The organism is Streptomyces sp. CB01881 (assembly GCF_002953255.1).
In the GTDB taxonomy this organism is placed as follows: Bacteria; Actinomycetota; Actinomycetes; order Streptomycetales; family Streptomycetaceae; genus Kitasatospora.
On sequence record NZ_CP026498.1, the window covers coordinates 8,398,185 to 8,480,871 of the forward strand.

79 protein-coding genes, 1 tRNA gene and 5 pseudogenes are annotated in these 82,687 nt (G+C 72.5%); 39 read left to right on the plus strand and 46 right to left on the minus strand.

All coding sequences use genetic code 11. The features are described from left to right. The first annotated feature begins 167 nt into the window (after positions 1-167). From C2142_RS26655 to C2142_RS26665, 3 genes are all read left to right on the plus strand, one after another. The gene (locus tag C2142_RS26655) at positions 168-1,415 is read left to right on the plus strand and encodes an HpcH/HpaI aldolase/citrate lyase family protein (RefSeq protein WP_148645291.1); all 1,248 of its coding nucleotides are present in this window, start codon (positions 168-170) and stop codon (positions 1,413-1,415) included. A gap of 247 nt (positions 1,416-1,662) precedes the next feature. Beyond that, on the plus strand, positions 1,663-4,200 hold the full coding sequence (locus tag C2142_RS26660) for a phosphoribosyltransferase (RefSeq protein ID WP_241002796.1): 2,538 nt from the start codon (positions 1,663-1,665) through the stop codon (positions 4,198-4,200). 5 nt (positions 4,201-4,205) lie between these two features. Beyond that, positions 4,206-5,060, plus strand: a complete 855-nt coding sequence (locus C2142_RS26665) for an HAD family hydrolase (protein WP_148645293.1) — start codon at positions 4,206-4,208, stop codon at positions 5,058-5,060. Positions 5,061-5,218: 158 nt separating this feature from the next. Here the strand turns inward: C2142_RS26665 and C2142_RS26670 are convergent, their stop codons facing one another. The 3 genes from C2142_RS26670 to C2142_RS26680 form a co-directional block, all read right to left on the minus strand. Continuing rightward, a complete protein-coding gene (locus C2142_RS26670; RefSeq protein WP_148645294.1) occupies positions 5,219-5,443 on the minus strand; it encodes a zinc ribbon domain-containing protein in 225 nt (74 codons plus the stop codon). 19 nt (positions 5,444-5,462) lie between these two features. Further along, the gene (locus tag C2142_RS26675; RefSeq protein WP_148645295.1) at positions 5,463-5,933 is read right to left on the minus strand and encodes a DUF4442 domain-containing protein; all 471 of its coding nucleotides are present in this window, start codon (positions 5,931-5,933) and stop codon (positions 5,463-5,465) included. Positions 5,934-6,040: 107 nt separating this feature from the next. Continuing rightward, entirely contained in the window at positions 6,041-7,357 is a 1,317-nt protein-coding gene (locus C2142_RS26680; RefSeq protein WP_346766395.1) for a hypothetical protein, read from the minus strand. Positions 7,358-7,584: 227 nt separating this feature from the next. On the opposite strand from C2142_RS26680, the gene C2142_RS26685 reads away from it, so the two are divergent. After that, positions 7,585-7,659, plus strand: a tRNA-Val gene (locus tag C2142_RS26685). Between the two features lie 55 nt (positions 7,660-7,714). Here C2142_RS26685 and C2142_RS26690 read toward each other — a convergent pair. The 16 genes from C2142_RS26690 to C2142_RS26765 all read right to left on the minus strand — a co-directional run bounded on the left by C2142_RS26690 (position 7,715) and on the right by C2142_RS26765 (position 18,292). Further along, positions 7,715-8,848 (minus strand): site-specific integrase, encoded by a 1,134-nt coding sequence (locus tag C2142_RS26690; protein WP_148645296.1) that lies wholly within the window; start codon positions 8,846-8,848, stop codon positions 7,715-7,717. Further along, on the minus strand, positions 8,848-9,036 hold the full coding sequence (locus tag C2142_RS26695) for a helix-turn-helix domain-containing protein (RefSeq protein ID WP_148645297.1): 189 nt from the start codon (positions 9,034-9,036) through the stop codon (positions 8,848-8,850). The genes C2142_RS26690 and C2142_RS26695 overlap by 1 nt, the downstream gene beginning before the upstream one ends. Positions 9,037-9,331: 295 nt before the next feature. Next, positions 9,332-10,909 (minus strand): YfjI family protein, encoded by a 1,578-nt coding sequence (locus tag C2142_RS26700; RefSeq protein WP_346766396.1) that lies wholly within the window; start codon positions 10,907-10,909, stop codon positions 9,332-9,334. 127 nt (positions 10,910-11,036) lie between these two features. Continuing rightward, entirely contained in the window at positions 11,037-11,954 is a 918-nt protein-coding gene (locus C2142_RS26705; RefSeq protein ID WP_148645298.1) for a bifunctional DNA primase/polymerase, read from the minus strand. Continuing rightward, on the minus strand, positions 11,897-12,181 hold the full coding sequence (locus C2142_RS26710; protein ID WP_148645299.1) for a hypothetical protein: 285 nt from the start codon (positions 12,179-12,181) through the stop codon (positions 11,897-11,899). Before C2142_RS26710 ends, C2142_RS26705 begins: the two co-directional genes overlap by 58 nt. Positions 12,182-12,191: 10 nt before the next feature. Further along, on the minus strand, positions 12,192-12,470 hold the full coding sequence (locus C2142_RS26715) for a hypothetical protein (protein ID WP_148645300.1): 279 nt from the start codon (positions 12,468-12,470) through the stop codon (positions 12,192-12,194). Continuing rightward, entirely contained in the window at positions 12,467-12,685 is a 219-nt protein-coding gene (locus C2142_RS26720; RefSeq protein ID WP_148645301.1) for a hypothetical protein, read from the minus strand. Before C2142_RS26720 ends, C2142_RS26715 begins: the two co-directional genes overlap by 4 nt. 9 nt (positions 12,686-12,694) lie before the next feature. Next, positions 12,695-12,883, minus strand: coding sequence for a hypothetical protein (locus C2142_RS26725; RefSeq protein WP_148645302.1), 189 nt, complete (start codon positions 12,881-12,883; stop codon positions 12,695-12,697). Positions 12,884-12,954: 71 nt separating this feature from the next. Beyond that, positions 12,955-13,257 carry a hypothetical protein gene (locus C2142_RS26730; RefSeq protein WP_241002797.1) on the minus strand — a complete coding sequence of 101 codons (303 nt, stop codon included), beginning with the start codon at positions 13,255-13,257 and terminating at the stop codon, positions 12,955-12,957. A gap of 117 nt (positions 13,258-13,374) precedes the next feature. Continuing rightward, positions 13,375-15,621 carry a cell division protein FtsK gene (locus C2142_RS26735; RefSeq protein WP_148645303.1) on the minus strand — a complete coding sequence of 749 codons (2,247 nt, stop codon included), beginning with the start codon at positions 15,619-15,621 and terminating at the stop codon, positions 13,375-13,377. A gap of 115 nt (positions 15,622-15,736) precedes the next feature. After that, the gene (locus C2142_RS26740; RefSeq protein ID WP_148645304.1) at positions 15,737-16,135 is read right to left on the minus strand and encodes a hypothetical protein; all 399 of its coding nucleotides are present in this window, start codon (positions 16,133-16,135) and stop codon (positions 15,737-15,739) included. A gap of 19 nt (positions 16,136-16,154) precedes the next feature. Continuing rightward, positions 16,155-16,526, minus strand: coding sequence for an RRQRL motif-containing zinc-binding protein (locus tag C2142_RS26745; protein ID WP_148645305.1), 372 nt, complete (start codon positions 16,524-16,526; stop codon positions 16,155-16,157). A gap of 2 nt (positions 16,527-16,528) precedes the next feature. Further along, positions 16,529-16,843 (minus strand): hypothetical protein, encoded by a 315-nt coding sequence (locus C2142_RS26750; protein WP_148645306.1) that lies wholly within the window; start codon positions 16,841-16,843, stop codon positions 16,529-16,531. After that, complete coding sequence (locus C2142_RS26755; protein WP_148645307.1) at positions 16,840-17,793, minus strand: DUF2637 domain-containing protein; 954 nt, start codon at positions 17,791-17,793, stop codon at positions 16,840-16,842. Before C2142_RS26755 ends, C2142_RS26750 begins: the two co-directional genes overlap by 4 nt. After that, positions 17,790-18,014, minus strand: coding sequence for a hypothetical protein (locus tag C2142_RS26760; RefSeq protein ID WP_148645308.1), 225 nt, complete (start codon positions 18,012-18,014; stop codon positions 17,790-17,792). Before C2142_RS26760 ends, C2142_RS26755 begins: the two co-directional genes overlap by 4 nt. Beyond that, the gene (locus tag C2142_RS26765) at positions 18,011-18,292 is read right to left on the minus strand and encodes a hypothetical protein (protein ID WP_148645309.1); all 282 of its coding nucleotides are present in this window, start codon (positions 18,290-18,292) and stop codon (positions 18,011-18,013) included. Before C2142_RS26765 ends, C2142_RS26760 begins: the two co-directional genes overlap by 4 nt. Before the next feature lie 518 nt (positions 18,293-18,810). Between C2142_RS26765 and C2142_RS26770 the strand changes: the two genes are divergently transcribed. Continuing rightward, positions 18,811-19,446, plus strand: a complete 636-nt coding sequence (locus tag C2142_RS26770) for a helix-turn-helix transcriptional regulator (protein WP_148645310.1) — start codon at positions 18,811-18,813, stop codon at positions 19,444-19,446. Here C2142_RS26770 and C2142_RS26775 read toward each other — a convergent pair. Next, positions 19,412-20,563: an ISAs1 family transposase gene (locus C2142_RS26775; RefSeq protein ID WP_241002798.1), complete on the minus strand. Its 1,152-nt coding sequence runs from the start codon at positions 20,561-20,563 to the stop codon at positions 19,412-19,414. The genes C2142_RS26770 and C2142_RS26775 overlap by 35 nt on opposite strands. A 66-nt stretch (positions 20,564-20,629) precedes the next feature. Here C2142_RS26775 and C2142_RS26780 point away from each other — a divergent pair, with 66 nt between their 5' ends. After that, a complete protein-coding gene (locus C2142_RS26780; RefSeq protein ID WP_162002550.1) occupies positions 20,630-21,067 on the plus strand; it encodes a transposase family protein in 438 nt (145 codons plus the stop codon). 157 nt (positions 21,068-21,224) lie between these two features. Here C2142_RS26780 and C2142_RS26785 read toward each other — a convergent pair whose 3' ends face one another. Next, positions 21,225-21,830 carry a hypothetical protein gene (locus tag C2142_RS26785; protein WP_148645313.1) on the minus strand — a complete coding sequence of 202 codons (606 nt, stop codon included), beginning with the start codon at positions 21,828-21,830 and terminating at the stop codon, positions 21,225-21,227. A gap of 354 nt (positions 21,831-22,184) precedes the next feature. Here C2142_RS26785 and C2142_RS40425 point away from each other — a divergent pair. From C2142_RS40425 to C2142_RS26800, 3 genes and pseudogenes are all read left to right on the plus strand, one after another. Continuing rightward, positions 22,185-22,862, plus strand: a pseudogene (locus C2142_RS40425) (IS110 family transposase); the annotation flags it as partial. A gap of 65 nt (positions 22,863-22,927) precedes the next feature. Further along, a pseudogene (locus C2142_RS40430) lies at positions 22,928-23,146 on the plus strand (XRE family transcriptional regulator); the annotation flags it as partial. After that, positions 23,143-23,616, plus strand: coding sequence for an NUDIX domain-containing protein (locus tag C2142_RS26800; protein ID WP_148645315.1), 474 nt, complete (start codon positions 23,143-23,145; stop codon positions 23,614-23,616). The pseudogene C2142_RS40430 and the gene C2142_RS26800, both read left to right, overlap by 4 nt. Here the strand turns inward: C2142_RS26800 and C2142_RS26805 are convergent. The 4 genes from C2142_RS26805 to C2142_RS26825 all read right to left on the minus strand — a co-directional run bounded on the left by C2142_RS26805 (position 23,613) and on the right by C2142_RS26825 (position 28,589). Then, positions 23,613-24,170 (minus strand): HD domain-containing protein, encoded by a 558-nt coding sequence (locus C2142_RS26805; protein ID WP_148645316.1) that lies wholly within the window; start codon positions 24,168-24,170, stop codon positions 23,613-23,615. The two genes, C2142_RS26800 and C2142_RS26805, sit on opposite strands and share 4 nt — an antisense overlap. 13 nt (positions 24,171-24,183) lie before the next feature. Beyond that, positions 24,184-24,681, minus strand: a complete 498-nt coding sequence (locus tag C2142_RS26810) for a GntR family transcriptional regulator (protein WP_346766397.1) — start codon at positions 24,679-24,681, stop codon at positions 24,184-24,186. A gap of 564 nt (positions 24,682-25,245) precedes the next feature. Continuing rightward, positions 25,246-26,715 carry an RNA-directed DNA polymerase gene (locus C2142_RS26820; protein ID WP_162002552.1) on the minus strand — a complete coding sequence of 490 codons (1,470 nt, stop codon included), beginning with the start codon at positions 26,713-26,715 and terminating at the stop codon, positions 25,246-25,248. 1,043 nt (positions 26,716-27,758) lie between these two features. Beyond that, positions 27,759-28,589 carry a nuclease-related domain-containing protein gene (locus tag C2142_RS26825; protein ID WP_148645320.1) on the minus strand — a complete coding sequence of 277 codons (831 nt, stop codon included), beginning with the start codon at positions 28,587-28,589 and terminating at the stop codon, positions 27,759-27,761. Between the two features lie 439 nt (positions 28,590-29,028). On the opposite strand from C2142_RS26825, the pseudogene C2142_RS26830 reads away from it, so the two are divergent. The 7 genes and pseudogenes from C2142_RS26830 to C2142_RS26860 form a co-directional block, all read left to right on the plus strand. Beyond that, a pseudogene (locus tag C2142_RS26830) lies at positions 29,029-29,223 on the plus strand (VIT1/CCC1 transporter family protein); the annotation flags it as partial. 133 nt (positions 29,224-29,356) lie between these two features. Further along, positions 29,357-31,981, plus strand: coding sequence for an ATP-dependent Clp protease ATP-binding subunit (locus C2142_RS26835; RefSeq protein ID WP_277347275.1), 2,625 nt, complete (start codon positions 29,357-29,359; stop codon positions 31,979-31,981). Positions 31,982-32,175: 194 nt separating this feature from the next. Next, positions 32,176-33,534 (plus strand): sensor histidine kinase, encoded by a 1,359-nt coding sequence (locus C2142_RS26840; protein ID WP_241002799.1) that lies wholly within the window; start codon positions 32,176-32,178, stop codon positions 33,532-33,534. Beyond that, positions 33,531-34,208: a response regulator transcription factor gene (locus C2142_RS26845; protein WP_148645322.1), complete on the plus strand. Its 678-nt coding sequence runs from the start codon at positions 33,531-33,533 to the stop codon at positions 34,206-34,208. Before C2142_RS26840 ends, C2142_RS26845 begins: the two co-directional genes overlap by 4 nt. A 406-nt stretch (positions 34,209-34,614) precedes the next feature. After that, entirely contained in the window at positions 34,615-34,911 is a 297-nt protein-coding gene (locus C2142_RS26850; RefSeq protein ID WP_148645323.1) for an SHOCT domain-containing protein, read from the plus strand. Continuing rightward, complete coding sequence (locus C2142_RS26855) at positions 34,908-35,663, plus strand: ABC transporter ATP-binding protein (protein WP_148645324.1); 756 nt, start codon at positions 34,908-34,910, stop codon at positions 35,661-35,663. The genes C2142_RS26850 and C2142_RS26855 overlap by 4 nt, the downstream gene beginning before the upstream one ends. Positions 35,664-35,736: 73 nt before the next feature. Then, positions 35,737-38,316 (plus strand): ABC transporter permease, encoded by a 2,580-nt coding sequence (locus tag C2142_RS26860; RefSeq protein ID WP_148645325.1) that lies wholly within the window; start codon positions 35,737-35,739, stop codon positions 38,314-38,316. A gap of 165 nt (positions 38,317-38,481) precedes the next feature. On the opposite strand, the gene C2142_RS26865 is transcribed toward C2142_RS26860, so the two are convergent. The 3 genes from C2142_RS26865 to C2142_RS26875 all read right to left on the minus strand — a co-directional run bounded on the left by C2142_RS26865 (position 38,482) and on the right by C2142_RS26875 (position 40,199). Further along, the gene (locus tag C2142_RS26865) at positions 38,482-39,303 is read right to left on the minus strand and encodes a metallophosphoesterase (RefSeq protein ID WP_241003278.1); all 822 of its coding nucleotides are present in this window, start codon (positions 39,301-39,303) and stop codon (positions 38,482-38,484) included. 339 nt (positions 39,304-39,642) lie between these two features. Continuing rightward, positions 39,643-39,969 (minus strand): DUF4190 domain-containing protein, encoded by a 327-nt coding sequence (locus tag C2142_RS26870; RefSeq protein WP_241002800.1) that lies wholly within the window; start codon positions 39,967-39,969, stop codon positions 39,643-39,645. Between the two features lie 74 nt (positions 39,970-40,043). Beyond that, positions 40,044-40,199, minus strand: a complete 156-nt coding sequence (locus tag C2142_RS26875; RefSeq protein WP_174315750.1) for a hypothetical protein — start codon at positions 40,197-40,199, stop codon at positions 40,044-40,046. Between the two features lie 117 nt (positions 40,200-40,316). Between C2142_RS26875 and C2142_RS26880 the strand changes: the two genes are divergently transcribed. The 6 genes from C2142_RS26880 to C2142_RS26905 all read left to right on the plus strand — a co-directional run bounded on the left by C2142_RS26880 (position 40,317) and on the right by C2142_RS26905 (position 47,149). Next, positions 40,317-40,946, plus strand: coding sequence for a TetR family transcriptional regulator (locus C2142_RS26880; RefSeq protein ID WP_148645327.1), 630 nt, complete (start codon positions 40,317-40,319; stop codon positions 40,944-40,946). A gap of 179 nt (positions 40,947-41,125) precedes the next feature. Next, positions 41,126-42,052, plus strand: a complete 927-nt coding sequence (locus tag C2142_RS26885; protein WP_148645328.1) for a serine protease — start codon at positions 41,126-41,128, stop codon at positions 42,050-42,052. 139 nt (positions 42,053-42,191) lie between these two features. Then, positions 42,192-43,679, plus strand: a complete 1,488-nt coding sequence (locus C2142_RS26890; RefSeq protein ID WP_148645329.1) for a S28 family serine protease — start codon at positions 42,192-42,194, stop codon at positions 43,677-43,679. Between the two features lie 251 nt (positions 43,680-43,930). After that, positions 43,931-44,560 carry a TetR/AcrR family transcriptional regulator gene (locus tag C2142_RS26895; protein ID WP_148645330.1) on the plus strand — a complete coding sequence of 210 codons (630 nt, stop codon included), beginning with the start codon at positions 43,931-43,933 and terminating at the stop codon, positions 44,558-44,560. Then, positions 44,544-46,178, plus strand: coding sequence for an acyl-CoA dehydrogenase family protein (locus C2142_RS26900; RefSeq protein WP_148645331.1), 1,635 nt, complete (start codon positions 44,544-44,546; stop codon positions 46,176-46,178). The genes C2142_RS26895 and C2142_RS26900 overlap by 17 nt, the downstream gene beginning before the upstream one ends. Positions 46,179-46,246: 68 nt before the next feature. Continuing rightward, a complete protein-coding gene (locus C2142_RS26905) occupies positions 46,247-47,149 on the plus strand; it encodes an amidohydrolase family protein (RefSeq protein WP_148645936.1) in 903 nt (300 codons plus the stop codon). Positions 47,150-47,162: 13 nt separating this feature from the next. Here the strand turns inward: C2142_RS26905 and C2142_RS26910 are convergent, their stop codons facing one another. Then, the gene (locus tag C2142_RS26910; protein WP_148645332.1) at positions 47,163-47,975 is read right to left on the minus strand and encodes an inositol monophosphatase family protein; all 813 of its coding nucleotides are present in this window, start codon (positions 47,973-47,975) and stop codon (positions 47,163-47,165) included. Positions 47,976-48,112: 137 nt separating this feature from the next. Here C2142_RS26910 and C2142_RS26915 point away from each other — a divergent pair, with 137 nt between their 5' ends. Both C2142_RS26915 and C2142_RS26920 read left to right on the plus strand, forming a co-directional pair. After that, on the plus strand, positions 48,113-49,189 hold the full coding sequence (locus C2142_RS26915) for an Lrp/AsnC family transcriptional regulator (RefSeq protein WP_148645333.1): 1,077 nt from the start codon (positions 48,113-48,115) through the stop codon (positions 49,187-49,189). Positions 49,190-49,349: 160 nt separating this feature from the next. Further along, the gene (locus C2142_RS26920) at positions 49,350-49,784 is read left to right on the plus strand and encodes a hypothetical protein (RefSeq protein ID WP_148645334.1); all 435 of its coding nucleotides are present in this window, start codon (positions 49,350-49,352) and stop codon (positions 49,782-49,784) included. Here C2142_RS26920 and C2142_RS26925 read toward each other — a convergent pair. From C2142_RS26925 to C2142_RS26935, 3 genes are all read right to left on the minus strand, one after another. Further along, complete coding sequence (locus C2142_RS26925; protein WP_148645335.1) at positions 49,781-50,608, minus strand: helix-turn-helix transcriptional regulator; 828 nt, start codon at positions 50,606-50,608, stop codon at positions 49,781-49,783. The two genes, C2142_RS26920 and C2142_RS26925, sit on opposite strands and share 4 nt — an antisense overlap. A 34-nt stretch (positions 50,609-50,642) precedes the next feature. Beyond that, on the minus strand, positions 50,643-51,125 hold the full coding sequence (locus C2142_RS26930; RefSeq protein ID WP_148645336.1) for a DUF2269 family protein: 483 nt from the start codon (positions 51,123-51,125) through the stop codon (positions 50,643-50,645). A gap of 269 nt (positions 51,126-51,394) precedes the next feature. Further along, positions 51,395-52,105 (minus strand): 4'-phosphopantetheinyl transferase superfamily protein, encoded by a 711-nt coding sequence (locus C2142_RS26935; RefSeq protein ID WP_148645337.1) that lies wholly within the window; start codon positions 52,103-52,105, stop codon positions 51,395-51,397. Positions 52,106-52,348: 243 nt separating this feature from the next. Here C2142_RS26935 and C2142_RS26940 point away from each other — a divergent pair, with 243 nt between their 5' ends. Further along, positions 52,349-53,713, plus strand: a complete 1,365-nt coding sequence (locus C2142_RS26940; RefSeq protein ID WP_148645338.1) for a choice-of-anchor A family protein — start codon at positions 52,349-52,351, stop codon at positions 53,711-53,713. 254 nt (positions 53,714-53,967) lie between these two features. Here the strand turns inward: C2142_RS26940 and C2142_RS26945 are convergent, their stop codons facing one another. Then, positions 53,968-54,594, minus strand: coding sequence for a TetR/AcrR family transcriptional regulator (locus C2142_RS26945; RefSeq protein WP_148645339.1), 627 nt, complete (start codon positions 54,592-54,594; stop codon positions 53,968-53,970). A gap of 63 nt (positions 54,595-54,657) precedes the next feature. Here C2142_RS26945 and C2142_RS26950 point away from each other — a divergent pair, with 63 nt between their 5' ends. Continuing rightward, entirely contained in the window at positions 54,658-55,602 is a 945-nt protein-coding gene (locus tag C2142_RS26950; RefSeq protein ID WP_148645340.1) for a hypothetical protein, read from the plus strand. A 75-nt stretch (positions 55,603-55,677) separates the two neighbouring features. Here C2142_RS26950 and C2142_RS26955 read toward each other — a convergent pair whose 3' ends face one another. From C2142_RS26955 to C2142_RS26970, 4 genes and pseudogenes are all read right to left on the minus strand, one after another. Further along, entirely contained in the window at positions 55,678-56,175 is a 498-nt protein-coding gene (locus tag C2142_RS26955) for a F0F1 ATP synthase subunit B (RefSeq protein WP_148645341.1), read from the minus strand. Positions 56,176-56,427: 252 nt separating this feature from the next. Then, positions 56,428-56,649 (minus strand): annotated as a pseudogene (locus tag C2142_RS40435) (TetR family transcriptional regulator); the annotation flags it as partial. Between the two features lie 57 nt (positions 56,650-56,706). Further along, positions 56,707-57,933 carry a kynureninase gene (kynU, locus tag C2142_RS26965; protein WP_148645938.1) on the minus strand — a complete coding sequence of 409 codons (1,227 nt, stop codon included), beginning with the start codon at positions 57,931-57,933 and terminating at the stop codon, positions 56,707-56,709. 53 nt (positions 57,934-57,986) lie between these two features. Next, on the minus strand, positions 57,987-58,817 hold the full coding sequence (locus C2142_RS26970; protein ID WP_148645342.1) for a tryptophan 2,3-dioxygenase family protein: 831 nt from the start codon (positions 58,815-58,817) through the stop codon (positions 57,987-57,989). 236 nt (positions 58,818-59,053) lie between these two features. Between C2142_RS26970 and C2142_RS26975 the strand changes: the two genes are divergently transcribed. Together C2142_RS26975 and C2142_RS26980 are read left to right on the plus strand one after the other, a co-directional pair. Then, positions 59,054-59,488, plus strand: coding sequence for an Lrp/AsnC family transcriptional regulator (locus C2142_RS26975; RefSeq protein WP_148645343.1), 435 nt, complete (start codon positions 59,054-59,056; stop codon positions 59,486-59,488). A gap of 107 nt (positions 59,489-59,595) precedes the next feature. Further along, entirely contained in the window at positions 59,596-60,138 is a 543-nt protein-coding gene (locus C2142_RS26980) for an NADPH-dependent FMN reductase (protein WP_148645344.1), read from the plus strand. A 26-nt stretch (positions 60,139-60,164) separates the two neighbouring features. Here the strand turns inward: C2142_RS26980 and C2142_RS26985 are convergent, their stop codons facing one another. Both C2142_RS26985 and C2142_RS26990 read right to left on the minus strand, forming a co-directional pair. Further along, positions 60,165-60,800, minus strand: a complete 636-nt coding sequence (locus C2142_RS26985) for a MarC family protein (protein ID WP_148645345.1) — start codon at positions 60,798-60,800, stop codon at positions 60,165-60,167. A gap of 22 nt (positions 60,801-60,822) precedes the next feature. Then, entirely contained in the window at positions 60,823-61,140 is a 318-nt protein-coding gene (locus tag C2142_RS26990; protein WP_148645346.1) for a barstar family protein, read from the minus strand. 135 nt (positions 61,141-61,275) lie between these two features. Between C2142_RS26990 and C2142_RS26995 the strand changes: the two genes are divergently transcribed. The 3 genes from C2142_RS26995 (at position 61,276) to C2142_RS27005 (ending at position 64,883) form a co-directional block, all read left to right on the plus strand. Beyond that, entirely contained in the window at positions 61,276-61,836 is a 561-nt protein-coding gene (locus C2142_RS26995; protein ID WP_148645347.1) for a DoxX family protein, read from the plus strand. Positions 61,837-62,051: 215 nt separating this feature from the next. Further along, positions 62,052-62,771, plus strand: coding sequence for an FxLYD domain-containing protein (locus C2142_RS27000; RefSeq protein ID WP_148645348.1), 720 nt, complete (start codon positions 62,052-62,054; stop codon positions 62,769-62,771). A gap of 297 nt (positions 62,772-63,068) precedes the next feature. Next, entirely contained in the window at positions 63,069-64,883 is a 1,815-nt protein-coding gene (locus C2142_RS27005) for a glycosyl hydrolase family 18 protein (protein WP_148645349.1), read from the plus strand. A gap of 224 nt (positions 64,884-65,107) precedes the next feature. Here C2142_RS27005 and C2142_RS27010 read toward each other — a convergent pair whose 3' ends face one another. Continuing rightward, the gene (locus C2142_RS27010) at positions 65,108-65,668 is read right to left on the minus strand and encodes a MarR family transcriptional regulator (RefSeq protein ID WP_148645350.1); all 561 of its coding nucleotides are present in this window, start codon (positions 65,666-65,668) and stop codon (positions 65,108-65,110) included. Between the two features lie 181 nt (positions 65,669-65,849). On the opposite strand from C2142_RS27010, the gene C2142_RS27015 reads away from it, so the two are divergent. The 4 genes from C2142_RS27015 (at position 65,850) to C2142_RS27030 (ending at position 70,578) form a co-directional block, all read left to right on the plus strand. Continuing rightward, positions 65,850-67,145 (plus strand): MFS transporter, encoded by a 1,296-nt coding sequence (locus C2142_RS27015; protein WP_148645939.1) that lies wholly within the window; start codon positions 65,850-65,852, stop codon positions 67,143-67,145. 149 nt (positions 67,146-67,294) lie between these two features. After that, a complete protein-coding gene (locus C2142_RS27020; RefSeq protein WP_148645351.1) occupies positions 67,295-68,914 on the plus strand; it encodes a phospholipid carrier-dependent glycosyltransferase in 1,620 nt (539 codons plus the stop codon). Beyond that, a complete protein-coding gene (locus C2142_RS27025; RefSeq protein WP_241002801.1) occupies positions 68,893-69,702 on the plus strand; it encodes an ABC transporter permease in 810 nt (269 codons plus the stop codon). Before C2142_RS27020 ends, C2142_RS27025 begins: the two co-directional genes overlap by 22 nt. A 291-nt stretch (positions 69,703-69,993) precedes the next feature. After that, positions 69,994-70,578 (plus strand): TMEM165/GDT1 family protein, encoded by a 585-nt coding sequence (locus tag C2142_RS27030; protein WP_148645352.1) that lies wholly within the window; start codon positions 69,994-69,996, stop codon positions 70,576-70,578. Positions 70,579-70,585: 7 nt separating this feature from the next. On the opposite strand, the gene C2142_RS27035 is transcribed toward C2142_RS27030, so the two are convergent. Continuing rightward, on the minus strand, positions 70,586-71,899 hold the full coding sequence (locus C2142_RS27035) for a peptidoglycan-binding domain-containing protein (RefSeq protein ID WP_148645353.1): 1,314 nt from the start codon (positions 71,897-71,899) through the stop codon (positions 70,586-70,588). A gap of 420 nt (positions 71,900-72,319) precedes the next feature. Between C2142_RS27035 and C2142_RS27040 the strand changes: the two genes are divergently transcribed. Then, a complete protein-coding gene (locus C2142_RS27040) occupies positions 72,320-74,401 on the plus strand; it encodes an MFS transporter (protein ID WP_148645354.1) in 2,082 nt (693 codons plus the stop codon). A gap of 66 nt (positions 74,402-74,467) precedes the next feature. On the opposite strand, the gene C2142_RS27045 is transcribed toward C2142_RS27040, so the two are convergent. After that, the gene (locus tag C2142_RS27045) at positions 74,468-74,944 is read right to left on the minus strand and encodes a MarR family winged helix-turn-helix transcriptional regulator (RefSeq protein WP_174315778.1); all 477 of its coding nucleotides are present in this window, start codon (positions 74,942-74,944) and stop codon (positions 74,468-74,470) included. A 59-nt stretch (positions 74,945-75,003) separates the two neighbouring features. Between C2142_RS27045 and C2142_RS27050 the strand changes: the two genes are divergently transcribed. Both C2142_RS27050 and C2142_RS27055 read left to right on the plus strand, forming a co-directional pair. Further along, positions 75,004-75,381, plus strand: coding sequence for a cupin domain-containing protein (locus tag C2142_RS27050; RefSeq protein ID WP_148645356.1), 378 nt, complete (start codon positions 75,004-75,006; stop codon positions 75,379-75,381). A 181-nt stretch (positions 75,382-75,562) separates the two neighbouring features. Continuing rightward, on the plus strand, positions 75,563-75,895 hold the full coding sequence (locus C2142_RS27055) for an antibiotic biosynthesis monooxygenase (protein ID WP_148645357.1): 333 nt from the start codon (positions 75,563-75,565) through the stop codon (positions 75,893-75,895). A 181-nt stretch (positions 75,896-76,076) separates the two neighbouring features. Here C2142_RS27055 and C2142_RS27060 read toward each other — a convergent pair whose 3' ends face one another. Together C2142_RS27060 and C2142_RS27065 are read right to left on the minus strand one after the other, a co-directional pair. Beyond that, positions 76,077-76,856: a class I SAM-dependent methyltransferase gene (locus tag C2142_RS27060; RefSeq protein WP_148645358.1), complete on the minus strand. Its 780-nt coding sequence runs from the start codon at positions 76,854-76,856 to the stop codon at positions 76,077-76,079. A gap of 145 nt (positions 76,857-77,001) precedes the next feature. Further along, a complete protein-coding gene (locus tag C2142_RS27065) occupies positions 77,002-77,607 on the minus strand; it encodes an NAD(P)H-dependent oxidoreductase (RefSeq protein ID WP_148645359.1) in 606 nt (201 codons plus the stop codon). A gap of 146 nt (positions 77,608-77,753) precedes the next feature. Here C2142_RS27065 and C2142_RS27070 point away from each other — a divergent pair, with 146 nt between their 5' ends. Further along, the gene (locus tag C2142_RS27070; RefSeq protein ID WP_148645360.1) at positions 77,754-78,602 is read left to right on the plus strand and encodes a helix-turn-helix transcriptional regulator; all 849 of its coding nucleotides are present in this window, start codon (positions 77,754-77,756) and stop codon (positions 78,600-78,602) included. A gap of 1,239 nt (positions 78,603-79,841) precedes the next feature. Here the strand turns inward: C2142_RS27070 and C2142_RS40445 are convergent. Together C2142_RS40445 and C2142_RS27080 are read right to left on the minus strand one after the other, a co-directional pair. Further along, positions 79,842-81,422: pseudogene (locus C2142_RS40445) on the minus strand (ATP-binding cassette domain-containing protein); the annotation flags it as partial. A 106-nt stretch (positions 81,423-81,528) separates the two neighbouring features. Next, on the minus strand, positions 81,529-82,602 hold the full coding sequence (locus tag C2142_RS27080; RefSeq protein ID WP_241003280.1) for a CbiQ family ECF transporter T component: 1,074 nt from the start codon (positions 82,600-82,602) through the stop codon (positions 81,529-81,531). Between the last annotated feature and the right edge of the window lie 85 nt (positions 82,603-82,687).

The window sequence follows — 82,687 nt, forward strand, 5'->3', positions numbered from 1 at the left end:
ACGCCGCACCGCCCACCCGCCCGAGTTGCCTGCCAGAGCACCCCGCCGCACCCGCTGAGCCCCGCCGCACCCGCCGAGTCCTTTCCTGCCCGCCCGAGTCCCTTCGTAGCCGCCGAGTCTTTTCGCACCCGCCCCGACTGGCGGCCGCAACCCCTGAGGAGAGCACCATGCGCCATTTCGGCCACCTCGCCGACGACGTACGCGGCCGGCTCTTCCTCGAACAGCCCCGGGCCTTCTCCCCGGACAGCGAGGCGGACGTGCTGGCCACCGCGCTCGGCGCGACCCTCTACAGCCCGGCCACCAGGCCCACCCTGGGAGCGGACATCCGCAAGCAGGCGGCCCGGGGCGTGGTCTCGATGGTGCTCTGCCTGGAGGACTCGATCGCCGACCACGAGGTGACCGCGGCGGAGACCAACCTGGTCGCGCAGCTCGGTGGGCTGTCCCGCGAGCAGTCGGGCGGGGGCGCGAAGACCTTCGGGGCCGCCCCCGGGGACACCCCGGAAGCCGCTCATATCTCCACCGATTGCACACAGGACCTGCCCCTTCTCTTCATCCGAGTGCGCACCGCCTCCCAGATCACCGACCTCGCCGGCCGGCTCGGCCCGGCGATCGGGCTGCTCACCGGTTTCGTGCTGCCGAAGTTCACCGACGAGAACGGCGGCGCGTACCTGGAGGCCCTCGCCGCCGCCGAGGCCGCCACCGGCCGACGGCTCTTCGCGATGCCGGTCCTGGAGTCCCCCGAGCTCGCCCACCTGGAGACCCGCCGCGAGCAGCTCTTCGGCATCGCCCGGCTGCTCGACAAGTACCGCGAACGCGTCCTCGCCGTCCGCCTCGGCGTCACCGACCTCTGCTCCGCGTATGGCCTGCGCCGCTCGCCCGACCTGACCGCATACGACGTGGCCCTGGTCGCGGCCGTGATCGGGGACGTGGTCAACGTGCTCGGCCGGGCCGACGGCACCGGGTTCACCGTGACCGGGCCGGTCTGGGAGTACTTCCCGGTCCAGGAGCGGATGTTCAAGCCCCAGCTGCGCCGCACCCCGTTCGCCGAGGCCGAGCCCTCCGGGGAGGCCGTCCGGCAGCGGATCATCGAGCACGACCTGGACGGCCTGATCCGCGAGTTCGAGCTGGACCGGGCCAACGGCCTGCTCGGCAAGACCTGCATCCACCCCAGCCACGTCCCCGCCGTGCACGCCCTCTCGGTGGTCACGCACGAGGAGTACTCCGACGCCCGGGACATCCTCGACCGGGAGCGCGACGGCGGCGGGGTGCTGCGTTCGGCGTACACCAACAAGATGAACGAGGCCAAGCCGCACCGGGCCTGGGCGGAGCGGGTGCTGCTGCGCGCCGAGGTGTTCGGGGTGGCCCGGGAGGACGTCAGCTTCGCGGAGCTCCTCTCGGCCTGCCTCTGTGGCTGAGGACGGTACCCGCCGTGCCCGCGCCACCCGTCCCGGCCGGCCGCACCCGCAGTACCCGTCCGCAGCCCCGCACGGCCCGTACGAGCCGAGTGGCCCGTCCGAACGGAACGACCCGTACGGCCCGCATGGGCCGAGTGACCCGTCCGAACGGAACAACCCGCAGGATCTGCACGATATGCACGAGCCGAACGACCCGTCGGACCCGAAGCAACCCGCACGACTCGCACCATCGAAGGCAGGACCAGTAGTGACAGCACAGCAAGAGTGGACCGGCCGCTGGGTGGCAGACCGGGCCGGCGTCGGCCTCACCGGCTCCGACCGGCTCCCCGAACTGGTCGGCCTGGCCCTGCGCGAGAACCGCAAGCGCGCCCACCTGCTGGTCTCCACCGTGCTCGGCAAGCACGTTCCGCAGCGTCCGTCGGTGGTGCACGGTGCCGGCCTCGACCTCGGCCGCCGGGTCCGCGAGCTGCTCGGCGAGGACGCGGCCGCGCGCGCCGTCGTGCTCGGCTACGCCGAGACCGCGACCGGGCTCGGCCACAGCGTCGCCGACGGCCTGGACGCCCCTTACCTGCACTCCACCCGGCGCCCGGTGGACGGGGTCGCTCCGGTCGGCGGCTTCGAGGAGGAGCACTCGCACGCCACCTCCCACCTGCTGCTGCCCGCCGACCCCGCGCTGCTCGCCGGGGACGGCCCGCTGGTCCTGGTCGACGACGAGTTCTCCACCGGCAACACCGTGCTCAACACCATCCGCGAGCTGCACGGCGCCAACCCGCGCGGCCACTACGTCGTGGTGGCCCTGGTCGACCTGCGCGACGAGGCCGACCGCCGCCGGCTGGCCGACACCGCCGCCGAACTCGGTACCCGCCTCGACCTGGTGGCCGCCGCCAGCGGTGGCGTCGAGCTGCCCGACGACATCCTGGACCGCGCCGAGCGGCTGATCGCCGAGGCCGGCCCGGCCCCGGCGCTGCCGCCCGCCGCGCCCGCCCCGCTGGTCCGGGCCTCCCTGGACTGGCCCGCGGGCCTCCCGGACGGCGGCCGGCACGGCTTCACCGCCGAGCACCGCGGCCGTCTCGAAGCCGCGCTGCCGGACCTGGCAGCCCGGCTGGCGGAGGCGCTGGAGCCCGCCGGGGGCGGCGGGCGCGTGCTGGTGCTGGGCTTCGAGGAACTGATGTACGCGCCGCTGCGCCTGGCCGGAGCCCTCGCGGACCTCCTGCCCGACGGCGGCGAGCGCGTCCGCTACTCCACCACCACCCGCTCGCCCGTCCTCGCCGTGGACGACCCCGGCTACGCCATCCGCACCCGGCTGGCCTTCCCCGCCCACGACGACCCGGACGACTCCGCCCCGCTCGATCGCTTCGCCTACAACGTCGCCCCCGGCGCCGACCCGGCCCGCCGCTTCGACGCCGTCGTGCTGGTGGTCGACGACATCGCCGACACCCCCGCCCTGCACGAGGGCGAGCGGGCCCTGCTGACGCAGCTGCGGCAGGTCACCGACCGGGTGGTCCTCGCCGTCCTGCCGTCGCACCGTCCGTCCCGTCCGGTGGCCGTCCCTTCGGTGGCCGTCCCTACGGCAGCCGTCCCTACGGCAGCCGTTCCTTCGGCCGGCCCCACGGTCGCCCCTTCGGCCGGCCCGGCGGCTGGTCTGCCCAGCCCGCTGCACGGCCCCGGGTTCTCCTCCTACCGCCCCGACGAGGTGGCCTGGCTGCTCAAGGACCTCTCCGACGTCCCGCTGGAGGCCCCCACCGAGGAGCGCGAGGAGGCCGTCCAGAGCGGCGGCGCCCACTACGCCGAGTCGCTGCCGGTCGAGTACCAGCCCAGCCCCGAGTACCAGGAGCTCTTCCACCAGGCCCTGCGGGTCTCCGCCCGCCGGATCGCGCTCGCCGTCGGCACCGTCGCCGAGACGCTGGTGCGCGAGCGCGGCCGCGGCCTGGTGCTCGCCTCGCTGGCCCGCGCCGGCACCCCGGTCGGCATCCTGATCCGGCGCTGGCTCGCCTTCGCGCACGGCCTGGACACCCCGCACTACGCCGTCTCGATCATCCGGGGCCGCGGCATCGACCCGGTCGCCCTGCGCTACCTGGACGCCCACCACCACGCCCCCGACGTCGTGTTCGTCGACGGCTGGACCGGCAAGGGCGCGATCACCCGCGAACTCGCCGAGGCCCTGGCCGGTTCCGCCTTCAACCCCGAGCTGGCCGTCCTCGCCGACCCCGGCCGCTGCGTACGCACCTACGGCACCCGGGACGACTTCCTGATCCCGTCCGCCTGCCTCAACTCCACGGTCTCCGGCCTGATTTCGCGTACCGTGCTGCGCGCCGACCTGATCGGCCCGGACGACTTCCACGGAGCCAAGCACTACACCGACCTGGCCGGCGGGGACGTCTCCGAGGCCTTCCTGGACACCGTCGCCGACCACTTCGCCGACGTCCGGGAGGAGGCAGCCGCCGCCGCGGCCCGGCTCGCCGCCGAGGACCGCACGCCGGACTGGGCCGGCTGGGCCGCCGTCGAGCGGATCAGCGCCGAGTACGGCATCGACAACATCAACCTGGTGAAGCCCGGCGTCGGCGAGACCACCCGGGTCATGCTGCGCCGCGTCCCCTGGCGGGTGCTGGCCCGCCGCGGCACCGGTGCCGACCTCGACCACGTCCGCCTGCTCGCCGCCCAACGCGGCGTCCCCGTCGAGGAGGTGGACGACCTGCCGTACTCCTGCGTGGGCCTGATCCACCCCCGCTACAGTCGGGGAGCGACCGGTGCCTCCGGCACGGCCGTCCTGGTGAAGGAGTCCTGAGCCCGATGAGCAGTCCCAGTGGTTTCCTGGTCGCGAGCGACCTCGACCGCACCCTGATCTACTCCAACCGCGCCCTCGCCCTGGACGTGCCCGACCGGCTCGCCCCGCGGCTGCTCTCGGTCGAGGTGCACGACGGCAAGGCGCTCTCGTTCATGACCGAGCAGGCCGCCGCCCTGATGGTGGAGCTGGCCCGGGAGGCTCTCCTCGTCCCCGCCACCACCCGGACCAGGACGCAGTACGAGCGGGTCAACCTTCCCGGCCCGACGCCCGGTTGGATCCCCTCCTACGCGATTTGCAGCAACGGCGGCAGGCTGCTCGTGGACGGCGTGCCGGACGAGGACTGGCAGGCCGAGGTGGCCGGTCGGCTGGCCGCCGCGTCGGTGCCGCTGGCCGAGGTGGTCGAGCACCTGGCGCTCTGCGCCGACCCGGAGTGGACGCACAAGCGCCGGGTCGCCGACGACCTCTTCGCCTATCTGGTCGTGGAGCGCGCCGAACTGCCGGCCGGCTGGCTGGAGGAGCTCACCGGCTGGTGCGCCGAGCGCGGCTGGGCCGTCTCGTTGCAGGGCCGCAAGGTGTACGCGGTGCCGGCGTCGCTCAGCAAGAGCGCCGCCCTGGCCGAGGTCGAGCGGCGGGTCGGCGGGGCCACCGTGCTGGCGGCCGGCGACTCGCTGCTCGACGCCGACCTGCTGCTCGCCGCCGACTCCGGCTGGCGCCCCGGCCACGGCGAACTCGCCGACAGCGGCTGGACGGCCCCCGGCGTCACGGCCCTCGACCAGGTGGGCGTGGCGGCGGGGGAGGAGATCGTCCGTCAGTTCCTGGCCCGGGTCCGGGGCGAGGTGGACGCCGTCGTCGCGCGCTGACCGTTTCGTTCGGTGCTGACCGTCTCGTTCGGCGGTGGCGGTGGCGGTGGCGGTGGCGGTGGCGGTGGCGGTGGCGGGGCTGCCGTGCCTGGCGCTGGTGTGCCCGGCGCCCGGCGAGCCCGGTGCCGACGGCAGGGCCGCCCCGCCCGGTACCGGTGTCAGCCGCAGCAACCGCCGCCGCAGCAGCCCCCGCCCCCGCCCCCGGACGGGGCCTGCTGCGCGGCGCCGCCGGAGGCCCCGCCGGTGACGGCGACGGCCGACAGCAGCTTCACGGTGTCCTCGTGTCCCTGCGGGCAGACCGCCGGGTCGTTGGCCTGCGCCATCGTGCGGCGGAGTTCGAAGGTGGCGCCGCAGGAGCGGCAGCGGAAGTCGTAACGTGGCATACCGGCAGGGTACCCAGCATCAGGCGGTGCGGCGCTTCTCCCGTACGTACAGCTGCTTGCGCACCCGGGCCACCACCGAGCCGTCCGCCGCCAGGACCTCGGTGTCGAACCAGATCAGGGCCTTCTTGCCCTCCTGGGTCAGCTCGCGGATCTCGGCAATCCGGTCCTCGGTGAGCACGAACTCGGCGAAGATGTCGCCCCGGCCGGGCGAGACGAAGGCGATCTCGGCCGCCGCGTCCCAGACCACGTAGTCGCGGCCGAGGTTCTCCATCACCAGCAGCATCCAGAACGGGTCGGTCATCGCGAAGATCGAGCCGCCGAAGTGCGTGCCCACGTAGTTGCGGTTCAGCCGTCCGAGCCTGAGCCGGACCTTCGTCCGCCGGAAGTCGTCCGAGAGGGTCAGCACCCGGATTCCGGCGAACAGGAACGGCGGCCAGAAGTTGATCCCGCGCCGGAGCGTGCGGGCCGGGATGCTGCGCTTACGAGCCATGGCGCGACTCTATCCGACAAAGTTACTCACGGGTAACCCAGGTTTGTGGCCGTCTGCCTGCCGTCCTCCCCGTTCGGACGGCCAGTGGCTTCCGGCGGCGGTCCGCGCTACCGGTGGCCGCCGATGTCCCCGCGGATCAGCTCCACCACCTTCGCCGCCGTCTCCCGCACGCCCGCCAGCTCGGTCAGGAAGTGCCAGTAGTCCGGGTGCCGGCCGGCCGCCTCCAGCTCCGCCACCGCCCGGTCGAGCCGCCCGACCGCCGCGTCCAGCGGGCCCGCGTGCCGCGGGTCCGGCGCCTGCCGGCCCGCCATCGCCAGCCGTTGGGCGTCGCGCAGGGCGAAGCGGGTGCGCTCGATCTCCCGGTTCGGGTCGTGCTGCACCTCGTTCAGCTGCCGCAGCCGCTCGTTCACGGCGACCACCGAGCCGTCCGCGGTGTCCAGCAGGGCACGCACGGTACCGATCGCGCCCGTCGCGTCCGCCCAACGCTGCTCGTCGCGCGCCCGCGCCGCCTCGGTGAGCTTCTGCTCCGCCGCGCGCCCCGTCTCCGCCACCTGGTCCGACACCCGCTGGAGGTCCTGCCAGCAGGCGGTGGAGAACCGCCGGCGCAACTCGCTCAGTGCCGGCTCCACCGTGGCGGCCTTGGTCTCCAGTGCCTGGATCCTGGTCCGCAGACTGGCCACCCGCCGGTCGATCTCCCGCGCCCGCTCCGGCAGGTGCGAGGCGTCCGCCGCGATCGCGTCGGCCCGCTCCTTCACCTGCTCCGCGCGCCGGAGCGTCGCCGCCACCCCGTGCCGGCCGGCGCCCTCGTTCAGCCGGCCCAGCTCCGGCGCCAGCTCGGCCAGCCGGGCCGCCAGGTCGTCCGCCTTCAGGCCCGCCCCGCGCACGGACTCCAGCGCGGCGGTCGCCGCCAGCAGAGCCCGCTTGGACTGCTCCACGGCCGGCGTCACCCGCATCAGCTGCGACTCGGCGTGCTGAAGCGACGGCTGCAACCGCTGCAGGAACCCGTTCAGCTCCGCCAGCGCCTGCCCCAGCTGCCCCTTCACGTCCTCCAGCTGGTGCCGGGCCCGCGCCGCCGCCCCGGACTCCAGCTCCTCCGCGTCCAGGTCGTGCGCGTCCAGCGCCGCCAGATAGTTCACGGTCACCTGGTCGACCCGGCCGGAGATCGCCGCGAAGTCCGCCGCCGCCTGCCGGGCGGCCGCGCCGTCCTCCGCCGCGCGCACCGTCTCCACGGCCAGCCGCACCTCGCGCTGCGTCGAGTCCAGCTCGTAGAACGCCTGCTGCGCAGCGTCCCGGGCCGCCCTGGCCTCCGCCCGCATGCCCTCGCCGCCGCGCCGCCCCCACCAGCCACCGCCCCGGCCGCCCCCGGCGCTTCCGAACGCCGACGCCCCGGCCGCCCCCAGCGCACCCGCCACCACGAGCGGCAATACCAGCGCCTCGGCCAGCGCACTCCCCGGTCGCCGCCCCCGCCTGCTCCCGCCGGCCACCCTCACTGCGCGCTCCCTGTTCCGACCGCTGATCCGTCCCCCATTCTTCCCGATCACCCCACCCCACCGGCACCCCACCCGTCCCACTCCCCGACCACCTGCACCACACCACCCCCGGGACCAGGTACCCTAGGCAGTCGCCGTTGCCCACCCCGGGCCACGGCCGGGGGCGCGTAGCTCAGTGGTAGAGCGCTGCTCTTACAAAGCAGATGTCGGCGGTTCGAAACCGTCCGCGCCCACCAGCGCAAAAGGCCCGCAGCGATTATGCTGCGGGCCTTTTGACATCTCAGGCTGACATCAGTGACGTCGCTTGAGCAGCCGGTCCATGTTGCCGAGGGCCTCGCGCTGGGTGTCCTGCGCCACGTGGGTGTAGACGTTCATCGTCAGCCCGATCTGGCTGTGGCCGAGGATCTCCATCACCACCCGGGGCGGCACGCCGCAGGCCACCAGCAGCGTCGCGCACCCGTGCCGAGTGTCGTGCAGCCGGATCACCGGGACGTTGGCGGCCTTGGACACCCGGACGAACGAGCGGTAGAGGTTGGTCGGCTCGATCGGCCGGCCGGACCGGGTGGTGAAGACGTAGCCGGTCTCCTCCCACTTCTCGCCGGCCGCGTGCCGGGCCTCGTCCTGCCGCATCCGGTGCCAGCGCAGGGCCGCCACGCAGATCCGGGGGAGCGGGACCGGGCGGCGCTTGCCGCTCTTCGTGGTGTCCGCGTACAGCTCGCCGCGGACCCGCTGCACCTGCTCCCGGACCACCAGGACCCGGTGGTCGAGGTCGACCTCAGACCAGCGGAGCCCGACGATCTCCCCCCGCCGCATCCCGAGTGCGATGGCCAGCACGAAGGCGGCGTACAGCGGATCGGTGCGACTGGCCGAGAGGAAGGTGAGTGTCTGGTCGAGAGTCCACGGCTTGATCTCACGGCTCGTCACCCGCGGCGGCGGGACGAGCATCGCGACGTTCCGCACGATCAGCTCGTCCCGGCACGCGGCGCTCAGTGCCGAGCGGAGCACCCGGTGCGACTCCTTCGCGGTGGCGGCGCTGGACTGCTTCGTGACCTTTGCCAGGAACGTCCGCACATCGCGGGGGCTCAGCGACTCCAAGCCCTTCGCGCCGAGCAGCGGGACGAGGTAGAGGCGGACGTGCGTCTCGTACTTGGCCGCGGTGGTCCGCTTCCTCTCGGGCGTGATGAAGTGGTCCAGCCAGTACGGCAGCCACTCAGAGAGCTTCGCCGACCGGGTCGGGGTCGCGATTCCCTGCTTGGCACGCTCCACAAGGTCCTTGCGCTTGCCGTCGCACTCGTCCCACGTCGCCCCATAGGCGAACTTGCGGGCCCACGTCCCATCGGGCTGCGGGACGTAGACGGCGGCTTGGTAGCGGCCGTCCTTGCGCTTGGTCACGGTGCCGGCGCCGTTGGGGTTGCGCTTCGCCATCAGGCGGCCTCCTCCATCTTGGTGCGGATGTAGTCGTGCAGGGCGGTGACGGGGATGCGGCGGGAGCTGCCTTCCTTGAAGCTGGCGAGTTTCTTCGTGCGGATCAGGTCGTAGACCTTGCTGCGGCTCATGCGCAGGGCCTCCATGACCTCGGGGACTTCCAGGACGACGGGCGGGATCGTGCTCAAGGGCGCTCCCTGGGGCAACGGGTGGGCTTGGAGGCCGCCGCAGAACCCGCAGAACCTGCAAAACCCTTTGGGATGGGCTTTGAGCTGCGGGTTTGCTGGCGGGGTTGGTTTCCGCAAAACCTCCGGAAACTCCTGCAAAACCTCGACGGCCGTTGGGGGCGGCCGGGGTGGTGGGGTTCTGCGGGAGTTTCTGGAGGTTTTGCTGGAGTAGCGCGGTTCGGCGTTTGTGCTGGTCAGGGAGTGTGGTTGGGGGTTTTGCAGGTTCTGCGGGTTCTGCGGAGGGTTCTGGGCGTGCTCAGGTAGCGGGGTGGGTCACGGTGGGGTGGGTCTGGTAGCGGGGGGACGGGGGCCGGCCGCCGCGTCCGGTGCGGGCGGGGGGTGCGATCTGGCGGATCCAGCCGTGGTCTTCGAGTAGGGCGAGGGCGGGGTCGAGGTCGGCGACGGTGGGGAAGTCGGCGCGGGGCAGGGCGTTGAAGAGTTCGCGGCGGCTGATGGAGTCGCGGGGGTTGGCGGCGAGCCACGTGAGGGCGGTGCGGGCGCGGCCGAGGGCGGCGTCGGATCCCATGGCGTCGAAGACGGCGAGGGCGTGGGCGGTGAAGTAGTCGCCAATGCGGCAGGCGGCGGTGAGGGTGTCGGCGGCGATGGGGCGGGTCCAGCCGTCTTCGGGGTGGGTGGCGAGGTGGAGCAGGCCGGCGATGCGGCACACGGCGCCGTCGAGCTTGGACGCCCAGGTGTCGATGTGGGCGAGCGGGCCGCCGGGCCGGAGCCTGGTCTCGGTGTTCTTCTGGTAGGCGAGCAGGGCGGTGTCGGCTTCGGGGGTGAGGGTGAGGACGGCGGGGTCGGTCCAGCCGGCCATGGCCAGGGTGAGGGTGGCGAGGGTCTTGGTGTAGGTGTCGGCGACCTGCTGGGGGATCAGGTCGGGGGTGAGGTTGCGGAATCCGACCAGGGACTTGGGCATGGCGTAGAGGAAGCGGGCGAGCAGGCCGCGGCCCTCGAAGCCCTTGGCCTTGGCGATGTCGCGGAACACGGACGGCTGGACGGCCAGGCCCATGGTCAGCGCCGGGGCTTCGAGGTACTGGGGGTCGCGGCCCTGCCGGTTGACGCGCAGCAGGTCCCCGGCGTGGCCCTTGAGGAAGACTTCGAGGTTGGGGGTGCCGGAGTAGCGGCCGGCGATGATGTCGAAGATGCCGCCCTCGGCGGAGATGACGGCCATCCGTCCACCCTGGTCGGCGAGCAGGGAGGCCAGGCCCTCGGGGGTGACGTCGTCGGCGATGAGTTGCGGGACGGCCGGGATGCTCACCGCTTCGGCGGCCTCCACCAGTTCGATGGCCTCTTTGGTGAGCTTGGCGCGTTCGGCGGGGTCGGCCCCGGCGGCGCGGGCGGTGGCCTTGTCGGCGGCGGCCCGGGTGAGCTTGGCGGTGGTCTCGGCCTCGGCCCGGATGCCGGCGATGTTCTCGATCAGGACCTTCTCGACGGCGAGCATGGGGCGGCTCATCTCGCCGACGATGGCGCTCTTGCGGTTGCCCGGGGGCAGGGCGATGACGGTGAACAGGTTCACCGGCTCGCGCCACCGGCCGCGGACCGCGACGACCGCGCGGCCTCCACAGGCTGTGGACAGCATGCTCAGGCCCATGCATCCGGCGAGGTCGGCGGGGGTCTGGGTCTCCTCGGCGGCGGCCGCGACCATGGCGCCCAGCCACGCGGGCAGGGCGTCCACGGGGAACAGCGGCAGGGCGCGGGCCTGGCCGAGGGGAACCGGGCTGTCCCACACGTCCACGTCCGGCGGCGCGGGCTCCGAGTTCTCCCAGCCCTCGCCGAACAGGCTGGTCACGTTCTCGTAGGGCCGGTCGGGGCGGGGGGCGGGTGCGGTCACGAAGACTCCTCCGGGTGTGTGGTCGGGGTGGTGAGGGGGCCCGTGCGGGGCCGGGGGTGTGCGGGCGCGGCGGGGCCATGGGAGGCCGGATAAGCGCTTTTCCGGTCTCCCATGGCGGTGCCCGTGGTCAGGCGGCGCGGGAGGTGGTGGCGGCGGCCTGGAACCCGCGCCGGATGGCGTACTCGCACTCGGCGGCCTTCAGGCCGGTGGCGAGACCGGCGTCGAGCAGCGCGTCATGGGCCAGGGCCTCATCGAGCGCGCGGGCGTGAATGAGGCGGCCGACGGCCGCGCTGCTGGCCCACAGGCGCGTCTTGCGCCCGCCCTCGGCCGTCGCCCGGACCTTGTCGGCTTCGCGGGTCAGGACGGCGCGGGTGTAGGCGTCCTGGTGGTGGATCCGCTCACGCAGCGATGCCGGGTCCGGCGCGGTGACCGGGGCGGGCTTCGGGGCAAGGGCGGCGAGCAGTTCGGGCGGGGCGGTGGCGATGGTGTGCGGGTCGGTGCCGGCGGCGAACCGGTACGGGCCCTTGGCACCGAGGGAGCCGGGGCCGACGAGGTAGCCGCCGGTCCCGCGCACGTCGATCCCGTGGGAGTGGTCGCGGTTCTTGCCCACGGAGTTGAGCAGGCGCGTTTCGGGCGGGGTGGTGAGCCACAGGTGCCAGCCCCCGCTGGGGGTGGCGACGGTGGCGGTGGCCGGCACGGTGAACCCGTGCCCGGTTTCGAGGGCGCGGAGGTCGGCGACGCCGTCGAGGCCGTCTTTGACGTCGAGGTCGATGCCGATGAGGTGGTGGGGTTCGCGGCCGCAGGCGATGCCGTAGCCGGTGGCCCACCGGGCCCGCTCGAACATACGCTGGAGCAGGGCGTGTTCGGTGGTGGCGTCGTGGACGCCGTGGCCGAGCCGGCCGCACTCGCCCCTGCACGTACCGACCTTCTTGGGCGGATGGGGGCTGGCGATTGCCGGGGTCTTGTTGGCAGTCAGGGGGAAGACGCTCAGGCCGCGTTCGGCGGCGTGGTGGGCAGCCACACGGGCGCGCTCCCAGTCGGACACGGGCGCTCCTCACGGATCGTAGGAAGTCGGGAGACCGGGGCCGTGCCGGTCCCGGACGACTCCGGGACCGGCGCGGCGGGCGGTTCGTGGTGCTGCTCGGCGCAGACCTTGTGCGCGGGTCTGCGCTGCTCGTCGCGCAGCGGGGTGGGGCGGCCGCACCAGCGGCAGGGCAGGGTGCGGGTGCGGTCGTAGTGGGAGGCGTCGCGCCAGTCGAGGTGGGCGGCCACAGCGCTGGTCCTAGGCAGCCTGGCGCCCAGCACCGGGGAAGGGCAGGACGGTGGCGAGGCGGGCGGGCTGCCGGTCGGTGAGGGTGGGGGCGCCCTCGCCGCCGTCGGGCGGGGCAGCGCTGTCGGTGACGGCCCGGGCGGCGCGTTCGGCGGCGGACTCCGCGAGGACCTGCTTTACGGCGGCGCTGTCGGTCTTGGCGCCGCGCTGGGAGATGAGGACGGGGACGGCGAGGGCGATGCCGGGGCCGAGCAGGCCGGCGGCGGTGAGGATGTCGGTGGTGGTGCTCACGGGGTACCTCCGGTGCGGGCGGCGTGGGCGAGCAGGTCGACCAGGTCCGTGCCGAGCAGCGAGGCGCGCTGCTCGATCGCGGTCCAGGACTCGGGGTCGATGTGCATGAGCGCGGCCAGGGCGGCGGCCGGCTCGCGGTTGGCGGCAGCGGTGAGGGCGTCGCGCAGGTGGACGGCGGCGAGCGGCCGGATCACGGCCGGTGCGGTGGTGGCCATGGCGGGTGATCAGTTCTGGCCGATGGCGGCGACGAAGGCGGCGAGCAGGTCGTTGACGGGTCCGGCGAGGCCGGTGGCGGCGGCGGTGAAGCCGCTCAGCCAGACCATGAGGGCCGCGCCGGCGCTGACGCGCTTGAACCAGACGAGGGCGCCAGTGATGAGGGCCAACAGCAGGGCGGTGGAGACAGTGACGAGCATGGAGGGCCTTCCTTCGGCGGCGGCCCGGGGCAGGGGTGCCCCGGGCCGGAGGCGGTCGGGCGGTGCTCGGGTCAGCGGGTTCCGGCCTTGTGCAGGCGCTGGGCGGCCTGGCCGGTGGCGCGGGTGGCGTGGAAGAAGCGGCGGCCGATGCGCAGGCGGGCGCCGTTGCCCTTACAGCGGCGGCAGGTCTTCCAGCCGCGCTTGGGGGAGGTGCCGTGCTTGCGGCGCTTGCCGTTGCCCTCGCACGGCTTGCAGCGGGCGAACGGGCTCACCGCGCACAGCAGCGCGTAGCCGCAGACGGTGGTGACGACGGCGAGCGCGGCGACGGCGGCGAGGGGCAGGACGGGGCTAGAGCTAGCGGCAACGAGGGTCACCAGGGGCCTCCCAGGGCCTTTTCGAGGGTGCTGGGGACCAGGGCGCTAGGTCACTAGCGCCCTGGTCAGGGCATGTGCGGGGCGCTAGCAGGGGTGCTAGACCTAGGGGGCGGGGTGCTAGCTTCCGGAGCGCTTCCTGACGGCCACGGCGGCGAGGATGTCCTCCCGCTTGAGGCCCCGGCGGTTGGGGTTGGAGCCGTCGTCGGTCTTCAGCCAGACCTGCCCGGTCTCGATGCCGTAGGGCTTCAGCGCGTTGGCGAGCTGGGTGGCCTTGGCCTTGGGCTCCATGACGGCCCACTCGCCGTAGACGTCGGGCCGAAGCTCCGCGAGGCGGTCGACCAGGGTCTCGGACCATGCCTTCGCCTCGGTGGCGGGCATGACGGCGGCGACGTCGGCCAACAGGTCGGCAGCGTCGCCGGTGGGCATGGTCTCTCCGGCGGCGAGGCCGGACAGGGTGCCCTCGCTCTCGCGCAGGGCGCGGGCGCGGGTGAGGACGCGTTCGGCGTCCGCGCCGTCGGCGAGGTAGTTGCGCACGATCCCCGAGTCGTCGGACATGCCCTTGAGCAGGCCGACGCCCTTGTGGGACTTCAGCAGCCGGGAGGCGTCCAGGCCCTCGCTGTAGGATCCGGCGCCGAGGACGACGTCCGACACCTGCCACGAGCCGACCCGCAGGCTGAAGCGGGCCTGGTGCTGGTCGCGCAGCACCGACGGGCAGGCCTTGTCGTCCGGCTTCTGCGTCGACGTCAGCAGCGAGACACCGACGGCCGGCGCGACCCGGGCGAGGTAGACCATCAGGTCCAGGATCTCCCCGCCGTGCTCGGGGTGCTGCAGGTACTCCTGCACCTCGTCGACGACGACCAGGGTCAGCGGCATGCCCATCGACTTGTTGCGCGACAGCTCCGGGGTGAGCTTGCCCTCGGGGCACACCGAGATCGGCAGCTCGGAGAGTCGCTGGTAGCGGGACTCGACGTCCGCCTTCAGCTCCCGAAGCGCTCCGAGCAGCACCTGCACCGGGTCGATGCCGTTGTACGGGGCGATGCCGAACCCGATGCGGTGGGCGACCTTGTCGAAGCGGCGCCAGTCCGGGGACGCCTTCCCGTCGAACACGTACAACCTGACGTACGGGTCCAGGGCAGCGGCCAGGGCGATGGTGCGGGCGGAGAACGTCTTGCCCTGCCTGGGCACGGCGCCGACCAGCAGCGACAGCCACAGCATGGTGACCATCACCTCGTTGCCGCGCTCGTCCATGCCCCACGGGAACGGCTTCCAGAAGTCGACCCGGTCGGTGTGGATGAGCGGGGAGCGGCCGGTGGGCACCGCGAGCGGGTCGCGCTTGGCCACCCACATCGACACCCGGCGCGCGCTGGAGGGGTCCCGGTCGAGGAACACCTGTGTCTGGGCGGCGTCCAGGCCGGAGGCGAGTTGCTCGTGGGCCTTGAGGGCGTGGGTGAAGGTCTTGCCGAACGGCAGGTCGACGACCACGCGCCACCCGTCGCCCTCCTGGGTGATCGGGCGGGGGAAGGTCAGGCCCTGGTCGGCGCGGGTGAGGCCGGCCGCGACGAACGCGCGGGTGACGATGTCCGCCGACAGCTTGCGGTGACGGAACTTCACCCGCGCCGGGTCGATGAGGCGCTGGTCGGCGGGCATGCCGACCTGCCCCAGCAGCATCAGCACCGCGAACACCGTCGACCACCACAGGAACGACGACAGCGTGAGCGCCAGCAGCGTCCCCGCGATGATCAGCACCGTGGCGGCGATGGTCGACACGATCAGCCGCAGCCGCACCCGGGCGTTGCGCACCCGCGTGAGCTTCAGGTACTCCTCGATGTCCTCCGCGCGGGCCGCCGCCGCCCGCAGCGGCGCCCCCTCCGCGTCGAACACCCACCGGCGCACCCCGCCCGCCCAGCGCCACCCGCCGCGCGGGGCGTAGGCGGCGACCTTGCCGACATACAGCGGCGCCCGGACCGCGTGGTACGCGGACACCGCGCAGTAGTGCCCGGCCGCCCACGTCGCGACGGCCCTGAACTCCTCCGTCGACCGCAGCCAGGCCGGGAACACCGGCAGGCGCGCCGCCGTCTTCGCCGCCCGGATCTCCGCCGGCGTCGACGGGTCCGCCGCCGGCGCCGGATCGACCAACGTGCCCTCGACCGGGCGCCGCTCGTCGTCCTCGCCCTCGTCGTCGGGCAGGTCGACCTCATCCGGGTCGACACCCCCGGGCTCCTCGTCCCGGTCCGTGTCCGGGGCGGGGCGGGGGGTCTTGCGGAAGCGGTCCGGGAACGGCAGGACCGCCGCGCCCTCGCCACTGTCGGGGGCGGTGCCGGGCTGCTCCGGCTCGTCGGCCGGGCTCAACTGCTCGTGGTTCACTGGGCTTTCCTTCCTCACTGCTTCGTGGTGCGGGAAAGGGAGCCCCGGGGCGGCCGGCGCGCCGGCAAGCAGGACGGCCGCCCCGGGGCGGTGGTGAACGTGCTTTGGTGGCAGGTCAGTTGCCGAGGACTGCGGCGAGGGCCGTGGCGGCCTCCGACCGGGTGATGGGGCCGCTCTTGAGGTAGCCGCCGTACATCGCGTCGGCCGCGCGGATGACGTCCTCGTCGGTCGCGGCCGGGCGGCCGTTCTCCCACCGGCCGTAGGTGACGAGCTGCCACGCGGCGTGGCGGGCGATCCGGAACCGGCTGTCGGCCCGGCGCTTGGCGCGACGGCGCTCGTTGCGCCGCTCCCGGCGCTGCCGGTCCTCCCACGCGTCCTGCTTGGCGCAGAAGTCGGCGTGGATCGGGTCGCCGGCCGCGCACGGCTGGTCGTTCTGGCAGGGCTCGCAGGCGGCGGCGTGCTCGATGGCGGCCTGGAAGGCCTCCATGTAGGCGATGAACTGCTGGTCGGACATGGTGTTCTCCCTGTCGGAGTCAGGCAGCAAGCGGCATAGTGTCGGAGCAGGGCAGGCAGACGCCCAGGTGCGCGGGGATGACGTATCCGGCGTCGCGTCCGCAGCCGGGGCAGGTGCGGCGGGCGGCGTTCGCCTTGGCCAGCGCGGCGGCCCGGCCCTCGGTCATCGGGCGGACGGGCTTGGCCAGGGTGAGGCGGTACAGGTAGGCGGCGCGCACGCCCCTGTGGTTGTTCCACAGGATCTGCGCGGCGATGTCCTGCCCGCCGGGCCGAAGGCCACGGGCGCGGAGCTGCCGGCGGGTCAGGTAGCCGGCCGGGGCCATCCGCCACGGGTAGGTCGGGATGCCGCCGAACCGGCGGCCCTCGGGGTCCCAGAAGCGAGGTCGGCCCACGGCTACTCCCCGGGGATGTCGGCGACGGCGAACAGTTCCACCGGCACCCCGTGAACCTCGCCGATGGCGACCAGGCAGGCGCCGTGGCCGCAGGCGCTGTATCCGATGTCGCACGGGTGGAGACCGAGGGCGGCGCGCCACTGCTCGAACCGGGTGAGCGAGTCGCGGACGACCAGGGACACGCCCCAGTCCGGGGCCCCGGTGTCGGTCCCGAAGTCGCACAGCTCGAACTCGTCGGGCTGCGGCATGTACCCGTGCTCGACGAGCGTCATCATCAGCGCGTGTGCGGCGTCGGCCTGGCTGGTGAGCGTGGTCATGATGCCTTCTCCTCGCTGGAGTCGACGGTTTCGGCGGTCGTGTCACCGGTGGCCGGGGTGGGCGCGGGGACGGCGTGCAGCGTGGGCCGCTCCGTCTCCGGCGCGGCCTGGTCGGTGCGTTCGGCGTGCAGGGTGTCGCGCAGGACGCGGGCCTTGGCGGAGGAGGTGCGGACCGCCTCCCGGATCCGGTCGGCCGTCAGCTCCGTGTCCGGCCAGTCGGCCGTGGCCGATCGCGCCTCGGTGAGCAGCTCCTCCGCCGTGCGGGTCGGCCGGGTTGTGCGGGCCGCCGCCGGCACCGTGCCGGTCGACCGGCGGGGCCGCGCCGACGCCGCCCCGGTCGGCTTCCGGGACGGTCCGGCCGGGGCGGCCCCGGCGGGCGCCTCGGTCGGCTCGGCGGGCGGAGTGGTCGGGGCCGGTGCGGGCGCGGGGTCGGCCGACTCGTACAGCGGCCACTCCGGCTCGGCAGGTCCGGGTTCGGGCAGGTCAGACCCCGACCGATTTACGGTGGTCTGGTGGTTTTCTACCGGTTCGGGTCGGTGGTGGAGCACTTTGGCGACCAGGTCCGACCCGAAGTAGATCGAGCCGACCGGCAGGCTGCTCGCGAGCAGGACCAGGGCCCAGTGGGCGGGCGCCCAGTCGGCCAGCCGCATCCGACCGCCGGTGTGCAGCGTCGGCACCAGGCCGTGCACGTAGTTGAGGACCAGCGAGGCGGCGGTGTAGCCGACCAGGACCCGCAGGGCGAACCGGCGATCGTCCCCGATGAGGACGAGTACGGCGATCAGGGCGAGGGCCATCAGGCCGTCGACCACCAGCGGGTAGACGGTCGAGGCGGTCGGGTCGGCCCCGATCGCGGACGCCACGTCCTTCAACGCGTTCCAGGAGACGCGGAACGCCATGCCAACGACCGCCAGCAGGGCCGCCACCATCCAGAACTTCGCGCGGCGGCTCACCGGGCCCCCTCCGCCCGGCGGCGGCCGGCGCCACGGAGGAACAGGCGACGCTCGGACTCGGTGCTCGCGGTGTCCACCGCCAGCACCGTGACCACCAGCACCGCCAGCAGCACCCGCCCGCCCAGGCCGGGCTGCACGCCCAGCAGCCAGGCCAGGCCCGCCACCGCCAGCGCCACCCGCAGCCGGGTCATCAGTACCAACAGCACCTCGGAGCGGTTCACGCGGCCACCCCCACCAGCACCGCACCGGCGCCGGCCACGGCCCGGACGGCGTGCAGCGGAACCGGCGCCGACTTCATCAGGCGCTCCGCGTAGGCGGCCAGCTCCGGATCCTCCCGGCGCAGGTCCGCCAGCACCGCGTACGCCACGTCCAACCGCGCGGCCCGGCCCAGCTCGTCCTCACCGGCCACGCCGGCGAACAGCTCCTCGTCCACGCCCAACGCCAGCTCCGCGAACTCCTCGGCGTCCGCCGCACGCTGGCCTGCAACAATCGACTTCACGGGTCTACCTCTTCCAGGTGGGGAGGTGGGCCCCAGGGGCTGCCGCGCTCCGGCCAAGGAAGGCGCGGCGGCCCCGACTCATGCGGGCCCAGACCACTCGTCACGTCACGAGCAGCCATGACCCCCGACCCGCCACAGGCGGCACGGATCGGGGACCAAAGACACTCGTTCTCGATCAGCACACTGTTGAGTTCTCAAGGAACGGCGCTTCCTTCGGGGGGCTGTCACCCCACCCCTCCAGGCGCGTTTGCACAGGTCAGAGCAGCCCAAAGAAGGGCCAGAGGTTCGCCCGCCTCGCCATGCGAGACATGTTGAACATGTCTCTTACGATGGCGCTGAGCCGACGCTTCGTCAAGTCCTTCGCTTGGTTTGGTCGGAGCCGCCGACCTCGCATCACTAGATTCGGCGAATCAGGCCGGTCGGGATACGGCTTACCTGGACGGCTCCGATCCGACTTCGCTACGGTCAAGTCGTCCCGCATCGTCCGAGCGCCACAACTTCGTCCACGGGAGGGCGAGATGGCCAATGAGAGGCTTCGAGGGGCGATCCTCGCCAGTGGGCTGACGGTCGAGCAGATTGCCGAACGTCTCGGCGTCAGCTCGCGGACAGTGGAGCGCTGGGTCGAGGCCAAGGACCACCGTCGTCCCTACCGGCGCTTCCAGTACGCGCTGGCCAACCTGCTGCAACGCGACCTGTCAGACCTCTGGTCGGATGAGCAGACCAGCAGCGAGACGGCGGAGGCCGGCCGGGCGGAGCTGGTGAAGCTGTACCCCCACCGTGCAGTGGTGCCGAAAGAGCTGTGGACGACGCTCTACGCAAAGGCGTCCCGGCACTTCGACCTTGTGGTCTACGCGGGATTCTGGCTCTCAGAAGACCCGCTGTTCTTCCGCCTCATCCGCGAGAAGGCACATGACGGTGTACCCGTACGGCTCATGCTCGGCGACCCCGGATCCTCCTCTGTGGCCCAACGCGGCGAGGACGAGGGGATCGGGCCCGCCATGGCGAGCAAGATTCGCAACGCACTCGCCAACTACGGCCCGCTGTTCGGCCTGTCCGGCGTCGAGTTCCGGTTGCACTCCAGGGCCGTTGCAAAGTCCTGTGATCTTGTGGTCGCGCTGGTCAGGCGATGCCCAGTAGGTCGAGCGGGCGGGTGAAGGGCTCGTAGGAGGCGTGCCGGATGCCGGCGGCGATGTTGGTGTGTCCGGCGGTGCGGAGCATGTTGATGGCCAGGTTGCGAAGGGTCGCCATGTTTTCGGGTCCGTGGGCGGTGCGGATTTTCGAGGTGTCCTCGGCGAAGGTGGTGTCGCGGACGAAGTGGAGCCGGTTCTCGATGGTCCATTGTGACCTGGCGAGTTGGCCCAGGCGCTGGGGCGATGCCTGCTGGGAGGTCAGGTCGGTGATCGCGTAGACGGTCTGGCGGCTGACGGTGCCGGTGGCGAGGTCGGTACGGTGGCGCAGGATGCGTACGGCCTGGGCGGCGTGAGGGAACTCCAGGCCGAGGCCGGTGACGGTGAGGGCTCTGGTCACCCGGGTTTCCCGGCGGCCGTGGCCGATCTCGCGGTCGTAACGACGCGCGGTGACGTTCTTCCAGGGTAGTGATCGCAGTCGGCGGTGCAGTTCGGGCTGGTTGGCCTTGACCACCAACAGGTAGTGCGCCTTCTTCTCGTCCACCAGGAAGCGCGCGTGGGCGCGCTGGGTGTGCAGGGCGTCGGCCGTGACCGTGACCCCTGTCAGGTCGAAGGGCTCCAGTAGCGCGGCGAAGCAGGTGATCTCGTTGGTCTTGTCGGGGACCCGCAGCTGGGTGACGGTGCGGCCGTCGCCGGTCATCGCGGCCAGCAGGTGGGCGGCGGGCGACTCGCTGTGCCGGGAGCCGCGGGCGGTCTTGCCGTCCACGGCCAGGGTGTCCGAACCGGCAGGATCAGCGCCGGTCAGATCGGCCAGTCCGCCGGGGCAGACCAGGCCGACGACCCGCCGGATCGTGGCGGCACTCGGTGCGACGCGCACGCTCAACGCCCCCACGACCCGGGCACCGAGGTGGGCCAGGGCGTGCTGCGGCGCGTTGGCGGACCACTGGCCGATGGCCGTATACGAGCGTGCGCCGGCGACAACCGCGGAGGCGGCAACCAGCAGCACCGCCACGAACGGGTGACGCACTCCTCGACGCCGACGCGGATCGGGCAACAACCGCAGCCGCTCCACCAGCGAAAATCCCGCCATGTCCTCCGGAGCCGGCGACTTGATCAGGCAGACGGTGGCAGACTGACGACACATCGAAGCTCCGGTGGTGCGAGGCGACTTGGGAAGGTCACCCCGTTCAACCGGAGCTTCGATGCGTTCGTGACGGCCCGGCCAGCACTCCTCGCGCCGCCGCGGCCTGCGGACTCACATGGTCACCGGGACTTTGAAACGCCCCTGGACCCGAAGGGCCAGCTCGTCTGGATCTCCCGCGCCCTTCCCGGCCGCACCCACGACCTGACCGCCGCCCGCAACCACCGCATCGTGAAGACCTGTGTCCGGCTCCGCGTCCCGGCCCTGGCCGACATGGCGTACACCGGTGCCGGCGGCACGTTCGCGGTGCCGACCAGACGCCCGCCCCGCAAGGAGCTCAGCGTCGGGCAGAGATCGCTAAACAGGGCCCACGCCCGACTTCGCTACCCGGTCGAGCGAGGCGTGGCGACAGTCAAGCGCTGGAGGATCTTCCACCACGCCCGCTGCAGCCCGAACTGGCTGACGTCAGCAGCCAAGGCCGTACTCACCCTCGAGCTTCAACGCTGAAAGAGCTCAATGAGACAGATCATTTACAGACAGTTACAGCTCGCCTCGGGGACGGCCCGCCCGGCTGCCCGGTCGTGTCTCCGTGCGGGAGTTCGCGCGGGCGGTGCGCCGGGGGTGCGGTTCGTCGTGCGGCGCCCCCGGCGCACCGGTCGGTGGATCAGTAGTGGCCGAGGCGGTAGCCGCCGAAGCCGCTGCAGCCGGCCGCCCAGTAGGCGCCCGGGAAGAAGCCCGCGGGGATCGGCGAGTTGGAGCAGGTGTACAGGCCGACCTTGGCGACCTGGTGGTACCAGGCACCGACCCCGTGACAGCCGGGGACCACGTAGCCGGTCACGACGTAGCCCGGGACGATCGGGGAGCCGCCACAGGTCCAGATCCCGTCCTTGACGAGGCTGTGCTGCCAGGAGCCCATCCCGTTGCAGCCGTAGCTCAGGTAGTCGGTGAGGACGTACCCCGCGATGATCGGGGAGCCGCCGCAGCTGTAGAGCCCGTCCGCCTCCGGCTGCTGGAACCACGAGCCCCAGCCGCTGCAGCCGTCCTTGTTGAAGGCGGTGAGGACGTAGCCGTTCGGGATGGCAGCGCCGGAGCAGGCCCACTGGCCGCCGCCGCTGCTGACGCCGGCCGACGCGGCGGCCGCGCTCGACGTGCCGGTGGCGGTGCCCGCGAGGACGAACGAGGCGATGAGCGCGAGAGCGCCGATGGTGGCGCCGATGCCGCGGCGGACGACCGCCCTGGCGAGGAGCTTCCACAGGTGACGAGGATGCATGATCGGTTCACTCCAGTCCTGGCGGCGGCATGCTTGATGCCCGCTGGTCGGGGGAAAGGGCCGAGCGGTGGATCGGGCCTCACCCTAATGCGAAGGTCATGCGAATATCCGGTGTTTGGCTTGCGAAGGCCCCGACTTGGCTGGAACGCCGAGGTTCCACGCGACCCGGCGCGACGCCCGCGCCCGTGCGGCGGCTCAGGAGACGTGGAGTCTGCGGCTGCGGTGGGCGAGCAGGGCGTTCTTGACGACCGCGAGTGCCTTCCTCTCGGCTGCCGGATCCGGCGCGAACCGGCGGTTGTGGCCCAGGTGGAGCAGCCCTCCCGCGATGCGCGCCTGGGGCGTCCAGCACGCGCCCTGTGCGCCGAGGCGGCACGTGGGCTCCCCGAAGTCCTGGACGGCGGGACGCCGCTCCTGTCGCGACGGGTGGCCAACGACGAACCCGACCTGATCCAGCCGCTCACCGACGTCCTCGCCCTGGGCGATCGGCCTGGTCGACGGCGGGGCTGCCCTCGTCATCGCGCTCCTGCTCGCTCGCGGCCAACAGGTCCTCTATATTCCAGGCCGCACCGTCAACCGGGCCACGGCGGGCTATCGCGGCGAAGGCAAGACGGACGCGCGTGACGCCCACGTCATCGCCTACCAGGCACGTATGCGCCGTGACCTGCAGCCCATCACGGCGACCGACGAGGGTGTCCTGGAGTTGCGGTTCCTGACCGCGCGTCGGCTGACCTGGTTTGCGACCGTACTCGGGCCGTCAACCGGCTCCGCGGTCTGCTCAGCAGCATCTTCCCTGCCTTCGAGCGAAGCTTGGAGCTGGCGAACCACGGCCCTTTGATCCTTCTGACCGGCTACCAGACCCCTGCCGCGATCCGGCGGATGGGAGCCAGTCGTCTGGAGCAGTGGCTGCACAACCGCAAAGTGCGCTGGTGCGCGGCCCTGGCCCGGTCCGCGGTCGAGGCCTCGGACCGGCAGCACACCAGCGTGCCGGGCGAGAAGGTCGCCACTCGGATGGTTCAGACCCTGGCCAGGGAGGGCCGGGTGTCGATGGAGATCGCCAGCGCATTCACGAGATCACAGGACTTTGCAACGCCCCTGGGTTGCACTCCAGCACGCTCTACAACTCGATCTACCGTGCGGACGACGACATGCTGGTCAACGGCCACGTCTACGGTGTTGGGGCGTATCTGGCCCCTGTACTCCACCTTTCGCAGGTCCCTGGCGGAGAGCTGTTCAGCACGTACGCCGCGAGTATCGAGCGAATCTGGGAAGGCGCCCGAACGATCAAATCCCCGCAGTTGGAGGGTGAAGCGACATGACCCGCGTCGACTACTTTCACGACTCGGCAGCTCCGCCGGCCAACTCGGTCGTGCCGTCGGTGACCGCGGTCGTCACGGACGATGCGGGACGGCTCCTGCTGATCCACAAGACGGACAACAACCTGTGGGCGCTTCCCGGCGGCGGCCACGACATCGGTGAATCGATCGCCGACACGGTCGTCCGGGAAGTGCGGGAAGAGACGGGGATCGACGTCGAGGTGGGCGCGGTCGTGGGGCTTTACACGGACCCCGGACACGTCATGGCCTACGACGCCGGTGAAGTCCGGCAACAGTTCTCGATCTGCTTCAAGGCCCGGCCGGTCGGCGGCACGCTGCGAACGAGCGAGGAATCGAAAGAGGTCCGCTGGGTTCCCCCAGCGGACCTCGATGCCCTGGACATTCACCCGTCGATGCGGCTCCGGATCGCCCATGGCCTGGACGTCGAACGGGGCCAGCCGTACATCGGTTAGGCAGTGGCGCCGGTCCGGGACAGGCGCTCCTCCACCCGGCGGGCGGCCGCATCGATCTCCGGCTCAGCCCGCCGGATGAACCGGCCGACGATGCTGTCCGGCCCGTACCGGCCGACGATCTCGGAGATCCGGTCCGGCGTCGTGGTCGGAATCCCGTCCGGCGTCGTCGTCATGTCGCAGTAGATCAGCGCGTCCACCAGGTGTGGCTCCTCCAATGGGAACTCGCCTTCCAACTCCGCCCGCAGGCCGCGCTCCTCGGCTTCGAGCAGCGCGCATGAGTGGTGGGCGACCAGCCGCACGACTCGCTCGTCTACGTTCTCCGCACGCAGGAAGCGCGCGCCGTCAAGCGGATGGAACCCGGTGTCGGTGAGGCGTGGTGAGTACCCGATGTCATGCAGAACCGCGGCCGACTCCAGCAGCTCGGCATCCGGCCCGAGGATCGTGGCCAGTGAGCGCGCCTTGCCGGCCACTCCCTTGGAGTGGACCCAGCGGCGCGGCAGGTCGGTCGACAGGAGAGATTCGGCAAGCTCGTAAGCCCACACAGTGGAGTCCATTCCTAGGTGGTGGTCAGACCTGAGCGGCGGGCAGCGCTCGGACACGCCGCCCCTTCCCGTGCCGTACTTCGAGAATCCCGGCGCCTTCCAGCTGGGCGAGGGCCCGCCGTACAGTCCCGCGTGCCGCACCAGTCTGCTCGGTGAGATGCTTCTCTGACGGAAACGGGTCACCGACGTTCAACTCAGCTACCATAGCGGCGAGTTGATCGAAAATTGGCGGCTTCTGCTCCTGGCCTACGACGATCCACCCGATGCCAGGCTTCGACCGGATCAAGCCCTCGGCCGCGATCATGTCTAGGGCGCGCTTCACGGTAGTTCGGGAAACTCCGTGCAACTCCATGAGCCCCGCCTCGGAGGGGAGTGATGCAGTCGGGTCCCCGCTGATCTGTGCGCGCAAGGCGTCAGCGAGGCGAAGGTATGTGCCGCGGGGGCTACGCTCTGGCACGGGCTGCTCCTTCCCTGGTTTGGTACCTAGACAGCATGACCGATAGAGCCATGCGCCGGCCAGCATCCAGTAGTGAGCACAGCTAGGTCATGGTTCTGGACAGGGCTCCTGGCGCACTCCGACTGATTGGCCTAGGAGGCCCTGCCCTGTTGTATCCGCCTCCGAGCCAGTTCGAAGGACCTGTTTGGCACAGGCGTGTCGGTGGAGACGATTTGGAGATATTCTGCATTCAGACTTCGAATGCTATCTCGGATTATATCAATGCCTGCATCGGGCGAGAGCATCTGGAGTTCAAGCTTAACTTTATGGCGCAATATTGTGTAAGACCTGGCTGAGCTTAGAAAGTCGGCTGACTTCTTGGTTCCACCCAGGAATGAAGCGGTGGCTGCGACTGCACCAGAGACAGCAGATACGGCGCCCCAGATTGGCCTGCTTGCAAGCGCTGTCATGAAGCCAGAGATGGCCGATGCGCACGCTGGAATGAATATCATAAGCCTGCCCCAGCGCTCTGCCCGCTTCGCAGCTTCAAAGTACGCTTGCGCGCTATAGAGGCAGTTCTCGTGCATTTCTTCAAGCTGCGCTCGGAGCGAGTCGCACTGATCCTGGGTCAACTGTGGCATGCTACCTCTCTCAGGATATGGGAATTTTGGGTTGGGTTCGCAGGTATCTGCAGACCCATTTGAGTGGTGGCAAGTATTCCTCCACCTCATTCAGGTACCTCTCTGAGAGGTTCCCCGATTCATAGAGCGCCATGAGGAGGGCTCGGCGCATTGCAATGCTAGGCTCATCTTCAAATCTGTGGCGAAGGAGCTGCGACTCCCCAATCGAGGCATCTCGACCAAGGTATCTAACGGCGAACTCGCGTGGAAAGTCCTCTCGATTTCTGTCCTCAAGAATCATCCAAGCGGCGTCCTTTAGCTGTGGACTCCGCTCCTCGGCGGAAAGAAAGTAACGCAAGATTCGCTGCTCTAGGTAAGGGTAGCTTGAGCTGGCGCCGGAGGTCATAAATAGTGACAGCTCATGCTTGATCTCGACAGCGCGACTCTTGCAGGCCCCCAGATATCTGAAGAGCTCCTTCGAGATATGAGGCAAGTAGTGCAGGTTTTCTAGGCACCAGCTGACGGCGTGATCGTCTCGAAGTTTTACTAGGCGATTTAGCGCGAAGCGAATTGCCGTTTGACTTAATTGCTCCTCTTTGATCGCCTTGTCGAAGTACATGCGCACTTCTTCTTGAGCTCCGGGGATTCCAATGTCGCATGAGGCGGAGAGTGAGGCCAAGCGTGGATCGTGAATCCGCGTCAATGCGTCCTGCTGCTCCAAGATTGCCGTCTTCTGTGCCGACATTGACAACCTGCGGGATCGAAGTATCCGGTTAATCTCCCCAAGTATGTCCCTGAGTTCGGTCCAGTCTGGGTGAAATATCCTAATGTCATCCGAGTATCTCGCGAAAGGGATTCCAGACTTTCTAAGGAACTCATCCACGGGAGTTAGGTATAGGTTTGCCAAAATCGCGGAGGCGTCGGAGCCTTGGGGAAGTCCCCAAGCATGATTGATGCGCTGAAAAGCGGTGAGAAACCTAGTCAGCCTCTGCGTGTCGTACCTGTTTTTAGAAATGCAGGATAGGTCATCGGAGAGGATGTCTATGTCAACGTGCTCATAGAAAGAGGCGGCATCCAATGTTGCCATCCTGGGCCAAGGATCAGCCTCTAGGTGGCGCCGTGAAACTCGCTGCATCTGTCGCCAGAGCTTTGACCAGAAGTGCGGCTCGCGGCGTTGATGGTCCCACCGGTAGCTAAATACTCTGCGGTCTAGATGGCGATCGATATCGGGAGTCACCAAATATATTAGCGCGTCATAAATAATCCGATCTCGCGCAGAGAACCTCGCCAAAGGTCGGAAGTTGATTGAGTCTTTGGGGTAGTCGATAATCTCGGTATATGTGGGTGTGCAGTCGCCATCGCGAATCGAGGATAGGAGCGTTTTCCTGTATCCTGCTAGCCATTGATCTTGTATATCGGCATAGCCTGCTACGTCAGGGATCGCCGAATAGTCCTGATCGCCGGCGCGGCCCGGGACTAGGAGGCGCTTGGCGAGGTCCAATGCGCTAGCTGTCAGCGCGTCCCCGGTCGGCTGCGCCATCTAGACCCCCCAAACTCTGCAACTGGCTGTTGAGAGGATAGTCGTTCCAGGTGCCTGGGTGGGCAGGCGTTGCCTGTCGATTCGGCTTGGTTGCCATGCTCAACCAGTGGGGTGATTGTGTTGCTGACTGGTCACCATGGTGGTTGGAGCAAGACGCGGCAGGTCAGGGATGCGATTGCTGCTGCCGTTTCTGAAGAGCGTGCCCGCGCGGTGTATCTGCTCAGCTAGAGGCCGGCGCCGGTGGGCTTGTCGCGACACTGCGCATGAGGCAAGACGGGGATGAGCCGAGAGGTTGGTGCCACCACCTCAGCACGATCGGTTGGCTAGCTGCGAGTCCTGACGAGACGGCTCTAACGTCGCTATCGCGACATCAGTACGTGACATCAACGGGCCTGGACGTGGGCGATCGCCGTGGGCTGCCCACGAGCGGCCTCGTGCACAGCCTGGTAGTCAGCTACAGGTGGGAGAAGGCACTGATCGAACTTACAAAGCAGATGTCGGCGGTTCGAAACCGTCCGCGCCCACCAGCCCAGAAGGCCCGCAGCGATCATGCTGCGGGCCTTCTGGCGTCTCGGGCTGGCATCAGCGGCGGCGCTTGAGCAGCCGGTTCGTGTTGCCGAGCGCGTCGCGCTGGGTGTTCTGGTGTTGCGTGGCTGTGGACGTTCACCGTCAGCCCGGCCTGGGCCGCAGTCGTTCAGGCGGCCTTCCTACAGGGCGCCTGAGTCCACCTGATGTCTCACTCAGGGGAGTCGACCCCTGAATTCCTCCCAAATGATCAAGGCGTTTATGTACGTGCAGGATGCGGGGTAGGCGGGGCAGCATCCCGGGCCGGAGGGACCGGCCGGGGATGCTTGTGCCGCGGCGGAGGGATGGTCGTGGACCTTCTCGGCGTGTTCTCGGGTATACGCCGTCCGCCTGCTCGACGCGCTCCGGCAAGCGGGCAGCGCCGCATATGCGCACGCACGACGGCCGGGCGCTCATCGAGGTGCCTCGGGCGAGTTGAGCTACTGGGCCTTCCTGTGGCGACTGCCGATCCGGCTCCAGACCTGGCGGTGTCGCGCGACCCTGAAGACCATGTCAACGTGCCTCGGCGTCAGCCGCGTTGGCGCCGACGGGAGGTTCGAGGCGATCTGCTCGCCGGCGACGACAAGCACGGGCGACGCCCCGTCGTGGCTGATCTTCCGGGCGCCGACCACGGCGATGACCGGGTGAACCGGTACCTCGAACCCGCACCATTCCTCCAGCAGCCCCGTCGTCCGTGAGGCCTCGAACTCGGCGTTCGCCAGGTACGGGAAGCTGTTGCGATTGACGCTGACCATCTTGTCGCCGACCCGCACGGTGGCGTCCGGGTGGTGCTTGGTGTTGATCGTGAAGACGCCCGGCGGGCCGATCACCACATGGTCGATGTCGGACCCGCTGGGCAGCGGAACGCCGTGCAGGACCTTCCACCCCGAGGCCCTCAGCGGCTCCAGGGCGGCTCCGACGATCCGTTCGCCCTCCAGTCCCAGGAGCGTCGTCGGGGTGGCGAGCGGGTTCCGGGTCACCTTGGCCACCAGGCGAACCCAGATGTTGTGCGACTGTTCCTCCTGCAGAAGCATGCTCTCCAGCCCGGCTCCGGGGGCGTTCAGCGAAAGGTCGTCCTCATCCCGCAGCGGCGGCAGGAACGGCGTGCCGGCCCGTTGCCGCGACGCGGGCACTTTGGGTGGCGCCGGCACGGTTGCGCCTCCGCGGCGCCTGACGGTCCGCGGGGGTACGGACTGCCCGTAGACAGCGCACCACTCTTCCACCTTTGCCAGTGCGGCAGCCTCGGACGCGGAGTCCTGGATCTCGATCACGCCGGTCAGGCAGTCGAGCCATGCGACCGAAGCGCCCCGGGAGCCGGCTCTGTTGACGTACAGCCGCCACCTGCCGGGCTTCCGCCATGGCCTGACCGACAGTTCCTCCACGCGGCTCCGCCCTCCCCGGCTCAGACGCCTGACAACTGGTCAGCATGCCCAGGAGGCGAAGCTCACGAACGCCATCGGCCGGCCGGGGAGGGGTGAGGTTCGGTCAAATCGGGCGGCGCATGGCGGTGAGTTGCGGCAGAGGCCGACGTCGGCGGTTCGAAGCCGTCCGTGCCCACGACTTCGGGTGCCCCGGAGACCGTACGGCCTCCGGGGCTTCCTGGCGCTGTGCGGGTGGTGTGGGCGCCGCCGTTGAGGTGGAGGGTTTGGCCGGTGAGGTGGCGGGCTGTCGGAGTCGGAGCGGGAGCAGCTCGTCGGTCTGCTGGGCAAGCTCCCGCCGGAGTCGTGGCGGCTGGTGGTGACGGTGCTCGCCGTCCTGGTGGCGCTCACCGCGTCGGGTTGGACGAGCGCCCGGCTGGGCGGGGCCGGGGTGGTCCGGGCGGTGCTGCGCAATGTCGCGGGCGGCATGCTCGCGATGGTCGTCACGTACAGCGGGGGCGTGCTGCTCGACCACTTCACGGGCTGAGCCACGCATGCGGTGAGGCACGCACGCAGTGAGCCACGCATGGGGATCGGGCCGCCAACGGATCGTCCCGGGAGGCGGGTGGACGGGGCCTGTGTTTGTGTGGGCTCAAACCGCTTGGGAGAGGTGATCTACCGTGACGATGCCCCCGTTCGGGTCGAACGATCCGTTCTCCGACCTGCTCAGCCGGTTCTTCGGCATGAGCCCGCTGGCCTCCCCGCCGGCGGTTCAGCGGGTGCCGATCGGGCGGATGCTGAGCGAGTCCTCGCAGGAGCTGCTGGCCCTCGCCGCGCACCGCGCCGCCGAGGACGGGAGCAGGGACCTCGACACCGCGCACCTGGTCTGGGCGGCTACCCGGGTGGAGCCCTCGCGGCGGATGCTGGAGCGGGCGGGGGTCGATCCGGACCGGCTCGCCGACGACCTGAGTGCCGGGTTGCCGACCGGGACTGCGGAGGTCGAGCGGGACGTGCGGCCCGCTCTCACCCCCTCGGCGAAGCGCGCGCTGCTCGCCGCGCACGCCCGGTCCCAGGCCGCCGGCGCCTCCTACATCGGCCCGGAGCACATCCTCGGCGCGCTGTTGGAGGAGGAACGCTCGGGCGCGGGTACCGCCCTGCACAACGCGGCCCCCTCGCAGGAGGCGCTGCGCACCGTGCTGGACGGGCGCGGCGTGGGCGGTGAACGCAGCAGCACCGGCGCGCACCCGAGCCAGACCCCGACCCTGGACGAGTACGGCCGGGACCTCACCGAGGAGGCGCGCTCCGGCCGGCTGGACCCGGTGGTCGGGCGGGCCGAGGAGATCGAGCAGACCGTCGAGATCCTCTCCCGGCGGACCAAGAACAATCCGGTGCTGATCGGCGAGCCGGGCGTAGGCAAGACGGCGATCGTCGAGGGCCTGGCCCAGCGGATCGTCTCCGGGGAGGTGCCGCAGAGCCTCAAGGACAAGAGGGTGGTCACCCTCGACCTCACCGCGCTGGTGGCCGGTTCCAAGTACCGGGGCGAGTTCGAGGAGCGGTTGAAGAGCGTGATCGACGAGGTCACGGCGGCCGATAAGAGCGTGGTCCTCTTCCTGGACGAGCTGCACACCGTGGTCGGCGCGGGTGGTGGCGGCGACGGCTCGATGGACGCGGGCAACATCCTCAAGCCGGCCCTGGCCCGGGGGGAGCTGAGCGTGGTCGGCGCCACCACGCTGGACGAGTACCGCAAGCACGTGGAGAAGGACGCCGCGCTGGAGCGGCGGTTCCAGCCGGTGCTGGTGCCCGAGCCGGCCGTCGGGGAGACGATCGAGATCCTGCAGGGGCTGCGCGACGCTTACGAGGCCCATCACCAGGTGCGGTTCACCGACGAGGCGCTGGGCGCCGCCGCGGCCCTCTCCGACCGGTACGTCAGCGACCGGTTCCTGCCCGACAAGGCGATCGACCTGCTCGACCAGGCCGGTGCGCGGGTACGGCTGCGCAGTCTGAGCGGCTCGACCAAGGCGATGCCGGTACAGGACCGGATCAGCAAGCTGCGCCGGGAGTTGGAGGAGGCGGTCGCGGACGAGGAGTTCGTGCGGGCGGCCAACCTCAAGACCGAGCTGCGGCAGACCGAGGACGAGCTGGCCGCGATCGCCGAGGGCCGCGAGGAGGTCGTCGAGGTCACCGCGGACGACATCGCGCAGGTGCTCTCGCGGCGGACCGGCATCCCGGTCGCCGAGCTGAACGCGACCGAGCGCGAGCGGCTGCTCAAGCTGGAGGAGCACCTGCACGGGAAGGTCATCGGGCAGGACCAGGCGGTGACGGCGGTCGCCCAGGCCGTGCGGCGCGGCCGGGCCGGGATGGGCGACCCGGAGCGGCCGACCGGCTCCTTCCTCTTCCTCGGCCCGACCGGCGTCGGCAAGACCGAACTGGCCAAGGCACTGGCGGAGCTGCTGTTCGGCGACCCGGACCGGATGATCCGCTTCGACATGAGCGAGTTCCAGGAGAAGCACACCGTCTCCCGCCTGGTCGGCTCGCCGCCCGGGTACGTCGGCTACGACGAGGCCGGCCAGCTCACCGAGGCGGTCCGCCGCAAGCCGTACAGCGTGCTGCTCTTCGACGAGGTGGAGAAGGCGCATCCGGACGTCTTCAACCTGCTCCTCCAGGTGCTGGACGACGGGCGGCTGACGGACGCCCAGGGGCGCACGGTCGACTTCCGCAACACCGTGGTCATCATGACCAGCAACATCGGCTCGCAGCGGATCCTCGACCACGCGGGTGACGTCGACGAGATCAGGGACGACCTGATGCGGGACCTGCGGGCGCAGTTCCGCCCGGAGTTCCTCAACCGGATCGACGAGGTGATCGTCTTCCACGCGCTCACCCGGAAGGACCTGCTCCAGGTGGTCGATCTGATGTTGGACCGCAGCCGGCGCCGGCTGAAGGCGCAGGACGTGCGGCTGGAGGTCACCGAGGAGGCCAGGGAGTGGCTGGTGAACCGGGGCTACCAGCCGGAGTTCGGGGCGCGGCCGCTGCGCCGGACCATCCAGTCGGAGCTGGACAACAGGGTCTCCAACCTGTTGCTGGACGGCAGCGTGCAGGAGGGCGACACGTTGATCGCGGGGGTGGACGACGGGGAGCTGGTGGTGACGCTCGCCCGGCCGGAGGCCTCGGCGACCTTCGATGAGGCGGAGGCGGACACGAGGGCGAAGGCGGAGGCGGAGACGAGGGCGAAGGCGGAGGCGGAGACGAGGGCGGAGGCGGAAGCGAAGGCGAAGGCGGAGGCGAAGACGAGGGCGGAGGGGTAGAGGGGAGCAGAGGGCTGGGAGTAGAGCTTGCGTTCGGGCGTACTCCCGCGGGAGTACGCCCGAACGCAACTCCGGGGTGACGCGGCGGGGCGTGCGCGGGGTCTAGCCTTCCGGGCATGACGCCGCGTACACCTCGGCCGCCGTCGGCGGGTTCCGGGCCGCCGGGGGATCACCCCGCGTCGGAGGAGCATCCCATGCCGGGGGAGCATCCCGTGCCGGGCGGGTTCGGTGCGCCTCCGGGTGGGCTCGCCGAGCCGTGGCGTCCGCCGTGGGTGCGGGCCGCCAAGGCGGGGTGGCCGGTGGCTGCGGCGATCGTGGTCGCGGCGGTCCAGGTGGCCGGGTCCTCCGCGGCCGCGAGGCACCAGAGCGGGCGGGTCCCGCTGGACGCCTTCGGCTACCTCCTGCTGCTGCTCGGGCCCGCGCTGCTCGTGCTGCGCCGCAGGTGGCCGGTGGCGGTGGTGGCGGGCACCTCGCTGGTCACGGCGGTGTACGTGACCGCCGGGTACCCGTACGGGCCGGTCTTCCTAGGCTGGGTGATCGCCTGTTGCACGGCGATCGGCTCCGGACACCGCCGGGCGGCCTGGGCCGGGCTCGGCGGGGTCTACCTCGTCCATGCGCTGGTCACCTTCGCGGTGCCGGCCGACTGGCAGCGCGCGGCGCCGTCGACGATCACCTGGTGGCAGGAGCTGGCGCTGGTCACCTGGCTGCTGCTGGTGGTGTCGGTCGCCGAGATCGTGCGGTTCCGGCGGGAGCAGATGGCCGCCCACCGGGAGTACGAGCAGCAGCTGGCGCAGCGCCGGGCCAACGAGGAACGGCTGCGGATGGCACGGGAGTTGCACGACATCCTGGCGCACAGCCTGTCGCTGATCAACATCCAGGCCGGGGTCGCGCTCGCGCTGATCGACAAACGGCCGGAGCAGGCGCGGACGGCCCTGACCACGATCAAGGCGACCAGCAAGGAGGCGCTCGGCGAGGTCCGCCAGGTGCTCGGGACGCTGCGGGCGCCCGGGGCGGCGGCGCCGCGCGGCCCGGCACCCGGGCTGGACCGGCTCGACGAGCTGACCGAGCAGGCGGACAACGTCGGGCTGGCGGTGGAGGTGCACGAGAAGGGCGGCCGGCGGGCGCTGTCCGCCGGCGTCGACCTGACGGCCTTCCGGATCGTCCAGGAGGCGCTGACCAACGTGATCCGGCACTCGATCGCCCGGCAGGCGGTCGTCGTGCTGGACTGGACGGATCCCGACGCCCTGGTCGTCGTGGTCGCCGACCCGGGCCCGGCCTCGCCCGGTGACGCGGGTGGGTCGGGCAGTGGGCTGGCCGGGATGCAGGAACGGGCCGCGGCGTTCGGCGGCAGCATCACGGCGGGGCCGGTGGCGCCGTCGGCGGGCGGCGGGTTCCGGGTCCGGGCGGTGCTGCCGACGCGGCCGGAGGGCGCGCCGCCCGGGGCCACCGGTGAGGGGCGGGCGTCCACCGGTGAGGGGCCGGCGTCCGCAGGCGAGGGGCCGACGTCCACGGGAGCGGGCCCGGGGACCACCGATGAGAGGGAGGGCCCGTGATCCGGGTACTGCTGGCGGACGACCAGCTGCTGGTACGGGCGGGGTTCCGCGTGCTGCTCGACATGCAGGACGACCTCACCGTCGTCGGCGAGGCGGACGACGGCGAGGCCGCGCTCCGGCTGGCCCGCGAACTCCTGCCGGACGTCGTCCTGATGGACATCCGGATGCCGCGGATGGACGGGCTGGAGGCGACCCGCCGGATCGCGTCCGACCCGGTACTGGCCGAGGTCCGGGTGGTCGTGCTGACCACCTTCGAGCTGGACGAGTACGTCTTCGAGGCGCTGCGTTCGGGGGCGGCCGGGTTCCTGGTCAAGGACACCGAGCCGGCCGAGCTGCTACGGGCCGTCCGGGTCGCGGTCGCCGGGGACGCACTGCTCTCACCCGGGGTGACGCGCCGTCTGATCGGCGAGTTCGCGGCCCGCTCGAAGGCGCCGGAGGCTTCGGCGACGGGCCTGACGGACATCTCCGTGCTCACCGAGCGCGAGCGGGAGGTCCTGGCGCTGGTCGGCATGGGGCTCTCCAACGAGGACATCGCCCGCAGGCTGGTGGTCAGCCCGCTGACCGCGAAGACGCACGTCAGCCGGGCGATGGTGAAGCTCGGCGCACGGGACCGGGCGCAACTCGTCGTGCTGGCCTACGAGTCGGGGCTGGTCCGGCCGGGCTGGCTGGGCTGAGGCGCGGCCCGGATTCCTGAGGCGCGGCCCGGATTCCTGAGGTGGGGTCCGGCGCCTTGCAGTGTGGCCCGGCGCCCGAGGCGCGGCCGGGCCCCTGCGGCGCGGCCCGGCCGCTTCGGTGTGGTCCGACCGCCCGGACCGCCCCCGCGGTTGAGGAACGCCCTCTGCCACCTCACTACATCCGGTACTCCTTGTCCCGCCGCCCCCGCTTCTGTCCTGCCCGTACTCCCCGCACCCTGCGGCGCGGCCGTCCGTACTCCCGCGGGAGTATCCCGACTGCCGCTCCCTGGAGGACGCGGGAGTAGCTCCCCCGGCGGGAGGCTCAAAGCACTTCGGGAACCCTCCCGAGGTCACTTCGGAACCGTCCCGAGGCCCCTGAAGCCCACCGCCGAGGAGATGAACCACCATGAACACGCTGCTGGCCGACCACGACGGGCACTGGCCGGGCCCCTGGATCCTGCTGATCCCGCTGGCCTGGGCCGCCGTGGTGTTCCTCGTGATCGTCCTCCTGCGCCGGACGGTCTGGCGCCGGGGCTGCGGAGCCGGCCCGGACCACCCGCTGGCCGTACTGGGCCGTCGCTACGCCGAGGGCGACATCGACGCCGACGAGTACCGCGCCAAGCGGGCCGTGCTGACCGAGACACGCCGCACGCAGGAGCGCGGCCCGTTCGGCGGCGACTACCGAGGGGGTGCCGGGAAGTGACCACCCTCGATGTCGTACGCGGCACCGCCGCGCGGGTCGCCGACGCCGTCAAGATCTACGGCGTCGGCGGAACGGAGGTCCGGGCGCTCGACCACGTCACGGTCGAGTTCCCGGCCGGGCGGTTCACCGCGATCATGGGCCCCTCCGGGTCGGGCAAGTCCACCCTGATGCACTGCGCGGCGGGGCTGGACACCCTCACCGCCGGCAGCGCCTACATCGGTGACACCGAGCTGGGCCCGCTCGGCGACCGGCGGCTCACCCTGCTGCGCCGGGAACGGATCGGCTTCGTCTTCCAGGCGTTCAATCTGGTGCCCACGCTCACCGTCCGAGAGAACATCACCCTCCCGCTGGACCTGGCCGGCGCTGCGCCGGACCAGGCCTGGCTGGACGCGCTGATCGACGTCGTCGGCCTCGGTGACCGGCTCCACCACCGCCCGAGCGAGCTCTCGGGCGGCCAGCAGCAGCGCGTCGCGGTGGCCCGGGCGCTCGCCGGGCGGCCGCAGGTGGTCTTCGCCGACGAGCCGACCGGGAACCTCGACTCCCGCACCGGCGGCGAGGTGCTCGGGCTGCTGCGCCGCGCGGTGGACGAGATGGGGCAGGCGGTCGTCATGGTCACCCATGACCCGATGGCCGCCGGGCACGCCGACGAGGCGCTGTTCCTCGCCGACGGCCGCCTGGTCGACCGGATGGAGCGGCCCACCGCCGGCGGGGTGCTGGACCGGATGAAGGCCTTCGAACAGGGGCGGTCATGAGCGGGCGAAGCGGTCGGACGACCCAGGTGTGGGCAGGGGCTCACACCCCTGCGGGGCGAACGGAGGAGGGCGCATGAGCTCCACGACAACCGCCGTCCGGCTCAGTCTGCGCTCCCTGCGCGAGCACAGACGCCGACTGGTCGGCACCTTTCTGTCGATCCTGCTCGGGGTCAGCTTCCTGACCGGGACGATGGTGCTCGGCGACACCCTGCGGGCCAACTTCGACACCCTGTTCGCCGATGCCAACGCCGGGACGGACGTGGTGGTCCGCAGCGCCGACGTGCTCGACTCCCCGGGCACGCCCGGCGGTGTCCGGGCACCCGTCGACACGGCGCTGGCCGACCGGCTGCGCGCCGTCCCCGGGGTGGCGGCCGCCGAGCCGTCCGTCCAGGGCGCGGGCCAGCTGGTCGGCAGTGACGGCAAGCCCGTCGGCGGGCAGGGTCCGCCGACCCTGGCCGGCAACTGGCTCGGCGACAGCCGGCTGAACCCGTACAAGCTTTCGGAGGGCCGCGCGCCCGCCGCTCCCGGCGAGGCAGTGATCAACCGGGGCGCGGCGAAGACCGGAGGCCTGCACCTCGGCTCCACCACCGTGCTGCGCACCCCCGACCCGGTGACGGTCACCATCGTCGGGATCGCCACCTTCGGGGACAGTGCCGACGGGATGGGACCGAGCACCTTCACGGCCCTGGCCTTCGGGGACGCCGAGCGCTACCTCACGCCCAAGGGCAGCGGCCAGGCCGCTTCGATCCAGGTCCGGGCCGCCGGCGGAATCCCGCAGGGCGAGCTGGTGGCGCGGATCGCCCCGCAGCTGCCGGCCGGGGTGGAGGCGGTCACCGGGGCGGCGGCCACCCAGGAGAGCACGGACATGGTGTCCGGGCGGTTCCTGACCATGTTCACCACGCTGCTGCTGGTCTTCGCCGGGATCGCGCTGCTGGTCGCGACCTTCACCATCCACAACACCTTCGCCATCGTGGTCGCCCAGCGGACGAGGGAGAACGCGCTGCTCCGGGCACTCGGCGCGGTGCGCGGCCAAGTGCTGGGCGCGACGCTGGCCGAGGCGCTGGCCGTCGGCGCACTGGCCTCGCTCGGCGGACTGCTCGGCGGGATCGGGGTGGCGGCCGGGCTCAAGGCACTGTTCTCGGCGCTGGGCTTCTCGCTGCCGACCGGTGGCATGGTGATCACCACGGCCGCGGTCGTCCTGCCGCTGCTGGTCGGTACGGTGGTGGCGGTGGGCTCGGCGCTGCTGCCGGCCGTCCGGGCCGGGCGCACCGTGCCGCTGGCGGCGCTGCGCGACACCGGGGTGGACCGGGCGGCCGAGGGACGTTCCGGCACGGTCCGGGTGGCGCTCGGCGCCGTGCTGGTCGCGGCCGGCGTCCCGGCCGCCGTCGTCGGTGCGACCGACGGGCCGTCGGTGACGCTGACCGTCGCCGGTGCGCTGGGCGTTCTGGCGGGCGTGGTGGTGCTCGGCCCGGTCGCCGCGGCCTTCGCGGTCAGGACGCTCGGTGCTCCGCTGACCCGGCTGCGCGGGGTCTCCGGCACGCTGGCCCGGTGCAACGCGGCCCGTAACCCGCGTCGGACGTCGGCGACCGCGAGCGCGCTGATGATCGGCGTCGCCGTGGTCACCCTGTTCACGGTGTTCGGCGCTTCCGTCAAGGCCACCCTGGACGCCACGGTGAGTTCCTCCTTCGCCGGGGATCTCGCCGTCACCGCGCCCTCGTTCGGTGCGGGCGGCAGCGGGGTCAGCCCGAAGCTGGCCGACGCGCTGGCCCAACTGCCCGAGGTCCGGCAGACGGTGGGCCTCGGCCGCGGCGTCGCACGGATCGACGGCCACGGGCGGACGCTGGACGTCACCGATCCGGCGCGGCTGGCCGGGATCGTCGACCTCGGCCGGGTCGACGGCACGCTCGACGCCCTGGGCACGGACGGCCTGGCGGTCTCGCGCAGCGAGGCCGGACAGCACAGTTGGAGGCTGGGCCAGAGCGTCACCGTCGGCTTCGCGGACGGCGTGAGCGGCACGTTCACCGTCCGCGCCCTGTACGAGGGCGGCGGGCTGGCCGGCGACTACCTGATAACCCGCCAGGCCTGGGCCCCGCACCGCGGTCAGGACTCTGACACCGTGGTGGCCGTGGGCCTGAAGAGCGGAGTGGCGCTCGGGGCCGGCAGGGCGGCCGTCGAGAAGGCCGCGGCCCCGTTCGGGAACCCGAAGGTGCAGGACCGGGACGAGTACGCGGCGAGCGCCGCCGGAGGGGTCGACATGATGCTCTCGGTGGTCTACGCACTGCTGGCGCTCGCGGTCCTGATCGCGCTGCTCGGCATCGCCAACACGTTGACGCTGGCCGTGCACGAGCGGACCAGGGAGCTGGGTCTGCTGCGGGCGGTCGGCCAGACCAGGGCGCAGTTGCGGGCCATGGTGCGCTGGGAGTCGGTGCTGGTGGCCGCGTTCGGCACGGTGGGCGGGCTCGGTCTCGGGGCCTTCCTCGGCTGGGCACTGGTGCGGGCCTCGGACAGCGCGGGGACGGGCTCGTTCGCGATACCGCCGGGGCAGCTCGCGGTGGTGCTGGTGGCCGGGCTGCTGGCCGGCGCGGTGGCCGGCCTCCGTCCGGCGGGCCGGGCGGCGCGGCTGGACGTGCTCCGGGCGATCGCGACGGAGTGAGGCGGGCGGGTGGGTGCAGGGGCCGGCTGCACCCACCGTGGACCCGCGGGCCGCGGCGACTCCGCGCCGCGGCACTCCGGGCCGCCCGCGCCTCAGCTCTCCGGCTCTCAGCTCCTCCGGCCGTCAGCTCCTCAGGACCTCGAAGCCGCGGGCCGGAGGGTGGCCTCAGCCGCCCTGCGGGAACACCTCCCGCAGCAGCGGGTCCGGCAGGCCGCGGCGGTGCCACTCGCGGGGGTAGCCGAGCGAGACCTCCTCGAAGCGGACGCCGTCGTAGGAGGTCACCCGGGGGATGTGCAGATGGCCGTAGATCATCGCGGCGGTGTTGAAGCGGCGGTGCCAGTCGGCCGTCAGCTCGGTGCCGCACCACTGGGCGAACTCCGGGTACCAGAGGACCTCGGTGGGGTGGCGCACCAGCGGATAGTGGTTGACCAGGACCAGCGGCAGGTCCGGGTCGTGGGCGGCGAGCCGCTCTTCGGTGATCCGGACGCGCTCGCGGCACCAGGAGTCGCGGTCCGGGAACGGGTCCGGGTGGAGCATCCGCTCGTCCGCGCAGACCACGCCGCTGCTGTAGGCGGCTGCCAGGGACTCCTCCTTGGTGGTCGTCCCCGGCGCACGGAAGGAGTAGTCGTACAGCAGGAAGAGCGGCGCCACGGCGACCGGTCCGCCGGCGCCCTCCCAGACCGGGTACGGGTCCTCGGGGGTGACGACACCGAGACGGCGGCAGAGCTCCACCAGGTACTCGTAACGGGCCACGCCGCGCAGCTGTACCGGGTCGTCCGGGTGGGTCCACAGCTCGTGGTTGCCGGGGGCCCAGATCACGCGGGCGAAGCGTTCGGCCAGGAGGCCCAGGCTCCACTCGATGGAGGTGGTGATTTCGGCGATGTCACCGGCGACGATCAACCAGTCGTCAGGGGAGTCCGGCTCCAGCTTCTCCAGCAGGTCGCGGTTCTCCTGGTAGGAGACGTGGAGGTCGCTCACGGCGAGCAGCCGGCCCGCCCGTCCGGGGGCGCCGGGGCCTCCCGTCGGTTCCGACTGCGCGTCACTCTGGTACTCGGTCGTCACTCCAGCCCCCATACATTCACCCGGCCGATAGCGTCACAGTACGGGGACGGGCGGGTGCGGCGCCGCGGATTGGCTGGATCAGTCGTTCGAGTGGCGTGGTTCCTGCGCTGGCCAGAGCGGTCCGCGGAGGCTGCAGGGCCGCACGGTCGGGCTACCCGAGGGCACCCGCCATCCGGGGCTCGCCACATGAGCGCACCCGCCATCCGGGGCTCGCCGCCCGAGCGCACCCGCCATCCGGGGCTCGCCGCCCGAGCCGTTACCGGCTCAGGTGCCGAGCTGCCAGAGCACACCGTGGTCGGCGGCGGTGGTGACGGCCAGGAGGGCCAGGGCGGCGACGCCGAGCACCAGGCCGAGAACGGCGCGTCCGCGGCGGCGGGTGCCCCGGACGAGGGCGAGCGTGGCGAGGACGATGGCGAGCGGTCCGAGGACGATGTTGAAGAGCAGCAGGCCGGGCAGGCCGAGCAGGAAGGAGGCGACGGCCAGGTTGTCGGCTTCGGAGGTGGTGTGACGGCGCGTCGTGCCCGTGCCAGCGTCCACGGCGGTGCGGGCGTCGATGCTCGTGACAGCGCTGGTGCTCGTGGCGGTGCTCATGGTGGTGGTGAGTCCTTCCGAGGAGGGCAGAGGCCGGTGGGTCAGAAGGTCGGAGGGCGGAGGGGGGTGTCGGCTCAGCGCTGACGCAGACGGGCGATGCCCTCGCGGGCGCCGAACGCGAGCAGCCAGGCGGCGATGGCGGCGGAGGCGGTGAGGAAGACCGGGAGCGAGGTGTGGGCGGCGGCGCCGACGAGGACGCCCATGGCGATCAGGGCGGTGAGCAGGATCATGGCGTGCCCTTCCGGGAGCAGACGGTGCGAGACTTTGGGTTTACAAGTGTTCGCTGAATCCTTGGCCACTCTACGCCCGGCTGGCCAAGTTCGGCAAACACTTGTTTACTGAATGGCGTGAGGCACAGTGTGGGGGCCAGACAGGCCCAGAAGCAGCAGAGTCGGCGTGCGTTGCTGGATGCGGGGCTCGGCCTGCTGGCCGATCAGAACCTGGCGAGCCTCGGCGTGCGCGAGGTCACCCGTGCCGCCGGGCTGTCGCCGGCCGCGTTCTACCGCCACTTCCCCGACCTCGCCGCCCTTGGCGTGGCGCTGGTCGAGGAGTCGCTCGCCAGTCTCCATGTGATGGTCCGCTCGGTGCTCGCCGGTGCGGGCGGGGCGGAGGAGCTGATCGACCGGACGGTGGACGTCATCGAGCAGCACGTCCGCGAGCACCACGCTCACGTGCGCTTCCTGTCCCGCGAGCGGCACGGCGGTGTGCGGCAGGTGCGGGAGGCGATCGACGCCGAACTGGGGCGGTTCGCCGAGGAGGTGGGCGCGGCGCTCGCGCTCCAGCCGGTGTCCGAGGGGTGGAGCCGGGAGGATCTGCGAATGCTGGCCGAGCTCTACGTCGACCACATGGTCTCCACGGCCGCGGCCTTCCTTGAGGCGCAGGAGGCGGATCCGGCCCGTGAGCGGCGGATCGCCGCCACCGCCAGGCTCCAGCTCCGGCTGATCAGCCTCGGCCGCCGTCACTGGCAAGGTGGCTGAGGCCGGTCGGGGTGGTTGAGGCCGGTTGGGGTGGTTGAGGCCGGTCGGGATGGCCGGGGCCGGTCGGGGTGGCCGGGGGTGGGGGAGCGGTCGACCGTACCCCTCGTTTATGGGTGGACTCTTGACATCTCGTCATGTCCGCGCCAGCTTGGGTGCACCCCCACAACGAGAGGTCTCTCATGAAGAAGCCGCTCATAGGCATGCTCTCCACGCTCCTGCTCGCCGGGGCCACCGCCCTCGCCGCAGCCCCCGCAGCAACCGCGGCCCCCGCCGAGACCGGAGCCACCACCGCAGCCGCCGCAGCCGCCGAGACGTCCGCAGTCACCGCGGAGAACGTCGCGGAAGCCGCCGGGACGCAGGTGCGGGCCGCCGCCGCGGTGAACTTCGCCGGTACGGTGGCGCTCAGCAACTGCTCCGGCTCGCTGGTCCGCCTCCCCGGCTCGGCCGCCACGGACCCGGCGCTCGTCCTCTCGAACGGCCACTGCCTGGAGAGCGGGTTCCCCGGTCCCGGCGAGGTCGTGGTCAACCAGGCGTCCAGCCGCACCTTCTCGCTGCTCAACTCCACCGGCGGCAAGGCCGCGACGCTGCGCGCCACCAAGGTGGTCTACGGGACCATGACCGACACCGACGTGTCGATCTACCAGCTGAACACCACCTACGCCTCGATCCAGTCGCGCTACGGGATCGCCCCGCTGACCATCGCGGCGGGCCACCCGGTCCAAGGCACCTCGATCAAGGTGGTCTCCGGGTACTGGAAGAAGATCTACTCCTGCTCGGTCGACGGCTTCGTCTACCGGCTGAAGGAGGGCTCCTGGACCTGGAAGGACTCGGTCCGCTACACCTCCAGCTGCAACACCATCGGCGGCACCTCCGGCTCGCCCGTGGTCGACGTCAACACCGGCCAGGTCGTCGCCGTGAACAACACCGGCAACGAGGACGGCCAGCGCTGCACCGACAACAACCCGTGCGAGGTGGACCAGAACGGGGTGGTGACCGTCCGCCAGGGCATCAACTACGCCCAGGAGACCTACGGCATCCCGGCCTGCTTCGCGGCGGGCAACCGCCTCGACCTCACCCTGCCCGGCTGCACCCTGCCGCGCCCCTGACCTGCACACCTTTCCCCGGTGGGCCATCCGCGATCGGCGGGTGGCCCACTCGGCCGTCTACCGGACGGCCGTCCGACCGGCGGCCGGCCACCGGCTGCCGGAGAGTGTCGAACAGTTCCGTTGACCCGATGGAGAGTTGATGTCCACCAAGCTCAGAAGGCTGTTGGTCGCCGTTCTGCTGATACCGCTGCTCGGCCTCGGCCTGGCGACGCCCGCGTTCGCGCAGGGGGAGCCCGGCAGCGCGGAGACCGGTGCGCAGGCCTCCGCCGGACCGTCCGTCGCGGACGACGCCTCGGCCGACATCAAGGACCGGCTGGCGGCGATCCCCGGGATGGCCGTCACCGAGGAGAAGCCCACCGACGCCGACCACCGGTACTTCCTCCTCACGTACACCCAGCCGATCGACCACTTCCGCCCGTGGCTCGGTACGTTCCAGCAGCGGCTGAGCGTGCTGCACCGGGGCTACGACCGCCCGACGGTCTTCTACACCAACGGCTACACCCTCGGCACCAACCCCTCGCGCACCGAGCCGACCCGGCTGACCGACGGCAACCAGGTCTCCATCGAGTACCGCTACTTCACGCCGTCCCGCCCGGAGCCCGCCGACTGGACCAAGGCCGGCATCCAGCAGGCGGCCACCGACTCGCACCGGATCATCACCGCCCTCAAGCGGATCTACCACCGCGCGTGGCTCTCGACCGGGGCCAGCAAGGGCGGCATGTCCTCCACCTACCACCGGCGCTTCTTCCCGGAGGACGTGGACGGCACCATCGCGTACGTCGCGCCGAACGACGTCGACAACCGCGAGGACTCCGCGTACACCGAGTTCTTCAAGAACGTCGGCACCCCGGAGTGCCGTGCCGCGCTGAACGCCGCGCAGCGTGAGCTGCTGGTCCGCCGCGACCGGCTGGAGGCGCGCTACACGGCCGACAACGCCGCCGCCGGTTCGACCTTCACCACCACCGGCAGCGCGGACCGGGCGTACGAGGCGGGCGTGCTCGACGTGGTCTGGGCGTTCTGGCAGTACAGCACCGAGGCGGACTGTGCCAAGGTCCCGCCGGGGGCCGCCGCCACCGACGACCAGCTGTACGCGTGGTTCGACGAGCAGTCCGGCATCACCGGCAACAGCGACCAGTCGCTCGCCAAGTACACCGCGTACTACTACCAGGCGGGCACCGAGCTGGGCTCGCCCACCTTCGAGGTCCCGCACCTCAAGGGCCTGCAGCACTACGACTTCAAGGAGCTGTACTCGCCGCGCACCTACGTGCCGAAGAGCATCCCGATGCGCTTCGACCCGTCCGCGATGCGTGACATCGACCGCTGGGTGAAGCACTCGGCCGAGCGGATCATCTTCGTCTACGGGCAGAACGACCCGTGGGGCGCCGAGCCGTTCCGGCTGGGCTGGGGCAGTGAGGACAGCCACGTCTACACCGTGCCCGGCGGCAATCACGGTTCCAACATCGGCAAGCTGCCGGCGGCGGAGTCGGCCGAGGCCACCGCGAAGGTGCTGGAGTGGGCGGGTCTGGCCGACCCGGAGGCCGCCCGCTCGCTGGCCCAGTCGCACCAGGTCCCGCCGTTCGGTCCGCTGGACGAGGAGGGTCTGAAGCTGGAGCACCACCGCCTGTAACGGCGGCGGGCGACCACCCAGGATCCGCGAGGGGCCACCCGGCCGGCATGCCGCCGACGGGTGGCCCCTTCTCATGCGCCCGCACCCCGCCCCCACCCCCGCCCGCTGCACCGGCCGGCACTCGCCCGCGCCCACCCCGGCGGGGGAAGCCCCAGTGGAAGGCCCCAGCGGGAAGCCCCGGGGGGAGCCCCGGTGGGGAAAGCGGCGCGCGCCCCCTCCCCGAAGCAGTGAATCGGTGCTTCAATGCTTCCATGGCCTACCGACGCACGCCCGCCGTACAAGCCCGCCTGGACGCCCAGCGCGAGGCGGTGCTCCAGGCGGCGGTCGGGCTGCTCGCCGAGCGCGGCTACGGCGGCTGCTCGATGGCCGCCGTGGCGGACCGAGCCGGGATCGCCACCGGCAGTCTCTACCAGCACTTCGCCAACAAGGCCGAGCTGTCCGTCGAACTGTTCCGCCGGGTGGTCACCCGCGAGATCGCCGCCGTCAACGAGGCCGTCGCCCACCGCGAGACCCCGCAGCAGCGGATCGCCGCCGTCGTCGAGACCTTCGCCGCCCGAGCCCTGCGGGCACCGCGGCTCGCCTACGCGCTGCTGGTCGAGCCGGCCGACGCGGTCGTGGACGCCGAACGCCTGGTGTTCCGGCGGGCGTTCCGCGACGTGATCGCCACCGAGATCACCGCGGCCGTGGCGGCCGGCCAACTGCCCCGGCAGGACCCGGAGCTGACGGCGGCCGGCATCGTCGGGGCGGTCGGCGAGGCGCTGGCGGGCCCGCTCGCCGAGGCCCACACACCCGCTACCGGGGACACGCCGCCCGAGGTGGTCCCCGCCCTGGTCTCCTTCACCCTGCGTGCCCTGGGAGGACGCGATGACAGCGACGCATGAGGTCACCAACCAGGTGCCCCTGCCGTACGGACACGACACCGCCGCCGACCCGGCGCTGATCGCCGCCCTGCACCGGGCCGGCGCCGGCTGGGCCGAGCCCGAGCTGCACGAGCTGGGCCGGCTGGCCGGCTCCGAACAGGCCGCCGAGTGGGGCCGGTTGGCCAACGAGAACCCGCCGGTGCTGCGCACCCACGACCGCTTCGGCCACCGGATCGACGAGGTGGAGTTCCACCCGGCCTGGCACGAGCTGATGCGCACCGCCGTCGGCCACGGTCTGCACGCCGCGCCCTGGCGTGACGACCGGCCGGGCGCACACGCCGCCCGCGCGGCCAAGTTCTTCGTCTGGGGCCAGGTCGAGGCCGGCCACACCTGCCCCGTCTCCATGACGTACGCGGCGGTCCCCGCCCTGCGCGCGAACCCGGCCCTCGCGGCCGAGTTGGAGCCGCTGCTCGCCGCCACCGAGTACGACTTCGGGCTGCGCGAGCCGCGCGGCAAGCGCGGGCTGATCGCCGGCATGTCGATGACCGAGAAGCAGGGCGGCTCGGACGTCCGCACCAACACCACCACCGCCACCCCGCACGCGGACGGCACCTACCGCCTGACCGGTCACAAGTGGTTCACCTCGGCGCCGATGTCGGACCTCTTCCTGACGCTGGCCCAGGCGCCGGGCGGGCTGAGCTGCTTCATGCTGCCGCGCGTCCTCCCGGACGGCGGTCGCAACCGCCTCCACCTCCAGCGGCTCAAGGACAAGCTGGGCAACAAGTCCAACGCCTCCGCCGAGATCGAGTACGACGGCGCGGTCGGATGGCTGGTCGGCGAGGAGGGGCGGGGAGTCCCGACCATCATCGAGATGGTCAACATGACCCGCCTCGACTGCTCCATCGGAGCCGCCTCCGGCATGCGTCTCGGCGCCACCCGGGCCGTCCACCACGCCGTCCACCGCCACGCGTTCGGCAGGGCGCTGGTCGACCAGCCGTTGATGCGCAACGTGCTCGCCGACCTGGTGGTGGAGTCCGAGGCGGCCACGGTCGTCGCGATGCGGCTCGCCCAGGCCACCGACCGGGCCCTCGCCGGGGACGAGACCGAGAAGCTGGTGCGGCGGCTGGGGCTGGCCGTCACCAAGTACTGGGTCTGCAAGCGCGGGCCGGCGCACGCGGCGGAGGCCCTGGAGTGCCTGGGCGGCAACGGCTACGTCGAGGAGTCCGGCATGCCCCGGCTCTACCGGGAGGCGCCGCTGGTCTCGATCTGGGAGGGCTCCGGCAACGTCGCGGCCCTGGACGCGCTGCGCGCCATGGCCAGGCGGCCGGAGAGCGTCGAGGCCTTCCTCGGCGAGCTGGACGCGGCGGCCGGCGCGGACCGCCGGCTCGACGCGGCCGTCGCCGAACTCCGCAAGCAGCTCGCCGACCTGGGCGACGTGGAGTTCCGGACGCGCCGGCTGGTCGAGTCGATGGCGCTGGCCTTCCAGGGCTCGCTGCTGGTCCGCCACGGCGACCCGGCGGTGGCGGACGCCTTCTGCGCCTCCCGGCTCGGCGGCGACCACGGAGCGGCCTTCGGCACCCTGCCGTCCGGGACCGACGCCGGGGCGATCATCGACCGCGCCCGCCCGGTGCCCGCATGAGCGACAAAGCCCGCATGAGCGACGAAGCCCGCATGAGCGACGCCACCGTCAGGGCCGACGGCGCGGCCATGAGCGACGCCGTCGACAGGAGTGCCGAGGCGGCCGAGGTCCGCGCCTTCTGGCAGCGCCTCGGCCTGCCCGGTCTGATCGACGTGCACACCCACTTCATGCCGCAGAACGTCCTCGACAAGGTGTGGGCGTACTTCGACGCGGCGGGCCCGCTGGTCGATCGGCCGTGGCCGATCACCTACCGGCTGGCCGAGGACCAACGCGTCCAGTGCCTGCGGGACTTCGGCGTCCGGGCGTTCACTGCGATGCTCTACCCGCACAAGGCCGGCATGGCCGCCTGGCTCAATGCCTGGGCCGCCGGCTTCGCCGCCCGTACCCCGGACTGCCTGCACACCGCGACCTTCTTCCCCGAGCCCGGCGCGCCCGCGTACGTGGCCCGGGCGATCGAGGACGGCGCCCGGGTCTTCAAGGCGCACGTCCAGGTCGGCGGGTACGACCCGACGGATCGGCTGCTCGACGAGGTGTGGGGCCTGCTCGCCGAGACCGGCACGCCGGTGGTCACGCACTGCGGCTCCGGACCCGTCCCCGGCAAGTACACCGGGGCCGGCCCGATCGGCGAGGTGCTGGCCCGGCACCCGCGGCTGGCCGTGGTGGTGGCCCACCTGGGGCTGCCCGAGTACACCGACTTCCTCGACCTCGCCGAGCGGTACCCGCACGTGCGGCTCGACACCACCATCGCGTTCACCGACTTCGTCGAGCGCGACACCCCGTTCCCGCCCGCCGAACTGCCGCGCCTGGTCGGGCTCCAGGACCGGGTCCTGCTCGGCAGCGACTTCCCCAGCATCCCGTACCGCTACGTGCACCAGCTGGAGGCGCTGGACCGGCTGGGCCTGGGGGAGGAGTGGCTGCGCGCGGTCTGCCACGACAACGCGGCCCGGCTGTTCGGCCTCGCCGACCGCTGAGGCGGGCGCGCCGTCACCCGACCGAACGCAGCACCTTCAGCACGTCCCCGTGCAGCCCGGGCGCGGCGGCGAGGAAGCCGTCGGAGCCGGCCGTCCAGGCCGCGCCGACGGCGTCCGTCACCGTCGCGCCCGCCTCGGCCGCGATCAGCGCGCCGGGCAGCAGGTTGCCGGCGTCGGCGCCGTACTCCCAGAACAGCCCCAGGTGCCCGGAGGCGACTTGGGCCACCTGCAAGGAGGTCGGCCCCAGGTTGCGGACGGCCAGCACCGAACCGAGCACCGCCGTCAGCGACTCGCCCGCCCGGCGCAGTGCCACCCGGTCCGCGGCCGCCGACGGCGGCTGGCTGGTCCCGGCCACGGCCACCGCCAGCTCGCGCTCCAGCGGCGCGACCGCCCGCCCGTCCAGCTCGGCGCCGCCGCCCCGCACCGCGCGGTACGTCCGCCCGCCGAGCTGCGGCGCGTGCACCACGGCCAGCACCGCGGCGCCGTCCCGGACCAGGGTCGCGGTGACCGCCCAGTGCGGCAGACCCAGCAGGTACTGCACGGCGCCGTCGGTGGCGTCACAGAGCCACCACTCGCCCTCGGCCGGCACCGACCCCTCCAGTTCGTCCGTCACCCAGCCGGCCTGCGGCCGCAGTTCGCCCAGCCGGGCCCGCAGGAGGGCGGCGGCGGGGCCGTCCAGCTCGGCGAAGTGTGCCATCGCCTCCGCGACCGTCCGCCCGGGGGTGGGCTCGGCCGGTCGCATCTCGGCCAGCCGGGCGCCGACCTCCCGCACCGCCGCCTCCACCGCCGGCAGCAGCTCCTTCAGCTCCTGGACCTCGTCGTTCATCGCCGTCCTCCTGTCGTGTCAGCGTCCTGTCCGTCGCGGCCCGGAAGCCGGATCCGCTGGCCGCACAGGACAAGGAGTACCGTCCGTACTGCTGGACAGGACGTGAAGCGATCAAGAAATGGCGGAGATCGGACTCCATGGACCTCTCGACTGCTGATCCGGACGCGGTGCTGGACACGCTGGACCGTCGTCTGGTCTGCGCCCTCCAGGTCGACGGCCGGGCGGGGACCGGCCGGATCGCCGAGGTGCTCGGCGTCTCCGCCCGGACCGTGACCCGCCGCCTGGCCCGGATGCAGCAGGCGGGGCTGCTGCGCGTCGTCCGGATGCCCGACGTCGAGGACGCCGCCGTCGGCGCGCTGCTGCTGCGGGTCCGGGTGCTGCGGGGCAAGGTCGACACCATCGCCCAGGCCCTCGCCGACCGCCCCGACGTGCCCTTCGTCGACGTCATGCTCGGCGGCCAGGAGGTCGGTGCGGTGATGCTGAGCGACGCCGGCGCCCGGGACCGGCTGCTGTACGGGCAGCTGCCCGCCACCGCGGCGGTCACCGAGACCACCACCCACGCGGTGCTGCACGCCTTCTCGGACGCGGGCCAGTGGCAGGCCGGCTACCTGGACGACGCCGAGGTGGCAGCCCTGGCCCCGGCCGCCCCCGTCCCGTCGACAGCCCCCACCTCGCCGGCTGCCCCCGTCCCGGCCACCCCCACCCACTCGGCCACCCCCACCTACCCGGCCGCGGACCGGCCCCGGGAGAAGCCCCCGCTCGACGAGCTCGACCGCGGCCTGCTCGCCCGCCTCTCCGTCGACGCCCGGCAGCCCCACGCCGCCCTGGCGGTGGCCGTCGGCACGCCCGAGTCGACCGTCCGCCGCCGGCTGCACCGGCTCTCCGCCGCCGGGCTGCTCCGCACCCACGTCACCGTCGACCCGCGGCTGCTGGGCATGGCCGTGGACGCCAACCTCTGGCTGGACGTCCCCCCGGGCCGGCTCGCCGAGGTCGGCACGGCCCTGGCCCGCCACCCCCAGGTGCACGGGGTCTTCGCCACCAGCGGACCGGCCAACCTGATGGCCACCCTGTTCTGCGCGGACCACGGCGGCCTCTACCGCTTCCTCACCGGGACGCTCGGCCCGCTCGGTGTCGACCGTGCCGAGACCGCGATCGTCGCACGCTCGGTCAAGCGGGCGGGCGTCCCCTTGCAACGATCGCGAACCCGCCCCTGAGCCACCGGCCGGCCGGCGCCGCCCCGCCTCCGACCTGCGTCCGACCTGGGGCATTACCCCGGAGGTAATCGACGCCCCGGAACCGGCCGGGCAGAGTGTGGAGCACCCGGTCGCGCCGACCGCACCGGGGCCCGAACCCACCTCCGGAGGCTGATCCGCCATGTCCGCGAACGCCCTCACCGCCGCCCGCACCTCCGCCTCCGGCCGGAAGGCCCAGCAGAACCTTCGCCGCTTCCTCGCCCTCGACGCGGTGGTCAGCGGCGGAAACGGCCTCGCCTACCTGGCCTTCTCCGGTCCGCTGGGCGACCTGCTCGGCGTCGGCGGCTCCACCCTGGTCGAACTCGGCGCAGTCCTCGCGGTGTTCGGCCTCGCCGTCGGCGTCCTGGCCGCCCGCCGCCGCCCGGCCCGCCTCGCGGTGCAGGCGGTGATCGACGTCAACGTGGTCTGGGCGGTGCTCAGCCTGGTCGCGATGGGGTTCTGGCTGGAGCCGAGCACCGCCGGGCTGGTCTGGATCCCGGCGCAGGCCGGCACCGTGGCGCTGTTCGCCGTCCTCCAGTTCACCGCCCTGCGCGGGCTCGACCGCGGCGACCGCTAACGGTCGGCGGGCACCGCCGCCTGCAGGAACGCGACCGTCTCCGCGTCGGCCGGGAGGAACGTCTCCATGGCCAGCTCGGAGACGGTCACGTCCATGGGCGTGTTGAAGGTCGCGATGGTGGAGAGGAAGGACAGCACCCGTCCCTCGAACGCCACCCGCATGGGCAGGGCGAACGGGAACAGCTCGGTGATGTCCTCCTCCGGCTCGTCGACGGCCGTCGACGGCTCGGGGTAGGCCCGGACCTCGTCGAACAGCTCCCGCAGCGGCTCCGAGCGGACCAGCGAGATCTGGTGCTCCATCCGCTCCAGCAGGTGCCGCCGCCACTGCCGGAAGTTGACGATGCGCGGTGCCAGCCCGTCGGGGTGCAGGGTGATCCGCATCGCGTTGAGCGGCGGCGCCAGCAGGTGCGGGGCGACGCCGGAGAGCAGCAGGCCGAGCGAGCGGTTGGCCGCCAGCACCCGGAAGGTGCCGTCGACCACCAGCGCGGGGTACGGGTCGTGCGAGGCCAGCAGTCGTTCCATGCCCACCCGCAGCGCGTCCATCGCCGGGTCGTCCAGCGGCGTCTCGGGGTAGTGCGGGGCGTAACCGGCGGCCAGCAGCAGGGAGTTGCGCTCCCGTACGGGGATGTCCAGCTGGTCGGCGAGCCGCAGCAGCATCTCCTGGCTGGGGCGGGAGCGCCCGGTCTCGATGAAGCTGACGTGCCGGGCCGAGGAGTCGGCCCGGAGCGCCAGTTGCAGCTGGCTGAGCTGCCGCCGCTCGCGCCAGCCCCGCAGCAGCGCCCCCACACCCGTCCCGGTACCGGTCGCTGTCCCCGTCGTCGTCATGACAGGACCGTACCGGGCGCGCCGGGCCGGCGGCTCAGACGCCCGTGGTCGAGCCCGGGCGGACGATCATCAGCACCACGACCACGGCCCAGAGCAGGTTGAAGACACCGGCGGTCATCGGCAGCAGCCGCAGGCCCTGGACGGCCTTGCCGTGTTCGGGCGCCCCGCCGTCGAGGTCGAGCGCGTCCACCGCCGCCTGCTGGGCGGGCAGCACGAGGAGCAGCAGGGAGAGGGCGGCGAGCGCGGTGAGCACCATCGAGACGATCAGCCAGGACTGCCCGAGCACGTCCATCACCTGGGCGACACCGATGCCCATCACCGGGACGGCTATCCCCAGCAGCGCGTAGACCTGGGTGATCCGGTGCAGCAGTCGCAGCATGCCGGCGTCGGCGGCCCGGTCCGGCCCGCCGGCCAGCGCGGCCTTCGCCCGGCGCGGGAACATGCTGACGGCCACCGCCACCGGGCCGATGAACAGCACCGAGGCGAGGACGTGCAGGCTCAGCAGGAACTTGGCCATGACGGGGGCATCCCTTGATCCAACGGGGGCTGCGCGCCGGGAGTGCGGCGCGGGCAGCCGGGGCGTCCGGTTCCGCGCCCCGAGCAGGCACGCTAACACCGCTTATCCGGGGCCCCGCCGGTCGGGTCGCACCGCCGGTCCGCCGCGGGCTCGGGCCGTCCCGCCCTCGCCGCCGCACCCTCGCCGTCGCCCGTCCGCAGCGGGGCCGGGCCGTCCCGCCCTCGCCGTCGCCCCTCCGCAGCCCGCCGTCCGCCGCGGGGCCCGGACGCTCAGGCGGCCGGCGGCGTCAGCAGAACGACCCGCGGCGCCGCGGTGCTCACCGCGGAGACGGCCGCCCCGTGCGCGGCGTCGGTCCAGTCGAGCAGGTGCAGGTCCTGGTAGCGGCTGAGCAGCGGACGGCCCGCCGGGACGTCGAGCGGCAGGGCGGAGAGGTCGACGGCGGCGAGCCCGTCGAGGCTGGTCCGCCCGAGCTTGATCAGCGACTCCTTCCGCACCCACTGCCGCAGGAACGCCGTCCCCGGCTCCGGGTGCGCCTCGACCAGCCGCAGCTCAGCGGCGCCGAGCACCCGCCCGGCGACGTCGAGGAGCGCGCCGCTGCGCGCGGTGAGCTCCACGTCGACGCCGATCGGCCGGTGTCCGGCGGCGGCCGCGACGACGCCGTTGGTGTGGGAGAGGCTGACATGGACGTCCGGGTGGTCCGGCAGGTACGGGCGGCCGTGGTCGGCCTTTCCGCAGTCGGGGCAGTTCTGGGCCAGCGTCAGCGCGGCGGCCGGGACGCCGAGCAGCCGGCCGGCGCAGAGCCGGACCAGGATGTGCGCGGCGGTGTAGTCGGCCCGGCCGGAGTCGTGCCGGAACCGGGCGGCCCGTTCGCGCTCCAGCGGGGTGAGCAGGTGCTCGCCGGCCTCGGGGTGCCGCAGGACGTCCGCGCTGGCCGCTACGGCGGCGAGCGGGGCGTGCGGGTCCTGGTCCTCGGAAGTCATGGTCCCCAACCTAGCCGTGGCGGGGCGGGCACGCGGCAGCCGGCCTGTCCGGATGATTTTCGGATCGGCTCTGATGATCTCTAGGGTTGGATAGTCCGATTTGGTGTTGGATGTCCCGGATTTGATGGAATTAACACAGGATCAACTGAACCGCGGTAGGTTGTCCGGCCTGCCCTTTTCTCTGCGCGGAGGAATGTGTCGATGGGTCAGGGCACCGGTATGCCGGATCACAGAACAACCGTCATGACGAGGACACCGGAGGTCCGCCGACGCCGGGCCCTCCGGGTGGCGGTGGCCACCGTCGTCGCGGCGCTGCCGTTGGCCGCCGTGCTGACGGTCGGTTCGGCCGCGCCGCTGGCGCCGCCGCTGGGGGCCTGCACCGGGCCCGACTGTCCGGCCACCTGGCCGTCGCCGCCGCACAACGGCGACTTCGCGGGCCGGGACGCCTCGACCAACATCTTCACCGGCGGCGACTGCACCGTGAACGGCCGGGCCGCCGAGGCCGAGGGCAAGATCGTCACGCTCGGCAATCTCACCGTCGACAAGAGCCAGGGCGGCGGCGCCTTCAACATGGGTGTGGTGGGCGTCGGTTCGCGCGTCGTGCCGCCCGACGGGAGCGACTTCGTCACCGTCGGCGGCAACGTGGACGTGAAGACCAGCAACCGGATCCTGATCGGCGGCAGCGACTCCAAGGGCCAGGCCTTCGGGAACCTGCGGTACGCGGGCGTGCTCTCCGGCACCGTCAACATCGACCCGACCGGCCGGGCGATCAAGGATCCGGACGCCGCCGCGCCCTACCAGTCGGTGCTCGCCCGGATCGAGCGGATCTCCGCCTGCGTCGGCAAGGCGACCGCCACCGGCACGGTCGCGGTGACCGCCGGCGAGGCGACCTTCACCGGTGACGGCACCAGCATGAAGCAGGTCTTCAACGTCACCCGGAACCTGGGCTCGGCCGGCCGGCAGATCGGCTTGGTCTTCGCCAACATCCCGTCCGGTGCCACCGTGGTCGTCAACGTCCTGCCGGACGACGCGATCATCAACACCTACACCGGTACCGGCCTGCCCGGCGACCAGGCCACCGGGATGCGCTCCAAGCTGATGTGGAACTTCCCCCACCTCCACCAGCGCGCGGATCCTCGGCAGTGCGCAGTTCCAGGGCTCGGTCATGGCGGGCAACGCGGGCGGCACCACCACCATCGCCCAGGCCGGTTTCAACGGGCGGGTCTACCTGGCGGGCAACCTGATCCAGACCGGCACCGGCGGATACGAGATCCACAGCTGCCCGTTCGACGGGAACCTCCCGGACTGCGACGTGACGCCGAGTCCGTCCCCGACGTCCCCGAGCCCCTCTCCGACGTCGCCCTCTCCGACGGCCCCGTCGCCGACCAGCCCGACCACGCATCCGACCAGCTCGCATCCGACGAGTCCTCACCCGACGAGTCCTCACCCGACTTCGCCGCATCCGACCAGCCCTCGCCCGACCTCGCCGACGTCGCACCCGACAGGCCCGACCTCGCCGGCGCCGACCAGCCCGACCACGCACCCGACCGGTCACTGGCCGACCAGTCACCGGCCGACCGGCAGCACGTCGCCCAGCGGCGGCGCTGAGCTGCCGTCGACCGGTGCGGGCAACGGCCCGGTCGTCCTCGGCCTGGCCGGCGTCGGCCTGCTGGGCCTCGGCGGTCTCGGCGTCCTGGCCGCCCGCCGTCGCGGACGCCACAGCTGGCCGCCGACATCCGGCTGTCCCCCGCTGCGCCCGCAGGACGCCGTCAGGCCGCCCGGTCACCCGCCCGGGCGGCCTGCCGCGTTCTGCCGGGGCGCCGGGGTTCCGCAGTGCCCGGGTGCCGGGTGCGGCGGGGTCCTCACCGCGCGGGGTAGTCCGCCAGGCCGGTCCGCAGCAGGCCGAAGGCCGCCCCGGCCGCCGCCTCGGCCCGGATCCGGACGCTCTCGGCCGGCTCGCCGGCCACGATTCCGCGCCGGATCTCCGCCAGTACCGCCCGGTGCGCCCCCGCGACGGCGCCCGCGAGCACCCGCGGCAGGGGGTCGTCCGGCCCGGCCCCCGACTCCTCGGCCAGTGCCGCCGCGAGTGCCGCCTCGGAGCGTTCGCCCAGTTCCAGCAGCCGGGCCCGCAGTGCCGGGCTCTCCGTGACCACCCGCCAGAACACCGCGGCCTCGGCGCTGAGCCCGTACGTCGGCTCGCCCGCCGCCAGCCCGGCCAGCAGGTCGGCCCGGACGGCGTCGACGGCGGACGTGCCCGCCGGCCGCTGCCGCACCACGGTGGCCAGGTGGGCGGTCACCTCCTCCTGCCGGTCGAAGAAGAGGTCCTCCTTGGTCGGGAAGTAGTTGAAGACCGTGTTGGCGGAGACCCCGGCCGCCCGGGCCACCTCGACCACGGTGACCCGGTCGAACCCGCGCTCGACGAACAGGCCCATCGCCGTGTCGGCCAGCAGGGCCCGGGTCTGCTGCTTCTTGCGTTCGCGAAGTCCCATGCCCGAATCATAGTGTCACGCTAAATTTGCAGTGACACCAAAAATATCGGCTACGGTGGCGGCATGACCTTCACCTTCGGCATCTACCCCGGCGGCCTGATCGGCGACGAAACCGGCCTGATCGAACCCGTCCACCCCGACGATCCCGCCCTGATCACCGCCGCCCTGCGCGAACTCCAGGGCGTGGCGCCCGCCTTCCTGGTGCGCGCCTACCGCCAACACCCCGAGGGGCGGGCCACCCCGGCCGAGCCGGAGCGCTACGCGGTCGAGGGCCGCCGCCTCGACCTCGTCCTCCAGTTCCGGGAGCCGGACGGCCGACTGGACGGCTGGCTGGACTTCGTCCGGCACACCGTCCGGACCGAGGGCCACCGGATCGCCCTCCTGCAGATCTGCGAGGAGCCCAACGTCGCTCTGCCCGTGCTCGACGGCAGCGTCCCCAACGTCCGCCAGGCGCTGGTGCAGGGCGTGATCGCGGCCAAGGAGGAGGCGCTCGCCTGCGGTCGCGACCTCAGGGTCGGTTTCAACGCGGCGCTGAACCTCGATCCCGCGGACACCTTCTGGACGGAGCTCGGCGCCCTCGCCGACGAGCGCTTCCACCGTGCGCTCGACTACGTCGGCCTGGACTTCTTCCCCGACGTCTTCCGGCCGTTGCCGCCGGAGCGGCTGGCGGAGCTGGTCGCCGCGGTGCTCACGGACTTCCGGCACGGCTCGGTCGCCAAGGCCGGCATCGGCCCGTCCGTGCCGCTGCGGATCTGCGAGCACGGCTGGCCCACCGGCCCGGACCGGACCGAGCGGCGGCAGGCCGAGGTGGTGGCGGAGGTGGTTCGGACGGTCGCCGGCCTCGCCTCCGAACTCGCCATCGAGGGCTATGCGTTCTTCAGCCTGCGGGACGCGGACAGCGCGGGTGCCGGGGCCTTCGACCGGTTCGGCCTGCTCCGGGACGACTACACCCGCAAGCCGGCCTTCGACGTCTACCGGCGGCTGGTCGCGGAGCTGACCTCGTCGTGACGGCGGTGCCGGACGGCCCCGCCGCCGGGTCGAGTTCTCGACCGCCTGACGGGCGGGGCCGTCCGGCGGCCTGGTTCAGCGTTCGTCGAAGAAGCGGTCCACCGTGCCGCGCCCGGCGGCGACGGCGGACACGGACTCGCCGACCACCCGTCCCGCCAGCTCGACGGCCAGCTCGCCGACGTCCTGGCGGAGCATGACGGCCGCAAGCGCCTGGTCGACGGCGATCTGCGCGTCCGCCTCGGCGACCAGCCGGTCGCGCTCCCGGATGCCCTCCTCGCGGGCCGCCGCGATGATTGCCGCACCCTGCTCGGCGGCCTCCTGCCGTATCAGCGCGGCCTGGTGCCGGGCCGTCGCCAGCTCCTGCCGGTACGCCGCGTACGTCCGTTCCGCCTCGGTGCGGATCTCCTCCGCTCGCTCCAGCCTGCCCTCGGTCGCGTCCCGCCGCTCGGCCTGCACCTGCTCGATCCGCGGCAGCACCTTGCGGCCCAGCAGCCAGGTCATCACGAAGAAGCAGGCCAGGCCGACGAGAAGCTGGGTGGGCTCGGGGCTCAGTGGCCCGGATGCCAGGTTCATACGCTACTCCTATGATCTGATGATCGGTCATAGGAGTACCTGCCCGGCGGGGTTGCCGTCGAACCGCCACCGGGTGCGGGCTCGGCGGCGAAGCGGGGGCCGGGCGAACGGGGACGGGCGAAGCCGGGGCCGGGCGACGAGGTGGCGGCCCGGCGGCGAGGCGGCGGGCCCACGGCGAAGTGGCAGCCCGGCCCCGACCAGGGCGCCGGGCAGTCCGGCCGGCGGGGCGGTGCCGAGTCCGGGCAGACGCGGCGCGAGGGCCTGCTCGGTGCGTTCCTGGCGGCCGGCCATGATCGCGTCGAGCAGGCTTTCGCGGGAGCCGAAGTGGTACTGCACGGCGGACGGGTTGCTCTGCCCGGCGAGCCGGGTGATTCCCCTGGTCAGAGCCGTTTCCACGCCCCGGGTGGCGAAGAGTTCCTCCGCGGCCCGCAACAGCTTCTCGCGGGTCTCGTGGCCCGCCGACGTCCTTGCCATGCCGACGACTTCAATGCTGGGCATGATCAACGGCAAGGCGGGAGGGGCGGACGTCGGTCAGGTCACCTCGCCGCGCCGGGAGAAGCGTTCCTCCCGCCACTCGCCGCTCTCCAGGACCTCGGCCAGCTGCTGCGCCGCGTCCCAGACCTCGGTGTACGACAGGTAGAGCGGGGTGAAGCCGAACCGCATGAGGTCCGGGGCGCGGAAGTCCCCGATCACCCCGCGCGCGATGAGCGCCTGCACCACCGGGTAGCCGTCGGCGTGCCGCAGTGCGACCTGGCTGCCGCGCCGGGCGTGCTCGCGCGGGGTGGCCACCTCGATCCCGTCCAGGCCCTCCGTCAGGGCGATGAACAGATCGGTCAGCGCCAGGCTCTTCGCCCGCACCGCGACCAGGTCGGCCCGCTCCCAGACGTCCAGCGAGGACTCCAGCGCCGCCTGGCCGAGCAGCGAGGGCGAGCTGGTCAGGAAGCGGCCGATGCCCGCCTTCGGGTCGTACCCGGGCTCGAAGGCGAACGGGCGGGCGTGCCCGAACCAGCCGCTCAGCGGCTGCTCCGGCCCGGCCGCGAGGTGGCGCTCGGCCACGTACAGGAAGGCCGGTGAACCGGGGCCGCCGTTCAGGTACTTGTAGGTGCAGCCGACGGCGAAGTCGGCGCCGCTCGCGCCGAGTGCGACCGGGAGCGCGCCCGCCGAGTGGCAGACGTCCCAGATCATCAGCGCGCCCGCGGCCTGCACCCGGGCGGTGATCCCGGGCATGTCCAGCAGTTCGCCGGTGCGGTAGTCGACGTGTGAGAGGACGACGACCGCGACGTCCCCGTCGAGGTGCCGGTCCAGCTCCTCCGGCGCGACCAGGACGCTGCGCGCGCCCTCGAACAGCCCGGTCACGCCCTCGGCGATGTAGAGGTCGGTCGGGAACGCCGCGCCGTCGCCGAGCACCGTGCGACGGCCGGGGCGCAGCCGCAGCGCGGCCGTCAGCACCTTGAACAGGTTGACCGAGGTGGTGTCGCAGACGACCACCTCCGCCGGCCCGGCCCCGATCAGCGGGGCGATCCGGCGGCCCAGCCGGTAGGGCTGTTCGAACCAGCCGGCCTCGTTCCAGCTGCGGATCAGCTCCCGGCCCCACTCCTCCTCGACCACCTGCCGCACCCGCCCGGGGGTGCGGGCCGGCAGCGCGCCGAGCGAGTTCCCGTCCAGGTAGACGACCCCCTCCGGCAGCGCGAACTCCTTGCGGAACGCCGCCAGCGGGTCGGCGGCGTCCAGCGCCTCGCACTCCTCGCGCGTGATCATGCCCGTCCTCTCGCCCACGTTCCCGTCCTGTCCCTCGGTGGCGGACCGCTCGTTCACAGCTCGTCCCGGACGGTCCACAGCTCCGGGAAGACGTCCTGCTCGGCGGCCTTGCGCAGCCAGGTCAGACCGCTGGAGCCGCCCGAGCCGGGCTTGGCCCCCATCGCACGCCTGACCGACGCCAGGTGCCGCTGGCGCCAGCGGGTCACCCGCTCGGCGACGTCCAGCAGCGCCTCGGCGAGCGGCTGCAGCGCCGTGTGGTCGGGGTCGGTGTAGACCCGCCGCCAGGCCGCCTCCACCGCCGGGTCGGCGTGGTGCCGCTGCTCGGACGGCTCGTGCGGCACGGCCAGCCCGCGCCGGGCGAGCAGCGCCAGCGCGTCGTCGTACAGGCCGGGGGAGCGCAGGGCCTCCCGCAGTTCGGCCTGCGTCTGCGGCACCTCGTCGTACATCCGCAGCAGGGCCGCGTTCTTGTTGCCGAGCAGGAACTCCAGGTGCAGGAAGGCCGAGGACTGGAAGCCCGAGGCCTCGCCGAACACCGAGCGGAAGGCGTTGAACTCCTGCGGCGTCATGGTCGCCAGCAGGTCCCAGGACTCCACCAGCACGTCCTGGACGTGGGTGCCGCGGCGCAGCGCCGCCAGCGCCGCCGGCAGGTCGTCCTCGCGCAGCGCCTGCTGGGCGAGCGTCCACTCGTGCCGCAGCAGGCCGAAGAGCAGCTCCATCACCTGGGTGGTGACGATGAACGACAGCTCGGCCGGCACCTTGCTGCGCGGGTTCTGCAGGCTGTGCAGCTCGGCCAGCCGCACGTACCGGGCGTACGGGGTGCCGTGACCCGGTTCGCCGCCCCGACCGAACGACAGGTTGGGTTTCTCCACCGCGTCGTGCCCCATCCCGATCCCTCCTGAAGACCCGCACCGTTGCGGGGGCCCCATTGTGCGGCGGCCACCACCGGCTCTTGAAGGGGCTCCGGGCATCGCAACGGCCTCCTGACCTGTCATTCGACAGGTCTTTCCGCCAATCTGCTTTACGATCGCGAAACGGCGGAATCCGGCCGTCCGCGGGCCCGCCCTCCCGGGCCCGCCGCCCACCGTCCGATGCCCGCCACCACCACCTTCCGGGAGCCGCCGTGGACGCCGTCGACCGCCGCCTGTTGGCCGAACTGCAGGAGGACGCCCGGCTCTCGTACAACGAACTCTCCCGCCGGGTGAGCCTCTCCGCACCCGCCGTGGCCGAACGGGTGCGCCGGCTGGAGGCGGACGGGGTGATCAGCGGCTACCATGCCCACGTCGACCCCGTCCGGGCCGGGCTGCCGATCACCGCGCTCGTGCAGCTCCAGTGCTACGGTCCGCGCTGCGTGCTGCGCGACCCCGAGGTGGCCCGCTGGCCCGAGGTGCTCCAGCTGCACCGGGTGACCGGCGGGGCCTGCTGCGTGCTGCTGGTCGCGGTGCCCACGATGGCCGACTTCGAGGCGCTGACCGACCGGCTCGGCGCGTACGGGCAGCCGTCCAGTTCGATGATCCTCTCCAGCCCGGTGCCCTGGCGCCCGGTGGTCGTCCCCTGAGCCGGCCCGCCGGCCGGGCGGAACCCCGGACCGGACGGAACCCCGGATCCGACGGAACGTCAGACCCGGCGCAGCGGCAGGCCCGCCGGAGCGGTAGGTTCCTCGCCATGCCGAACGACGACCGTCACATCCTGCTGCTCTCCGGCAGCCTGCGCGCCGGCTCCACCAACGAGACGGTGCTGCGCACCGCCGCCGCGGTCGCGCAGACCACCGAGGGCGTCACCGCCACCTACTACACCGGCCTGGCCGCGCTGCCGCACTTCAACCCCGACGACGACACCGACCCGCTGCCCGGGCCGGTCACCGAGCTGCGGGCCGCCATCGAGGCCGCCGATGCCCTGCTGATCTGCACCCCGGAGTACGCGGGCACGCTGCCCGGAGCCTTCAAGAACCTGCTGGACTGGACGGTCGGCGGCACCGAGATCTCGGACAAGCCGTCCGCCTGGATCAACGCCGCCGCCCCCGGCCGCGGTGAGGGTGCCGAGGCGACGCTGCGCACCGTGCTCGGCTACACCGGCGCGGCCGTGCTGGAGGAGGCCTGCGTGCGGATCCCGTTGGACCGCGCGGCCGTGGGCCCGGACGGTCTGGCCGCCGACCCGCTGGTCCGGGACCGGATCGGCGAGGTGCTGGCCCGGCTGGCGGCCGGCTGACCCGGAGCGCCCCCTGCCGGCCGGGCTCAGTGCCCGTCCGGCAGGTGTACGCCCAGGCCCGCCAGGCCGTTCAGGAACAGCTCCACACCGACCGCCGCCAGCAGCAGGCCGAGCAGCCGGGAGAGCACCTCCAGCGAGGTCCGGTGGGTGCGCCGCATCAGCGGGGCCAGCGCCGCCACGCAGAAGTAGTTGATCACCACGACCGCGAGGTAGGCCCCGACGATGGTGGTCCGCCAGCCCCAGTCGTCCTTGCTGAGGGAGGCCACCAGCACCGCGGTGACCGCCAGCGGGCTGGCGATGTACGGCAGCAGCAGCTCGCGGATGCCGTCCACCATCGGGTTCGGCAGGTGCTCGTCGGCCTCGTCGGGGCCGACGCCCAGGTGGATGCCGAGGACCAGCGCGACGGCGTAGACGAAGAAGATCGTCCCGCCGGCCAGCTGCAGCGACTGGTCGCTGATGTGGAACAGCGACGTGACGGCGTCGGCCGTGTAGGCGAGCACCACCGCGATGACGGCGGAGATCAGCGTGGACCAGGCCGCCAGCTGCCGCAGCTCCGCGGTGCTGCGGGTGGCCGCCAGCCGGGCGAACGACAGCAGGACCTTCGGTGGGCCGACGACGGCGAAGAAGGCGATGAAGGCGCCGCTCAGGTTGAAGACGAACATGGGCCAAGCATGACCGGGATGATCATCGCAGTTCGACCGCCACGCCCTCGGTGCGCAGGGTGACGAGGATCGCGTCGAAGTAGCCGACCTGCCGCTCGCCGAGGAAGACCGTGCCGGTCAGGTGCCGGCGGGCGGTGTCGGCGTCCTTCCAGAGCAGGGTGAACGGGGGAGCGGGGCCGAACCCGCCGTGCAGGCAGTCGGCCAGCGCGTCGAGGTTGGAGCCGTAGTAGCCGCCGGGACCGTTCAGGGCGGCACCGAGGGCCGTGTAGAAGGCGGCGCGGTCGGTGATCCCGCGGCCGTCCAGTACGTACGTGGGCCGCTCCGGCCGGGTGACGGTCATCCGCCCTCCACTCCTGCTCGCCCCGTATTCCCCACCTCCTCGATATTCCCCCGGATGGCGGTCCCAGGTCGAGCAGGCCCGCCCTTTCGGCTGCTATGGAAGCGGGACCACCCTGCGCTGGAACGAGGATGCGACATGTGTCTGAACCGTAAGGACCTGGGCCTGCTGGCCCTGCGCGGCGCCGTCGGCGGGGTGCTGATCGCGCACGGCACCCAGAAGCTGTTCGGCTGGTTCGGTGGCGGCGGCCTGGAGGGCACCGCCCAGGCGATGGAGCACATGGGCTTCCATCCGGGTCGGCAGAGCGCCATCGCGGCGGGCCTCGGCGAGGCCGGCGGCGGCGCCCTGCTGGTGGCCGGCCTGGCCACGCCGGTGGCCGGCGCGGTGGTGGCCGGAACCATGGCGGGCGCGGTCGCGGTGCACGCGCCGGCCGGCTTCTTCGTCACCGCGGGGGGCTACGAGTACCCGGCCTTCCTCGGCGCGACCGGCCTGGCGCTGGGCCTGGCCGGGCCGGGCCGGTACTCGCTGGACCACCTGACCGGACACGCCTTCGACCGCCCGTGGGTGGGGATGCTCGCCTTCGTGGCCAGCGCGGCCTCGGCGTACGGCGTGGTGGCCCGCCGCCGGCACGCGGTCCGGCTGAGCGAGGAGCGGGCCGCGGTCGAGGCCGAGGAGCAGGAGGGCTCGGGCCTGTCCTGAGACGGCCTGTCCTGAGACCGCCTGTTCCGGGGGAACCGGTGCACGGGAAGTCGGACCGGCCGACTTCCCGTACACCGTGCCGTCACCCGGGTGCGGCGGCCCGCGGCCGCGCTCACCCGGACGCACCAGCCCCGCTGGCGGCCGCGACCACGGCCTCGGAGGGTGGGCGGGAGGTGTGCCGGGCACCCCGGCGCCGGGCAGAATCGAGGACCCCGATGGATCGTCAGCCGGACCACCGGCCCGAGCGCCGGCCCGAGTGCCGGCCCGAGTGCCGGCCTGAGAACCGGCCTGAGCGCCGGTCCGAGCGCGGGCCGGAGCAGCGGCCCGGGCGCCGGACGGCGGCCCCCTTCAGGCCGACCGCGCAGGACCCGGACGCCCCCGTCGTCCACCGCCCCCGCCGCGCGCTGGCCGGCGCGCTGGCCGCGGTCGTGCTCGGCGCGACGGCGCTGGCCGGCTGCTCCTCGAACGGCAAGGCCAGCAGCGCCGTCTCCTCGGTCGCGGGCGCGGTGGAGTCCGGGCTCTCCGCGGCCGCCTCCGCCGCGGCCTCGGCGGCGGCTTCGGCGGCCGCCTCGGCCGCGGGCGGGATCTCCTCGGCCGTCGCGTCGGCGGCGGCGTCGGCGGAGGCGGCGGCCTCCTCGGCGGTCGCGGGCATCAAGGGCGGGCTGGACGCCAAGGGCGACGTCGCCGCCGGAGCGGTCACGATCGGCTCGGACGGCAAGGCCGCGGTGCCGCTCACCGTCACCAACCACGGGCAGCAGTCGGGCCGCTACGTGATCCAGGTCAACTTCACCGACGGCTCCGGCAACGTGCTGGACGCGACGGCGGTGACCGTTCCGGACGTCGCCCCCGGGCAGAGCGCCCAGGCCACCGCGCACAGCAACCGGGATCTGACCGGCACGGTCAAGGCCGAAGTGGCGAATGCCGTCCGTTACTGACCCGCAGGTCAGCGGGGGTGGCGAGGAAATCGGCCAACCTTAAGGGCGGCTCAAGGCTCAACATCACCCCTTGACGGGGGATTTGGTCTAGTCCATTTTATTCCCAGGTGCAGGGAGCCCCTGAACCGGCGTCAGCGGTCTTGGCCGCGGGCGCCGGTTCGGCATATCCCGGTGTCCGTCAAGGCATGTTCCCGCTCGATTCCCTTCCCTCGTTCTGTCATGCCCTGGTCGTGCGGCCCCACCCCGTACGGACCCGCCGGGGCGGCGGAATCCCCCACAACCAGGAGTCACGCACCCATGCTCCGTTCACGTATCGAAAGGGCCGGGACCCCGGCCCAGGAGGGCGGCCGCCGCCGGCGCCCGAAGAGCCTGGCCGCCGTCGCGGCCGGGACGACCGCCTCCCTGCTGCTCGGCGCGGGCCTCGCCCTCTCCGGCGGTGCCCCGGCCAACGCGGCCGTCACCAACTCCACCGGCGCGCCGGCCACCAGCGGCGGCATCAAGGTCGCCTACTTCGACCAGTGGTCGATCTACGCGAACGCGTACTACCCCAAGACGATCCAGGACACCGGCGTGGCCGGGAAGCTGGACTACCTGATCTACTCGTTCGCCAACATCAACCCGACCGACCTGGGCTGTTTCGAGGCCACCAAGGCCGCCAACCAGGACGACAACAACGCGAACGCCGGTGACGGCGCGGGCGACGCCTTCGCGGACTACCAGAAGAGCTTCGGGCCGGACATCTCGGTCGACGGCGTCGGTGACGTCTGGGGCCAGCCGATCGCGGGCAACTTCAACCAGCTGAAGAAGCTGAAGGCGAAGAACCCCAACCTCAAGATCCTGATCTCGCTGGGCGGCTGGACCTACTCCAAGTACTTCTCGGCGGCGGCCGCCACGGACGCCTCGCGCAAGCACCTGGTCTCGTCCTGCATCGACATGTTCATCAAGGGCAACCTGCCGGTCGACGCCGGCTACGGCGGCCAGGGTGCGGCGGCCGGCGTCTTCGACGGCATCGACATCGACTGGGAGTACCCGGGCGGCGGCGGCCACACCGGCAACCTCTCCAGCCCGAACGACAAGCAGAACTTCACCCTGCTGCTGAAGGAGCTGCGCGAGCAGCTCGACGCCCAGGGCAGGGCCGACGGCAAGACCTACGCCACCGCGGCGGCGGTCGGCGCCGGCCAGGACAAGATCCGCAACGTCGAGACCGACAAGATCGGCCAGTACCTGACGTTCCTGGACATCATGACCTACGACATGCACGGTGCGTGGGACGCCAAGGGCCCGACCAACCACCAGGCCCCGCTCTACTCCGGCCCGGACGACCCGATGACCCCGGCCGCGCCGGGCCACGGCAAGTACTCGGTCGACGCCGCGATCAAGGCGTACACCGCCGGCGACGCCGACTACGGCATCCCGGGCGGCTTCCCCGCGAAGAAGATCAACGTGGGCGTCCCGTTCTACTACCGCGGCTGGACCGGCGTCCAGAACAACGGCAAGAACGGCCTCTTCCAGCCCGCCACGGGCCCGGCCGCCGGCGCCTCGATGTCCGGCAGCGTGCCCGGCATCCAGATGTACAAGGAGCTCGCGGGCTTCGTCGACAACCCGGCCAAGACCTTCTGGGACGACACGGCGAAGACCACGTACTTCTACGACGGCTCCACCTTCTGGTCGGGTGAGGACGCCCGGTCGATCCAGGCCAAGGTCGACTACGCCCACTGCAACGGCCTCGGCGGCTCCTTCGCCTTCTCGCTGTACGACCTGGGCACCAAGACCGCGCTGTTCGACAAGATGGTCGAGGCCACCAACGGCTCCGCCGCCGGCTGCCCGGCCGCGCCGACGCCCACCCCGACCGCGACCCCGACCCCCACGCCGACCGCCACCGCGACGGCCACGGCCACCCCGACCGCCACCGCGACCCCGACGGCGACCGCCATCCCGACCACCCCGGCCGGCTGCTCCGCCGCCCCGGCCTGGGACTCGGCCGCCACCTACGCCAACCCGACCAAGGTCTCCTGGAAGGGCCACTACTACACCAACAAGTGGTGGACCAAGGGCGAGGACCCCACCACCACCGGTCAGTGGGGCGTCTGGACCGACAACGGCCCCTGCTGAACCGCCCGAGCGACTGAGCGCATGAGGGCCTGACGGACCCTCGCACCACCAGGAACGGTCCGGCCCGCCGGGGGAGCCCCCGGCGGGCCGGACTTCGTGCCGTCCGGTGCCCGGGCCGGCCTGACTCGCCCGGGCTCCGCGCGGCCCTGATCCGGGCCGGACCGATCCGTCCGGCCCTGATCCGTGCCGCCCTGGTCCGTCCGTCCGGGGCGGCGGCCCGGTGCTCAGGCCAGGTCGTCGGTGCGCCCGAGGGCGTCGGGCTGGGTCTCCTCGATCCGCCGCAGCATCCGCGCGAGCATGCCGGAGAGCACGATGCGCTCCTCGCCGACGAGGTCCTGGAGCAGCACCTCCTCGAAGACGGCGGCCATCCGCATCGACTCCAGCCACTTGTCGCGGCCGTTGTCGGTCAGCTCGATGATCACCCGGACCCGGTTGGTCTCGTCGCGCTCCCGGGTGACGAGGTCCTCGGCGACCATCCGGTCGATCCGGTGGGTCATCGCAGCGGGGGTGAGTCCGAGCCGCTTGGCCAGCTCGCCCGGGCCCAGCCGGTAGGGGCTCCCGGCGACCACCAGGGCCTTGAGCACCTCCCACTCGGCGGAGGTGATTCCGAGCACAGTCAGCTGCCGGTCGTAGGCGACGCTCATCCGCCGGGCGACCCGGGAGAGGGTCTGCACGATGGTCTCCACCTGGGGGTCCACGTCGGGGAATTCCCGCTGGTAGACGGCCACCTGCTCGGCGATGCCCAGCTCGCGGGCGGTGACCGGCGCGGGCTTCTCTGCAGTCATGCGGAACAGTGTCGCACGCGGGGTGCACCCCTTAAGCCTTTGACTCCTCACTCTTCTGGTGCTAAGACTTTATGACGTCAGACTTTAGCTCTTAAATCTTACGGACTTAAGAGTATCCAGTGAAAGCCGGCTCGTGGGCCGGCAGGGACCTCATGAAGGGGTGTGCACGGTGACCGGCACGGTGAAGCAGCAGAGGCAGCAGACGCGCGGGGCGGGCAGCCCGCTGCGCCGCGTCCAGATCGGCAACGCGCTCAGTGCGTTCGGCAGCGGGTTCACGATGCCGTACATGTTCGTGTACGTAGACCAGGTGCGGGGGCTGGGCTCGCTGGCCGCCGGGATGGTGTTCACCGTCTTCGCGCTGGCCGCGCTCGCCGTTCTCCCGTTCACCGGCCGCGGCATCGACCGGTACGGCCCGCGCCCGGTGCTGCTGGCCGGCGCCGCGCTCGCCGCCACCGGTGCGTTCGCCTTCGGCCACGCCACCGGCACCCCGGCCCTGCTGGTCTCCTCCTTCCTCTTCGGCGCGGGTGTCACCACCTGCCAGCCGGCGCTGGCCACGATGATCGTCCGCTGCTCGACCGCCGCGACCCGCTCGCACGCCTTCGCGCTGCAGTTCACCCTGGTCAACCTGGGCATGGGCATCGGCGCGCTGGTCGGCGGCCAGATCGTCGACGTCGCCGACCCGGCCAGCCTGACCAGGCTGTTCACCATCGAGGCGGCGACCTTCCTGGGCCTCGCCCTGGTCACCGGCACGGCGAGGATCCCGAACGCCGCACCCGTCCTCGTCCAGGACCGGAAGGGCGGCCCGCAGGGCCTGCGCGCGCTGGTCGCCGACAAGGCGATGCTGCGGCTCTGCGTGCTCGCCGGGCTGATCTTCTTCACCTGCTACGGCCAGTTCGAGTCCGGCGTCGCGGCCTTCGCCACCGACACCGTCGGCACCGCGCCCTCCACCCTGGGCATCGCCATCGGCGCCAACGCGCTGACCATCGTGCTGCTCCAGATGTTCGTGGTGCGGATCACCGCGCGCCGCCGGCGCACCACGGCGATGGCCGCGGCCGGCGTGGTCTGGCTGGGCGCCTGGGCGATGGCCCTGGTCGCCGGCCTGATCCGGACCGAGACCATGGCCGCCACGGTCGCGATCGTCTCGATCTACGCCCTGTTCGGGGTCGGCGAGTCGCTGCTCGCCCCCACCATGGGCCCGATCGTCGCCGATCTCGCCCCGGCCCGGCTGCTCGGCACCTACAACTCCGGGTACGCCCTGGTGAAGCAGATCGCGATCGCGGTCGGCCCGGCCGTCGGCGTGCTGCTGGTCGGCTCCGGCACCTGGCCGCTCTACCTGGCGGCGATGGCCGGCTCCACCCTGCTGATCGTCGTCCTGGCGCTGAAGCTGCGGCCGTACCTCACCGCGGCCCAGGACAACGCGGCCCCGGTCGTGGTCCGCACCACCCTGCCCGTCCGGGAGCTGCAGACCGCGGCGTGACCGCGCTGAGCAGCGGTGCGACTGCGCCGTCCGGGTCACCTGGACGGCGCCCGTCGCGCTTGGATTCGCGACCACCGGCACATAGTGTCAGTTGCTGTTGACCGCCCGGCCCCGGCCGGCACAGGCGAGACAGGCGAATCGGCGAGGCTATGACGCAAGCGGCGCTCACGCACCCACCCGCACCACCAGCCCCCGCGGCCCCGGCACCGGCGCCGCGGGGGCTGCTGCGCTGGGCGGCCGACCGGTCCGGCTGGCTCGGGCCTATCGGCGTGGCGCTCTTCGCCGGACTCCTCCGGTTCTGGAACCTCGGCTACCCCAACGCCTTCGTCTTCGACGAGACGTACTACCCCAAGGACGCCTGGTCACTGCTCAAGCAGGGCTACGAGGGCACCTGGCCGGACAGCGCCAACGCCGACATCCTGGCCGTGCCGCAGCACGTCCCGCTCACCTCCTCGCCCGAGTTCATCGCCCACCCGCCGCTCGGCAAGTGGGTGATCTCGCTGGGCGAGGCGGCCTTCGGGCTGCACCCGTTCGGCTGGCGGTTCATGACCGCCCTGCTGGGCACCGTCACCGTGCTGATGCTGGCCCGGATCGGCCGCCGGCTCTTCGGGTCCACCCTGATCGGCTGCACCGCCGCTCTGCTGATGTCCGTCGACGGCCTCCAGCTGGTGATGAGCCGGGTCGGCCTGCTCGACGGCGTCCAGATGTTCTTCGTCCTCGCCGCCTTCGGCAGCCTGCTGATCGACCGCGACCACACCCGGGCCCGGCTGGCCGCCGTCCGCGACGCCTACGGCGGCGACACCGTCCGCCTCGGCTGGCGCCCCTGGCGGATCGCCGCCGGCGTGTGCCTCGGCGCCGCCTGCGCGGTCAAGTGGAACGGCTCCATGATCCTCGCCGCCTTCGGCCTGCTCACCGTGCTCTGGGACCAGTCCGGCCGGCGCTGGGCCGGCGCCCGCCGCCCCTGGCGCTCGATGCTGCGCCGCGACGCCGTTCCCGCCTTCCTCGCCGTGGTCGGCTCGGCCCTGGTGGTGTACGTGGGTGCCTGGACCGGCTGGCTCGTCGCCGGCGGCAGGACCGGCGGCGGGTACGACCGGCACTGGGCCGACAACCGGGCCGGCCTCTCCCCGGACAGCTTCCTCGGCGTCCCGCTGCCGCAGGTCCCGATGACCTGGGTGCCCGCGCCGCTGCGCAGCCTCTGGCACTACCACTCGCAGATGTACGACTTCAACACCGGGCTGAGCACCCCGCACACCTACCAGTCCAACCCCTTCAGCTGGCTGGTCCAGGGCCGCCCGGTCTCCATGTACTGGGAACAGGTGCCGAACGGGCAGCACGGCTGCACCGCGTCCGGCGGCTGCGCGGCGCAGATCCTCGGCCTCGGCACCCCGCTGCTCTGGTGGGCGGCCTGCTTCGCCCTGGTCTACCTGCTCTGGCGCTGGTTCTTCCGCCGGGACTGGCGCTCCGGCGCCGTGCTCTGCGGCGTCGCCGGGGTCTACCTGCCGTGGTTCCAGTACCAGGAGCGGACGGTCTTCTCCTTCTACATGGTCGTGCTGGTGCCGTTCCTCTGCCTGGCCGTCGCCCAGATGCTCGGCGCGATGCTCGGGCCGGAGGGCTGCACGCCCGAACGGCGCCGCTACGGAGCCGCGGGGGCCGGGCTGATCGTGCTGGCCGTCGTCGGCTGCTTCGCCTTCTTCTACCCGCTCTACACGGCGGAGGTGATCCCGATGACGTCCTGGCAGGACCGGATGTGGTTCACCAGCTGGATCTGACGCCGGTGCCGCTCGCGGCCGCGGGCGGCGGCCAGCTGCTGCCGGTCACCCCGGTGCTCGGGGTGGTCACCGCCGTCCTGCTGGCCGCCGCCGTGGCGGTGGCCGGGTGGGGCCTGCTGGGCCACGGGCACGCGGTGCTCCGGGCCGGGCTGCGCGCGGTCGTGCAGTTGGCGGCCGTCGCGCTGGTGATCACCTGGGTGGTCGGCTCGCTCTGGTGGTCGGCGCTCTTCGTGCTGCTGATGTTCACGGTCGCGGTCCGGACGGCCGGCCGGCGGATCACCCCCGGTCCGGAGTGGACCAGGGCGGCCGCGCCGATCGGCGCCGGGGTGCTGCCGGTGCTCGCCCTGCTGCTCGGCGTCGGGCTGCTGCCGCTCAAGGGCCTCTCGGTCATCCCGGTCGCCGGCATCCTGATCGGCGGCGCGCTCACCGCCACCTCGCTGGCCGGCCGCCGTGCCCTGGACGAACTGCGGCAGCGCCACGGTGAGGTGGAGGCGGCGCTCGCGCTGGGCTTCGAGGAGCGCGACGCCCGGCTGGAGATCTGCCGCACCGCCGCCGCCACCTCACTCGTCCCCGCGCTCGACCAGACCCGGACGGTGGGCCTGGTCACGCTGCCCGGGGCCTTCGTCGGCATGCTGCTCGGCGGTGCCACCCCCGTGCAGGCGGGGGCGGTGCAGCTGTTCGTGCTGGTCGCGCTGCTGGCGGTGGAGTCGGTGGCGATCGTGGTGGTGCTGGAGCTGGTCGCCCGCGGCCTGGTGGGCGCGGAGCCCGTGCCCGACGGTGTCCGGTAGGCTGGACGGCGTTGAAGGGGAGTAGCCCTCCACCGGACCGTCGACATACTGGCCCCCCGGGGCCCGGCGCCCGGGGCAGTCCGCGCGGTCACGTGCGGGTGCCGGCGAGACCTTCGGCCGCAGTGCTGTGACCATGACCAGTGCTGTCGGGCCGAAGCGACCCCTTGCGGAGCTGCCGAGGCCGGACAGCCCGACCGAGGGAATCCGAACTCCGATGAGCGCGCGAAGCGAGCGAACCGTCCGAAGGTGCGTACGGGCGCATGCCCCTGTCGAGCGAAGCGGGGCGGGCGCATGAGCCTGACCGTGCTCGCCATCACCTTCGGCATCATCTTCCTGGCCGAACTGCCGGACAAGACCGCCCTGGCCAGCCTGATGCTCGGCACCAAGTACCGGGCGGGCTACGTCTTCGCCGGTGTCGCCGCCGCCATGGCCGTCCAGGTCGGCCTCGCCCTGGTCGCCGGGCACCTGCTCTCGCTGCTGCCGCACCGCTGGGTGGAGGGCGTCACCGGCGTGCTGTTCCTGGCCGGCGCCGCCATGCTGCTCTTCCACGGCGGGGAGGACGAGGACGGGCACGCCGCCAAGGAGCCGTCCGCCAACAGCTTCTGGAAGGTGGCCGGGGCCAGCTTCGCGGTCGTCGCGATCGCGGAGTTCGGCGACCTCACCCAGATCATGACCGCCAACCTGGCCGCCAAGTACGCCGATCCGCCGGCCGTGGGCCTGGGGGCCTGGCTGGCGCTGTGCGCCGTCGCGGCGATCGCCATCGCGGGCGGGCAGAAGCTGCTGAAGTACGTGCCGATGAAGGTGATCATCCGGGTCGCGGCCGGTGTGATGATCCTGATGGCCGGGGTCAGCATCTTCCAGGCGGTCACCGGCTGACGAAGGGTCAGCAGCCCGGGTCGGCCTCCAGCGCGGCCCGGGTCTTGGGCCCGTAGACGTTGTTCTCGCCCTTGATCCGGTTGTAGCGCTGGAAGTCGTTCAGCACCGTCTGGGTCCAGTAGTCGAACGTGCCGGTGATGATCGACTTGTCGACGATGCCGCATTCGGCGGCCCACAGGCGCTGCTGCATGTCCTTGACGTCGGGTCCGGTCATGTTCAGCTGGAGCACCCGGATCGTCGGGGTCGGCGTGGGCGTCGGGGTGGTCGCCGTGGGCGTCGGCGTCGGGGTGGCCGTCGGGCTCGGCGCTGCGGGCGGCGGGGTGGTGGGTGCCGGGGGAGCGGCCGCGGGCGGCGGCGTCGCGGCCGTGGGAGCGGGCGCCGCCGTCCTGGTCGGGCTCGGCCGGGCCGTCCTGGTCGCCGTCGGGCTCGGGGCGTCGCTGGTGGACGGCGGTGCGCTCGGGCTCGGCTCCGGCGGTGTGGTCGGGTCGACCGGCGGGGGCGCCAGGGTCGTCGAGGGCGCCGGCTGCGCCTGGTGGCTCGGCTCGCCGGAGGGCGTCACCGCGTACGCCAGGCCGACGGTGAGCGCCAGCAGTCCGGCGCCGGCGGCCACCAGCAGCCCCTTGCGCCGGGCCGACGGGCTCCCCTCCGCCTGCTCCGCCGCGCGCCGGGCGGCCCGGCCGCCGGTGCCCGCTGCGGCTCCGGCGCCGGCAGGCGCGGAGTGGGGGAAGGGGAAGAGGCCGATCTCGTCGCCGTCGGCGGGGGGCAGGTGGTGGTCGTCCTGGGGCGCCGCCATGACCGGGGGCAGCACGGTGGTCGCGTAGGCGCCGGCGTCCGGCCCGGTCGGCGGGACCTGCGGGAGGACGGTCGTCGCCTGCGCCGCGGGCGGCGCCATCGGGCCCGGCGGTGTCATGGGTGCCACAGGTGCCATCTGTGCCATCGGTGCCATCGGCGCCTGGAGCGGCTGCTGCTGGAACGGCGGCTGCTGGGCATGCTGCTGGAACGGTGCTTGCTGGACGGGCGGTTGCTGGACGGGCGGCAGCACGGTGGTGGCGAACGGGTCCGCCGTAACGCCGCCGCCCGCCTGAGCGCCGCCGGCCTGGACGCCGCCGGCCTGGACGCCGCCGGTCTGGACGCCGCCGGCCTGAGCGCCGCTCGGCGGGGTGTCCGCGACCTGTCCGACGGTCTGCGCCACGTACGGCCGGACCAGCGGCGGGCCTTCGAGGTGGGGCAGGACGGTGGTCTCGGTCAGGCTCGGGTCCGGGAGGCACCGGCACCCGGCGGAGCGTGCGGTGCCGCACGTCGGGCAGTGCTGGTCCGGCATCGGCCGGTCCTCCTCGGTCTCGGATCAGTTCTCGCGTTGCTCCCCCGCGCGTTCCCGGGCGTCTGCTCCTGGACGCCTGCTCGGACGTGCTCTCGGACGCAGGTGCCCGGACGCGTGTTCCCGGGGGCGAACGCGCCTGATTATGCAGGACGTCTCGGACGGGGGGACAGGGGCGTCCGGCCCGCTCTGGGGGTGTTGTGCCGGTTGGTGGCGGTTGGGACTTGATGAACGGTCGGCGAGGCCGGACTGTCACCCGGATGGCCGCCGCTCTTGCGTTCGGCTCAACTGAACGGCGCAAACCCGGGCATTTCTGACAGCATGGTGAACCGGGAGTGATCGACCGCACGGACCCCGGCCGGCCGGGGCCGGCAACCCCGGGCCCGCGCCCCGCCCCAGGCCCGAGACCCCTACGGAGACCCCATGACGGATCCGATCGCCGCGTCCGACCGGAGCCCCGCGAGCGAGCCGGGCCCGCCGGAGGCCAGCGTCCCCAGGCTCTGGGTCCCGATCAGCGCCCTGCTGCTGGCGATGCTGCTCGCCGCGCTCGACCAGACCATCGTCTCCACGGCACTGCCCACCATCGTCAGCGACCTGGGCGGCCTGGAGCACCTCTCCTGGGTGGTCACCGCCTACATGCTCGCCTCGACCGCAGCCACCCCGCTCTGGGGCAAGCTCGGCGACATGTACGGCCGGAAGCGGTTCTTCCAGGCCTCGATCGTGATCTTCCTGCTGGGCTCGGTGCTCTGCGGCATCGCCCAGAACATGGGGGAACTGATCGCCTTCCGTGCCCTGCAGGGCCTCGGCGGCGGCGGGCTGATGGTGCTTTCGCAGGCCATCGTCGGTGACCTGGTCTCACCCCGGGACCGCGGCAAGTACCAGGGCCTCTTCGGCGCCGTCTTCGGCGTCACCAGCGTGCTCGGCCCGCTGCTCGGCGGTCTCTTCGTGGACAACCTCAGCTGGCGCTGGGTCTTCTACATCAACCTGCCGATCGGCGTGGTCGCGCTGGTGGTGATCGCCGCCGTGCTGCACGGGACGGAGGTGAAGCGGCGGCACCGGATCGACTACCTGGGCACCGTGCTGATCGCCTCGGTGGCCACCTGCCTGGTGCTGATGACCTCCCTCGGCGGTACGACGTGGGAGTGGAGCTCCTGGCAGATCGTCGGCCTCGGTGTGCTGGGCCTCGTCCTGCTGGTCGCGTTCGTGCTGGTCGAGCGGGCCGCCGCCGAGCCGGTGCTGCCGTTGCGGCTGTTCCGCTCGCGGACGTTCAGCCTGGTCGCCGTCATCTCCTTCGTCGTCGGCTTCGCCATGTTCGGCGCGCTCACCTACCTGCCGACCTTCCTCCAGGTGGTCATGCAGGTCTCGCCGACCATGTCCGGCATCCACATGCTGCCGATGGTGCTCGGCATGCTGGTCACCTCGATCGGCTCCGGCCAGATCGTCGCCCGCACCGGCCACTACCGGATCTTCCCGATCGCCGGAACGGCCGTCACCACCGTGGGCCTGCTGCTGCTCTCCCGGCTGGACGAGCACAGCAGCACCTTCGAGATGAGCTGCTACTTCCTCGTCTTCGGCCTCGGCCTGGGTCTGGTGATGCAGGTGCTGGTGCTGATCGTGCAGAACTCCGTCGGCTACCAGGACCTCGGCGTCGCCACCGCCGGCGCCACCTTCTTCCGCTCCATCGGGGCGTCCTTCGGCGTCTCCGTCTTCGGCACCGTCTTCGCGTCCGGGCTGAACGACCGGCTCCAGGACGCCCTCGCCGGGGTGCCGCTGCCGCCCGGCTTCAACCCCGGGGCGGTCACCTCCGACCCGCGCGTCATCGCCGGGCTCCCGCCCGACGTGCAGGACGGGATCTACCACGCGTACGCCGAGTCGATCACCCGGGTCTTCCTGTACGCGGTGCCGGTCGCCGTCGTCGCCTTCGTGCTCTCGCTCTTCCTGCGCGAGCAGAAGCTCCGCTCGACGGTCACCGCCCCCGACCTCAGCGAGTCGATCGGCCTCAACCCGGTCGAGCGGTCCTCCTTGGACGAGATCGCCCGCGCCCTCTCGGTGCTGAGTACCCGGGAGGCCCGCCGCGACCTCTTCCGGCGGATCACCAAGGGCGCCGGACTGGACCTCAAACCGGCCTCCAGCTGGCTGCTGTTGCAGATGTACCACCACGGCTCGGTCGAGCCCGCGGAACTGGCCGAGCGGCGGATCGTCCCGATGGCGGTGATCGAGGAGGCCGTCCGCGAGGTCGAGGGCGGGGGGCTCGCCTCGCGCACCGGCGGTCTCCCGCTGCGGCTCACCGAACCGGGCGAGGAGGCGGCGCTGAAGCTGGTGGCCGCCCGGCGGGAGCAGCTCTCCGAACTCCTCGGCGACTGGGACGAGAAGCAGTACGCGGACCTCGCCGACCTGCTGAACCGGCTCTCCTCCGCCCTCTGCGCCGACGAGCGCGACCGGCCGGACCGGCCGGACCTGGTCGAACCGGAGCGCCGGTACCACGCGGAGGGGCGCTCGTTCTGAGTGCGGCCGCCTCACCCCTGAGGGTGAACCGCCTTCAAGGTGAACCACCTTCAGGGCGAACCACCTTCAGGGCGAACCGAACCAGCGCGGGGTGTCGAAGCGGAACGGGTCGCCGGGGGCGAGTGCGCGCAGGTCCGACTCCAGGGCGCGTAGCCGCTCCTCGCCGAGCGTCTCGGACCACTGGAGCCGCAGCTCGTCGAAGATCCGGGCGGAGCGGACGAGGCAGTCGGTGCCGCGTGCGGTGAGCCTGACCACCTTGCGGCGGGCGTCGTCCGGGTCGCTGCCGCGCTCGACGTAGCCGAGCCGTTCGAGCTGCTCGACGGTCTTGCCGGCGGCCTGCTTGGAGACGCCCAGCCGGCGGCCGAGCTCGACGGCGGTCGTGCCGCCGGGACCGATGGCCTGGAAGACGAACCCGTGCATCGGGCGCAGGTCGGGGTGGCCCTCGCGGGCGATGCGCTCGTGCAGCTCGTCGATGATCACGCGGAAGGCGAGGAGGAGGCGGAGCGGCAGCTCGAAACCCGGGGGCGCGGAGTCGCTTGACAAGATGGACAACCTCATTGACTATATAGACAACTTGATTGTCCATTGTAGGGGGTTCGCGCATGACCGTCATCCGCAGCACCGAAGCCCGTCGCACCGAGACGCCCAACGCCGTGATGACCACCCTCGCCTCGCCCACCCAGGGCGGCACCACCAACTCCCTGTGGCGGGTCGAGATGAAGGAGGGCGGGCAGGGCCCGCTGCACGTCTTCGACGCCGAGCAGATCTGGACGGTCGTGTCCGGCGGCGCGACCGTCGAACTGGGTGACGACACCCTCGCCGTGGCGGCCGGTGACACCGTCGTCCTGCCGGCCGGGGTGGCGCGCCGGATCACCGCCGAGGCCGCCTTCAGCGCCGTCGTCACCGCGCCGGGCGGCGCCCGGGTGTTCAAGGTGGGCGACCCGGAGGAGGACCGCTTCACCCCGGGGTGGATCGCCTGACCTCCGCCGGCCTCCGCCCGACCTCCACGGATCTCGGCGCTTCACCCCGGGGTGGATCGCCCGACCTCCGCAGATCTCCGCCCGACCTTGGTCCGCCCGGTGGTGTGTGGTGTAGCAGACTGCTGCTGACACACATCAGAACCGGGGCCCGCACGGGCCGCGGTGGACGAGGAGGTGCGGCGTGTCCGTCGTGAAGATCAACGTGCTGACCGTTCCGGCCGAACAGCGTGAGGTGCTGGAGAAGCGCTTCGCCTCCCGGGCCGGGGCCGTCGAGAACTCGGACGGCTTCGAGTGGTTCGAGCTGCTCCGCCCGGTCGAGGGCACCGACAGCTACCTCGTCTACACCCGTTGGCGCAGCGAGGAGGACTTCAAGGCCTGGATGGAGGGCCCCATGCAGGCCGCCCATCGCCAGGGCCCGCCGCCCGCCGAGGGCGAGGCCCCGCAGCGCCCCGCGGCGACCGGCTCCACCCTGTGGTCCTTCGAGGTCGTCCAGTCGGCCGGCCCGAAGGCCTAGTTCGGCCCGAAGGCTTAATCCGGCCCGTTCTCCGCGGGCCCCGACCGGACGCACCGGTCGGGGGCTGCGGAGGTCGCCACACCGCGGCCGCCGCATCCGGCGCCGCGCCTGCTCGGCCTTCGGTCCCCTCCCCGGCGGGGTGGGGACCGAAGTGTTTTTCGATTTCGCTCGGCGTGATGCCTCACAGCCGCCGAACGCGCAGCACGCCGGTCAGCATCGGGAGGGTGAACTCGCCGTGGGCGGTGTCCGGTTCACCCGCGAGGTAGGCGAGGACCCGGCCGAGCGCGGCCTCCCGTTCCCGCTCCGGCATGACCAGCATCCCCGCCCTCGTCGCGAGGGTCGCGACGAGGGACTCGGCGGTACGGCGCTGCCCGTGCGGGAACTCGGCCTGCTCCGGTGAGCCGAACCGGGCGGCCGCGTCCGTCCTGGGAAGGTGCATCCCAGCGGTCTCGGCGCGCCAACTGGCGGGCGTGTCGCGCGGGCCGATGGCCTCGACCGGGCTGACCCGGGTGAGCCCGGCGACCCACTCGACCCGGTCGTCCAGGAGGTTCCACAGGCCGGCCAGGACGCCGCCGGGTGCCAGGACCCTGGCGATCTCCGGTCCCGCGACCGCCATGTCGAACCAGTGCATGGCGTTGCCGGCCAGCACGACGTCGACGGACGCGTCCGGCAGCGGGATCGCCTCGGCGCTGCCCTGCAGGGCACGGACCGCCGGCAGTCCGCGGCGCAGTTCGGCCAGCATCGCGGGGTCGGGCTCGACCGCCGTGACCTCGGCGCCCGCCGCGACCAGCGTGGCGGTGAGCTTGCCGGTTCCGGCGCCGAGGTCGAGCACCCGGAGGCCGGGCGCGGGTTCGATCGCCCAACGCACCGCGGCCTGCGCGTAGTCCGGGCGGTGTTCGGCGTACGCACCCGCCGCCGTGCCGAACGACGAACTGAGGAGTAAGTGATCGTCCCGTTTCATGCGATCACCGTATCCGTGCCACTGTCGGCCGACCACCCCTCCTCGCCGCCTCCGCACCACTTCGACGGCGGCCGCCCGACGGCGCAACCACACGTCTCCGGACCCGGGGCGCCGGACGGTTCCGGGGCCCGGGGCGCCGGACGGGTCACCGGCCCGCGACGTACGGGCGGTCGCGACGGGCGTCGTGGAGGACCGCGGCCCACCAGTGCAGTTGGTCGAGCAGGACCTTGGCCGAGCCCTCCGGCTCCTCCGGGGCGACGAGGGTGCCGTCCGGCGAGAAGAGCAGGTAGTAGCGGGGGAAGGAGACGTACTCCCGGACGGTGTGGGCGTGCAACTCGTTGAACACCTGGCGAAGTTGCTCGATCGCCAGCAGGCCGCCGCTGGCTCCGCTGTAGCCGACGAAGCCGATCGGCTTGGCCTGCCACTCGGTGTAGTGCCAGTCGATGGCGGCCTTCAGGGCGGCCGGGAAGCTGCGGTTGTAGTCGGGCGTCACCACGACGACCGCGTCGGCGGCCCTGAGCCGCCGGGTCAGCTCGGCCATCCCGGCGGGGCGGGGCAGGTCGGGCTGCATCGCCGGTGACACGGAGGGCAGTTCGAGCGGGATGTCGAAGTCCGCCAGGTCGATCAGGTCGACGGCGAACTCGCCGTGCCGCCCGGCCTGTTCGGTGAACCAGTTCGCCACCACCGGGCCGAAGCGGCCGTCCCGGACACTGCCGACCAGCACTGCGAGGTTGAGTCGTTCATTGGACATGGGGGTGCTCCGTGGGTTGTCGGGTGGCCCGGGGCGGGCCGGACGACTCCAATCTGCCGGGCGGGATGATCCGGGAGGGAGACCGGCCGGAGAGTGGTAGTGGCAGGGCCACGATCCGCTCCGGGCCCGGGTGTTACGTTCGGCGGGTGAGCGACAACGAGCTGGGCCTCTTCCTCCGCCTCCGCCGTGAGGCCGTCACGCCGGCCGAGGTGGGGCTGCCCGTCGGGCCGCGCCGGCGCACGCCCGGACTGCGTCGCGCGGAGCTGGCGACGATCGCCGGGGTCAGCATCGAGTACGTCACCAGGCTGGAACAGGGGCGGGACCGGCGGCCGTCACCTCCGGTGCTGTCGGCGCTGGCGGCCGCGCTGCGGCTCACCGCCGCCGAGCGGGTGCACCTGCACCGGCTCGTCAAGGGCGCCGATCCGGGCTTCAGTTGTACGGGAGGCGCCGGGCCGAACCGGGTGGTCCGGCCGACCGTGCAGGCCCTGCTGGACCGCCTGGAACCGGCGCCCGCCCTGGTGTTGAACAGACTGAGCGAGATCCTGGCCTGCACGGAGGGCTACCGGCGGCTGGCCGGGCCGGTCGGACTGCTGGACGGCAGGCGGCCGAGCCTCGCACGGTTCGTCTTCACCGATCCGCGGGCGCGCGCGGCCTATCCGGACTGGGACCGGGTCGCCGACGAGCAGGTCGCCGCCATCAAGCAGGGCCCGGGCCGTTCGGACGCCCATGTCGGCGCGCTGATGGACGAGTTGACCGTCTCGTGCGGAGCGGAGTTCTCCGGCAGGCTGGAGTCCGTGCCCGGACTGCCGCGGGCGAACGGGCTCACCCGGGTCGTCCACCCGGAGGCGGGGGAGCTGCGGCTCGCCTACGAGACGCTCGAACTGCCCGCCGACGACGACCAGCGGCTCGTCGTCCACCTCCCGGCCGACGACGCGACCGCCGCCGCGCTCGACCGCCTCACCGGCCGCCGCCCGGGCGCCCTGCGGGCGGTCTGAGGGACGCGGCGAAGCCTGGCGGCGGCCACGGAGTGCTGCGGGCAAGGGCTTGCTGCGGCCACGGACTGCTGTGGCTTCCGCCGGTACTGCGGCGGCTCCTGCTGCCTCAGCGCCCCGCCCAGCGTGTTCGGCGACAGCCCCCATCCCGGGTGCGATCCGTTCGAGGGTCGTGCCGGTACGCCACCGCTGTGGACCTCCTGTCACTGCGGCGTCGAGAGCAGGAGCCTTCTCCTTGCCCGGACACCGGAGTTGGCGGTCCGGTTGCAGTCCCCGGGGGCGGTCACGTCCCTACGGTGCCTCCCCGGGCGGGCGGAACTCCACCGGGGCGGCGAACGCGGCGCGGCGGCTCGCCCGGCGCAGGGCGCGCAGGAGGGGGGTGCCGAGGCCGAGGCAGAGGACCACGGTGAGGGCGGCGCGGGGGAGGTCCCAGCCGAGCGAGGTGGTGAGGCAGTAGGCGGCGAAGCGGACCAGGTTGGCGGAGACCGGGTCGCCGGGGACGAAGGAGATCGAGCTCGCCAGACCGGCGATGTAGGGCCAGCCCTGGAGGTTCATGACCGTGCCGTAGAGGACGGAGGCCACCGCCCCGTACCCGGCCAGCAGGGCGAGTTCGCGGCGGCCGCGCAGGGTGGCGGGGCCCGGGAGCAGACCGGCGCCGAGGCAGACCCAGCCCATGGCGAGCATCTGGAACGGCAGCCAGGGCCCCACCCCGCCGGTCAGCAGGGCGGAGGCGAACATCGAGAGCGAGCCGAGCACGAAGCCGAAGCCCGGGCCGAGCACCCGTCCGGACAGCACCATGAGGAAGAACATCGGCTCCAGCCCGGCCGTGCCGGCGCCGAGCGGGCGCAGGGCCGCTCCCGCGGCGGCCAGCACGCCGAGCAGGGCGACCGACTTGGCGTCCAGGCCGGGAGCGCCGCCGCCCGCCGTGCGGCCCTCGGAGATCTGGGCGACCACGACGGCGAGCAGCAGCGGCAGGAGCAGGGCGAACAGCCAGGGGGCGTCGGTCGCGTGGCCGACCAGCGCGGAGTCGGTCGCGGCGAGCAGCGGCCAGCCGAAGGCGGCCACGCCGACCAGGGAGGTGAGGAGCAGCGTCGCGACCGAGCGGCGGCCCAGGGGGACGGGGCGACCGAGGGGGAGGGGGCTGCCGAGCGGGAGGGGGCCGGGGGGAGGGGCCGGGCTGCCGGGAGGGACGGGGCCGTCGGGAGGGGTCGGGCGGCTCATCCGGCGCTCCCGGGCCCGCTCGACCTGGTGGACGGTGAGCCAGGGTGAGGGGGTGAGGATCTTGGCGACCTGCGGGGCGAACGCGGGCGAGGAGACCACCACTTCGGGCGTCGGACCGTCCGCGACGATCTCGCCATCGGCCAGGATCACCGTGCGGTGGGCGAGTTCGGCGGCCAGTTCCACGTCGTGGGTGGCGAGCAGGACGGCGTGGCCGTCGGCGGCGAGCGCGCGCAGGATCTCGACCAGGCGGGACTTGGCGGCGTAGTCGAGGCCGCGGGTCGGCTCGTCGAGCAGCAGGAGCGGGGGCCGGGCGGTGAGGACGACGGCCAGGGCCAGGGTGAGCCGCTGGCCCTCGGAGAGGTCGCGCGGGTGGGTGGTGTCGGCGATGCCGGGCAGCAGCCGTTCGACCAGGGCGCGGCAGGTGCCGGGGGCGGCGCCCGCGTCGGCGTCGGCGGCGGCGCACTCGGCGGTGACGCTCTCCCCGTAGAGCAGGTCGCGCGGGTCCTGGGGGACGAGCCCGACCTGGCGGATCAGGTCGGCGGGCCGGCTGCGGTGCGGGGTGAGCCCGCCGACCCGGGCGCTGCCGGCGGCAGGCGTGTGCAGGCCGACCAAGGCGCCGAGCAGGGTCGACTTGCCGGCGCCGTTGCGGCCCATGAGCGCGGTGATCTCGCCGGGGTGGAGGGCGAGGTCCACGCCGCGCAGGGCGGGGACGGGGCCGCGCCTGACGGCGAGGCGCCCGGTCTCGGCGACGGGCGCACCGGTGGGCGCGGGAGTGGCGTCCGGGTGCAGGCCGTCGAGCCGGGTGCGGAGGCCGGCCGCCTTGCGGCGGGCGTCGCGGACGGAGAGCGGCAGCGGGTCCCAGCCGGCGAGCCGGCCGAGGCCGACCACGGGCGGGTGGACGGGCGAGTGCGCCATCGCGTCGGCGGGTTCGCCGAGGACGGGTGGCGCGCCGGGGGTCAGCAACAGGACCTGGTCGGCGTACTGGACGACCCGCTCCAGCCGGTGTTCGGCCATCAGCACGGTGGTGCCGAGGTCGTGGACCAGCCGTTGCAGCACGGCCAGCACCTCCTCGGCGGCGCCCGGGTCGAGCGCGGAGGTGGGCTCGTCCAGGACCAGCACGCGCGGGTGGACGGTGAGCACCGAGCCGATCGCGACGCGCTGCTGCTGGCCGCCGGACAGGGAGCCGAGGGCGCGGTCACGGAGGTCGGCGAGGCCGAGCAGGTCGAGCGTCTCCTCGACCCGGCGGCGCATCACGTCCGGGGCGAGGCCCAACGACTCCATGCCGTAGGCGAGTTCGTCCTCGACCGTGTCGGTGACGAAGTGCGCCAGCGGGTCCTGGCCCACCGTGCCGACCAGATCGGCGAGTTCACGAGGCCGGTGCTCGCGGGTGTCGCGCCCGCCGACGGTGACCCGGCCGTGCAGCACGCCGCCGGTGAAGTGCGGGACGAGGCCGCTGACCGTGCCCAGGAGGGTGGACTTGCCGGAGCCCGACGGGCCGACCAGCAGGCAGAGTTCGCCCTCGGGGATCGTCAGGTCGACACCGCTCAGGGCGGGGGCCGCGGCGTCGGAGTACTGGACGGAGACCTGGTCGAAGGTGATCACGAGGCCCTCCGGGGCTGGTGCGGGGTGGTGGCTCGGGTGGTGGCCTGGTGCGGGGCGGTGGTCTGGTGTGGGGTGGTGGGCCGGCTGGCGGCCTGGTGCGGGGTGGTCACGAGGCCCTCCGGGGTGGCGGCGGCGCGGCGAACGCCGGGACCAGACCGATCAGGACGGCGACCACGGCGGCCAGTGGCAGGGTGGGGGCGGTCGGCGGGACGACGGTGGGGGCGAAGGCGGCCGGGTCGCGCGCGGACAGCCAGATCGTCAGCCCGGCCACGGCCGCGCCCGAACCGGCGGTCAGCCACTCCGGCAGCACCCACGGGTCGGGCCGGTAGCGCGTCCTGGTGGAACGGCGGCCGCCGAGCAGCAGCCCGGTGAAGGCCGCGGCCAGGCCGAGCAGCAGCACGGGCAGGGCCCAGCCGGCGCCGCCGGCGGTCAGCAGCCCGTACGTGGCGAGGCAGACGCCGAGCAGGCCGGCCAGGGTGAGCGCGGCGGTGGTGCGGGCGAGGCGCGGCGGGACGTCGGCGGTGCGGCCGAAGCCGCGGGTGTCCATCGCGGCGGCGAGCGCCACCGAGCGCTCCAACGCGCCCTCCAGGACGGGAATCCCGACGCTCAGTACGGCGGCGATGCCCCGGTCGGTCCGCCCGCGCAGACGGCGGGCGGCACGCAGCCGCCGGACGTCGGCGACCAGGTTCGGCGCGAAGGTCATCGCCACGACGACGGCCACGCCCGCCTCGTAGAGCGCACCGGGAAGCGTGCGCAGCAGGCGGGCCGGGCTGGCGAGGGCGTTCGCGGCGCCGACGCAGACCAGCAGGGTGGCCAGGCGCAGGCCGTCGTAGAGCGCGGCGAGCAGGCCCTCGACGGTGACCCGGCCACCGATCCGCACGCCCTGTGCCCAGGTGGGCAGTGGCACCTCGGGGAGGGTGAAGAGGACGTGTGTCCCCGGGACCGGCGAACCGAGCAGTACGGCGAACACCAGGCGGATGCCCAGCACCAGCAGTCCGAGCCGGAGGAACGCGCCGTACGAGCGCGACCACGGTGCATCGCCGCGGCGGGCGGCCACGACGTAGCCGGCCACGGCGGCGAGGAGCAGGAGGAGGAGCGGATTGGTGGTGCGGGTCGCCGCCGCGCCGAGGCCCAGCGCCCACAGCCACCAGGCCCCGGGGTGCAGTTGGCGGGGGCCGATGGGCGGGCGGCGGGAGCGGGCGGCGCGGGGCGGGCCGGCGGCGCGGGGTGTGGTCACGGCGGAGGGGTCCAGGTCGGGGCGGGTG

Coding starts and splice junctions, on each gene's coding strand:
- C2142_RS27065 (WP_148645359.1), bottom strand. CDS start 77,607: ATGTCCAATGAACGACTCAACCTCGCAGTGCTGGTCGGCAGTGTCCGG.
- C2142_RS26905 (WP_148645936.1), top strand. CDS start 46,247: ATGAGCGACGCCGTCGACAGGAGTGCCGAGGCGGCCGAGGTCCGCGCC.
- C2142_RS26800 (WP_148645315.1), top strand. CDS start 23,143: ATGACCCGCGTCGACTACTTTCACGACTCGGCAGCTCCGCCGGCCAAC.
- C2142_RS26750 (WP_148645306.1), bottom strand. CDS start 16,843: ATGACCACGCTCACCAGCCAGGCCGACGCCGCACACGCGCTGATGATG.
- C2142_RS26740 (WP_148645304.1), bottom strand. CDS start 16,135: ATGTCCGACCAGCAGTTCATCGCCTACATGGAGGCCTTCCAGGCCGCC.
- C2142_RS26870 (WP_241002800.1), bottom strand. CDS start 39,969: ATGAGCACCGCCACGAGCACCAGCGCTGTCACGAGCATCGACGCCCGC.
- C2142_RS26995 (WP_148645347.1), top strand. CDS start 61,276: ATGTGTCTGAACCGTAAGGACCTGGGCCTGCTGGCCCTGCGCGGCGCC.
- C2142_RS26950 (WP_148645340.1), top strand. CDS start 54,658: ATGACCTTCACCTTCGGCATCTACCCCGGCGGCCTGATCGGCGACGAA.
- C2142_RS26675 (WP_148645295.1), bottom strand. CDS start 5,933: ATGGCTCGTAAGCGCAGCATCCCGGCCCGCACGCTCCGGCGCGGGATC.
- C2142_RS26720 (WP_148645301.1), bottom strand. CDS start 12,685: ATGGCCACCACCGCACCGGCCGTGATCCGGCCGCTCGCCGCCGTCCAC.
- C2142_RS27010 (WP_148645350.1), bottom strand. CDS start 65,668: ATGACTGCAGAGAAGCCCGCGCCGGTCACCGCCCGCGAGCTGGGCATC.
- C2142_RS26980 (WP_148645344.1), top strand. CDS start 59,596: ATGCCGAACGACGACCGTCACATCCTGCTGCTCTCCGGCAGCCTGCGC.
- C2142_RS26655 (WP_148645291.1), top strand. CDS start 168: ATGCGCCATTTCGGCCACCTCGCCGACGACGTACGCGGCCGGCTCTTC.
- C2142_RS26850 (WP_148645323.1), top strand. CDS start 34,615: ATGAACACGCTGCTGGCCGACCACGACGGGCACTGGCCGGGCCCCTGG.
- C2142_RS26990 (WP_148645346.1), bottom strand. CDS start 61,140: ATGACCGTCACCCGGCCGGAGCGGCCCACGTACGTACTGGACGGCCGC.
- C2142_RS26920 (WP_148645334.1), top strand. CDS start 49,350: ATGTCCGCGAACGCCCTCACCGCCGCCCGCACCTCCGCCTCCGGCCGG.
- C2142_RS26770 (WP_148645310.1), top strand. CDS start 18,811: ATGGCCAATGAGAGGCTTCGAGGGGCGATCCTCGCCAGTGGGCTGACG.
- C2142_RS26840 (WP_241002799.1), top strand. CDS start 32,176: ATGCCGGGGGAGCATCCCGTGCCGGGCGGGTTCGGTGCGCCTCCGGGT.
- C2142_RS26955 (WP_148645341.1), bottom strand. CDS start 56,175: ATGAACCTGGCATCCGGGCCACTGAGCCCCGAGCCCACCCAGCTTCTC.
- C2142_RS26915 (WP_148645333.1), top strand. CDS start 48,113: ATGGACCTCTCGACTGCTGATCCGGACGCGGTGCTGGACACGCTGGAC.
- C2142_RS26725 (WP_148645302.1), bottom strand. CDS start 12,883: ATGCTCGTCACTGTCTCCACCGCCCTGCTGTTGGCCCTCATCACTGGC.
- kynU (WP_148645938.1), bottom strand. CDS start 57,933: ATGATCACGCGCGAGGAGTGCGAGGCGCTGGACGCCGCCGACCCGCTG.
- C2142_RS26885 (WP_148645328.1), top strand. CDS start 41,126: ATGAAGAAGCCGCTCATAGGCATGCTCTCCACGCTCCTGCTCGCCGGG.
- C2142_RS27040 (WP_148645354.1), top strand. CDS start 72,320: ATGACGGATCCGATCGCCGCGTCCGACCGGAGCCCCGCGAGCGAGCCG.
- C2142_RS26900 (WP_148645331.1), top strand. CDS start 44,544: ATGACAGCGACGCATGAGGTCACCAACCAGGTGCCCCTGCCGTACGGA.
- C2142_RS27060 (WP_148645358.1), bottom strand. CDS start 76,856: ATGAAACGGGACGATCACTTACTCCTCAGTTCGTCGTTCGGCACGGCG.
- C2142_RS26930 (WP_148645336.1), bottom strand. CDS start 51,125: ATGGCCAAGTTCCTGCTGAGCCTGCACGTCCTCGCCTCGGTGCTGTTC.
- C2142_RS26805 (WP_148645316.1), bottom strand. CDS start 24,170: ATGGACTCCACTGTGTGGGCTTACGAGCTTGCCGAATCTCTCCTGTCG.
- C2142_RS26895 (WP_148645330.1), top strand. CDS start 43,931: ATGGCCTACCGACGCACGCCCGCCGTACAAGCCCGCCTGGACGCCCAG.
- C2142_RS26910 (WP_148645332.1), bottom strand. CDS start 47,975: ATGAACGACGAGGTCCAGGAGCTGAAGGAGCTGCTGCCGGCGGTGGAG.
- C2142_RS27000 (WP_148645348.1), top strand. CDS start 62,052: ATGGATCGTCAGCCGGACCACCGGCCCGAGCGCCGGCCCGAGTGCCGG.
- C2142_RS27030 (WP_148645352.1), top strand. CDS start 69,994: ATGAGCCTGACCGTGCTCGCCATCACCTTCGGCATCATCTTCCTGGCC.
- C2142_RS26775 (WP_241002798.1), bottom strand. CDS start 20,563: ATGTGTCGTCAGTCTGCCACCGTCTGCCTGATCAAGTCGCCGGCTCCG.
- C2142_RS26935 (WP_148645337.1), bottom strand. CDS start 52,105: ATGACTTCCGAGGACCAGGACCCGCACGCCCCGCTCGCCGCCGTAGCG.
- C2142_RS27035 (WP_148645353.1), bottom strand. CDS start 71,899: ATGCCGGACCAGCACTGCCCGACGTGCGGCACCGCACGCTCCGCCGGG.
- C2142_RS26665 (WP_148645293.1), top strand. CDS start 4,206: ATGAGCAGTCCCAGTGGTTTCCTGGTCGCGAGCGACCTCGACCGCACC.
- C2142_RS27050 (WP_148645356.1), top strand. CDS start 75,004: ATGACCGTCATCCGCAGCACCGAAGCCCGTCGCACCGAGACGCCCAAC.
- C2142_RS26890 (WP_148645329.1), top strand. CDS start 42,192: ATGTCCACCAAGCTCAGAAGGCTGTTGGTCGCCGTTCTGCTGATACCG.
- C2142_RS26970 (WP_148645342.1), bottom strand. CDS start 58,817: ATGGGGCACGACGCGGTGGAGAAACCCAACCTGTCGTTCGGTCGGGGC.
- C2142_RS26875 (WP_174315750.1), bottom strand. CDS start 40,199: ATGATCCTGCTCACCGCCCTGATCGCCATGGGCGTCCTCGTCGGCGCC.
- C2142_RS27005 (WP_148645349.1), top strand. CDS start 63,069: ATGCTCCGTTCACGTATCGAAAGGGCCGGGACCCCGGCCCAGGAGGGC.
- C2142_RS26810 (WP_346766397.1), bottom strand. CDS start 24,681: ATGCTGGCCGGCGCATGGCTCTATCGGTCATGCTGTCTAGGTACCAAA.
- C2142_RS27020 (WP_148645351.1), top strand. CDS start 67,295: ATGACGCAAGCGGCGCTCACGCACCCACCCGCACCACCAGCCCCCGCG.
- C2142_RS26940 (WP_148645338.1), top strand. CDS start 52,349: ATGACGAGGACACCGGAGGTCCGCCGACGCCGGGCCCTCCGGGTGGCG.
- C2142_RS26670 (WP_148645294.1), bottom strand. CDS start 5,443: ATGCCACGTTACGACTTCCGCTGCCGCTCCTGCGGCGCCACCTTCGAA.
- C2142_RS26690 (WP_148645296.1), bottom strand. CDS start 8,848: ATGGCGAAGCGCAACCCCAACGGCGCCGGCACCGTGACCAAGCGCAAG.
- C2142_RS26925 (WP_148645335.1), bottom strand. CDS start 50,608: ATGACGACGACGGGGACAGCGACCGGTACCGGGACGGGTGTGGGGGCG.
- C2142_RS26945 (WP_148645339.1), bottom strand. CDS start 54,594: ATGGGACTTCGCGAACGCAAGAAGCAGCAGACCCGGGCCCTGCTGGCC.
- C2142_RS26985 (WP_148645345.1), bottom strand. CDS start 60,800: ATGTTCGTCTTCAACCTGAGCGGCGCCTTCATCGCCTTCTTCGCCGTC.
- C2142_RS26785 (WP_148645313.1), bottom strand. CDS start 21,830: ATGCATCCTCGTCACCTGTGGAAGCTCCTCGCCAGGGCGGTCGTCCGC.
- C2142_RS26860 (WP_148645325.1), top strand. CDS start 35,737: ATGAGCTCCACGACAACCGCCGTCCGGCTCAGTCTGCGCTCCCTGCGC.